Below are 93,456 nucleotides of genomic sequence, written 5' to 3' on the forward strand. Positions count from 1 at the left end.
GCGGCGTCGGCCATCGCGCCGCTGACCGCGCCCATGCCGCCCACCGGCACCCGCCACAGCCCCGTGCCGTTGCCCACCAGGTGGTAGAGGAAGCAGCGGCCGGCCAGCCCATCGGCGGCGTGCACGTCGGCGAAGGTGCCGATCAGCCCGTCGGTGAGGGCCACGCCGCGCGCGACGTCGGAGTGCAGGTGGTCGGCCACCACGTCGGCGAGCGGGCGTTCGACCAGGTCGCGGTACAGCTGCGGGTCGCGCAGCCGCCGCTCCAGCTCGCCCCGGGTCGGCAGCGGCTCCACCAGGGTGGGGGAGAGGTCCTCGGCCAGGGTGGCCAGCCGGCCGTAGAACCGCTGCCAGCCCGCCCACTCGGCGTCCGACCCGGTCAGCGCCCGGAACGAGGCCTCGGTCGCCGGGCCGGGGTCCCGCTCCACCAGCAGGGCCCGGTCGCCCAGCAGGGTCGCCGAGCTGACCGCGCGGTCGGCCAGCTCGATGCCCAGGTCCAGGTCGGTGACCACCCGGTCGGGCAGCAGGCTGACCAGGTAGGAGTAGGCCGAGAGCCGGACGTCGACGCCGGGGAACACCCGCTCGCTGACCGCCGCCCCGCCGAGGCCCGCCCGGCGCTCCAGGACCAGCACCGAGCGTCCTGCCCGGGCCAGGTACGCCGCCGCGACGAGCCCGTTGTGCCCCCCGCCGACCACCACCACGTCGTGCCGCATCCCGGCATCCTGTCCCACCCGCAACAGGTGCAACGAGACGGTGACACGTTGTGAGCGTGCTCATGGCGTGTCCTGGGCGGGAGCGTGCGGAAGTCCACAAACGGAGGGGGGTGGGTTGTCATGAGTCCGTAATACGGCCTAGCTTGGCCGGGTCCGGACGGATCGTTCCGCCACCTCCCCTGGGTGGCACCGGCCGGACGCCGCCGAACCACAGCCGCCCCCCAGCACCACGAGCACCACCGGGGAGCGGCAGGACCGGGGACCCACCGAAGCACTGGGGTGAAGCACCGACGGCCCGCCAGGGCCCGACGTGCCGGGCGACCTTCCCGCCCGAATCCGTCAGCTAACCCGGTAGGCGGCTCGATGGAAGAAAGGACCACCCGCCGCACATGGCGAGTTCCAGCACGGCCGCGCGCCGCCCTGCCCTCCTCCGGGGGCGTCGCGCAGCGATCACCCTCCTCGCCGCCGCCGGGGTCCTCGTGACCACGGCCCCCGCGCAGGCCGCCCCCGGCGACACCGCCGAACCCACCACCGCCGCCGAGGCCGCCCAGCTGGTCGCCGACCGCGGCCACCAGCTCGAGGTGCTCACCGAGCAGTTCAACGACGCGCGGGTCGCGCTGGAGGCCGACCAGGCCGCGCAGACCCAGGCCGTCGCCGACGCCCAGGCGGCCCAGGCCGGCTTCGAGGCCGCCCGCAGCTCGGTCACCAGCGTCGCGCGCACCGCCTACCAGGGCGGCAGCCAGCTCGTGGGCCTGCAGACCTTCCTGAGCGCCAGCTCGGCCGGCGAGTTCGTCGAGCAGGCGGCCACCCTGGACCTGCTCTCCGCGCACAGCACCGAGGTGCTCACCCAGGCGCAGCAGGCCAACGACGCCGCGACCGCCGCGCAGCAGGAGGCCGAGCAGGCCACCGCCCAGGCGCAGGCCCAGCTCGACACGGTCACCGCGCAGCAGGACCAGCTCAACGCCGAGATCGCCGAGTACCAGGCCCAGTACGAGCGGCTCTCCGCCGCCGAGCGGGCCGCGGCCGAGGCCGCTGCCGCCCAGGCCGCCGAGCGTGCCGGTTCGGTCAGCCGGTCCTCCAGGGACGACGGGTCGTCCGGCTCGGCCAGCTCCAGCTCGAGCGGGTCCAGCGCTGCGCCGGCTCCCTCGGCGGGCGTCGTGTCCGGTGGCTCCGCCGCCGCGCAGACCGCCGTGCAGACCGCGCTGGCCCAGCAGGGCGACCCCTACGTGTGGGCCGCCGCCGGGCCGAACAGCTTCGACTGCTCGGGTCTGGTGCAGTACGCCTACGCCGCCGCCGGCATCTCGCTGCCGCACTCCAGCCGGTCCCAGGCCGCCATGGGCCAGGCCGTCTCCCGCAGCCAGCTGCAGCCCGGTGACCTGGTCGCCTTCTACTCCCCGGTCAGCCACATCGGCATCTACATCGGCAACGGCCAGATGGTCCACGCGCCGACGTCCGGCGACGTGGTGAAGGTCGCCAGCATCGACGCGATGGGCTCCGCGCCCACGGCCTACCGCCGCATCGCGGGCTGACGCAGCCGTCCCGGAGCCCCGGTCGCCCTCGCGGTGACCGGGGCTCCGTGCTGTGCGGGGTCGGTCACACCCGGGGACACCGGCGTGGCCCGCGCCGTTGGACCAGGTCGTGGCCACCCTGCTCGAGCCCCGCACCGTCGCCCGCGCCTTCCGTGTCGTCGCCCTCGCCGAGGCGCTGAGCTGGGCGCTCCTGCTGGCCGGCATGTTCGTGAAGTGGGTGCTGCGCACCTCCGAGCTGGGCGTGCAGGTCGCCGGGCCGATCCACGGCGGGGTCTTCGTCGGCTACGTGGTCCTCGCCGTCGTCGCGTGGCGGGTGCTCCGCTGGGACACGCAGACGCTGGTGGTCGCCCTCGTCGCCTCGGTCCCGCCGTTCGCCACCGTGTGGTTCGAGCGCAGGGCGGTGCGCGACGGTCGGCTGCCGGTCGATCGTCCGGTCACCACCCCCTAGCCTGCGGGGCATGCCCGACCCCGCCCCCGCCCCCGTCGCCGCCACCACCGCCCGCACGCTGCTCGCCCGCACCGCCCGGGTGCAGCGCGAGGGCCGGGCGCCGAGCCTGGTCGCCGGGGTGGTGCGCGACGGCGGGCTGGCCTGGTCGGCCGGCCGCGGCGACGTCCCCGAGCCGCACGCCGACGTGCAGTTCCGGCTGGGGTCGATCAGCAAGACCGTCACCGCGGTCGCCGTCATGCGGCTGCGCGACGAGGGCCGGGTGCACCTGGACGACCCGCTGGAGCGGCACGTCCCGGGCACCCCGCTGGGCGGCCGCACCGTCGGCCAGCTGCTCTCCCACCTGGCGGGGGCGTCGAGCGAGAGCCCGGGCGGCTGGTGGGAGCGTGTCCCCGGCGGCACGCTCGAGGAGCTGCAGCTGGGACCGGAGCACGTCGTGCTCGGCGCGGCGCGCCGCTTCCACTACTCCAACCTCGGCTTCGGGTTGCTCGGCGAGCTGGTCGCCCGGCACCGCGGACGCCCGTGGTCCGAGGTCGTCGCCGGCGAGGTGCTGCACCCCCTCGGCATGAGCCGGACGACCCCGCGGCCCACCGGCCGGGCGGCGCGCGGCACCGCCGTCCACCCCTGGGCCGACGTCGTGCTGCCCGAGCCCGAGCACGACGCCGGCGTGATGGACGCCGCCGGCCAGCTGTGGGCCACGCTCACCGACCTGGGCCATTTCGCCGCCTTCCTGCTCGGCGACACCGGGGACGTGCTCGCCCCGGCGACGCTGGCGGAGATGACCGTGCCCGCGGGGGTGGACTCCTCGGCCGCCGGCTGGTCGGCCTACGGGCTGGGCGTGCAGGTCATGCGGGTCGACGGCACCACCCTGGTCGGGCACGGCGGCTCGATGCCCGGCTTCCTCGCCGGGGTCTTCGTCGACCGCGCCCAGCAGGCCGGGGCGGTGATGCTGGCCAACACCACCAGCGGTCTGGACCCGCTGGTGCCCGGGCTGCTGGCCGACCTGCGCGCCGCCGAGCCGTGGGTGGGCCCGGCCTGGTCGCCGTCCCCGCCGCCGGTGCCGCTGGAGGTCCTCGGCGTCTACTACTGGGGGCCTGCCCCTCAGGTGCTGCGCGCCCAGGCCGGCGGGCTGCTGCACCTCGGCCCGCTCCCCGGCCGTCCCGGGCGGGCCAGCCGTTTCCTCCGGCGGGAGGACGGCAGCTGGGTCGGCCTGGACGGCTACTACGCCGGGGAGACCCTGCGCATCGCGCAGGACCACCTGGACCTGGCCACGTTCACCTTCACCCGGCAGCCCTACGACCCGGCCGCGCCGGTCCCCGGCGGCGTCGACCCGGCCGGGTGGCGCTGAGCTGCCTCAGGCGCGGTCGAGCGCGGCCAGGGTCGCGTGCGTGGCGAAGCCGTAGGCCAGGTGCGGGACCACGTCGCTGGCCCAGTCGGTGGCCGACCAGGTCCGGGGGTCGCTGATGCCGAGGGCGGCCATGGGGCCGTTCGCGCCGACGAGGGCGCCGGCGGTGGCGACGAGGCCGCCGACGACGGCGTTCGGCCGGAAGCCCGCCGCCCGGGCGAGGCCGGCGAGCACACCGACACCCACCCCGGCGGCGATGCCGGTCAGCGGCCCCAGGCCGGAGACCCGGTTGTCGCGGGTGTCGCCCTCGCCGGGGATGTCGACGTGCGCCTTGCGGGCCAGTGCCTCGACCGTCTGCTGCGGGGTGTCGCTGGTGCCGCGTCCGCGCACCGCCATGTCCAGGTAGGTCACGGTGTTCAGCACGGTCGTGCCCGCGGCGCCGGCGGCCGCTCCGCGCAGCACCCACCCGCCCGTCGAGATGCCGCGCCTGCCCTTGCCGAATGCACCCACGGGGGTCCTCGAAGCCATGGAGCGGCCGCTACCCCCGGGTGGAGGGGCCGGAAACCGTGCTCAGGGTCGGCCAGTGGACCGCACCCCGCACGGAACGCGGCCAGGATGACCTGCGCCTAGCCCTGCGCGGCGCGCTGCAGCAGCGGGGCCATCCGGTGGTCGACGAACCGGCGCAGCGCCAGGTTGGTGTCGGTGCGCTGCACCCCGGGGATGGCCAGCACCTGCTCGCTGATGCGCCACAGGTCGTCGGCGTCGACCGCGACCACCTGGACCAGCAGGTCGGCGACACCGGACAGGCCGATGACCTCGAGCACCTCGGGGATGTCGGCCAGGCCCGCGCTGACCTCGGCCAGCGAGGTCTGCACCACCGTCACCGTGATGTAGGCGCTCAGCCGGTAGCCCAGCGCCTCGGGTCGCAGCCGGCGCTCGAAGGGGTCCAGCGCCCCACCGGACTCCAGCCGGGCGAGCCGGGCCTGCACGGTGTTGCGGGCCAGGCCGAGGGTCTGCGAGAGGGCCATGACGGTGGCCCGGGGGTCCGCCGACAGGGCGAGCAGCAACCGGGCGTCGGTGGCGTCGATGCCGGGCACGCTGCTCAGTGTGCCACGCCACACCAGTAGCCCGCTGAACAATCTGCTTCCCTCTCGCTGCCCGCCTTGCGCATCCCGACGCGGGAGTGATGTGCTGCACAAGCAGTTCTGCGACGTGAGGAGGACGACGGTGACCGCCGTGCGAGAGATGGTCGACCCGGTACCCGGGGCCGCTGCGCCCCACCTGCCGGCCCAGCCCGATCTGGTGCAGCTGCTGACGCCGGAGGGCGAGCGGGTCGAGCACCCCGAGTACTCCCTGGAGATCTCCGACGAGGAGCTGCGCTCCCTCTACCGCGACCTGGCGCTGGTCCGCCGGTGGGACGTCGAGGCCACCGCCCTGCAGCGGCAGGGCGAACTGGGCATCTGGGCCTCGCTGCAGGGCCAGGAGGCCGCGCAGATCGGCGCCGGCCGGGCGCTGGGCGCCGACGACATGGCCTTCCCGACCTACCGCGAGCACGGCGTCGCCTGGACCCGCGGCGTCGACCCGCTCGACGTCATCAGCCTGTTCCGCGGCAACGACCTCGGCGGCTGGGACCCGGTGGCCACCGGGTTCAACCTCTACACCGTCGTCATCGGCGCGCAGTGCCTGCACGCCACCGGCTACGCGATGGGCATCCAGCGCGATGGGCGGGTGGGGGAGGACGGAGCCGCCGCGATCGCCTTCCTCGGCGACGGCGCCACCAGCCAGGGCGAGGTCAACGAGGCGATGATCTGGGCGGCCACCTTCGACGCCCCGGTCGTCTTCTTCTGCCAGAACAACCAGTACGCCATCTCGGTGCCGATCGAGCGGCAGTCCAAGGTGCCGCTGTTCCAGCGCGCGGCCGGCTTCGGCTTCCCCGGCGTCCGGGTCGACGGCAACGACGTCCTGGCCGTCCTGGCGGTGACCCGCGCGGCGCTCGCCCGGGCGCGCGAGGGTTCCGGGCCCACCTTCGTCGAGGCCTTCACCTACCGGATGGGCGCGCACACGACCTCCGACGACCCCACCCGCTACCGGCTGGCCGACGAGCTGGAGGAGTGGAAGCTGCGCGACCCGGTCGCCCGGCTCAAGGCGCACCTGTCCCGGTCCGGCAAGGCCGACGCGGAGTTCTTCGCGGGCGTCGACGCCGAGGGCGACGAGCTCGCCGCCCGCATCCGGAAGGGCACCCTGGAGATGCCCGACCCGGCCGGCACCGAGATGTTCGACCACGTCTACGCCGAGCAGACCGAGGAGATCGCCGCGCAGCGCGCCGCGTTCCTCGCCTACCAGGCTGGATTCGACCCGGAGGGCTTCGAGAAGTGAGCACCCTGACCCTGGGCAAGGCCCTCAACACCGGGCTGCGCAAGGCCATGGAGGACGACCCGAAGGTCGTGCTCATGGGAGAGGACATCGGCAAGCTCGGCGGGGTCTTCCGGATCACCGACGGCCTGCAGAAGGACTTCGGCGAGGCCCGCGTCGTGGACACCCCGCTGGCCGAGGCCGGCATCGTGGGCACCGCGGTCGGCCTGGCCATGCGCGGCTACAAGCCGGTGGTGGAGATCCAGTTCGACGGGTTCGTCTTCCCCGCCTACAACCAGATCGTCACCCAGGTCGCCAAGATCCACGCCCGCTCCCGCGGCAAGGTGCCGATGCCGATCACCATCCGCATCCCCTTCGGCGGCGGCATCGGCGCGGTCGAGCACCACAGCGAGAGCCCCGAGGCCTACTTCGCCCACACCACCGGCCTGAAGGTCGTCGCGGTGTCCAACCCGGCCGACGCCTACTGGATGCTGCAGCAGGCCATCGCCTGCCCCGACCCGGTGGTGTTCTTCGAGCCCAAGCGCCGGTACTGGGACAAGGCCGAGGTCGACCTCGAGGCCGCCCCGCCGCCGCTGTTCAGCTCCCGGGTGGTGCGGGCCGGCGACGACGTCACGCTGCTGGCCTACGGGCCGATGGTGAAGACCGCGCTGCAGGCCGCCGAGGCGGCGCAGGGCGAGGGCCGCTCGCTGGAGGTCGTCGACCTGCGCACGCTCTCCCCGCTGGACCTGGCACCCGTGGAGGAGTCGGTCCGCCGCACCGGGCGCTGCGTGGTGGTGCACGAGGCGCAGACCACGCTGGGCATGGGCGCCGAGATCGCCGCCCGGGTCAGCGAGAGCTGCTTCCACTCCCTGGAGGCCCCGGTGCTGCGGGTCGGCGGCTACGACGTCACCTACCCGCCGTCCAAGCTCGAGGAGGAGTACCTCCCCGACCTCGACCGGGTGCTCGAGGCCGTCGACCGCTCGCTGGGGTTCTGAGATGCCGGACCTGCGCCAGTTCAAGCTCCCCGACGTCGGCGAGGGCCTCACCGAGGGCGAGATCCTGCAGTGGCTGGTCGCCGTCGGCGACACGGTGACCACCAACCAGCCGCTGTGCGAGGTGGAGACCGCCAAGGCCGCCGTCGAGCTGCCCAGCCCGTACGCCGGCACGGTGGTCGAGCTGCTGCACGAGCCGGGGACGACGGTCGACGTCGGGGCCCCGATCATCACGATCGACGTCGGCGGTGACTCCCCGTCGGCCGACGACGCGCCCTCGGACGACGCCCCGGCCGCGGGGTTGATCGGTGGTCCGGCGCCCGGTGGGCGGACGTCGGTGCTGGTCGGCTACGGCCCGAAGAACACCGAGGCGGTGCGCCGTCCGCGCCGGTCGGGCACCGCGGTCGCCGAGCGGGCCACCGCGCCCGCCGTCGTCCCCGAGGCCGACTACGGGTCACCGCCCGACCGGCCGCCGCTGCTGGCCACCGCGCCGGACATGACCAGCAAGCCGGTGCGCCACGGCGGGCTGGAGATCGGCCGGGCCGCCGAGCAGCACGCCGCCGACACCTCCGCGGACACCACGGCCGCCTCGGGCACCGCGGTGGCCCCCGGCCGGCGTGCGCCGCGCCCGCTGGCCAAGCCGCCGGTGCGCAAGTACGCCAAGGACTCAGGCGTCGACCTGACCACCGTCACCGGCACCGGCGCCGGCGGGGTCATCACCCGCGCGGACGTCGACGCCGCCCGCTCGGCCCCGGCGGAGCCGGCCCGCACCCCGGCCGAGCTTGCTGCCGAGGCCGGCACCGTCGTCCGGTTCCCTGCTCCGGAGGCGGGGACCGAGGGCCGCGAGCAGCGGATCCCGATCAAGGGCGTGCGCAAGCACACCGCCGCGGCGATGGTCTCCAGTGCCTTCACCGCGCCGCACGTCACGGAGTTCCTGACCGTCGACGTCACCCGGATGATGGCGCTGCGCGGCCGGCTCGCCGCCCGTCCCGAGCTCGCCGGGCTCAAGGTCAGCCCGCTGCTGTTCGTGGCCAAGGCGCTGCTGCTCGCCGCCCGGAAGCACCCGATGGTGAACAGCTCGTGGGACGAGGCGGCGCAGGAGATCGTGGTCAAGGACTACGTGAACCTGGGCATCGCGGCGGCCACCCCCCGTGGCCTCGTCGTCCCGAACATCAAGGACGCCAGCCGGCTGTCGCTGGCCGAGCTGGCCGGGGCGCTGGCCGACCTGACCGCCACCGCGCGGGCCGGGAAGACCTCGCCGGCGGACATGTCCGGCGGCACGATCACGATCACCAACGTGGGCGTGTTCGGCGTGGACACCGGGACCCCGATCCTCAACCCCGGCGAGTCGGCGATCCTGGCCTTCGGCGCCGTGCGCGAGATGCCGTGGGTGCACAAGGGCAGGATCCGGGTGCGCCAGGTGACGCAGCTGGCGCTGTCCTTCGACCACCGGATCATCGACGGCGAGCTCGGGAGCCGGTTCCTCGCCGACGTCGGCGCCGTCCTGCACGACCCCGGCGTCGCCCTGGCGCTGTAGCCGCCCGCGATCCCGGGGTTCCCGCCCTCCCGCGACCCGTCGAGGGGGCCGGACCCCGGGACACGACGTCGAGTGCGGGGTTCGCGGGGTCCTGGCGCTGTCGACGACCCCGGGAACCCCGGTCTCGGGGCCCGCGCACGACGAAGGCCCCCTCCCGCAGCACGCGGGAGGGGGCCTTCGGGGTCGTGCTGGTTACTCGGCGTCGAGGTCGCGCTCGACCATGCCGGCGATCTCGTCGAGGACGGCCTCGTCCTCGCTGCTGACCTCCACCTCGGCGCCCTTCTTGGCGCCGAGGGTCATGATCATCAGCGGCGAGCCGGCGTCGACCGGGTTGCCGCCGGGGGTGGCGAGGGTGACCGGCTTGCCGGACTTGCTCACCGCCTCGGCGATCAGGGCGGCGGGGCGGGCGTGCAGGCCGACGGCGGAACCGACGGTCACGGTCTTGCTGGGCATCGAGGTGCTCTCCTCTGCGTCGAGTGAGGTGCGGGGCGCGGGCGGGGTGGCCGCCCGCGCCCCGGGGTCGGGTAGATCCTGTCAGCTGGCGGCGGCCACGGCACCCGTGGTGGTCACGGTGCTGCCGGCCATCGCGGCCTCGGTGGCCTCGGCGGGGGCGACGGGCTTGCGGCCGAAGCTCTTGGCCGCGGTCACCGCGATCGCGCCGACGATGGTCCCGATGATGACCGCGAGGAAGAACAGCAGCGCGTTGCTCATCGCGAAGAACACGAAGATGCCGCCGTGGGGGGCCCGCAGCTGGACGCCGAACCCGGCGACCAGGGCACCGGTGGTGGCACCGCCGAGCATCATCGAGGGGATGACGCGCAGCGGGTCGGCCGCGGCGAACGGGATGGCGCCCTCGGAGATGAACGAGGCACCCAGCAGCCAGGCGGCCTTGCCGTTGTCCCGCTCGGCCGCGGTGTACAGCTTGGGCCGGATGACCGTGGACAGCGCCATGGCCAGCGGCGGGACCATGCCCGCGGCCATCACGGTGGCCATGATGACCAGCTGCTGGCGGCCGCCGTCGCCGGCGATCGCCGCGGTGAGGCCGGTGGTGGCGAAGACGTAGGCCGCCTTGTTGACCGGGCCCCCGAGGTCGAAGCACATCATCAGGCCGAGGATGATCCCGAGCAGGACCGCCGAGGCGCCGGTGAGGCCGTTGAGGAAGTTGCCCAGCCCGGTGAGCGCCGCAGCGAGCGGACGGCCCAGGAAGAGCACCATGATGCCGCTGGAGATGATCGTGGCCAGCAGCGGGATGATCACGACTGGCTGCAGGCCGCGGACACCCGCGGGCAGCTTCCACGAGGCGATCCACTTGGCCGCGAAGCCGGCGATGATGCCGCCGACCAGGCCACCGAGGAAGCCGGCGCCGACGGTGCCGGAGACCGCGCCCACGACGAAGCCGGGCACGATGCCCGGGCGGTCGGCGATGGCGTAGGCGATGTAGCCGGCCAGCGCCGGCACCAGGAAGCCGAAGGCCGCCCCGCCGAGCACGAAGCACAGCGCGCCGAGGTAGCCCAGCAGGCCGTCGTTGAGGCCGGTACCGGCATCGGCGACCGGCAGGTTGAAGAAGCTGTTGTTCAGCGCCCAGTTCAGCGCGTAGCTCTGCCCGGACGCCGAGGCCGGGTCGGTGAGCACGATCTGGTAGCCGCCGAGCAGGAAGCTCAGCGCGATGAGCAGACCGCCCGCGGCGACGAACGGGATCATGTAGCTGACGCCGGTGAGCAGCCAGCGGCGGATCTCCGAGCCCACGCCCTGGCCGCCGGAGGTGGGGGCGGCGGCGTCGGCGCCGGAGCCGCCGGGCACCCGGCGCGCGTTCGGGTCACCCGCGGCCGCGATGGCCTCGCGGATCATGACCTCGGGCTCCTGGATGGCCCGCTTGGTGCCCGACTGCACGACCGGCTTGCCGGCGAACCGGTCGCGGTCCCGCACGCCCACGTCGACGGCGAAGATGACGGCGGCGGCCTTGCTGATGACCGAGGGGTCCAGCGGGGTGGAGCCCGAGGAGCCCTGGGTCTCCACGTGCAGGTCGACGCCCATCTCGCGGGCGGCGGCGGCCAGCTTGTCGGCGGCCATGTAGGTGTGCGCGATGCCGGTCGGGCAGGCGCTGATGGCGACCAGGGTCGGGCCGTCGCCGGCGGTCGGCGCCGGGGTCGCGGCCGGGGCGGCGGCCGCGGGTGCCGCGGCGGTGGCCGGGGCGGGGGAGACGACGTCCTGCACCAGGGTGACGACCTCGTCGGCGGTGGAGGCGTTGCGCAGCGAGGCGACGAACTCCGGGCGCACCAGGGCGCGGGCCAGCGAGGACAGCAGGGTCAGGTGGTCGGCGTCGCCGGCCTCGGGGGCGGCGATGAGGAAGACCAGGTCGGCGGGGCCGTCGGGGGCGCCGAAGTCGGCACCGGGACGCAGCCGGGCGAAGGCCAGCGAGGCCTCGGTGACGGCCCCGGAGCGGCAGTGCGGGATGGCGATGCCGCCGGGCAGCCCGGTGGCGACCTTGGCCTCACGGTCCATGGCGTCGGAGTGCAGGCCCTCGGCCGAGGTGGCCCGGCCGCTGCGGGCGACCAGCTCGGCCAGCTGCCGGATGACGGCGGTCTTGTCGGCCCCGGGGCTGACGTCGAGCGCCACCAGGTCGGTGGTGATGAGTGCGGACACGGAGTTGCTCCTGGTCTCGAAGGGGGACTCAGTGGGACAGGGACGGTGCAGAACCGGCGAAGCCGGGGGTGACCCGGACGGCGGGACCGTCCACCTGGGCCGGGGTGGGGACGGCGGAGCCGGGCAACGATGCCGAGGCCGCGCCGTAGGCGACGGCGGACCGCAGCCGGTCGGCGGCGGCACCCCCGTCGAGGTCGGCCAGCAGGTAGCCGGCCAGGCTGCAGTCACCGGCGCCGACCGTGCTGCGCACGGTGATGGCCGGCGGGCGGGCGGAGAACAGCTCCCCGTCCGCGGTCGAGAGGAGGGCGCCGTCGGCCCCCAGGGTGAGCAGCACCTCGCGCACGCCGCGCTCGTGCAGGACGGCGACGGCGGCGAGGGCGGCGTCGGGGTCGGCGACGACCTCGGCCTCGGTGGTGCCGGCCAGCTGGGCCAGCTCCTCGGTGTTGGGCTTGAGCAGGTCGGGGGCGGCGTCGTGCCCGGCGTCGAGCAGGGCCAGCAGCGGCGCCTCGGAGGTGTCGACGGCGATGCGGGCACCGGTCGGCCGCACGGCGCGGACGAGGTCGGCGTACCAGTCCAGCGGGGTGCCGGGGGGCAGCGAGCCGCACAGCGCGACCCAGCGGGCGCCGGCCGCGTGCTCGGCCACGGCCGCGGCGAGCCCGGCGCGGGTCGCGTCGTCCAGGGCCGCCCCGGGCTCGTTGAGCTTGGTGGTCGTGCCGTCGGGCTCGGTGAGGGTGTAGTTGGTGCGCACCGGCTGGCCGATCGGCACGGTGGCCAGCCGCAGGCCCAGCTGCTGCAGGGCGCGGACGATCGGGTCGTCGTCGGCCGCGGGCAGCACGGAGACGACCTCGGCGCCGGCGGCGGCCACCGCCCGGGAGACGTTGACGCCCTTGCCCCCCGGCTCGGTGCTGCTGGGGGCCAGCCGGGCGACGCTGCCGCGCTCCAGCGGGCCGGGCAGGGACAGCGTGCGGTCCAGGCTGGGGTTGGCGGTCAGGGTCACGATGCTCATGCGGTGAGGACCTCGATCCCGTGCGATTCGATCTCGGAGACGACGTCCGGGTCGGCCTCGTCGTCGGTGACCAGCACGTCGACGTCGTCGACGGCGGCGAAGCGGACCAGGTGCTCGCGGCCGAGCTTGCTGCTGTCGGCGAGCACGACCACGCGCTGGGCGGCCTTGACCATGGCGCGCTTGGAGGCGGCCTCGGTCTCGTCGGGGGTGGTGAAGCCGTGCGCGCCGGTGACCCCGTTGGCCCCGAGGAACACCACGTCGGCCTTGAGGTCGGCGAGCGCCGCGACCGTGGACTCGCCCACCGCGGTCTGGGTGATGCCCCGGACCCGGCCGCCCAGCACGTGCAGGCTGATGCCGGGGGCGGCCGAGAGGCGGTGCGAGATGGGCACCGAGTTGGTGACCGCCAGCAGCCGGCGCCCGGTCGGCAGCAGCTCGGCGAGCGCGGCGGTGGTGCTGCCGCCGTCGAGGATCAGGCTGCCGTCGGCGTCGGGGACGTAGGCCAGCGCCGCGGAGGCGATGCGCCGCTTCTGCTCGGTGCGGGTGCTGCGCCGCTCGCCGAGGCCGGGCTCGAGGACGGTGAGCGCGCCGGTGGGCACGGCCCCGCCGTGCACCCGGCGCAGCATCCCCGAGCGCTCGAGGACGGCGAGGTCGCGGCGGACGGTCTCGGTGGTGACGCCGAACCGCTCGGCCACCGCGGTCACGGCCACCCGGCCGCGCTGGGCGACCAGGCCCGCGATGGCCTGCTGGCGCTCCTCCGCGTACATCTGCACCCCCGACCTAGTGTTGCGCACGTCACTGATGCACGCCCGGTTCTGTTGTTTCTGGTCTGTGTTGGTGTTGTTCTACGTTGGTTACGTTGACAAGTCAAGACACCTCGGTGACTGTGGTCACCACGCCCCTGCGACGCCGGTCACCCCGCTGTCGACGGGCGCGGAGCGGGTGGGCACCATGCACCCCACACCCGTCCGCGCCACCGTCGTCGCGTCGCCTCCAGACCCAGGAAGAGGTCCCGATGTCGACCACCCACCCCGACGTCACCAGCACCGGCGCCGACGGCCCCGTGGTGCTCACCGGCACCCCGGTCGTGCCCGGGGTGGCGCTCGGCCCGGTGATCCGCCCGCACGGCGCGGTTCAGCTGCCCACCGAGGACGCCGAGCCGGTGGCCGAGGCCGACCGCGCCGCGGAGAAGGAGCGGTTCACCGCCGCGGCCGAGGTGGTGGCCGGCCGGCTCACCGAGCGGGCCGCGGCCGCCAGCGGGGTCAGCTCCGCTGTCCTGCAGACCACCGCGGACCTGGCCAAGGACCGCGGCCTGCGCTCCACCGTCGAGCAGCGCATCGACGCCGGCGCCTCCGCGCCGGTGGCCACCGTGGGCGCCGCGCAGCAGTTCGCCGACCTGTTCGCCAGCCTGGGCGGGCTGATGGCCGAGCGGGTCACCGACGTCAACGACGTCCGCGACCGCATCGTGGCCGAGCTGACCGGCCAGAGCGAGCCCGGCGTCACCAACCCCGACACCCCGTCGGTGCTGCTCGCCGACGACCTCGCCCCGGCCGACACCGCCGGCCTGGACCCGGCCCGGGTCATCGCGCTGGCCACCCGGCTGGGCGGGTCCACCAGTCACACCGCGATCATCGCCCGCCAGCTCGGCCTGCCCTGCGTCGTCGCCGTGGGCGGGCTGGCCGACGTGCCCGAGGGCGCCCTCGTGCTGGTCGACGGCGAGGAGGGCACGGTCACCGTCGACCCGGACCAGGCCGACGCGCAGGCCCGGGTCGAGGCCGCGCAGGCCGCCGCCGCGGCGCTGGCCGGCTACACCGGGCCCGCGCGCACCTCCGACGGTCACGCCGTGCAGGTGCTGGCCAACGTGCAGGACGGCGCCGGGGCGCAGGCCGCGGCCGCCGCGCACGCGGAGGGCGTGGGTCTGCTGCGCACCGAGCTCGCGTTCCTCGGGCACAGCGAGGAGCCCTCGGTCGAGGAGCAGGCGCAGGGGTACCGGGGCGTCTTCGAGGCCTTCCCCGGCGCCAAGGTCGTCGTCCGCACGCTGGACGCCGGGTCGGACAAGCCGCTGGCCTTCGCCACCCCCGCCGACGAGGCCAACCCGGCGCTGGGCGTGCGCGGGCTGCGCACCACCCGGCTGAACCCGGGCATCCTCACCCGCCAGCTCGACGCGGTGAAGCAGGCCGCCGAGGCGACCGGTGCCACGCCCTGGGTGATGGCGCCGATGGTGTCGACCGTGGCCGAGGCCGCCGACTTCGCCGCCGCCGTCCGCGAGCGGGGCATGGTCCCGGGCGTCATGGTCGAGGTGCCCTCGGTGGCCCTGCTGGCCGACCGGTTCCTGCAGCACCTGGACTTCCTGTCCATCGGCACCAACGACCTGTCCCAGTACACGCTGGCCGCCGACCGGCTCTCCGGTGACCTGGCCGACCTGACCGACCCCTGGCAGCCGGCGCTGCTGCGCATGGTCCAGTTGACGGCGGAGGCCGGGCAGCGCGTCGGCAAGCCGGTCGGCGTCTGCGGCGAGGCGGCTGCCGACCCGCTGCTGGCCTGCGTGCTCGTGGGGCTCGGCATCACCTCGCTGTCCTGCGCGGCGTCCTCGGTGGCCGGGGTCGGCGCCAAGCTCGGCACCGTCACCCTCGACACCTGCCGGCGGGCCGCCGAGGTCGCGCTGGCCGCCGACGACCCGCAGTCGGCCCGCGCCGCCGTCCGCGAGGTGCTCGACGCCGCCTGAAGAAGGACCCCTGCGCTGCGGGCCCCCGGTGACCACCTGGTCGCCGGGGGCCCGCGGCTTTGTGGCGTGCACCACTTTCGTAGATCAACTGCTGCTTTCGGGTGAACATCCGTAGATCAGTGGACGACATCACCTACGAATCGCGGGAACAATCGGCGATGCGCCTGCTTTACTACAGGTGCACACCCCGAACGAGCAACGGAAGAAGGACAGCACCATGAGCAGCGTGACCAGCACCTGGCGTCAGCGTCGGGAGGCGTCGCGGACCCGTCGGGCTCTGGACAAGGCGCTCGCCCGCTCCAGCAGCCCCGCGATGCGCGACGACCTGCTGACCCTGGCCAACAGCAGCCAGTTCTCCAGCGTCCTGCGCTGACGCAGCACGCCACGCACGAGCCCGACTCCCTCGCGGAGCCGGGCTCGTCCCGTCTCAGGGCCGGGTGAGCCTCTCCCGCAGCGCGGCCTGCTCGTCGGGGCCGAAGCCGTGCGCCCCCAGCCAGCCCAGCGGGCCGCCGTGTCGCTCGTCGAGCAGGTCCAGCACCCGTTCCATCGTCTCCGCCCGCGGCGTGTGGCTGGCGACGTCGCGGCGGGTCATGTCCTCGGCGTAGGTGTGCCGGGCAGCCAGCTTGGCCACCACGTCCTCGATCCGCTCCGCGGTGAGCGCGTAGTCGGCCACCACGGCCTCGCGCCGCACCCCGGCGACCGACAGCGCCAGCGCGACGACCACGCCCGTGCGGTCCTTGCCGGCCGCGCAGTGCACGACCGAGGCACCCGGCGCAGCGGTGATCGCCCGCAGCGCGCCGACCACGTTGTCCGCCCCGTCGGACAGGTAGCCCAGGTAGGCCTTGACCGAGGGCGTCTCGCCCTCGTCGCCGGGGGCGGCGGTGCGCGGGAGCAGCGTCTCCACCCAGTCCGCCGGCGGCTCGACCTCGTCGGCGTCGGCCCCGTCGGCGAAGACGTCGGTGTACTCGCCCACCTCGGGGATGAGCGTGAAGTGCCGGTGGGTCACCTCGGGGACGTCGCGGAGCGGGCCGCGACCCTCCATCCGGACCTCGGCGCTGGTGCGCAGGTCCACCACGTCGGTCAGGCCCAGCTCGCCGAGGCGGGCGACGTCACCGGCGTCCAGCTCCTGCAGGTCGTCGCTGCGCAGGACGCGCCCCGGCACCGTCGTCCCGCCCCCGGACAGCGGCAGGCCACCCAGGTCGCGGGTGTTCGTGGTGCCGGTCAGGTCCAGCCAGCGGGAGTCGGGCACCCGGCGACCGTAGCCGGTGCACCCCTGACGAACCTCACGGGTGACCCGTGCAGGGGGGCCGTGAGGTCGTGAGGGATGGCACCCGCGCCGGGCCGGGGCGGCGGGCAACGTCAGGGGTGACCGAGGACCAGCCCCCAGGAGGACGACGATGCCACCCGCCACCGCCGCACCGCCCACCACGACCACCGCCGCCGTCGAGGTCACCGACCTGTGCCGCAGCTACGGCGACTTCGAGGCCGTCCGCGGCATCTCCTTCGAGGTCCGCCGCGGCGAGGTGCTGGCCCTGCTCGGCGTCAACGGCGCCGGGAAGACCTCCGCCCTGGAGGTGCTCGAGGGCCTGGCCCCGGCCGGCGGCGGCACCGTGCGGGTCCTCGGCATGGACCCCGTCCGCGACCGCACCCGGGTGCGCCGCGAGCTCGGCGTGCTGCTGCAGACCAGCGGGCTGCCCGGCGACCTCACCGTCGCCGAGACGCTGCGCGCCTGGGCCGGCACCTTGTCCGACCCCCGCCCGGTCGAGGAGGCGCTGGCGCAGGTCTCGCTGACCGGCCGGGCCGACGTCCGGGTGCGGTCCCTGTCCGGCGGCGAGCGGCGCCGGCTGGACCTGGCCATGGCCCTGCTCGGCCGGCCGGGCGTCGTCGTGCTCGACGAGCCCACCACCGGCCTGGACCCGGAATCCCGCCGCCAGGTGTGGGAGCTGGTGCGGGGTCTGGTCGCCGACGGCGCCGCCGTCCTGCTGACCACCCACCACCTGGAGGAGGCCGAGGAGCTGGCCGACCGGGTCGCCGTCATGCGGGCCGGTCAGGTCGTGCTCTCGGGCACCCAGGCCGAGATCGCCGAGACCCAGCCGGCCACGATCCGCTTCGCCCTCGACGACGGCGACCCCCGACCGCCGGTGCCCGCCGAGGTGCAGGTCGTCGAGGACGGCCGCCGCACCGAGTGGCGCACGCGTGCGCTGCAGCCGGTGCTCGCGCAGCTGCTGGCCTGGGCCGCCGAGCACGGCGTCGTGCTGCGCACCCTCGCTGCCCGGGCCGGCTCGCTGGAGCAGGCCTTCCTCGCCGTCGCCGACGGCACCCACCCGAGCCTGACGGAGGAGAACCGATGACCACCGCGACCCTGTCCCGCCCCACCGGCCCCTCCCGGGTCACCCGGGTGTGGTCCCTCGCCTCGGCCGAGACACGACTGTTCCTGCGCAACCGGACGGCGCTGGTCAACTCCGTCGTCGTCCCGGTGCTGTTCGTGCTGGCGGTGCCCGCCCTCGGCATCGGCGGCGGCGACCTGCCCTTCGGCCCGCGGCTGATGGTCATCGCCGTCGGCATCAGCCTGGTGATGCTGACCTACTACAACCTGGTCACCACCTACGTCGCCCGCCGCGAGGAGCTGGTGCTGCAGCGGATGCGCACCGGCGAGCTGACCGGCACCGAGGTGCAGATCGCGACCGCGGTCCCGACGGTGCTGGTCACCCTCGGCCAGATCGCGATCATCGCCGTCGGCGTGGTCGCCATCGGTGAGTGGTCGGCCCCGGCGGACGTGCTCCTGCCGCTGGTCGCGCTGGTCGGGGGCGTCGTGCTGATGGTGCTGCTGGCCGCCGCCACCACCGGGTTCACCCGCACCGCGGAGTCCGCGCAGATCACCGGCCTGCCGTTCATCATCCTGTCCACCGGCCTGTCCGGGCTGTTCTACCCGCTGTCGGCGCTGCCCGAGACCCTCGGCGAGGTCGCCCGGTTCCTGCCGCTGAGCCCCGTCGTCGAGCTGCTGCAGCTAGGGCTGGCCGGCCGGACCTGGCAGGGCGACGCCGTCGACGGGTCGGTCTGGGCCGCGGCCGGGGTGCCGCTGGCGGTGCTGGCCGGCTGGCTGGTGCTGGGCACGCTGGCAGCCCGCCGGGGCTTCGCCTGGGCGCCCCGCCGGTGACGGTTCGCCCCACCCGGACCCGGCACGGCAGCATGGCTGCCGTGCCGGGTCTGTCGCGCTGGTGGAGCAGCCGCTCCGACACAGACCGCATCGAGCTCTACACCCGCTGGTCGTTCTACGTCGCGCTGGCGGGCCTGCCGTTCGTGGTCGTCACGGTGGTCGCCTCCGAGCACCGCTCGCGGGGCGTGGGCTGGGACGTGGCCCTGGCCGCCGTGACCCTGTGCACCACGGCGGCCTGCGTCGTGCTCACCCGGGCCGGCTTCCGGCGGGGTGCCGTGCCGCACGGTCCGCTGGCCGTCGCCGTCGGGGCCGGGGCAGCCACCGTCGCGGTCGGGCTGTTCCTCACCGACGGCAGGGACGCGTCGGGGGCCCCCTACCCGGCCGGTCCCTGGCTGGTCGGCGCCGTCGGGGCGGCGGTGCTGGTCGCGCTCTCGGTCACCACCCCCTACCGGCCGCTGTCCTGGCTGTCGCTGGCCGTCGGGGTGGTCGCCGGCGGGCTGGCGGCGCTCCGGCCCGGGGTACCCGTGGTCGGGTCGGTGGTGGTCGGGCTGTCCATCGCCGTGGCCGTCGGCTTCTTCCTGGGCGCCTTCCGGTTCAGCGTGTGGCTGCTCGACGTGGTGCGGGAGCAGGACCGGACCCGCGGCGTGCAGGCCCAGCTCGCCGTCGCCGAGGAACGGCTGCGCTTCGCCCGCGACCTGCACGACGTCATGGGCCGCAACCTGTCGGCGATCGCGGTGAAGAGCCAGCTGGCCGAGCAGCTGGTCCGCCGCGGACGGCCCGAGGCCGCCGAGGAGGTCGCCGCGATCGGGGCGCTGGCCGGGTCCTCGCTGGCCGAGGTGCGCGAGGTGGTGCGCGGCTACCGGGCCGTCGACCTGCGGTCGGAGCTGGCCGGTGCGCGCTCGGTGCTGCGTGCGGCCGGCATCGACTGCACGGTGACCGGTGAGGACGTGGAGCTGGCGGAGGGGGCGCAGGTGGTGCTCGGCTGGGTGGTGCGCGAGGCGGTGACCAACGTGCTGCGGCACGGGTCGGGGGGCCCGTGCACGATCGCGGTCGCCGCCGGCGGCGGGGAGGTCTCGCTGACCGTCACCAACACCGCGACCGGGGACGCCGGCGCGTGGGGCTCGGGGTTGACCGGGCTGTCCGAGCGGCTCGCCGAGGCCGGGGGCCGGCTGTCGGCCGGACGGCGGGACGGCGGGTTCGTGCTGGTGGCGGAGGTGCCGGCGTGATCCGGTTGCTGCTGGCCGACGACGAGAACCTGATCCGGACGGCGCTGGCCACCCTGCTGGGCCTGGAGGACGACCTCGAGGTGGTCGCCCAGGCGGCCTCCGGGTCGGAAGCGGTGGCGATGGCCCGGGCGCACCGGCCGGACGTGGCGGTGCTGGACCTGCAGATGCCCGACCGCGACGGCATCTCCGTGGCCGGCGACCTGGCCGAGGCGCTGCCCGGCTGCGGGGTGGTGATCGTGACCGGCCACGGCCGGGCCGGTCACCTGAAGCGTGCGCTGAGCGCGGGCGTGCGCGGGTTCCTGCCCAAGACGGTGCACGCCACGGTGCTGGCCGACGTCGTCCGCACCGTGCACGGCGGGGGCCGCTACGTGGACCCCGAACTGGCCGCCGAGGCGATCAGCGCCGGGGACTCCCCGCTGACCCCTCGCGAGGCCGACGTCCTGGAGCTGGCCGCCGGGGGTGCGCCGGTCGAGGAGATCGCCGGCCGGGCGCACCTGTCGGTGGGCACGGTGCGCAACCACCTGTCCTCGGCCGCCGGCAAGCTGGGCGCCCCCAACCGGCACGCCGCGGTGGACGCCGCCCGCCGGCACGGCTGGATCTGAGGCACCCCGGAATTCCGCGCCGTCGATCGACGCCCAGCGACCACTCGGGGCGCCGAATGATCGGCCAGCGTCGATCGACGGCGCCAGGGGGCGGCGGTCTAGGAGCTCTCCGGGTCGGCGACGTCGCCCTCGCGCTGGGCCTCGGCGTCCGTGGTCAGCGCGGTGTCCTCGGCGCCGGTGTCGGTCCGGTCGTCACCCGGCCGGCCGTCGACCAGGTTCGCGTCGCTGGGGGAGTCGGCCGGGTCGGTGATGGGGTCGGTCATGGGCACGCTCCTGCCCTCCGCCCGCCGTGATCATGCAGGACGGCACCGTCGACACGCCGCCCCACGGCGTGTCCACGGTGCGGTTCTGCATGATCAACAGGGGGGGCGTCAGAAGGCGGCTTCGTCGACGTCCATCAGCGAGTTGTCGGTGGCCTCCACGATGGCGCGCTCGGCGGTGAGCTTCGGCAGCACCTGGGTGCAGAAGAAGCGGGTCGCGGCGAGCTTGCCCTCGTAGAAGTGCCGGTCCCGCTCGCCGACCTCGCCGGCCAGCGCGGCCAGCGCCACCTCCGACTGCCGGACCAGCAGCCACGCGGTGACCAGGTCACCGGCGGCCATGAGGAGCCGGGAGGTGTTCTGCCCGACCAGGTAGGCGTTGCGCATGTCCTGCGCGGCCTGGCCGAGGTGGCCGAACATCGTGGTCAGCATGCCCTGGACGTCGTCCAGCGCGGTGGCCAGCAGGGCCCGCTCCTCCTTCAGCCGCCCGTTGCCGGCCTCGGCGTCCAGGGTCTGCTGGATCTGCGACGCCAGCCAGCCGATGGCCTGCCCGCCGTCCTTGACGATCTTGCGGAAGAAGAAGTCCTGGCCCTGGATCGCGGTGGTGCCCTCGTAGAGGGTGTCGATCTTGGCGTCGCGGACGTACTGCTCGATCGGGTAGTCCTGCAGGAAGCCCGACCCGCCCAGGGTCTGCAGCGACTCCGCGGCCAGCAGCGCCGACGCCCGCTCCGAGCCGTAGCCCTTCACGATCGGCAGCAGCAGGTCGTTGACCTTCGCGGCCAGCTGCGCCCGCTCCGAGTCGGCGGTGCCGGCGGCCTCGGCCTCCATCACCTCGTCCCGGAAGGTGGCGGTGTAGAGGTACAGCGCCCGCATGCCCTCCACGTGCGCCTTCTGCAGCATCAGCGAGCGCCGGACGTCGGGGTGGTGGGTGATGGTGACCCGCGGCGCGTCCTTCGCGGTCGCCGTCATGTCCGCGCCCTGCACGCGGGACCGCGCGTAGTCCAGCGCCACCCGGTAGCCGGCCGACAGCGTGCCGATGGCCTTGGTCCCGACGAACATCCGGGCGTGCTCGATGATCCGGAACATCTGGGCGATGCCCTCGTGCACCTCGCCGACCAGGGTCCCGACGGCGGGCACCGGGCCCTCGCCGAAGGTGAGCTCGCAGGTGGTCGAGACCTTCAGGCCCATCTTCTTCTCGACGCCGGTGACGTAGGCGCCGTTGCGCTCGCCGAGCTCCCCGGTCCCGAGGTCGACGTGGAACTTGGGGACGACGAACAGCGACAGCCCCTTGGTGCCGGGGCCGTGGCCCTCGGGCCGGGCCAGCACCAGGTGCACGATGTTGTCGGCCATGTCGTGCTCGGCGGAGGTGATGAACCGCTTCACGCCGTGGATGTGCCAGGTGCCGTCGTCCTGAGGGACCGCGCGGGTGCGGCCGGCGCCGACGTCGGAGCCGGCGTCGGGCTCGGTGAGCACCATGGTGGCGCCCCAGCCCTTGTCGATCATCAGCTCGGCGAGCCGCTGCTGGTCGGGGGTGCCCAGCTCGTGCAGCACGGTGGCGAAGCTGGGGCCCGAGCCGTACATGAACACGGCCGGGTTGGCGCCCAGGATCATCTCGTAGGCGGCCCAGCGCATGCTCGGGGGAGCGCCGAACCCGCCGAGCTCCTCGGGCAGGTCCAGCCGGAACCACTCGCCGTCGGTGATCGCCTTGATCGACTTCTTGAACGACTCCGGCATGGTGACCGTGTGGGTGGCCGGGTCGAAGACCGGCGGGTTGCGGTCGGCGTCGACGAAGCTCTCGGCCAGTGGGCCCTCCGCCAGCCGGCGGACCTCGTCGAGCACGCCGCGGGCGGTCCCGGCGTCCATCTGCGCGAACGGGCCGGACCCGAAGCGGTCCTTGGTGGACTGGAACTCGAAGAGGTTGAACTCCAGGTCCCGCAGGTCGGCGGTGTAGTGCCCCATGGTCGTGCTCCCGCTGCTGGTCGTCGCGGGCGGGCAGGTTACCCGCCGGTAACGAAGACCCTATTACTGACGAGTAACAAGCAGCAACGCGCCTCGCCCCGAGGGGTCAGCGGTCCCGGCGACGGGCCCGGATCGACAGCAGGGCCACGATCAGCGCCCCCAGGACGGCGGCCGCCAGCAGTGCGACGACCAGCGGCAGGTCGACCACGCCGAAGACCAGCGAGACCCGCACGGTCTGGGTGTTGAACAGCACGAACAGGACCAGGATGACCGTGACGACGACGAGCAGGACGCTGGACAGCGTGCGGCTGACGCTGCCCCCGCGTCGCTTCGTGCTCGGCGGGGGAGCGGTGCGCGGGGGAGTCGGGTCACCGGCGGCCGGGGAGGTGGTCATCCCGGAACGGTAGGGCGCAACCGGTCTGCTCGCAGGTCGGGCTCAGCCCGCGGCGACGGCGGCGTCGACCAGCCGCTCGGCGAGCCGGCGGCCGTGGCTGGCCGGGCCGTCGGGGCCGAGCAGCCCGCCGGAGAGCTGCATGCCGTCGATGATCAGGTGCAGCTGGGCGGCCAGGTCGTCGCCGTGCCCGGGCACGAGCTCCTCGGCGAGGTGGACCAGGCGCATGTGCAGCTCGTACTTGTAGTCGGCGGCGGCGGAGCGGGCCGGGTGCTGCGGGTCGTCGTACTCGCTGCTGACGTTGGTGAACGGGCAGCCACGGAAGCCGGTCCGGGTGACGTCGCGCTCCACCACGTCGACGATGGTCAGCAGCGCGCCGCGGGGGTCGTCCGCGAACCGGCCCAGCTCGGCGTCGATGAACCCGAGCAGCGTGGCGGCCTTGCGGGACAGGTAGGCGCCGACCAGGTCGTCCTTGCTCTTGAACAGCCGGTAGACGGTCATCTTGCCCAGACCGGTCTCGCGCACCAGCTCGTCCATGCCGACGCTGCGCGAGCTGCGGCCGGAGAACAGGCGCTCGGCGGTGTCCAGCACGATGGCCTGCCGCTCGGCGCGGCTGCGGCGGACGGGGATCGGGGCGCCGAGCGGGTCACCGGCCTCGAGGGCGTCGGTGGCGTCGGCGTAGGAGATGGCGGCGGTCACGCCAGCGATGGTGCACGCCGTCGTGACGGAGCGGTTCACGGCACGCCGGTGTGTCGGGGTCGCAACTCAGCGTGAAACGTACTGGTGAGCCGCCCGTGAGCGAGGTGGCGACTGGGACCGTTGTGACTGCGCGGTCACGGTCGCGCAGGATCTGCCGAGGCCCTCAGGCCCGGCGTACCCGGCGGGGGTTGGCCAGCAACCGGACCACCGGGGCGGCGGGGGGCTCCTGGGTGTCGGGGTGCTGGTCGGGTGCGGTGCTGCCGCTGCGCTGCGGCTCGTGGTCCGTCATCAGCCGAATATGCACCCGGTCGCTGCCTGCTGACCAGTCGTGGTGCTGGGAACTTGCCAGGAGGGGTCAGCGGGCGCGCTCGGGCACCGCGGGGACGGCGGTGTGGCCGCCCACCGGCGGTGCGGCCGGCCGGGCGGACCGGGGCTCGCGGGTGGCGAGGAGGGTCACGCCCCAGACGAGCACCGCGACGGCGACGACGAAGAAGCTCGGCGGCAGGTCGATCATCGCCGACAGCACCAGGCCCACCCAGACCGAGGCCAGCGCGAAGGCCACCGACAGCGCTGCGACGCCAGCGGGCCGGGCGGTCAGCCGCAGCGCCGCCGCGGCCGGGGTGACGACGAGGGCGAACAGCAGGAGGGTGCCCACCACCTGCACCGCCATGGTGATGGTCAGCGCCAGCAGGACGACGAAGGCCACCCCCAGCGCCCGCACCGGCACACCCCGGGCCTCGGCGACGGCGGGGTCTACCGAGGCGAACACCAGCGGCCGGCCGATGACCGCGAGGGCGGCGACCACCAGCAGGGTGAAGCCGCCGAAGGTCCACAGCTGGTCGCGGCTGATCGCCAGCAGGTTGCCGAACAGCACGTTGGTCGTGGTCGAGGCGTTGGCGGTGGCCAGGGAGGCGAACAGCACGCCCAGGCCGGTGGCGAAGGCGAGGATGGTGCCGGTGGCGACCTCGCGCTCGGCCACGCGCTTGCCGAACAGGCCGATGAGCAGCCCGCCGCCGACGCAGAACACCGCCAGGCCCAGGGTGACCGGGGCGCCGACCAGGATGGCCCCGGTCGCGCCGGGGAACCCGATGTGGGCCAGCGCGTGCGCGGCGAAGGCGTTCTGCCGGGTGATGACGAAGTAGCCCATCAGGCCCGCGGTCAGCGCGACCAGGCTGCCGCCGACGAGGGCGTGCTGCATGAAGGTGGTCTGGAGGATCTGGAGCCAGTTCTCCTGGAAGCGCACGGGAGGGCTCCTTCAGCCGCTGCGGGTGAACAGGTCGCCCTGTGCGGTGCGGACGACGCGCACGCGGGTGCCGTAGAGGTGGGTGAGCAGGTCCTCGGTGACGACCTCGCCGATGACGTCGTGGTGCGGGTGCCCGTCGAGCAGGTACACGGCGTCGGTGAGCACCGGCAGCAGCGGGTTGAGGTCGTGCGCGACGACCATGATGGTGACCGCGCGCTCGCGGCGGAGCTCGCCGAGCAGGGTGACGATCTCCTGGGAGTTGCGCAGGTCGAGGTTGGCCAGCGGCTCGTCGAGCAGCAGCAGGTCGGCGTCGTCGACGATGGCCTGCGCGATGGCGACCCGTTGCTGCTGGCCGCCGGACAGCTCGCTCATCCGCCGGTCGGCGTAGCCGGCCGCGCCGACCCGGCGCAGCGCGTCGTCCACCCGCGCGCGCTCGTCGGGCGTGCTGCGGTGCAGGCCGAACCGGGTGCCGGTCAGACCCAGGGCGACCAGGTCGCGGGCGCGGACGGCCTGGCCGAGCGCGGCGGTGTAGTTCTGCGGCACGTAGCCGATCCGCCGGTTGCCGCGCCGCGGCGGGGCGCCGAGCACCTCGACCCGGCCGGTGGCGGCCGGCAGCAGGCCCAGGGCCAGCTGGAAGAGGGTGGTCTTGCCCGCGCCGTTGGGGCCGATGACGCCGACGACGGCGCCGGCCGGGACGGCGAGGTCGCCCTCGTCCCAGACCACCCGGCCACCGCGGACGACGGAGACCCCGTCCAGCACGAGGGCCGGCGGGGTCTCCGAGTCAGAGCCTGGTGTCACTGCCCCCCACCGAGTGCGTCCGCGAGCTGCTGCAGCTGGCCCAGCTGCCACGCCACGAAGGAATCATCCCCGTCGGGCACCGATTCCGTGACGTCGACCACCGGGACCCCGGTGGACTCGGCGGCGGCGCGCAGCTGCTCGGGCACGCTGCCCTCGGTCTGGGTGTTGTAGACCAGCACGTCGATGCTGCCGTCGGCCAGCGCGGACTCGAAGGCGGCGACGTCGGAGGGCGACGGGTCGCTCTCGTTGCTGGCGGCGTCCCGGTAGCCCTCGGGGGTGGCGTCGGTGAGTCCGACCGCGGCCGCGGTGTAGTCGAAGACGGTCTCGGTGGCCGCGTACGTCTTGCCCGCGGCGAGGCCCTGCAGGGTGGTCAGCTCCTGGTCGTAGGGCTCCAGTGCGGTGGTGAAGGCGTCGGCCTGCTGGGTGAAGTAGTCGGCGGCCTCGGGCGAGAGCTGCTGGAGCTCGGCCGTGATGGCCTGCGCGGTCTGCTGCACGTACTCGGGGGAGTACCAGAGGTGCGGGTTGACCGACCCGCGGCCGTGGTCGTCGCCCTCCTCGTCGGAGTGCCCCTCCTCCTCGTCGGAGTGGCTGCCCTCGACGCCCACGACCTCGGCGGCGTCGACCACGGCCGGGGCGGGGTCGAGGTTCGCCACCGCGTCGGAGGCCCAGTGGTCGTAGTCGGCACCGTTGACCACGACCAGGTCGGCGTCCTCGAAGGAGGCGATGTCGCCGGTGGTCGGCTCGTAGTCGTGCGGGTCGAGGGCGGTGGAGTTGATGACCGTGGTGACGTTCGCGCAGTCACCGGCCAGCTGCTGGACGACGTCGCCCCACTGGCTGACCGAGACCACGACGTCGAGGACGTCGCCGGGGCAGTTGGCGGAGTTCGCCTCGCTGGTGGCGGTCTGGTTGGCCTGCCCGCCCCCGCAGGCGGCCAGGCCGAGGGCGGAGACGGCCAGTGCGGCCAGGACGATCGGACGGCGGGGCACAGCACGCTCCTGCTTGTTGACAATGATTCCCGGAACCAATGTCACCACACCGGTGCGGCCGCCGTCCACCCGGGGTCAGGCCAGCGCGCGCACCACCGGGTCGAGCACCTCGAGCGGCACCCCGGTGCCGGGGTAGACGCTGAACCGGTCGACCAGGCCGTCGTAGCGCTCCAGCAGCGCCGGGCCGACCGCGTCGGGCTCGGCGACGACGGCGAAGGTGCCCAGCACCTCGTCGTCCACCAGCCGGGCCATGGCCTGCCAGCGGCCGGCGTCCCGGGTGGTGGACAGCGCGTGCAGCTCGTCTCCCAGGGCGCCCCAGCCGTGCAGCTCCAGCACCGGGCGGTAGGCCGGCGTCGACCCGTAGAAGGCGATCTGCGCCCGGACGGCGTCCGCGGCCCGGGCCCGCTCGGCGTCGTCCCGGCCGGTGACGACGAAGCCCGGCAGGCTCACCTGCACCGCCGACCGGTCGCGGCCGGCGGCGTCCAGCCCCTCCTGCAGCGCCGGCAGGGTGCGCTCGCGCAGGTAGCGGGCGGTGGTGAAGGAGTGCGCGAGCAGGCCGTCGGCGGCCTCCCCGGCCAACCGGGTCATCAGCGGCCCGACCGCGGCCAGGTGCACCGGCGGTGGGCCCCACGCGTGCACCGCCGGGGTGAACATCGGCGTCATCAGGGTGTGCCGGTAGTGCTCGCCGCGGAACCGCAGCGGGGCGCCGTCGGTCCAGCTGGCCCAGATCGCGCGCAGCGCGCCCAGGTACTCCCGCATCCGGGCCGCCGGGGCCGACCAGGGCATGGAGAACCGGCGCTCGACGTGCGCCTGGATCTGGGTGCCCAGGCCGAGGATGAACCGGCCGCGGCTGTAGCGCTGCAGGTCGTAGGCGGTGTAGGCCAGGGTCATCGGCGAGCGGGCGAAGGCCACCGCGATCGCCGACCCGACCGACACCCGTGAGGTGCCCAGCGCGGCGGCGTGCAGCACCAGGAACGGGTCCTGGGCGACCTCGGAGGCCCACACGCCGGCGTAGCCGCGCTCCTCCAGGTCGCGCGCGGTCGTCGCCGCGTCGTCGGCGCTGGTCAGCGAGGCGTCGAGCAGCATCAGCGGTACATCTCGGTGAGCCGCCGCTTGACCAGCTTGCCGGCCGCGCTGCGCGGCAGCTCGGCCTGGAACTCGATCCGCCGCGGCACCTTGTAGCCGGCCAGCCGCTCCCGCGCGAACCCGATGAGGTCGGCGGCGAGGTCGGACGAGGGCTCGATGCCCTCGACCGGCTGCACCACGCCGAGCACGGCCTCGCCGAGGTCCTCGTCGGGCACCCCGATGACGGCGACGTCGGCGACGGCGGGGTGCATGACCAGGACGTCCTCGGCCTCCTGCGGGTACACGTTCACCCCGCCAGAGATGATCATGAAGGCCTTGCGGTCGGTGAGGTAGAGGTAGCCCTCGTCGTCCACCCGGCCGACGTCGCCGATCGCTGACCAGGTCGGGTGGTCGGGGTGCCGCGCGGCCGCCGTCTTCTCCGGGTCGCCGTGGTAGCTGAAGGGCATCGCGTCCCGCTCCACCCAGACCGTGCCGATCTCGCCGGGTGGGAGCTCGCGGCCCTCCTCGTCGCAGATGTGCAGCACGCCCAGGACCGCCCTGCCGACGCTGCCGGGGTGGGCCAGCCAGTCCTCCGCGCTGATGATCGTGACGCCGTTGCCCTCGGTGGAGGAGTAGTACTCCTGCAGGATCGGCCCCCACCACGCGATCATCTGCTGCTTGACCTCGACCGGGCAGGGCGCGGCGGCGTGGATGGCGACCCGCTGGCTGGACACGTCGTACCGCTCGCGGACCTCGGCGGGCAGCTTGAGCATCCGCACGAACATCGTCGGCACCCACTGGCTGTGCGTGATGCCGTACCGCTCGATGTGCGCCAGCGCGGTCTCCGCGTCGAACCGCGCAGCCATGACGACGGTGCCGCCCGAGCGGTGCTGCATGCCGCCGAAGCGCAGCGGTGCCGCGTGGTAGAGCGGTGCGGCGGAGTAGTAGACGGTGTCGGGGTCGAAGCCGTAGAGCGGGCCGAACACCGCGGTGAACACGTCGCCGGGCTCGTCGATCAGGTGGGTGGGCAGCGTGGGCAGCACGCCCTTGGGCCGGCCGGTGGTGCCCGAGCTGTAGAGCATGTCGGTGCCGGCCGGCTCGACCGCCGGCCGCTCCGGCGAGGCCGCGGCCAGCGCCGCCTCGTAGTCCTCGTAGCCCTCGACCTCGCCGCCCCAGGCCAGCGCCAGGCGCAGGTCGGGGCAGCGCCGCCGCACCTCGCGGGCCAGGGCGGCCGCTCCCGAGGAGACCACCAGCACCTGCGCGCCGCAGTCGGTGACGACGTAGGCCGCCTCGTCGGCGGTCAGGTGGTTGTTCACCCCGGTGACGTAGAGCCCCGAGCGCAGCGCCGCCCAGTAGACCTCGAAGACCTCCGGGGTGTTGTCGGCGATGAACGCGACGTGGTCGCCGACCCCGAGCCCCTGCTGCCGCAGCACGTCGGCCAGCCGGGTCGACCGCTCGTCGAGCTGGGCGTAGGTCAGCACCCGGCCGGTCTCGGCGACGACGACGGCCGGCTTGTCCGGGGTGCGGTCGGCGTGGGTGCCCGGGTACACGGCTGCTCCGTCTCGTCGGGGGTCGTGCGCAGGGGTGCTCGCCGGGATCCTGCGGTGCGACCCGGCGCACAGTCAACCCTGACTGCCCGTCCTCCGGCCCTTGACGGCGCCGTCCCTGGACCGCAGGCTGGCCCGGGAAGCGGTCAGGGCTGACTGCCCGCCGAGGAGGAGGTCGCGTGGCACTGCTGGACGGCCTGCTGGCCGACCTGGACGCCGAGGGTGCCGCCCTCGACGCCGTGGTCGCAGGCCTCGACGACCCTGGCTGGGCCACCCCCACCCCGGCCGCGGGCTGGACCGTCGCGCACCAGGTCGCGCACCTGGCCTGGACCGACGAGGTGGCCCTGCTCGCCGCCACCGACCCCGACCCGCAGCTGCCGGACCTGTCCGTGGACGCTGCCGCGGCCGAGGGGGCAGCGGTGCCCCCGGCCGAGCTGCTCGCCCGCTGGCGGGCGTCCCGCCGCTCGCTGGCGGAGGCCCTGCGCGCCGTCCCGGCCGGGGCGAAGCTGCCCTGGTACGGCCCGCCCATGGGTGCGGCGTCGATGGCCACCGCCCGGCTGATGGAGACCTGGGCGCACGGCGTCGACGTCACCGACGCCCTCGGCCTGCCGGTGTCGGCCACCGACCGGCTGCGCGCGGTCGCCCACCTCGGCGTCGTCACCCGCGGGTTCGCGTTCGGCCAGCACGGCCTGCCCGCCCCCGCCGACGACGTCCGGGTGGAGCTGACCGCGCCCTCGGGCGAGGGCGAGGGCGAGGGGTGGACCTGGGGTGACGCGGCCGCGACCGACCGGGTCGCCGGCCCGGCGCTGGACTTCTGCCTGCGGGTCACCCAGCGCCGACCCCGCACGGCGCTCGCGCTCACCGCCACCGGGCCCGTCGCCGACCGCTGGCTGGACGTCGCGCAGGCCTTCGCCGGCCGCCCGGGCGCGGGGAGCGGGAGGACCGCGTGACCCTGGACTTCGACGAGGGCGACGAGCTGCGCGACCTGCGCGCCGCGGTCGCCGACCTGGCCGGCCGGTACGGCCACCGCTGGTTCCTGGAGCAGGCCCGCACCGGCGGCACCGTGCAGGCGCTGTGGGCCGAGGCCGGGAAGGCCGGGTTGCTGGGCGTCAACCTGCCCGAGGAGCACGGCGGCGGGGGCGGCGGGATGGTCGAGCTCGCGGTGGTGCTCGAGGAGCTGGGCGCAGCCGGCTGCCCGCTGCTGATGATGGTGGTCAGCCCGGCCATCTGCGGCACGGTCATCGCCCGCTACGGCACCGCCGAGCAGCGCGACCGGTGGCTGCCCGGCATCGCCGACGGCTCGCTGACCATGGCCTTCGCCATCACCGAGCCCGACGCGGGCTCCAACAGCCACGAGATCACCACCACCGCCCGCCGCGACGGCGAGGAGTGGGTGCTGTCGGGCCAGAAGATCTGGATCAGCGGGGTGGACGTCGCCGGCGCCGTCCTCGTGGTGGCCAGGCTCGCCGACGCCGTCAAGGGGACCCTGCGGCCCGCGCTGTTCGTCGTCCCCACCGACGCCCCGGGCCTGTCGCGGACGCAGATCCCGATGGAGCTGGTCAGCCCGGACAACCAGTTCCAGCTGTTCCTCGACGACGTCCGGCTGCCCGCCGACGCCCTCGTCGGCTCACCCGACGCCGGCATCGCGCAGCTGTTCGCCGGGCTGAACCCCGAGCGGGTCATGGGCGCGGCGTACTCGCTGGGCACCGCCCGGCTGGCGCTGGACCGGGCCGCGGCCTACGCCCGCGACCGCCGGGTGTGGGGCACCCCGATCGGCGCGCACCAGGGCGTCTCGCACCCGCTCGCCGCAGCCCGGGTCGAGGTCGAGCTGGCCCGGCTGATGATGCTCAAGGCGGCCTGGCTCATCGACTCCGGCCAGGACGCCGGGACGGCGGCCAACAGCGCGAAGTACGCCGCCGCGGAGGCCGTGGTGCACGCCGTGGACGCCGCGGTGCAGACCCACGGCGGGTCCGGGCTGTCGCAGGACAACGGCATCGGGGCGCTGGTCACGGCGTCCCGGTTCTCCCGGATCGCGCCGGTCAGCCGCGAGATGGTGCTGAACTTCGTCGCCCAGCACGACCTGCAGCTGCCGCGCTCCTACTGAGGCCCCTCAGGCCCCGGTGACCCGGTTCTGCGGGTCGAGCCCGGTCTCGGCGTCGGCCTCGTCGGCGCCCTCGGCGGGGTCGTCGGGGTGCGGGGTGCGGCCGCCGTCGTCGGTGGTGGCGGGGTCGGCGCCCTCGGCGGGGTCCTCGGGGTGGATCGGTGTGGTCTCGGTCATGCCCCTCGGCCTGCCCGATCGGTGCACGCCCCAACCGTCGTCGGCCCGGCCGGGGCTAGCGTGCGGGCGTGGACCGGGACGACCTCGCCGCCCGCTACCGGCGGTTCGCCGACGTGGAGGCGGCCGTCGCCTCCCCGCAGTACGCCGCGCTGGCCCGTGCGGTCGCCGAGGACCCGCTGGTGCTCGACCTCCTGCTCGACCTGCCGCGGATCAAGCGCCAGCCCAACCTGCTGCTCGCCGTGCTGCGGCTGCTGGGCGGGGTCCCGGCCGACGGCGCGCAGCTGCACGACCGGGTCGCCGCCGACGGCGACCGCATCCGCGCGGAGATCCTGACCCGCGCCACCCAGACCAACGAGCCGGCCCGCGCCGCGTCCCTGCTGCCCGCCCTGGCCAGGGTGGAGGGCCCGCTGGCGCTGGTGGAGGTCGGCTGCTCGGCCGGCCTGCTGCTCCAGCTGGACCGCTACGGCTACCGGTACGCGACGGCGGCGGGTGAGCACCGGGTCGGCCGCCAGGACGGGCTGCTGGTCGACTGCACGGTGGACGGCGAGCTGGCCCTGCCGGCGGACGTCCCGCAGGTGGTGCACCGGGTGGGCATCGACCGGAACCCGCTGGACCCCGCCGACCCCGACACGGTCGCCTGGCTGCGGGCGCTGGTCTGGCCGGGGCCGCAGCACGACGCCCGGCTGGCCCGACTGGACCCGGCCCTGGCGCTGGCCGCGGCGCACCCGCACGAGCGGGTCACCGGCGACCTGGTCGAGGAACTGCCCGGGGTCCTGGCGGGGCTGCCGGACGGCGCGACCCCGGTGGTGCTGGCCTCGATGACGCTGGTCTACCTCGACGACGACGCCCGCGCCGGGTTCGCCGAGGCCACTGCGGGGGTGCACGTGCTGGCCGCCGAGGCACCCGGGGTGGTGGTCGACGTCCGGCCGGACCCCCACGACCGGGTCGTCGTCTCCCTCGACGGCGAGCCGCTGCACCTGGCGGCCCCCCACGGCGGGGCGATCACCCCGCTCTGAGCGCGTCCTCCTGCACCGGGGTCCGTCCTCCTGCACCAGATCCGGCGAGGGAGGACGGAGTTCGATCAACTCCCCTGATCGACGCGGGAGGCGGGGGGCAGGTCGGGCAGGGCGGCGCGCACGGCGGCGTCGTCGGGCAGGCCGCCGCGGGCACCCGGACCGGTGGTGGACAGCGCGGCGGCCACCGCGGCGTACCGCACCGCCTCGGCCAGCGACGCGCCCCGGTCCAGCGCGGTGCACAGCGCACCGTTGAAGCAGTCGCCCGCCCCGGTGGTGTCCACCGGCGTCACCGGCAGCGGCGGTTGGTGCAGGGCCGCACCCCCGGCGGGGACGACCAGCACCCCGTTGCCGCCCAGGGTGACCACCACCGACCGCGCGGCCAGCCCCCGGGCGAGCCCGGCGACCCCGGCCAGGTCGTCGGCGGCGGCACCGGCCAGGTCGGCGAGCTCGTGCTCGTTGGGCACCAGGACGTCGACCTCGGCCAGCAGGTCGGCCGGCAGCGGCTGGGCGGGGGCGGGGTTGAGGACGACGGTGCCGGTGCACGCGCGGGCGGCGGCCAGCACCGTGGGCAGCGGCGTCTCCAGCTGCAGCAGCAGCACGCCGGCGTCGGCCACGGCGGGCACCTCGACGTCCGCGGCGGACACCGCGCCGTTGGCGCCGGGCACCACCACGATCAGGTTCTCCCCGCCCTCGGCCTCCACCGGGATCGTGGCGCTCCCGGTCGGGACGCCGGGGGTGGTGTGCACCAGCGCGGTGTCCACGCCGGCGTCGCGCAGGGCGGCCAGCTGGCGGGCGCCGGCGTCGTCGTCCCCGACCCTGCCGACCATCGCGACGGCACGGCCGGTGCCGTCACCCAGCCGGCCCGCGGCGGCGGCCTGGTTGGCGCCCTTGCCGCCGGGCAGCAGCTCCACCGCCGACCCGATCACCGTCTCGCCGCGGCCGGGCAGGCGCCCGACGGTCACCACGAGGTCCTCGTTCAGGCTGCCCACGACCACGACGCTCACCCGCGGGAGCCTAGGGCGCCGCCGTTTCGGGCCCCCGGCCCGGCGGTAGGACGCCGACGTGGCCGACGACGACAAGCAGACCCGGGACGAGTTCCACGACGCGGTGAACATGACCGCCAAGGAGCTGGAGGAGTTCCTCGAGACCGACGAGTCGAAGGAGGTCGGGCAGAAGTCCGGCGGGTCGGGGGAGTCCACCGGCCACGCCTCGGGACGGCGGATCGTGGACCTGCTCGGGACGAAGGTCGCCGACCTGACCGACGACGACCACCAGCACATGCAGAAGGTGACCAGCTACGTGAAGCGGCACCTGGCGCAGGGCCCGCCGAAGGAGGACGTCGAGCACTCCCACTGGCGCTACTCGCTGATGAACTGGGGCCACGACCCGCTCAAGGACGGCTAGCGTCCCCGGCGTGCAGCGCAACGACCCCGCCCAGTACGACGAGCTCGCCGACCAGTGGTGGCAGCCCTCGGGCGGGTTCGCGATGCTGCACTGGCTGGCCGCCTCGCGCGCCGAGCACATCCCGCCCGCCGCGTCGCCGGACGCGGTGCTGGTGGACCTGGCCTGCGGCGGTGGGCTCATGGCCCCCCACGTGCAGCGGCTGGGGTACCGGCACGTCGGCGTCGACCTGGGTGCGGCCGGCCTGCGGCTGGCCCGCGACCACGGGGTCGCCGCCGTCCGGGGGTCGGTGCTCGCGGTCCCGCTGGCCGACGGGTGCGCCGACGTCGTGGTGTGCGGCGAGGTGCTCGAGCACGTCGCCGACGACGTCGCGGTGCTGGGCGAGTGCGCCCGGCTGCTCAAGCCTGGCGGGGCGCTGGTGGTCGACGCGATCGCGGACTCCCGGCTGGCCGGCCCGGTCGCGGTGACGCTGGCCGAGAAGATCCCGGGCGGTCCGCCGCCGGGCATCCACGACCCCGCTCTCTTCGTCGACCGTCGTCGGCTGCTCGCCGCCGCCGACCGGCTGAGTCTGGACCTGCGGCTGGTCGGGCTGCGGCCCTCGGTCCGCGACGTGGTGGCCTGGAAGCGGGGACGGCGGGACGGCGTGCGCATGCGGCCGATGCGGTGGAGCGGCATCCTGTTCGCCGGCTACGGCCGGAAACGGCCGTAGCCCGTACCGTCGGAGAAGTGACGCTTCCCCAGGGCCGCACCCGATGACCGCCGCCGTCGTCACCGGTTCCGGTCGGGCGCTGCCGGCGACCTACACGCAGGAGGACGTCTGGGAGGGCTTTTTCGCCCAGCACTACGCCGGGCTGCGCTCGGCGAAGCGGGTGTTCTCCGCATCGGGGGTCACTACCCGGCACGCGGTCGTGAACCCGGTGCACGAGGACATCTCGCAGTGGGGCACCGGCGCCCGGATGGCCCGCTACGTCGACGAGGCCATGCCGCTGGGCAAGCAGGCGGTCGCCGCGGCCCTGGACTCCGCGGGCCTGGCACCGGGGGACGTCGGCCTGTTCTCCGTCGTCACCTGCACCGGGTACGCCACCCCGGGCCTGGACATCCGGCTGGCCAGCGACCTGGGCATGCCCGCCGGCGTGCAGCGGCTGCTGGTCGGCCACATGGGCTGCTACGCCGCGCTGCCCGGCCTCGGCGCCGTCGGTGACTACGTGGTCGCCCGGTCCCGGCCGGCGGTGATGCTGTGCGTGGAGCTGACCAGCCTGCACGTGCAGCCCGCCCGGCACGACCTCTCGCAGGTCGTGGCGCACGCGCTGTTCAGCGACGCGGCCTCCGCCGTGGTCCTGGAGCCCGGTGCCCGCCGCGGCCTGCGGGTCGCGGCCACCGTGGCCCGCACCGACTCCTCCACCGCCGACCACATGACCTGGGACGTCACGGACCTGGGCTTCAAGATGGGCCTGTCGCCGCGGGTGCCCGACGTGCTGTCCCGGCACGTCGGCGACGTCGTGCAGGAGCTGCTGGACACCGCGGGCCTGCAGGTCGGCGATGTGGCCGGCTGGGCGGTGCACCCCGGTGGCCCGCGGATCCTGGACGTCGTCCGCGACCAGCTCGGGCTGGCCGAGGAGCAGCTGGCGCCCTCGCGGCGGGTGCTGGCCCAGCACGGCAACTGCTCGTCGGCGACGGTCCTGCTGGTGCTCGACGAGCTCGGCGACGTCGACGGACCGGTCGTGGCGATGGCTTTCGGGCCGGGCCTGACGCTCTACGCCACCCTGCTGCTGCCGGCCTGAGCACCGGGGACCGGGCGGGGGCAGGGCCCGGTAGCTGAACGGTGGTGTTCCGGTCAGCTGTGCCGATCCTGGCGGGTTCCCGTGCGGCGGGCCAGCCGCCGTGCGGCCGGTGGGACCGGTGGTGCACGACCTGGTCCCGAGCCGCGGCGGGTCGGCACGCAGCGCGACGGGCGACTCACCAGAGGCTGCCGCGCCGCCAGTCGCAGACCAGCACCCCGGTGGCGTCGACCGGCTCGACCGGCAGCACGTAGACCCACGAGTCGTCGCCGTCCACCACGCCGTCGGGGGTGAGGCAGCGCAACGGACCGGTCCAGCGGGTCCAGCCGCGCGCGTCGTAGAGGGCGGCGCCGTCCTCGCTGGCGGCCAGTGCGCCCAGCTCGAAGCCGCCCCGGACCAGCCGTTCGACCTCGGCCATCACCGCGCCCGCGATGCCCTGCCTCCGGGCGTGCGCGGCGACCGCGACCGCCTCGACGTACCCGGTGCGCAGCGTGCGGTCCCCGGCGAGCAGCTGGCGGCCGACGACGGCGGCGTGCCCGACCAGCTCGCCGTCGCGACGGGCCAGCACGTGCACCCCACCCAGGGCGTGGCCCCAGTCCTCGTCGGAGAAGTGCTCGTCGCCGGCGAAGGCGTCGTCCAGCAGTGCCCGCAGCTCCCGCCGTCCCGCCGGGGTCAGGTCGGCGGTCGGCAGGGTGCGCAGCTCCACACCGGTCAGTCTCGCGGGCCCCGCAGCTTGGCGGTCAACCGGGCGATCTCGTCGAGCATCGCGGTGGCCCCGGCCTCCAGCTCCGCGTTGCCGGTGAACACGCCGTCGTCGTCGATGAACTGCTGGAAGAACGGGATCGTGGCCGCCTCGACGACGGGGACCATGCGCAGCGCGCCCAGCACCGGCTTGAGCGCGGCCGCGGACCGGGTGCCCGCCGAGACGCCGCCGTAGGAGACCAGGCCGGCGGCCTTGTCGGCCCACTCGTGGAAGAGGAAGTCGATGGCGTTCTTCAGCCCACCGGGCATCGAGTGGTTGTACTCGGGGAACACGAAGACGAACGCGTCGGCGCGGGACACGGTCGCCGACCACGCCCTGGTGTGGTCCTTCGTGTACTGGCCCAGCCGCGGGTGGTTCGGCTCGTCGAGGACCGGGAGTCCCGCGTCGGCCAGGTCGACCAGCTCGACGTCGAAGCCGCCGTGCGCCTCCGCCTGCGCAGCCACCCAGCGGGCGACGGCGATGCCCTTGCGGCCGGGGCGGGTGCTGCCGGCGATGACCTGCAGGACGGGACGGGGCACGACGGGGCTCCTCGGGCTCGGTGGTTGAGCCTTCAAACTACTCCGCAGGTCACCGTGCCACGGTGAGCAGGGCCCCGTGGTCGCACCGGGCCCGGTCCAGGACGGGGTGCCGGGCCAGCGCCGGCAGCCCGCGCTGCCGCAGCGCCTCGTTCACCGCGACCACCAGGGCCAGCTCGTCGGACCCCCGCCAGTCGCGGTCGCCGTCCAGCCTGCGGCGGACCTCGGCCAGGGGCTCGCCACCGCCGACCTCCAGGTACAGCAGCCAGACCTGCCGCACCGTCCAGCCGCTGGCCCGCCAGGCGTCCAGGAGGTCGTCGTCCGTGCTGGGCAGGTCCGCCGTCCCCCCGGTCCGCGTGCTCACCGACGTCCCCCTCCTGTGGCGGGTGAGGACCCGCCGTCCCCGGTCCGGTGAACCTACGCAGGGCGGGGGTGCGGACGCAGCCGTCCGGGACGGCCCGCGGCATCGCGTCTCCCGGGCGGGCGGCATCGCGCCGGGCGATGAATGCATGGCGCGCAACCGTTCCGATTCGGCCCCGGGTCGGATGTGCGATGCTCGTCACGCCGGTGCGGATCTCCGGAGGTGGCGTGGACCTGCCCAGCCTGGACCTCAACCTGGTCGTCGTCCTGCAGGCCCTGCTCGAGGAGCGCAACGTCACCCGCGCGGGCAGGCGCGTGGGCCTCAGCCAGTCCGGCGCCAGCACCGCGCTGGCGCGGCTGCGCCGGCACTTCGACGACCCGGTGCTGGTGCGGGCCGAGGGCGGCTACCAGCTGACCCCGTTGGCGGTGGCCCTGCAGGCCCAGCTGGGCCCGCTGCTGCAGCAGCTGACCGACGTGGTGAACGCCCAGCCGCGCTTCGACCCCGCGACCACCCGGCGCCGGTTCGCGATCGGCTGCTCGGACTCGGTGCTCGCGGTGCTCGGACCGCGGATCTCGGCCGCGGTCGAGCGGCAGGCACCCGGGGTGGTCCTGGACTTCCGTGCCCTCGACGGCCGGCTGCTCACCGACCCGGACGCGGTGCTGCAGGACGTCGACCTGCTGATCAGCTCGCGGGGCACGGTGGCCCTGCCGGGGGTGCCCAACGCCGACCTCTACCAGGACCGATGGGTCTGCCTGGCCTGGCGCGGCAACACCGACGTGCCCGAGCAGCTGGGCCTGGACGACGTCCGGCGGGCGGGCTGGGTCATCCCGTTCCACGACGTCGTCCCGGCCACCCCGGCCGACACCGCGCTCAGCGGGCTGTCGATCGAGCGACGCTGTGCGGTGCGGTGCGAGTCCTTCGCGTCGCTGCCCCGGCTGCTGGTGGGGACAGGCCACCTCGCCCTGGTCCCGCAGCGGCTGGTGCCCCGCCCGGCGGAGGGGGACCTGCGGGAGCTGCGGATGCCGGTGGCGCTGCCGCCGATCACCCAGGCGGCCTGGTGGTACGCCGGCCGGCGCCTGGACCCCGGCCACCAGTGGCTGGTCGCCACCCTGCGCGCCGAGGCGACCGGGGTGGACCCGTTGCCAGGTTGACCGTCAGGGCGGACCCGGACGACGTCCCCGGGGTCAGCCCGCCGGACCGCTGGGCATGAGCGCCCAGACGGTCTTGCAGTCCTCGCGGGTGGTCCAGCCGCAGGACAGCGAGACGTGCGAGACCATGCCCAGGCCCATCCCGCCCTGGGCCGGGTCGCGCGTGGCCTCGGGTCGCGGCGGGTTCTCGGTGTCGCGGTCGGAGACCAGGACGAGCAACCCGTCCCGGGCTGCGCGGACCTCGACCTCGACGGGCGGTCGCCCGTGCCGCAGCCCGTTGGACATCAGCTCGTCGAGGGCGAGCACGCACTGCTCGATGCGGTCCTCGTCCAGGTCGGGCAACCCCGATGTCTCGACCGGGTCGGTGATCCGGGCCCGGAACTGCCGCCGGACGTGGGTCAGCTCCTCGAGGTCGGTCGGCATCCACGACCAGCAGGCCTCCGAGGGCGGCGGGTCCCTGCGGGTCCATGCATGCCCAGCCGACATCGTCCTGCCCCTCGTCGCGCCGCACCCCGACAGCGCAGACACCTGCCACTGCCCGGCGCGCTGCACCTGAAACGGGACCTAGGTCCTGAATCGGGACGACCGGGTTGACCCGGGTGGGCCCGGGTCGGTGGACTGAGCCATAGCGATACAGGACCGTCCATTCCCCAGGGGGGCTCGTGGTCACCACCTCCGGCGCGGCACGTCCATCCCGGGTACGGACCCAGGGACGCCTGTTGCGCCCCGACGAGCGAGCGGTCGTGGAGCGGATGGCCGAGGTGTTCCCGGGTGGGCGGAGCCTGGTCGCGGACCTGCACCTCGCGCGAGTGCGCGAGGCGGTCAGCTGGGTGGGCGAGTGCTGTGCCCGATCCGTGGTCCTGGTCGAGCACTGGGGACGGCGGGCCGGGGCAGTGGCCTTGCCGGTCCGGGGCCTGCTCCTGGACGACCGAGGTCTGGTGAACGGTGACGTCGCGGTCCTCGTCCACGGCGACGCACTGGTCGGTCTCGTCGTCAGGGGTCGGCCTGCCCGCCTCGTCCCCGCACTGCTCGACCCGGCCAGGTTGACGGTGGTCCCCGAGCCGCGGCGTCCTGCCCACCTCGGCGCGGCGTCGTCCTCGCGTGCCGGTCTGGTGCACAGCCCTGCGGTGGCGTCATCCCGCCTCCCGGGCCTCGCTGGGGGGGCGTCATCTGCGTCGGCCTGAGCAGGGCCGCGCCGACGGTCGACACGGGGCGCGCCGCACCTCACCCGTAGGTCGGGGTCTGCGGCCAGCCCTGCGGGCTGTCCTCCCAGTCCTGCTGCCGCCCGTACACCGTGCGGTCCATGATGTGGGCGGTGGGCAGGATGGCTTCGGTGCCCCGCGCCCTGGTCGTGTAGGTCAGGTAGGGCCTGCCGTCGTGCAGCAGGTAGTAGGAGTAGCCGGGGTGCAGGACCTCGGAGCCGTCCTCGGCGAGCTGGGTCCACCCCCAGTCGTGGTGGTAGGTGGTGTCGGCGGAGGACACCCAGCGGTGGTCCCAGCCCTGCCGGGCCCGCCACGCCTCGAGCTTCTCGATCGGGGCCTGGGAGACCATGGCGAAGGCGATGCCCTCGTCGGCCACGCGCTGCATGTTCGCGGGCAGGTTGTCCACCGCCCAGGTGCAGCTGGGGCAGCCCTCGTCCCAGTCGGGCCCGTACATGACGTTCTGGACCAGGAGCAGGTACCTGTCCCCGAACAGCTCGGTGAGCCGCACCGGGCCGTCGGGTCCGGTGAAGGTGTAGTCCTCGACCTCGACCATGGGCAGCCGTCGGCGGCTGGCCGAGACCCGGTCGCCGTGCCGGGTGAGCTCCTTCTCGGCTGCGACCTGGACGGCGAGGGCCGCGTCGAACGTGCTGCGGTCGACCACCGCAGGGGTGGCGGCGGGCGGGTCCAGCTCGGTCATGGCGGGTCTCCTGTCCGGACGGCGACGGGTCGGGGATCGGCGCCCCCGCGGACGAGGGCGCTGGAGTGAGGACCTGCTCCCTGCTCGGGACTCATCGGTGACGTCGCCGACCGGTCAGCGTTTCAGGACCTCGTGGTGCAGCATGTCCCACGCGCTGACCCGCAGGCCCGGGGTCGTGACGGCGGCGACCGCGCGCAGGTGGCGGTCGTCGTCGAGGTGGTCCAGCAGCATGGCCGCGAGGTCGTCGCGGGACATGACGGGGCCGTCGATGCGGGTGTCGGCGACGGCGTAGCCGGTGCCGGGGGAGTTGGTGAGCCCCGGTGGGCGGACGATGGTCCAGTCCAGGTCGCTGGCCGACACGGTTGCCTCCATCTGCTCCATGTCGTCGTAGACGGTGCGTCCGACGTGGTCGCGCATCACCGAGCGGGACAGTCGTGCCAGGGCTCCGCGCGGCTGGTGGCCGGTGTCGACCCCGCCGGAGGTGACGACGAGCAGGCGCCGCCGGTGGTGACGGGTCATGGACTCCACCAGCAGCCGGGCGCTGGTGGAGTAGACCTGCACCGGCTGCCGGGTGAAGGCGGCGCCGATGGTGCAGATGACGGCATCGGTGGCCGCGACCGCCGTGTCGACGGTGTCGGGGTCGGTGGCGTCCCCCGCGACGACGCGCAGCCGTTCGTGCCGGATCGGGAACGCCTCCGGGTGCCTGGTCAGCGCGGCCACCTCGTGCCCGCGGTCCAGGGCCTGCTGCACGACCCGGCGGCCGGTCGGGCCGTTGGCCCCCAGCACCAGCAGCCGGGGGTGCCTCGGCCCACCCGGGGGGACGGCGGGGTCGCCGGTCACAGGTCGACGGTGTCGTTGTCGATCGGGTCGCGGCGCGGGGTCCGGGTGACGGCGGCGCGCAGCGTCTGCAGGGCGTAGGACACCGTGCTGGTGGGGCCCTCCCAGTACTCGGCGCTGTCGGCCTGGATGCGGATGAGGGTCAGCCCGGGGGTGTCCAGGCCCTGCGGGAACCAGGCCTGCAGCACCTTCGTGTAGAGCTGCTCGGCCTTGGCGCGGTCGTGGACGACCTGCGCGGTGCCGGCGATGGAGGTCCAGGTGTGGTGGCCGTCGTCGGAGAAGGACACGTTCACCGACGGGGTGGCGCGCAGCTGGCGCACCTTGGCCGAGTCCTCGTGGGCGAAGAACCACAGGTCGCCGTCGAACTCGGCTTCCTGCAGGGCCATCGGCCGGCTGACGTGCGTGCCGTCGGCGGTCATGGTGGTCAGCATCGCCACCTTCGCCTTCGTGACGAGGTCGGCGATGTGCTGCTGGTTCTCGGTGCTGGTCATGGGTGCTCCCCTTCCGAGCGACTTACAGATATCTGTAAGTTACTCGCGGTCCTGGATCCGGCAACCTGGTCAGCCGACGAGGTCGAGGAGGTGCCGCGTGCAGGCGACAGGGGATGCAGACCCGGAACTGGACGAGGTGCTGGCCTGGAACCTGGTCCAGGTGGCCCGGTTCGTCGGGTACCGGATGACGCTGGACCTGGCCGGGCACGGCATCAACCCGATCCAGTTCGGGGTGCTGGCGTTCCTGTCGGTCAGCCCCGAGATGACCACCTCGCAGATCGCCCGCGCGGTGCTCGTGCGGCCGCAGAGCATGACCCCGCTGCTGGACGGCCTCGAGCAGCGCGGACTGGTGCGCCGCACCGGGACCCGGGCCCGCGGCCGGCGCAACCCGGTCCAGATCACCGACGCCGGCAGGGGCCTGCTGCGCGACGCCCGCCCGGTCGCCCGCGCCACCGGCGAGCTGCAGGACGCCGGCCTCGGCGCCGAGGAGAGCCGGCAGCTCAACCAGCTGCTGCTCAAGGTCGTGCACGCCACGCGTGATCTGCCGCGACCGGACGCGAGCCTCTACCCCGCCGACCCGGACGGGTTCTGACCCGGCACCACGCCGGACCCGTCAGCCGCGTCCACCGGCTGCGAACAGCTCGTCGGCCAGCGGGTCGTCGACCGCCTCGATGCCGATCACGTGGCCGAGGCCGTTGCGCGGTCCGCCGAGCTCGGTGGTGGAGACGCAGATCCCGGTGGCCCGGTCGAGGAGGACGAGGTGGGCGTCGGCGTAGGCGGTGGGTGCGATGCCCTCGAGACGGTCGGCGACGGCGGAGGGCAGCAGGGGGCAGCAGGCGCAGCGGGGTTCGTAGGCCGGAGCGGGGACGACCGTCGCCGCCCAGCCCGGGCGCCCGCGGTGGTCGACGGCGTGCACGTCGGTGATGGTCGTGCCGGCGGGGCCGCGCTCGGGGTCGCCGTCCGCCAGTTCGACGGGGTCCAGGCAGGCGATCCAGTGGTAGTCGCGGTAGAAGGGCGCGTCGGTGTCGAAGCGGTCGACCACCGACCGGTCGGCGACCAGGCCGTCGTCCCGGCGACGGGGTGCCGGCAGCGTCGTGGTGGGCCGTGCGGGTTCTCCGCCGCCGGCGGTGAGCACGACGGCCGAGCCCGGTGGCAGGACGCCGGCCTGCAGGAGCCGCCCGTCCAGCGTCTCCACCCGCAATGAACCAGGACGGCGCACCCAGGCCCGCACGGGCTCGGCGTCCCAGCCGCGCCGCGCGGTGTAGGTCAGCTGGACGGTGCTCCACAGCCACGGCGACGACCGCGCCAGCGCCCGGAAGTCCACCGCCGACAGCTCATCGCCCATCCCGACCCCCCGACTTCCCGTCTGCGCCGCACCGTAGTCAGGTCGGGACCTTGGTCCCGACCTGGACGGGTCGGGTGACCCGTCGGGGTGGACCCGGCATTCGTCCGCTCCAGCTGTCCTCCGCCGTGGACGTCACCCCCACCATGACCGAGGTGATGGAGTACCGGCCGTCGACGTCGACCGGCGGACGCGGCCACCTGAGGGACGGTTTCCCGTCCCTCCCCGACGGCGACCAGCTGTCGGCCGTCCTCCGGCTGGTGTCCGCGGTGAGCGGTCGGGACCGGGTCGCGGTCGTGCTGGCCGACCGGTCTGCCCTCCACTACCTCGGCACGGACGGGGGATGGGCCACGGTGGGCTGGGACGGTGCGCTCTGCGAGGCGACGGTGCTGTGCGGGAGCGTGGTGTCGGTCGCCGATGCGTCCCTGGATGCCCGGTTCGCCGGCAGCCCCTGGGTCGACGGCCGGCGCGGGACGGTGCGGGCCTACACCGGGGTGCCCCTGGTCTGCGGTGACCAGGTCGTGGGGAGCTTGTGCAGCACCAGCGGGATCCCTGGAGCCCTGCGCGACGACCAGGTCGCGGCGTTGGGGGACCTCGCCACGCTGGTGGTCGCCGTGCTGGACCGGTGGTGGGCGGCCGAGGAGCTGGCGACGGCGCACGCCGAACTGGTGCGGGCCCATGCCGACGCGGCCCGCGAGCGTGCCTTCACCCATGCCCTGCTGGAGGCCCTGCCGGTGGGCGTCGTGGCGGGCGATGCCGACCAGCGGGTGCAGCTGTTCAACCGGGTGAGCAGGCAGTGGCACGGCCAGGACACCGACCCCGGGGTGCTCCCCGAACAGCTGTCGGTGGCCTACGACCTGTTCGAGGCGGACGGGGTGACCCCGCTGGCCGAGGACCGCATCCCGCTGCTGCGGGCCTACCGCGAAGGTCGCGTCGACCATGCCGAGATCGTCATCCGACCCCACGGCCACGCCGCCCGGACGGTGGCCTGCTCGGCCACGCAGGTGCGGGACGACGACGGCGAACTGCTCGGCGCGGTGGTCGCGATGGCCGACATCACGCCGCACCGGGACCTCGAGCGCCAGTTGCGCAGCGCCGCACTGCACGACACCTTGACCGGTCTGCCGAACCGGCGGCTCCTGCAGGACCGCCTGGAGCACGCCCTGCACTCATCGGGCCGGGACCGCTCCTGGGTGGCGGTGCTCTACGTCGACCTGGACGGCTTCAAGGCCGTGAACGACCAGCACGGCCACGCGGTCGGGGACGAGGTCCTGGTGCTGGCTGCGCACCGGTTGACCGCATCGGTCCGCACGGGGGACACGGTGGCCCGGATGGGCGGGGACGAGTTCGTCGTCCTCTGCCCCGGCATCGTGCACACCGAGGAGGTCCAGACCTTGTCCCGGCGCCTGGCGACGGTCTTCTGCGAACCGCTGGTGACCTCGGCCGGGCCGCACCGGCTGAGCCTGAGCGTCGGGCACGCACTGGGCCAGGCCGACGCCGACCCCACGCGCCTGGTCGACGCCGCCGACCGGGCGATGTACCGGACGAAGAAGGCTCGGCGCGCAGCTCGAGTTCGTTGAGCCGGCGCACCCGCAATCAGGACCTGAGGCCCTGGGCGCGGGGCCGGCCGGCGCGTTGCATGGGCCCAGCACCGTCAGGTGCGCCGCAACAGGGAGGGTCCATGGGTCTGTCAGCAGGTGCGGCATCGGCGGACGGTCTCCTGGGCGGCACCGGTCGTGCTGACCCGCTCCCTCAGCACGGACGGATCCGTCACGGGGGCAACAACTCGGCGACGGTGGACACGCTCGACGGGTCCGTCGTCCTCCGGGACGGTGTGCTGTGCCTGCACGGTGAGGTCGACACCCAGCTCGTCCAGCTCTTCCAGCGCTGCCGGCCCCGGTTCGACGACGTCCGCTTCGTCGACGCCACCGGGGTCACCTTCATCGGGTGTGCCGGGTTGAGGCTGCTGGCCGCGGTCAGCCCTGCGGCCCCTGTCCGCCTCGCGGCCAGCCCCCTGGTGCTGAGGCTCGTGCACGCCGTCGGCATGCACGGCTCCTTCGAGCTCGAGCCCGCGGACCCCGCGAGCCGGCCCGCTCGGCTCGCGGCCGCCGGCTGACGACGACGGACAGCCGGACATGCCGAACTTCCGCCTCGTCGCCGACCACGGGGAGCCCGCCCAGCACTTCGGTGCCGCCGATGCAGATGCAGCCGAGTCGCACGCCCGCGAGCTGTCCACCGCGTACCCGACGGCGAAGAGGACCGGGTACCGGCTGGAGCAGGAGACCGACGGGCAGTGGCACCTCGTCCGTGTCTGGCTACCGCGCCGCGTCGCCTACTACCCCGGAGGGGCGGACACCATGGTCCCGCCCGGTGTGGAACCCGCCGGACCGCTGGCCGAAGGCCACCGCCAGCGGTCCGCTCCTGGTGGCTCGCCCGGTCCCTGTTCCTAGGCCGGCTCCGGGCGTGGGCCCCGCCCACGATCGGCGGGCTCTGCGTGGAGCGGGTGACGAGAATCGAACTCGCACTGTCAGCTTGGGAAGGACCAGTGCGGCGCACAAAAGCCCAGCTCAGAGGGCCTGTTTTTGCTTGTCACCCCGCGCGTGACCTAAGAATGACCTAGCGCCTGGGCCCGGGACGGTTCGTCGGCCTGCTTCGGCGAGTGGTTGGAGGCGGGGGCGGCGGTGGCTTGATCCGGGCCTCGAGGGCGCGAGCGATCTCGGCGTCGCGGTCGTCGTTGGCGTGCTGGTAGATCAGCGCGGCGTCCGGGCTGGCATGGCCGAGCCGGCGCATCAGCTCCTTCGTGCTCGCCCCGGCCGCGGCGGCGAGGGTGGCGCCGGTGTGCCGCAGCTCGTGCAGCCGGACCGGTCCGAGCCCGACGGCGTCGGCGGCGCGGCGGAAGGTCTTGCCGAAGTTGGCCACGCTGAGGAACCCGCCGCTGCGGGTGCCGAACACGAGCGCGTCCGGGGTGTCCGGCACGTAGCGGTCCATGTGCTTGAGCAGAGCGATGCGGACGCTGGTCGGCAGGGCGACGGTGCGGTGCCCGGCCTCGGTCTTGGGCTCACCGACGACCCAGCGGCCGTCGTAGTAGCGCACGGCCCGTTCGATCCGTAGCCGTTCCCCTCCGTCCAGGACGTCAGACCGGCGCAGGGCGGCTGCTTCGCCGAACCGGAGCCCGGCGAAGGTGAGGACCAGGACGAGCGCGCTGTACCGGTCGGTGCGGGTGGACCGGCCGAGGTGGTCGGCGACGGCGGTGGCCTCGGCGGCGGTCAGCGCGCGGGACGGGCGTGCTGCCTTGGGGGTGGACGCGCCGCGCAGCTTGCACGGGTTGGCCGGGATGGCGTCGTCGGCGACGGCGACACCCAGGACGGCGCGCAGGAGGCGGTAGCTCTGGGCGAGCACGGCCGGCCCCGTGGTGGCGGCCGCGGTGGTGTGCCAGCTGCGCACCATCGCCGGGGTGACATCACCGACCTCGACGCCTGTCCAGCGGTCGGCGAGGTGCAACCGCCACAGGTTGGCGTAGAGCACCCGGGTCGAGTCGCGCAGGTCCTGACGCTTCAGATAGTCGGCGGCAAACTCATCGACCGTGCGGCGAGCGCCTTCGGGTGCCCGCCACATGCGGCGGACGGCGTCGGTCTGCTGGGTGGCCAGCCAGACCCGGGCGTCGGCTTTGGTGGGGAACGTGGCCGACCGGCGCTTGCCGTCCGGCCCGGTGCAGCGGGCACGCCACTTGCCCGACTCCATCTTGTCGATGGCGCCGAAAGACGCGCGGGAGGCCATCGCGGCCGGCCATCAGACCGCGGTGGAGGACGGGCCCGTCGAGCGCACGGTCCCGGCATCCAGGTAGGTGTCGAGGTCGGACTGCCAGAAGCGCAGCGAGCGGCCGGCCTTGGTGTGGGTCAGCCGGCGCTCGGCGACCAGTCGGTACACCAGCCGGCGGCCGCAGCGCAGGTAGGCGGCGGCGCTGTCGATGTCGTGCAAATGGTCAGTGGTCCGGTTGTTCGAGGTGCTGGTCACGGTTGTCTCCCTGCGCTCGTCGACGCCCGGCTGTCACGCACGGGAATCGGTGGCTCGTCCGGTTCATCAGGCGTCAGCAGCAGACAGTGCCTGTCACCACAGGAGCGCCGAGCGGGTTGCCATCGCTGGCCGACGTTCCTGGGCCGGGGGGTGCGTAGATGACTCGACGACCCCAGCACCGGTCCGAACGGTCGGGTCAACGCTGCATGCGATCCCGGCAGGGTGGTGCCTGTCGCTGGCGGTGAACGTCTCGGCAAGGGCGATGTCGGGCGCGACTCCGGTCCGTGCGACTACGTGGGTGAGCAGGGCCGGCCATCGGTGCACGGGCAGGGCCGCGATGACCTCGGCGGACCGCCGCACCGCCGCGACCTGCCCTTCGACGGTGGCCAGCCGGTCCTGCAGCTCGTCGATGCGGCGGTCGACGACCACGTCGGCCAGGGGGGTCGGTGACCGCAACGCTCGGAGGAGTGCGTCTGCCCCAGCGACCTGCAGGAACGAGGCTGGGTCGTCGCCGTCGGGCAGTGCAAGCGAGCCGGCGTCCTTGGCGCCGATGGTCCAATAGATCCGCTCGGCCGACAGTCGCCCAGCCGCGTCGGAGTCCATCGCCACGATCAACCCCGCCTGCTTGCTGCCGGTTGCGGCCTGCAGGAGGTCAGCCTGCACGTCGGTGAAGGCGGTTCCGAGTGGGGCGATGCCGACGTATTGGTGCGCGCCGGCGAGGGTGACGGCGAGGGCGTCGATGGGTCCTTCGACCAGGACGGGGGTCGTGCCTGTCGTCAGGTGGGCGCGTGCTTCGTGCAGTCCGAAGAGGTGGTGCCCCTTGGTGAAGGCGACGGTGGCGGGGGTGTTCAGGTACTTCGGCGCAGCCGGATGCGGGTGCCGGTCCCGGTCGGGGTTGCGTCGCCCGATCCAGCCGACGATGCCGTCGTCGTCCTGGATGGCGAACATGACCCGGTCGCGGAAGCGGTCGATGAGCCGGCCCGACGTTGATCGGGTCGCGAGCCCGGCGGCGACCAGCTCCTCGTCGGTGGCGCCTGTGTCGCGGAGATGCTCGACCAGGGTCGTCCAACCGTTTGGGGCGTAGCCGACCGCATGTTCGGTCGTGCCGAGCGGATCTGTTCCCAGTCGTGTGACGAGGTAGTTCTGCGCCCAGGAGTCCGCGTAGGCGCTGTCGTAGAAGTCGGCTGCGAAGTCGTTTAACTCGAGAACTCGACCGCGCAGAGTTCTCTCAACGGTGCGATTTCGGGCAGGGGGCGGTGTGGGGTTGTTGATGGGCGTTTCGATGGCGTCGAGCGGCTGGCCGGTTGGTTCGGTGGCGTGGACGGGGAGGTGGTCGACGAGGCGCCACCACAGCGCGGCCGCGGGCTGCTCGTCGGGCAGTGGGCGGACGGTCAGCGCTGCCAGGAGCGATCGGCCGTTGGGGTCGCTGATCCGGGCGGTGGTGAGCTTGTCCAGGAGTACGGGCCAGTAGGGGTCGTCGATGACGTCGGGAGCGGCGCCGCGAAGTGCTGCGGCCCATCGGACCGCGTCGGTGGTGCTGGCGCCCACGCAGCGGCGCACACGATCGTCGAGGTGTTGCTGGTGGGCGGCGTCGGCGGCTGTCGTGCTCGGCCCGCCGGTCGGTCGTGGGTCGGAGGGTTCGGTGCTGGTGGCCGCTCGCCAGACCGCGAGGTCGCGTAAGAGCGCGGGGTCTCCTGACAGGGGCCGGGCCCACATGGGTGCTGATGTCGGGGTCCAGCTGGTGGCGCGGTCGGCGACGGCCTGGGCGTGGTCCCGCACTCTGTTGGCGCGACGGGTCAGGTAGCTGCCCCAGACCGGATCCTCGCCGAGCACCTGCGGGGTCGCTGGGAGCCAGGGCAGTGGCGGGGGTGGCCCGTCGGGGCCGGGTGGGCCGATGCGCCAGTCGAGGACTGCGGCGGCATCGCGCGCGGTGTCCAGACCGCGCGGGTCGTCGGTGGCTTCCTGCAGGATCTGTGCGGGGTCGTAGCCGGCCGCGGCATGCAGCGCCAGGTCTGCCCGCAGCGCGGGGTAGGCCGGTGCGTCGGTCAGGCCCGCGACGGTGGTCTCGGCCGCACGGTCGATGGCAGCCATGCCGTCCGAGCCGACCTGCTCCTCTGCGGCGGTGGCTAGAGCGTGGAGGTAGCGGCCAACCTCGGCCGCCAGCTGGCGCGCGGGGTCGTCCTGGTCGGCGGCGATGCTGGTGGCCGATCTCGGTGTGTCGTCGCGGGTGAGGATGCGCTGCAGGACCTCGATGGCGGTGGGGGGCAGGACGCCGTCGCGGGTGATGGCGGTGTGGGGGTCGCCGTCGCCGGTCACGGTGACGTAGGCGTGGTTGCTGTGCCGTCCGCGGGTGAGTGCGACGTAGAGCTGCTGCCGGGATTCGGTGCCGGTGACGACGGTGTAGCTGGTGTCGGCGGTGACGCCTTGGGCGCTGTGGACGGTGGTGGCGTAGCCGAGGGTGACGTGGTCACGGATGTAGTCGGCGGGGAGGGTGACCAGGGCGGCGGTGGCGGTGTGGACGACGTCGACCGCGCCAGATGGTCGGACGGCGGTGATGGTCCAGCGGTCGCCGTTGGTGACCCATCCGGTGGTCCCGTTGGGCAGGGTGCGGTCGTTGCGGCGGCTGATGACGACGTCGCCGGCCGAGGCGGCCGTCCCGTCGGCGAGTGCGACCTCCCGGCGGGCGGGGCCTTCGCGGGCGAGGCGGTCGGTCCGGGCGCGCAAGTTGAGCTGGGTGACCAGGTCGCGGGTGGGGGCGAGCATCAGGGGATCGCGTCCGGCGGCCCGGTCGGCAGACCAGGCGGTGTAGGTCTGGTCGAGGCAGGAGGACAAGTCACCGACCTGCAGGCGGCCTCGGTCGGCGTAGTACGCGAGGGCCGCCGGGTCGCCATCCCGGAGGGCAAGGGAGGTCGCGCCCTCGACGGTGTTGGGTACGCCGGTGTCGGGGTGGGTGAACCGGACGACCTCGTCGAGGCGGGCCGCGCCGTGGGAGCGGGCGAGGTCGGCGAGCAGGCCGCCGGCGCCGACCGGGCCCAGCTGTTGGTCGTCGCCGATGAGCCGAACCGACCCACCCGCGGCGAGGACGGTGGTGACGACGCAGGCGAGGTCCTGGGTGGTGGCGGCCCCGGCTTCATCGATCACGACCAGGGAGGTGGGGCCGACGGTGGTGAGCCAATCGGGTACGTCGACGCCGGTCTGGGTGGCATGCACGAACTTGGCGACGGTGTCGGTGCTGTCGCCGAGCTGCTCCCGCAGCACCGAGCTGGCCGCGGCGGAGGGGGCCAGGCCGATAACGGTGCCGCTACCGGCTCGCCAGGCGGCGGCGAGGGTGCGCAGGGCGAAGGTCTTACCCGTGCCCGCCGGCGCAACCGCCACCTGCAGTCGCGCCCCGGAGCAGGCCAGGGCGCGGACGAAAGTTGCCTGGCCGGAGTTCAGCGGCCGCCCAGACTCCTCGGCAGAACGCAGGGCGTCATCGACCGCCTCACTCGGGGTGACGTGGCCGTCGAAGCGTGCGGCTGCGTCCAGGACCGCCCGTTCTGCGTCTAGCACCTCATCGGAGGTGTAGTGCGCGGACCCGACGACCTCGTACATCGAGGCGCCGTCGACCCGTCGCAGCACAGCGGGTTCGCCGTCCTCGGCCAGGGGGGTGAGCCGGCGGGAAGTGGGGGGTGACAGAGCGCGGGTGACGATGTCCTCGACCACCCGGTCGAGGTCGCAGGTGCGCACGCCGGCGTGGCGGGCGCGGCGTTCGGCCTCGGCACGCAGGTGGGTCTCCTGCCAGGTGGCGCGGGTGGTGCCGACGCGGGCGACGGCGGCGGCCGCCATCGTGTCAAGCCAGGCAGGGGTGACGTCTGGTCCCGGCGGCCGGCGACCGGGGTGCAGGGCACGGTTGATAAAGCGGTCGAGCTGCTGCTCACCGCCGAGCGCGGCGAGGGCTTCGGCTCGCCATGCCGCGCGTTGCTCGGCGTGGGTGCGGGGTTCGTGCTTGGCCTGGCGGGTCTCCAGGTTGGCCTGCTGGGCCAGCTGGATCGCCTCCCGAGTGGTGGGCGGTCGGCCGTGGTCGGCCTGGAAGGTCGTGGCCAGCGCCGCGCGGCGGGTGTCGATGGCGGCACGGCGGGAGGACCACAGGCGGGGCAGGGGCCCGTCGATGCCGACGATCTCCCGCACCGCCCGTTTGCCGGTTTCGCTGCCGGGACGTTCGGCGAACCGGACACCGAGGCGTTCGACGAGGAAGACCTCGATGCGGGTGTTGTACCGCTCGGACGCGGCGACGACGTTGGCGTACAGAGGACGTCCGTCCAGGGCCAGCCAGCGCCCGTCCACGGTCTGGACCTTGTTGCTGATGGCGACGTGGGTGTGCAGGTCGGGATCGCCGGCCCGGGAGTCCCGATGGGTGAACGCTGCGGCCAGCAGGCCGTGGACGTCGATCTGGGCGACGCCGTGGCGGCCGGTACGGCTGAAGGTGGCATGGTCCTCGAGCCAGCCCAGGACGTCGGCGACGGCGTCGGCGTGGGCCCGCTCGATCACCTCCGCGACCTCTCGCGGCGCGATGGCCCACAGCGTCGACACGCTCTTGACGGGGCTGAACGTGAGGTCGTAGCCGGCCACGGCGGTGGTCTGCTGCCGGGAGATCCGCGCGAGGTGCCCGGACAGCTCGCGGGGGTTAAGCGGGTCGCGGCCGAACTGCTCACGGAACATGCCTACGGCGATCTCGGTCCGAATGCGGGCGCGATCCTCGGCGGGTACCCCGGTCGTCCCGGCTTCGCCGTGGGCAGCGTTGAACTCCCGGTAGGCGATGGCGCTGCGGCGACGGAATTCCCCGACCGCCGCGAACACCGGGTATGGCGCCCCCAGCCGCGATGCCCGGTCGACCGCTGCGGCGACGGCTCCCGCGGCGGCCGCGTCCTGCTCCACCTGCACACGGTTGGGGTGACGTCCCTCGCCGAACAGCGCCAGCATCTGCGCCTCGGCGACATCGGGCCCGATGACGTCCCCGGTCAGGCCGTCGAGCCCGCGCCCCATCCACCGGCCCGGTGATTCTCCCCGCGCCATGTAGTAAGCCGACAGCCCGCCGGGGGCAGGCGCGGTGGTGTCCTGCGCGGCTACCTGACGGCTGAGATAGGTGTAGCCGTCCCCGGCGGTCAGCTTGTGCACCGTCATCACACGGAAGCCAGGGAACTCCGGGCACGTCGCGCTGTCACCCGGGGAGCAAGAGGTGTGTCGGCGATGGTTCGGGGTGTTGGCAGGTCCGCCGGCGGCCCGGACCGGGGCGAAGCGGCGGGTCGTTGTCCACAGGCCGGCACGGCGCCGGGGCGGATCCACAGATTGAGAGAGAAAGCCCTGCTCAGAGGCGGGTCGGCAAGATAATTGATCTTGTCCGATCACGCCGCCGGTTCACTGAGGAGCCCGCCATGACCACCACTGCCACGGCCAACCCGACCGCGACGCCGTCCACCCGCGAGCTGGTCGAGGTCGACCCGGCCACTTTGCTCGTCGATCTGAACGTCCGCCATGACACCCGCCTGGACGCCGACTTCTGCGCCAGCATCGCCGAGCACGGCGTCCTGGTCCCCGTCGTCGCCGTCCGCACCGCCGACGGGGCACTGCGGGTCCGGTACGGCCACCGCCGCACCCTGGCCGCCGTCCAGACCGGCCGGCACACCGTGCCGGTCGTCATCGCCGCCGACGAGGCAACCGACGACGCGGCGACGGTGGAGCGGCTGGTCACGCAGTGGGCGGAGAACGAGCACCGCACCGGGCTGACCACGGCCGAGCGCGCCGACGTCATCGGTCAGCTGTCGGCTTTCGGTGTCACCCCCACCCAGATCGCTCGCCGCACCCGCGCCACCAAGACCGAGGTCACCGCAGCCCTGGCCGTGCACGGGTCCGAGCTGGCCCGTGCCGCCTCGTCCCGATACGAGTTCCTGGACCTCAATCAGGCCGCCGTCGTGGCCGAGTTCGACACCGACCCCGAAGCGGTCAAGGCCCTGGTCGTGGGCGCCCGGGAGGGCCGGTTCGACCACGTCGCGCAGCGGCTGCGCAACGACCGCCGCGACGCCGCCGCCCGCGCCCAGGTCGCCGACGGGCTGCGGGAGCAGGGGGTGCGGGTCATCGACAAGCCCGCCGGGGACGACCCGGCCCGGGACCTGCACCGCCTGGCCGACGCCGACGGCACCCGGCTGACCGCCGCCACCCATCAGGGCTGCGAGGGCCATGCGGCCTACGTCGGGCAGGAGCACGGGTGGCGGTTCGTCGACGCCGACGGCCAGCCCCTCCCCGACACCGGCCAGGACGACGACACCGACGACCAGGACGATGACGAGGACCTGGCCGACGAGGAAGACGACCTCGACACCGGGGGAGGGGCCCGTCGGGAGTGGGTCAGCTGGGCCGCGCCCCGCTGGGTGTGCACCGACCCCGCAGCGCACGGCCACCTCGACGCCTGGGCCAACCACGGCGGCAGCGGTAGCGGCCGCGTTCCGGCGGCCGAGCTGAGCGACGACGAGCGGGACGCCGCCCGCGCCGCCCGCCGTGACGTCATCGACTCCAACAAGACCTTCCACGTTCGCATTGGGCAAGCCTCGAGCTCGCCGAGGTAGAACGGTCTTGTCGAACTTGGCCCGTGCTGACAGAAGCGCCCTGCACCGCAACGATGACCCGATGAGCATGGAAGGGCTGCACGCAGTGCCCACTCCCACCGTCGGGGGCTGGATCGAGGAGCGGCTGCGCGGCTTCGGCAGCACCGTCGCGAGCAACGTCCCGACCGGGTTCGGGGCCTACGCCCGCGTTCTGCACTCCGTCGACCTCCATGCACCTCCCGCGGCTTCTGGCAACGACGCGGAGGATCAGGGCGCGACCGTGACGTGGGCCCAGGTGTGCGAACGGACCGGTCGCACTCCGCACGCCCTGATGCAGTGGCGCTCCATCACCTCTCCGAATCCTGAGCGAGATCTGTCGCTGTCCTCCGAGGGGCTGTGGGACGAGGTGACAGTGCAGGAGGGGACGCTGCAGCCAGCGCCGCTGGCCCGGCTACTGGATGTCTTGGCCCCCTTCACCGGGGATCAGGAGTGCTATCACGCGCTGTGGGAGGGCTACGGCTGGCTCCATGGGTCGAGCTCCCTGATGGTGTTCACCCAGGCCGACAGCCGCGACGGTTCCCCATCGCTTCCACCCCGGCGGGCTGAGGTGCCGCGGCAGCTGCAGCAGGCGCTGGCCGCGCCGCGCCTGTCGCTGCCCGGGCGGAACTACTTGCTCTTCGCCGGGCCGCTGCGCGGGGCACTGGCCATGGGCCATCAGGTCACCGACGACTGGGTCATCCCGCAGTCGCCGAACCTACTGTGGCCAGCGGACCGCTCCTGGTGTGTATCCAGCGAGATCGACTTCGACTCCACATTGGTCGGCGGCTCCGCCGAGCTCATCGAGGTCGTGCTGGCCGCACCCGGGCTGGAGGCGTGGGCGGTGGGCGAGGACGACGACCTGAGCTTGTTCGCCGACACGCTCAACAGGTAAGCCTCGTTCGGGCTGGGGGCGTCGGAGGCGCGGGTTGTGGCGGCGGTTGTGCTGGGAATGCCGCCTTCTCGTCGAACAGGGTCTTGGCCTGTAGGCAGTGGTGGAGCATGCCGAGGAACCGGTTGTAGAGGTTGCGCTGGGCAGCACTGTGTCGGTCGCCGATGGCTCTCCTGCGGTCATAGTGCGACCGCGCTCCTGGTGAGGTGCGCAGGGAGGACAGGGTCCAGGTGTAGCCGGCGTCGGCCAGGCGGTTGTTCTTGATGCGTCGTCGGCTGACGTAGGAGCTGCGGCCGCTGGCTCGGGTAATCGGTGCGCTTCCGGCGTAGGCCTTGAGCGCCCGGGCGTCGGCGAAGCGGGTGCGGTCGTCACCGATCTCGCCGAGGATGCGTGCACCGGAGATCTCGGCCAGACCGGGGAAGCTGGTGAGGATCGCAGCGTCCGGGTGCCGGTTGAAGGCCTTTGTGAGTGCGTCGGCCAGGTCATTGCATCCGGCCGTCGCGGCGGCCAGCTGCCCCAGGATCACCACGCACTGCTTACCCATCGCCTCCTCAACAGGTGCCGGTTGGCGCAGCTGAGGAGCCCTGAGCAGGCTGTGTAGGCGTTCGACTTCGTGCTCGATGCGGCGTTGTCTGCCCCCGCGGCGAAGAGCGGCCCGCAGCTGTGCCCTTGTGAGCTGCGCGGCGAGGGTCGGGGTTGGTGCGATAGCCAGGACGGCTTGTGCGTCGGCACCACTCAGTCCGCCGGCCACCTTGTCGTAGGCGCGCACGAAGGCCGGGAAGTACTGCAGCAGGTGGGCGCGCAGCTTGTTCTGCACCTGCAGCCGGTCCCACACCGCGTCTTGTTGTGCCCGGGCGAGCACCCGGATGGCCTGGACCAGGACGGAGTCATCAGCAAGGGGCCGGTGCTCGTGGGCGTCGGTGCGCAGGATGTTGGCCAGGGTGCGCGCGTCGAAGGCGTCGGACTTGCGGCCGGCCACCGAGCTGCGTTCGCGGTAGCGGGCCACTGCCATGGGGTTGATCGCGTAGACCGGTCTGCCGGCCATCCGCAGGTTGGCCACGACCAGACCGCGGCTGGTCTCGATCGCGACCGGGATCGGTGCACTGGTGGGATCTTGATGTTCGGCGAGCAGGTTCAGCAGGGTGGCGAACCCGGCCGCGTCGTCATCGATGCGGTGGCTGACCAGCAGGGTGCCGCGGTGATCGACGATCGCGATGTCGTGGTGGTCGTCGGCCCAGTCGATGCCGCAGAACGAGGTCGGCTCTGCGGCGCCGTCTGGCTGGGCAGGTTGGAGTTGCTTGGATGTCGTCGGCGAGTCCTGGTAGTCGATCAACGGCACGTTCCTCTCCACGGATGCTGCGGGTTGATGGGTGCTGGTTGATGCCGCGGGGGACCACGCGCGCGCCCTAATGGCGAGGGCTCTGGGCCCGACCTTCCACTAGCCGTTCGTGGCCCAGCTACCTGCACCTGTCGCTGTCACAGTCGAAGAGCTCGGGCTCAGGCGATGAGGGCGGTGTCGAGATGCAGAGGGCTCAACCACGAACGTTGTAGCGCAGCGCCGGCGCACACACCGGTCTTGTTGGAGGTCTGGTCGACTCGTGCGTGGACAAGGTGTCGCGGCGCCAGCGCTGCAGACCCATTAGGCCTGGGGGAGCGCCGAGACCGTGCGCCGGGACTGGCTGCGTGCCCTGGCCACCCGCAAGACCGCCCCCAAGGGCACCGCCACCTTCGTCGCCGCCGCGCTCGCCGTCGACGCCGACCTGCTCGCCGACGTCGGCGGCAACCGCGTCGCCGCCGCCCTGCTCGACGTCGCCCCCGGCAGCTACGGTCGGTCCACCGCGCTGGCCGAGCTCGTGGCGAAGGCCAGCGACGCGCGGGCGCTGCTGCTGACCCTGGTGCTGGTGCTGGCCGCCTACGAGGCCCGCACCGACCGCAACGACTGGCGCCAGCTACGCCCCTCCACTGGCCGGAACCTGACCCACCTGCAGGCCCTGGGCTACACGCTGGCCGACGTCGAGCGCCGCGCCTGCGGTCTGAACCCCCTGCCCACCACCGAGCAGATCGACTGAGCCCGCCGGGTGGGCCGCAGCCAGCGGCCCACCCGGACCCCGGCCCGCACCACACCGGCCAGGCAGCTCGGGCGCCGGCGGGGGTCGCGCACACCCGGCGCTGACGCGTCGAGACCGTCCGCTGACGCGTCCGGACGTGCCTCCGGCCCGACGCGCTCCTATCGCAAGCCACCCCCGGGTGCGCTGCGCGCACCCGCCCCACCGGGTCAGCACCACCACCGGCACCGACCAGCCGTGGGGACACTGGACCCCGCCGCCCACCAGCAGGAAGGACCAGCGGACCGTCGTGCTCTTCCAACCCCGCGCCCGCGACCTCGACCCCGACGAGCTTCAGATCGCGCTGCTGCGCGCCGCCGTCGGTGACTACGGCACCGAAGCCGCCATCCTGCTGCTCACCAACGCCGGCCACTGGCTGCCCGAGCTCGCCGCCGCCGACCTCATCACCGTCGACTACGACGACGATCCCACCGGACCGCCCACCGGCCAGGCCGCCGGCATTGGCTGGGCCGCTATTACCTGGACCGACCTCGACCCAGCCATCCGCGACGGCCGCATCGTTGGCTCCGCCGGACAGCTACGGCTGCTGCGCGCCGCCGCCTCCCTCGCCGAAGGCCTTCCCGTCGCCCTGGGAGACCTCGCCGCCGGCCTGGACCGGGACAACCTGCGCTTGCTGCTGGCCGCCATCGCCCACGCGGGCGGCAGCCATGAGCACCGCGCCACCAGCCCCGACGGCCACCTCGGCGAACCGTTGCCGCCGCTGTTGACCTGGCCTGCCCGGGACTGACCCGCCGCGGCCGCAGTCCCCGCCCAAGCTCGCCAGCATCCCCGCGCAGGTGCCAACTCCGGCCATCAACTGCCGGACCGGCTCGCGGTTCTACCTCGTCACCGTGTCCTGCGAGGCTGCGCAGCGTCGGCAGACCTGACGAGCAAGCTCGCCCAGAATGAGGCGGCTGGAGCTACCGGTCACTCTTCAGCTAGTAGAACTTGCAGAGCTCGTCGGAGATCGGCTTCGGGCACGACGGCCACGTAGGTGGCTGCTACCCGGTTCTGCCTGTCGATGAGGATCGTGGTGGGGACGACATTGGCGGGAAAGTCGCGAAACGCCAGAGCGACCTCTCCGCTGGGGTCGAACAGCGACGGATAGGTAATACCAAAGTCGTCGTAGAAGGCCTGGGCCAGTTGCCGTTGGTCCTTGACCGCAACCCCGAGGAAGGAGGCGCCCTGGTCGCCGAGGTCGGCGAAGACCCGCTGGAATTCGGGTGTCTCCACCCGGCAGGGCGCACACCACGAGCCCCAGAAGTTGAGTACCAGCACCGTGTCCTGGTAGTCGGCCGGGCCGAACGCGGTTTGGTCGAGCAGCTCGCCGCTGACTTCCGGTGCGTCAGCGCGGCGGTCGAGGGGGATGAGCTCGCCCACGGGGGTGGACTCGTTGAAGCTGAACTCGCCGTCGGATGCCTGGTCCTCGTCCGTGGTCGACGAGGAGCACGCGGCCACGGCTGCGGTACCCAGGGCCAGGGTGGCCGCCAGGACTGTGCGACGGGTCCAGCGATGGGGTCCGGTCATAGCACCCACTCCGCGGGTAGGTCGTTCCATGATGGCTGCCTTTCATCTGGCGCACGCGCCAGGCGGATCGGGGGTCAGACGAATGAGGTGCCGTAGCCGGCGGCAACCACCCAGCCGCGGAACCACTGCATGAGGTCGGTCCAGAGCCCGGTCGCGAGCAGGATGCCGACCAGAATGAGCAGGACACCTCCGGTCCGCGTCACGGTGCGGGCATGCTGCCGCAACCACGTCGTGCTCCGTACGGCCCAGCCGGCCCCGAGGGCCACCAGCAGGAACGGGACGCCCAGCCCGATGCAGTAGGCCAGGGCCAGGAGGGCTCCCCGGGTTGCGGTGGCCTCGGTGTAGGAGAGAGCGAGGACCGCGGACAGCGTGGGCCCGATGCAGGGTGTCCAGCCGAGGCCGAACACGATGCCGAGCAGCGGCGCCCCGGCCAGTCCGGCGGACGGGCGCCAGCCGAGCCGACCGGTGCGCTGGAGGGGGGGGCAACCAGCCCAGGAAGGCCAACCCGAGGACGATCGTCACCACCCCCATGACGCGGGTGATGGTGTCGGCGTGCACCAGCAGCATGCGACCAAGACCGCCGAAGGCTGCGCCCACCAGGATGAACACGAGGGTGAACCCGCCGACGAACAGGGTCGCCCCGGCCAGCAGTCGACGACGGGACGTCTGCACGGGTGCCGTGCTGACTGCGGCACCGTCCGGCGCGGCCCCGGACGTGCGTTGTGAGAAACCGCCGGCCAACCCGGTGATGAAGGAGAGGTAACCGGGGACGAGCGGTAAGACGCAGGGGGACGCGAAGCCGATCAGACCGGCCAGCGCGGCGATGGCTGCGGCGAGAAGGAACGGGCCGGTGGACACCAGGTCGCCGAATGCCTCACCCATGGATGCGGTGCACCGGCGTGTTCAGCCGAGCTGGGTGCGCCAGAACACCCAGAACCGCTGCAGGACCAGGGCGGCGATGACCAAGTACCACACCACGACCAGCACCGGTGCGCGCCCGACGACGGTGGTCACCAGTCGGCGCCCACCCGGTGGGACGCGGTGGGCGACTGCCCGCAGGTTGCGGGTCGTGACGGCCACGAAGAGCGGGATCACCACCACCCAGACGACCAGGCAATACGGACACAGTGCCCCGATCCGGTACAGGCTGGAGAAGATCAACCAGTGCACGAACCCGATGGCGAAAACCACGCCGATCTGGAGTCCGGCCCAGTACCACCCGGGCAACTGCGCACCTGACAGGAGCACGACCCCGGTCACCGTCACCACGGTGAACCCGACTACGCCGATCAACGGGTTGGGGAACCCGAACACCGACGCCTGGGCGCTGGTCATCACCGATCCGCAGCTGACCACTGGATTGAGGTCGCAGCTGAGCGCGGTGGTGGGCTCGACGAGCAACCGGACGCGTTCCACGATCAGCGTGAACGCCGCCCACAGGCCCACAGCCCCGCCGATGGCGAGCCCCAGTCCGAGCCGGTCGACCCGGCGACGCCGGGCAGTCGGGTGATCGAAGACGCTTGCGCCGAGCGGCTCATGCATCGTGGAAGGGGGCGTGCTCACTGCTGGTCGGCCAGCGCGGCGTCCAGGGCGTCGGCCAGGTCCTGATAGCTCTGCGGGTCCTGCCTGATCCCGTCGATGAAGAAGGTGGGCGTGCCCTGGACCCCCAGGGCGATGCCGTCGGCACGGTCGCTGAGCACTCGCTCCAGGGTGGCGGGATCGGCGACGGCGGCGTCGTAGGCCGCCATGTCCAGGCCCAGGTCCTGGGCGTAGCCGCGGAACCGATCAGCCTCTGACGTCTGCCCCTCGCCCCACTCGGCCTGGGTCTCGTACATCCGGTTGTACATCTGCTCGAGGTTGTCCTGCTGCGCGGCAGCTTCGACGGCCACCGCGGCGTTCTCGGCATTGAAGTGGCCCGTGCCGGGGAAGTACCGGACGACGAAGCTGACGCGACCGGCGTAGTCCTCGCGCAGCTGCTCGACGAAGGGGTAGGCCGCTCCGCACGCCTCGCACTCGAAGTCCAGGAATTCTACGAAGGTGACGGCGCCCTCGTCGCCGGCCTGCAGTACGCGGCTGTCGGCACGGACGACCTCGGCGCTGCCGGCGCTAGTGGCGTCCTCCCCCCGGGCGCTGAGGGCCACGGCAACGCCCACGACGACGGCGAACACCACCACCACGACTGCGATGACCGTCCAGTTGGACCAGACCGGCCCCTTCGACGCCGTGGAACTCACCACTCGACGCGCGGAGGACTGGGCGGCGGTGGGCTTGTTGGTGGGCACGGTTCCTCCGAGCGCAGGGAACGGGAGGTCCTATCGAGGATAGGACACCGCCACCTAACGTGACAACCTACGTTGGTACGTCGTAGCGTTTGAGATTCAACTGCCGATCCACCCAAGGAGATCTGGTGCCCGTCGAATCCTGCGACCTGCTGTGCGTGGACCTCCCGCACGCGGAGGAGGTCCGAGCGGGGCTGCCCGGCATGGACGACCTCGAGCTCCCCGCTGCACGGGCCAAAGCCCTGTCCGACCCCCGCCGGCTGCGCGTCGCGCTGGCCTTGCAGGCGGGAGACGAGATGTGCGTCTGCGACCTCGCATGGGTGTGCGAGGACAGTCGCAACCTGGTGTCCCACCACGTCCGCGTGCTGCGGTCGACGGGCCTGGCCCGATCACGGCGCGAGGGAAAGCTGGTCATGTACGAGCTCACTGCCATGGGTCAGCTACTGCTCGATGCCGTGACCGATGGGCGCCCCGCCGCCGTGGAGGCCTGACGTGTCCGATCTGTGCTGCGGATCCGGTGCCGATCCGACCTCACCCCGTCGTGCTGTCACCGTGACTCCCGCTGTGCCGATGATCTCCGCCGGGGGTGCCTGCGGTGACGGTTGCTCCTGCTGCGGCCCCGATCCGGCTGCCCCGCCCGGACCGCAGGTGTCGACCGCTCCGGCTGGAGGAGACGGGTGCGGCGATCCCACCTGCAATGCTCCTGCCTCGACTGCCGAGGAACCACGTTCGCTGTGGCGGTCCAGTTCCGCCCGTCTGGCACTGCTGGCCGGGGTGCTCTGGTTGGCCAGCGAGGGCTCGGATCGATTCACGTCCCTGCCCACTCCAGCAGTCGTCGTGCTGGCGCTCGGCGCGGTGGCTGCCGGGGGGGCCACCTTCGTCCCCGGGACGCTGCGTGCGCTGCGCCGCGGAAAGGTCGGCGTCGGCACCCTAATGACCATTGCGGTCATCGGGGCGATCGCGCTGGGTGCCCACAGCGAGGCCGGCATGCTGGCGTTCCTGTTCTCCCTCGCCGAGGCGCTGGAGGACGACGCGGTCGCGCGGACACGCCGCGGGCTGCGGGCCCTGTTGGAGCTGGTGCCCCCCAGGGCGACGGTGCTGCGGCCAGGCCCGGGCGGTGACCGTCAGGAGGTCGTGGTCGACCCCGCCGAGCTGCAGGCCGGGGACCTGCTCGTCGTCAAACCCGGGGAGCGGCTGGCCACCGACGGGGTCATCGAGTCCGGACGCTCATCGCTGGACACCTCGGCAGTGACGGGCGAGTCCGTGCCCATCGAGGTCGGGCCCGGTGAGGAAGTCTTCGCTGCCTCAGTCAACGGCACCGGTGTGCTCACCGTCACCGTCACCGCAGCTGTCCGGGACAACTCCCTGGCCCGGATCGTGCACGTCGTCGAGGAAGCACAGGAGCGCAAGGGATCTGCCCAACGGCTGGCCCAGCGCATCGCACAGCCGTTGGTGCCGGCGATCCTGGTCATCGCCGGCCTGATGGCAGTGGTGGGGTCGCTGCTGGGTGACCCGGCCGTGTGGATCGAGCGGGCCCTCGTGGTGCTGGTGGCTGCCTCGCCGTGCGCCTTCGCCATCTCCGTGCCGGTCACGGTGGTCGCTGCCGTGGGGGCCGCGACCCGGCAGGGGGTGCTGGTCAAGGGAGGGGCGGCCCTGGAGACCCTCGGCGCGGTCGACGTCGTAGCCCTGGACAAGACGGGCACCCTGACCCGCAACCAGCCCGCGGTCGTCGCGACCCTCCTCGCCGGCGACACCGACAACGCCGACGTCCTGCGCATCGCGACGGCGTTGGAGGCGCGCAGCGAGCACCCCCTGGCTGCTGCCGTCCTGCGCAGCTTCACCGAACGCAACCCCGGCAGCCCGGTCCCGACCGCACGCGACGTACAGGCGGTCGTAGGCAAGGGACTCGAGGGACTGGTCGACGGACAGCCTTACCGACTGGGCAAGCCTGGATTCGTCGAGGTCGGGGACCTCGCAGACGAAGTCGCCGCCCACCAGGATGCAGGGGCGACCGTCGTCCTGGTCGAGGGCGAAGGCGGCTTGATCGGTGGTCTCGCCATCCGCGACGAGTTGCGCCCCGAGGCGGCCGAGGCCGTCGCGGCGCTGGCCGCCATGGGCATAGACACGGCCATGCTGACCGGTGACAACGCCCGGACCGCGACCCACCTGGCCGCACGCGCCGGTATCAGCGAGGTGCACGCAGAACTCCGCCCCGAGGACAAGGCCGGCCTGGTCGAGCGGCTGGCTGCACCGGCCGGCGGGCGTCGTCGCCGGCGCCGGGTGGCGATGGTCGGGGACGGCATCAACGACGCCCCGGCCCTGGCAACGGCCGACGTCGGCATCGCGATGGGCGCCATGGGCACCGACGTGGCCATCGAGACCGCCGACGTGGCGCTGATGGGGGAGGACCTGCGCGCTCTGCCACGATCCCTGGCCCATGCGCGACGGTCTCGGGCCATCATGCTGCAGAGCCTGGCCCTGTCCTCGGCCATCCTGCTCATCCTCATCCCGCTAGCCGCGTTCGGCGTGCTCGGTCTCGCCGCGGTCATCGTGACCCACGAGGTCGCCGAGGTCGTCGTGATCGCCAACGGAGCGCGTGCGGGGCGCGTGCGCCGCCGCCCTGCGACAGCGGGTCGGCGAACCGGCGGCGGCGTCCCGACCGGGGAGCTGGAGCAGCGGGACGGGATCGCCATCCTCCACTGACCGCAGCTCCCCTCAAATCGCTACTATGACTTGTAGTAGCAATGCTGCGTCGACGGAGGCGGCTGATCCCGCGCACTGCTCCGGGGCTGTAACGAAGGAGACCGGTCGGCTTGTCCACCACCACACCGCCCGCCCCCACGACCCAGCGCGAGGGGGCCGGTGCTGGGGCCGGGCGCTCGCTGGGTGCACGTCTGGGTCGTCGGCCACTGCGGTGGTGGCGGCAACTGACGGCGATGCGCACAGCGCTGATCCTGCTGTTCCTGCTCGCCACGGCTGCCGTCCCCGGCTCGCTGCTGCCGCAGCGCAGCCTCTCGGCGTCGCAGGTGTCGCAGTACTTCCGCGACCACCCCACCCTCGCCCCAATCCTCGATGACCTCTACCTGTTCGACGTGTTCGCCTCGCCGTGGTTCGCGGCCGTCTACCTCCTGCTGTTCATCTCCCTCATCGGATGCGTGCTGCCGCGGGCGCGCGAGCACCTGCGCAGCGCGGTCGCGGCACCACCCCCCGCGCCGCGGTACCTGCATCGGCTCCCCGAAACCGCGAGCCTGCGCTCCCCGCTGAGCGAGCAGGAGGCGGTGGCGGCCGCCGGTGCTGTTCTGCGGAACCGCCGGTACCGCGTCGTCCTCCGGGATGGCCCGCACGGGAAACAACTGTCCGCGGAGAAGGGGCACCTCAAGGAAACCGGCAACGTCGTCTTCCATCTCGCGCTGCTCGCGCTGCTGGTCAGCCTCGCAGTGGGGAAGTTGTGGGGGTACGAGGGTTCGATCCTCGTGACGGAAGGGCGGGGGTTCTGCAACTCGCTGCAGCAGTACGACAACTATCGCTCCGGGCCTCTGGTCGACACCGGGTCCATGACCCCGCTGTGCGCCAACCTGGAGGATTTCCGCGTCACCTACGAACCCAACGGGACCCCAGCCCGGTTCAACGCAGACCTGCTGTGGGGCGAGCCCGGGGCGGTCACCACGCCCACAACGATCGGGGTGAACAGCCCGCTGCGGACCGACGGCGCCCGGGTGTACGTCACCGGGCACGGCTTCTCGCCCACCTTCACCGTCGCCCGGCCGGACGGCACCACCCTCACCGACATCTCTGCGCCCTTCCTGCCCAGCGACACCGCCACGATGGCCAGCCAGGGTGCCCTCAAGCTGCCCGACCTGGGCGCCGGACCGGACGGCCAGCTCGCCGTGGAGGGCTTCTTCGCCCCCACCGGCAACGCGCAAGGCGGCGTACTCACCTCCGTCGACCCACGCCCGCTAGATCCCGAGGTCGCCCTGGTGATCTACCGCGGCTACCTCGGCCTGGACTCCGGGGATCCCCAGTCGGTGTACAGCGTGGACCAGGCCCGCATCGACCGCGGGCAGCTCGTTCAGGTGGGGTCCGGCAACCTGGAGGTCGGGGAATCGATCACCCTGGACGACGGCACCTCCATCACCTTAACCGGCTACCAGCGGTTCGCCGCGCTGCAGGTCTCCCACGACCCCGGGCAGGTCTACGTGTTGGCGTCCGCCGTCGCCATGCTGGGCGGCCTTCTGCTGATGCTCCTGGTGAGCCGCACCCGCGTCTTCGCCCGCGCCTCTACCGAACCCGACGGCGCAACGGAGGTGACCATGGGCTCGCTCCGGCGGGGCTCAGGGGAGGGCGGCTCCGCCTTCGCGGATCTCGTGGCCCAGGTCGGCGAAGCCGTGCGCGGCATTCCCGCTCGGCAGGACCGCCCCGGGTGATGGGCAGCGCGAGTCCGCGCCGGCCGGTGCGGCCAGCCTCAGCCCTCAGACGTGCTTGACCGCGGCAGACTCTTCTTCGCTGATCTGCCGGGTCTCCAACTGGAAGGTTGAGTGCTGCACCGACACCGCGAAGTGGGTCGCGACGCAGGTGCGGATGTCCTGCAGGACCTCCGCGGCGTGCCCGTCGGTGAAGCACTCGTCATCCAGCACGATGTGCGCGCTCAGGGTGGGCAGCCCGGTGGCCACGGTGGAGGCATGCAGGTCGTGCACCCCGATGACGTGGTCGCGGCCCAGCAGGTGGGTCCGGACGTCGTCGAGGTCGAGTCCCGGCGGGGTGAACTCCATCAGCACACTGGCCGTCTCGCGCAGCAGGGTCACCGCACGGGGGACGATCAGGGCGGCGATGAGCAGCCCGGCCAGCGCATCGGCGCGCAGGAACCCGGTGGTGGCGATGACAATCGCAGCGACGATGACCCCGACGGAGCCCAGCGCGTCGTTGAGGACCTCGAGGAAGGCAGCCCGCATGTTGAAGTTCGAACCGCGGCTGGAGGCCAGCACGGCGATCGCGAGGATATTGGCGACCAGGCCGATGATGCCGAAGACCAGCAGTTCCCCGCCGGGCACGTCGGGTGGGGAGAACAGCCGCCGGACACCCTCCACAGCGGTGTAGGCGCCGACGACCAGCAACAACGCAGCCTGACCCAGGGCCGCGATGACCTCGATGCGGCGGAACCCCCATGTGCGTCGGGAGGTGGCCGGACGTCGGACGAGTGTGGCGGCGATCAGGGCCACGAGGAGCCCCGATGCGTCGGTGATGGCGTGGGCGGTGTCGGTCAGCAGCGCCAAGCTGCCGGTGTAGATCGCCCCCACGGCCTGCGCCACGACGATCAGGGCGGTGATGCCGAAGGCGATCCACAGCCTGCTGCGGTGGTCCTCAGCTGAGCCGTCCGCTGTCGCGGCTGGGCCGTGGTCATGTCCTGCGCCCATCGTGATGCTCCATCGGTGTGTGGGGGGCGGTCGAGCTCAGGCCCGGTGCCGGTTGCGCCCACGGTAGCGTCATATGCACTGTCTTGCATGTGGTAGGCGGAGCGCAGAACGGTGACAGCCGACGAGGGTGCCGGCTGATGTCTGCGCCCTCTCGGTCACCGCCTGATCCGGAGGTCACCGGTCCGGGTAGTCCGGGCTCCTTACCACGTCGACTGGTCCGGCGGCCTGGTCGCACGGACCACCGAGGCCCGGGCTGCTGGAGGCTGCTGGACCGAGGTTTCGAGCTCGTGCACCGCGATCAACCGGAGCGGCACGGCCCCGTCCTCGGCTGTGGTCGGGCCTCCCGGATCGTCCGGGCTCAGGGCGGTCCCGGCCGGTGCACGTCGCCGCCGCAGTGCGGCCCGTAGCCCCGCAATCGCCCCGACTGCTGCAGCGACGATCACCCCGAGGGCCACAGATGCCACGACCGTGGCGATCGGCGGCCCCGAAACCACTGCCGACGCTGCCTGCTGCCCGGCCTCGCTCTGCCCTCGGTCGCCGGGGTGGGTGTGTCGCGCTACCGCGACCAGCAGCACCACTGCACCGGCCGCGAGCACGCCCCAGCCGGCCAACGAGAGCACCGACGGGCGCCGCCGGTGCTCGAGCTGGCGCGTCACACGCCGCCGTAGGAGTGCAGCCCGGTGGACACCAGGTTGACGAACAGCAGGTTGAACACCAGGGATGCGAAACCCACCAGGTTGATCCATGACGCCGGTGCCCCCCGCCAGCCGGCGGTGCTGCGCGCGTGCAGGTAGGCGGCGTAGGCGACCCAGGAGATGAACGCCCAGGTCTCTTTCGGATCCCAGCCCCAGAACCGCCCCCAGGCGCTCTCGGCCCAGATCGCACCCGCGATGACTGCGAACGTCCACACCGGGAAGGCGAACACCGCCGTGCGGTGCGCCAGCCGGTCCAGCGTCTGCGCGGAGGGCAGGTGGTCCAGCAGCGCACCCCTTCCGGAACCGGCCGGACGCCGCTCGCGGCGTCGCTGCACCAGGTACAGAGAGCTGGCCACCGCACTGACCAGGAACACCCCGAAGGAGATGATGGCCGCCGAGACGTGCACCACCAGCCAGTCCGAGCGCAGGGCGGCCACCAGGGGGCCGGCCTCGGCGTAGAGGAACAGACCGATCAGAACCAGGCCCACCATCGCCGGTCCGACCACGAACACCCCGATGTGGCGCACCGCCGGTACCCGCCAGGCGGCCACCAGGTAGGCCACCATGCCGATCAGCACCGCAGCCGAGCCGAACTCGTACATGTTGCCCCACGGCACGCGGCCGGTTCCCCAGCCACGTACGGCCAGCATCCCGATCTGCAGCACGGCCCCAGCAGCAGTCAGCCCCAGTGCCAGGCCGCTCCACGACCAGCGCTTCGCCCCTCTGTCCGGCGCCGGTGCAGGGCAATGATCGCCCGGGGCGAGATTGCCGGGTAGGGGGTCGCCACCGGCGCGCGCTCCCACGGGGACAGCGACGGATGGGCTCCCCACCCGTCGCCCGAAAGCCAGCTCCGCGGCGAAGGCCAGGGCGGCCAGCGCGTAGGCCGCCACCGCGGCGGTGAACAACTGGTCGGACAGTGCAGCCAGGTCGGATGGGGTCACAGGTCATCTCCTCGGAACGGGATGGGGAAGCGGGACAGTGCACGATCGTTCGAGGCTCGCGGGGTCGAGGCCTGGGAACTGGCGGTGGCGGGATCCACGACGCGGGTGTCAGCGGCGAGACCGGTGGTGCGGCGTCGTCCCCACGTCCACAGCAGCGCCGCGACCGCCAGCCCGCTCATCGCCGCCTCGGGCGCAGACCCCAGGCGGGCAGCCACGGTGGTTCCTTCGCCGAGGGTCACCGCGCCGGTGAACACCCACTGGGTGAACAGGTCCGAGCGGGCTCGAACCGAACCGTCGGACTCAATGACGGCTGACAGGCCGCTGGTGGCCACGACCACCACCGGGCGATCGAACTCGATCGCCCGCAGTCGGCTCATCGCCAGTTGCTGCGGGCTCTCATCGGTGTAGCCGAAGGTCGCGTTGTTGGTCTGCACGACCAGCAGCTGTGCGCCCTCGGCCACGACATCGGCGACCAGTCCGTCGTAGGCGACCTCGAAACAGATGACGTCACCCACAGCCACCCCGCCCATATCGAGCAGTCCCGGAGTCTCACCGGCGCGGAAATCGCGGCGCAGCAGATCGACCTTGTCGCTGAACAGCCGGAAGAACGAACGCGCCGGCATGTACTCCCCAAACGGGACGGGGTGCCGCTTGGCGTACTGATCACCAGGCCCGGTGACGGGGTCCCACACGATGCCGGCGTTGGTGAGGAAGCCCCCGGGTCCGTCGAGCACGGCACCGATCAGGATGGGCACCCCGATCGCGCGCGCGGCCCGGTCGATCTGCTCGGCCGCGTCGGGGTTGATCAGCGGATCAATGTCGGAGCTGTTCTCCGGCCACAACACCAGCTGCGGCGCGGGCCGCCGGCCGGCGGCCACCTCCGCGGCGAGATCCACGGTCGCCTGCACATGGTTGTCCAGTACCGCGCGCCGCTGCGCGTTGAAGTCCAATCCCGCTCGGGGGACACCGCCTTGCACGACGGCGATGTCGACCCGCGCTGGGACCTGGGTGGAGCCCCCGGGCGGGGTATCGCCGGTCGGCCCGAGCGGTATGACCGCCAGCCACGGCGCGATCGCAAGCGCCAAGGCCGGGATTCTCCTGCGGTATCGCCCGTCGGGCCGACCAGGCGCAGCATCTCGGCGTAGCACTGTCACCACCACGTTGGCCAGCCCGCAACCGCTCAGTGCGACGGCGAAGCTGACCAGGGGCACCCCGCCGACGGCGGCAAGCTGGGCCAGGGGGGAGTCGGCCTGGGCAAAGCCCAGCCGCCCCCACGGCAGCCCACCGAAGGGCCACCGGGACCGGGCGCCCTCGGCAGCCACCCACAGCAGGGCCGACCACAGCGGTGCCGCGGGCAGCCGGCTGACCGCCGCGACACCCGCGCCCAGGGCGGCATAGAACAGCGCCTGGGCCACCGACAACGCCACCCAAGGAAGCGAACCAACGAACACGCCCGACCAACTCAGCAGCGGGAGCATGAACGCAGCCCCAAGGACGCCGCCGACCACGGCACCCCGCCGGGCGCGCTGGCCGTAGGCGGCTAGCTGCAGCAGCGCCGGGCCGGCCACCGCCAGCGGCCACAGGTCCCAGGCGGGGAACGCCAACCACAGCAGCAGCCCGCCGGCGGCGGCCAGTAGGAGGGAAGCGAGGAGGGGGGTGCCGCGCGGTGTCTTCACCGCCGCCGGACGCTGGGCGGGGACCGCGGTTGACTGGCCCGCCATGCCCGGCCCCGTTCGTCGCATCCTCGCCCCCGTCGCGCGGCGTGTCGGGGCGCGCCTCCCCTGAGGGCGTCGACCACCGTCCTAGTCTCCTAACCTACATCGTAGAAAGGGTGGGGATGACGCTGACGGTCGGTGAGGCCCGAGCCGTCCCGACCCTGCGCCCCTCCCGCACCCACTCGGCTGCATCTGGACGCAGCATCGCCACCGCCAAGCCCACATCTCGGGTACTGCGTGCAGGACCCTCCCAGCGGCTTCGAGCCGGTGCGCTGCTCGTCGCCGCCATGGCCGGGGCGATCGGTACGAACCTTGTTCTGGGCGCACCGGCGCCCGCCGTGCCCGCAGTCGCCGCTGTCGACGTGGCCGCAGCCCTGGCCATGGACTACGGCGAGGACACAGCGATAGCTGCGCGCTCAGAGATCAGCGAGCAGGAGGCAGCCAACCGGATGCAGGAGGTGGCGGCGTCCCGGGCTGCACGGGAAGCCGAGGAGGCCCGGCGGGCGGTCCTGCCCGTACAGGGCCGCTTGACCAGCGGGTTCGGGGCCCGCTGGGGCGGTCGACACAACGGCTTGGACTTCGCCGCGCCCATGTACACCCAGGAAGTGGCCGCTGCCGCCGGGGTGGTGGTGCGGGCCGGCCCAGCCACTGGATTCGGGCTCGCCGTCTACATCCAGCACGAGAACGGCGATGTGACCGTCTATGGCCACATGGACTCCATCCAGGTGCAGGCCGGGGATGTGGTCGAGGCCGGCGACCCCATCGCCCTGCTGGGCAACCGTGGCCAGTCCACGGGGCCGCACCTGCACTTCGAGGTCCACGGCGGCGGCATCAACGGACCGCGGCTGGACCCGGTGGCCTGGCTGGCCGACCGGGGGGTGGAGGTACCCGGCTAGGCCCGATCCGGACGGTCGAGCTCAAGCAGTGACGGTCATGGTGCCGACCTGGCCCAGGGCAACGTGGAAGGAGCACTCGAACCGGTAGTCACCGGGTGCCTTCACGGTGAATTCGATGCTCTGCTCGTCCCTGGGGGCCAGATACGGGATGCTTTCGGTGATGGCGGCGGGGCCCATGCCTTTGCTGAACACGAAGTTGTGGGTCAGCTGCGCCGCCTCGCTGGTCACCGTGACCCGCACTGTTCCTGGAGCGACGCTGAAGGCGTTGGGGAGGAAGACGTAGTCGTCCCCGACGACCAGCTGCACGTCCTGGATGCCGTCCTCGGCAGTGCTCACGGCCGGCGGCCGGCTCGACCGTCCGGCGGCCGTCGCCCCCGGGCGGGACTCCCCGCCCCCGCACGCACCCAGCACCGGGGCCGAGAGCCCAAGAGCAGCAGCCCCGAGCAGCGCCCGACGGGTCATTCCGGTCTTCGACAACGTCGTCCCCTCCGTCCGTTATTACTACGGAGGTTAGTACAAGGTGGCGGTCTAGCTGACCCCGGTGCACAGGTGGGTGATCGCGGTGCTGATCGCCGGTGCCATCGCCACCGCTAACGGTGTGCCAAGCACCCCGACCAGCGTGGCCAGCACCCCGCCCAGGCGCCGAGGCGGCAGCGGATCGACCGGCGCCAGCAGCCTGCCCACCCGGCTCGCCGTCACCCCGGGAGTGGCGCAGTCGGCCATGGCCATTGCCGAACGGGGAGCCCGCATGGCGGCCAGTCGCACAATGGCCGAGGCCACGGTCACCCGGTCCACCTCGTGCGCGGCCCGGTCATCGGCAGCGAGCTCCACCAGTCGGGTGACCTGCTGGGAGGCCACGGCAAACAAGGAGATTCCGGGGAACGCCCGCGACAGCGACCGGGTACCGGCAACAGCCAGATGGTGCCGGGCACGCAAGTGCGCCCGCTCGTGGGCCAGCACCCCGGCGACCTCTGCAGTGCTCAACGCGGCCAGCGCGCCGGCGGTCACCACCACCTGAGAGTCACGCCCAGGCACGCAGAACGCAGCGGCGGTCGGGGAATCCAGAACCCGCGCGCCCAGATCGAAGTCAGGTGAGCTGACCGCAGCCAGGGAGCGGCGCATCCGAGTGCGCTCGCGTCGTGCCCTATGGAGGTCGAAGGCGATCCAACCGCTGACCCACACCAGCACCGCCCCCGCCAGCAGCAAGCCCAAGGTCGGCTCCAGGGCATCACCGTGGAAGCCGTACGCCTGCTGCATGCTCTGCACGCACGCGTGCATCAACGCGGCCAGGCCGCCCACCCATGCCGTGGCCGGAACCAGCACGGTCAGCCCGATCAGGACCGGCACGGCCACCGCGGACACGCACAACGCCTGCCACAGGGCGATCCCCAGACGGGGTGAGACCTCCAGCCAGGACAGATGCCGCAGCCTGGGCCCCACCACCAGCAAGGCGCCACCCACGGCAGCCAGCACCCAGGTTGCGGTCACTGACCGCCCCGCTCCTGGGCGGCCGCGACGGCCTGCTGCAGCTGGGTGATCTCATCCGGGCCGAGGTCGGCGACGAAGTGCATGAGCACCGCCTGGGAGTCCCCCGCATGCTGCAGCACCTCCTGGAGCAGAGCCGCCGAGTGTTCCGCCCGAGTACGTGCAGGCCGGTAGCTCCATGCCCGGCCCTGCATCTCGCGCTCGACCTCCCGTTTCCGATGCAGGTTGTCCAGCACCGTCATCACGGTCGTGTAGGCCAGCGGCTTGGGCGTCTGCAGCCGCCCCATGACGTCGCGGACCGTCGCAGGCTCCGAGCTGCTCCAGAGCACCTGCATGATCGCGGCCTCCAGATCGCCCAATGGTCTGACCATCTCAGTCCCCCTCATCTCACCGCCACTGCAGCTGGTGGCGACGCTCGGCCGAGCCTGAGCGCGCCAACGACCGCCGAGGGCCATTGTGCCGCCCGGTCGGTGCCCCCTCGGCCACCATCGGGAGTGTGCGCGTGCCAGTATCTACTAAGTCAGATAGCAGTTGGGGGGTGACGCCGCCCGCTGCGGGCGCCGCAGCTCAGGGAGAACCAGCAGATGACGATCGCTCCAGCACAGATCGTGGCCCGGCCCAACCCACCCGTACCCGCCGGCAAGGGCTCCCGACTGGCCACCCTGCTGCGCACCACTGACCACAAGGTCATCGGGTTGATGTACCTGGCGACGTCGTTCACCTGGTTCGTCGTGGGCGGGCTGATGGCCATGCTGATGCGTGGCGAGCTGGCGCGGCCGGGGCTGCAGTTCCTGTCCAACGAGCAGTACAACCAGTTGTTCACCATGCACGGCACGGTGATGCTGTTGTTCTTCGCGACGCCGTTGTTCTTCGCGTTCGCGAACCTAATCCTGCCGTTGCAGCTGGGCGCCCCGGATGTGGCGTTCCCGCGACTGAATGCCCTGTCGTACTGGCTGTTCCTGTTCGGCAGCCTCATCACCGTCTCCGGTTTCCTGACACCGGGCGGAGCAGCGGACTTCGGCTGGTACGCCTACTCCCCGCTCTCGGACGCCACCAACTCACCCGGCGCCGGCGCCGACCTGTGGATCGCCGGCCTCGCCGTGTCCGGGCTGGGCACCATCCTGGGTGGGGTCAACTTCATCACGACCATCGTCTGCCTGCGGGCCCCGGGGATGACGATGTTCCGGATGTCGATCTTCGCCTGGTCGTCCTTCGTGACCAGCGTGCTGATCCTGCTGGCTTTCCCCATCCTCACCGCGGCACTGATGGCGCTGCTGGCCGACCGGCACCTGGGCGCCCTCATCTTCTCCGCAGCCAATGGTGGGCCGATGCTGTGGCAGCACCTGTTCTGGTTCTTCGGCCATCCCGAGGTCTACATCATCGCGTTGCCGTTCTTCGGGATCATCTCCGAGATCATCCCGGTGTTTGCCCGCAAGCCGTTGTTCGGCTACAAGGGCATGGTCTTCGCGATCATCGGAATCGGCGCCCTGTCCCTCACTGTCTGGGCGCACCACATGTACGCCACCGGCGTCGTCCTGCTGCCCTTCTTCGCGTTCCTCACCTACCTCATCGCCGTCCCCACGGGCATCAAGTTCTTCAACTGGATCGGCACGATGTGGCGGGGCCAGATGACGTTCGAGACCCCGATGCTGTTCGCGATGGGCTTCCTCATCACGTTCCTGCTCGGTGGGCTGACCGGGGTGCTGCTGGCGTCCCCGCCGCTGGACTGGCAGCTCAACGACTCCTACTTCGTCGTGGCCCATTTCCACTACGTGGTGTTCGGGACGGTGGTGTTCGCCGCCTACGGCGGCATCTACTTCTGGTTCCCCAAGATGTGCGGCCGGATGATGGACGAGAAGCTGGGCAAGGTGCACTTCTGGCTGACCTTCATCGGGTTCCACGCCACGTTCCTGGTGCAGCACTGGCTGGGTACGTCCGGAATGCCCCGCCGCTACGCCGACTACCTGCCCACCGACACGTTCACCACCCTGAACACCATCTCCACGGTCGGGTCGTTCATCCTCGGCGCATCGGTCATCCCGTTCTTCTACAACGTGGCCAAGTCGTGGAAGTACGGGCAGCTGGCGCTGCGCGATGACCCGTGGGGCCACGGCAACTCCCTAGAATGGGCCACCTCCAGCCCCCCGCCGCGGCACAACTTCGTCGAGATCCCCCGCATCCGCTCCGAACGCCCCGCTTTCGAGCTGCATTACCCCCACCTGCGGCAGCGGCTGGAAGCCGAAGCCCACGCCGGCAAGCGGCACGCCCCTTACGCCAGCGAAGTACTCGACGGCACCGGCAAGCGTGCCGGAGCCAACGACCCCGACCCGCTGTAAGGGCTGGGAACCCCAGACCAGTCCAGGACGACTGCATCCGGTGGTGGCTGACTGCCTCCACCGTCCCACCTCGAGCACAGATCTCGGAGACCCCGTGCCCGCAGCACCACCCATCCAGTTCGGTCCGGCATGCATTGACCGGCCCGTCCACCGTCGCGCCGTAGGGCGCGCGGCCGCAGTGGGCATGCTGCTGCTGGGTCTCATCCTGGTCGGTGCGACCCCGGCCGCAGCGCACAGCGAGCTGGAGTCGACACTTCCCGCCGCCGACACCACCGTCACCGAACCGCTGACCAGCGTCACCCTCACCTTCGACGATGGTGTGCAACCAGATTTCGCGCAGGTCGCTGTGCTTGACCCCGCCGGCAACGACACCGTCGACGGCGACCCCGTCATCGACGGGAACACCGTCACCCAGCCGGTGTCGGTGACCACCGCCGGCGCCCACTCGGTGTCCTACCGGATCGTGTCCGCCGACGGCCACATCGTGCAGGGCAGCTACGCCTTCACCGCCGCCGTCGTCAGCCCGCAGCCGGCTGCACCGACCAGCTCCCCGGAACCCACGTCACCGGTTACCACGCCCCCAGCCGAAGCAGCGGCTTCTCCCGCGGCTCAGGCCGAGCAGGAAGGCGGAACCGGGCAGACCGTGGCCATCCTTGGCGTGCTGGCCGTCGGCTTGATCGCCACTGTCCTCATCACGGCGGCCAGGCGTCGGCAACGGCGGGGTTGATGCCTACCGACCCCACCCCCGCGGCGCCTCCACCGCGACCCGTCCAGGCCCCATCCAGCAGGACGGGAGGGGCTGCGAAGCAGGTGCCGCATGGTGCCTCCAGTCCATCACCGCGGTGGACCCACCCCATCCCTGTCGCCGTCGCGTTCTCCCTAGCCGGGACCGGCGCGACCCTGGCCCTGCTGGCGGCCACCGGCGCATTGACCCCGCAGAGCCTGCCCGGGCTGCCCGCCCCTTCCGGCGTGGTGGCCTGGGCGCTCCCCGCCGCGAAGATCGGCGGTGATCTGGCGGCCGTGGCGACGGTCGGGGCCCTGCTCTGCGCGGCCGTGCTGGCACCAGGTCACCGCCGGATGAGCGTGGCCGGCTACCGGTGGACCCGGCTGGCCGGCTGGACGGCCGTCGGGTGGTGGGTCAGCGCCGTGTTCGTTCTGCCGCTGCAGCTGGCTGACTTCTTGGGCACCGGTCTGCCCACGGTGACCATCCGCGGGCTGATCTCCTTCGCCACCACCATCCCGCAAGGCCAAGGACAGCTGCTGGTCATCGTGGCCACCGGCGCGATCGCCCTGGCCGGACGCAGCGTCCTCACTACCGGCGGGAGCGCCTGGCTGCTCGCCCTGGCCATCGGTGCCGCGCTCCCGCCGGTCTTCACCGGGCACGCCGCTGGTTCCGGCAGCCACCAAGCCGCTGTGTCGGGACTGCTGCTACACGTCATCGGCGTGCTGATCTGGTCCGGCGCGGTGCTCGCGCTGATGCTGGTGCGCCGGCTGCCCACCGCCGACGTCGTCACAGCTGTCAGACGGTTCAGTGCTGCCGCGCCCGCCCTGGTCGCCCTGGTCGCGATCAGCGGCGTGATCACCGCCGCCACCAGGCTGAGCAAACCGTCTGAACTGCTGACCACCCCCTACGGGGGGCAGGTGCTGGCCAAGACAGCGCTGCTGGTTGTAGCTGCCTGCATCGGCTGGGCACACCGCCGATGGACCGTTCCAGCCCTCGCTGCCGGGAGCGTCGCGGCGTTCCGCAGGCTGGCCGCTGTCGAGGTCGCGGTGTTCGGGCTCGCCGTGGGGACCGCGGTGTCGTTGTCGCGTACTCCCACTCCCCAGAGCACCGGCGAACCGGCCGCCGCCGAGGGCACCGCGCTGGACCTGCTGGGATTCAACCCGCCCGCGCCGCCGTCGTGGGGACAGGCGTGGGCGCAGCTGCTCGATCCCTATCCGGACCCCCTGTTCCCGCTCGTCTTCGCCGCAGCGGCCGCGGGATACCTGATTGCCGCCCGCATTGCCGGGAGAACCGGCGAGGTGTGGCCGCGCCAGCGGACAGCTGCTGCCATGATCGGGTTGCTCGTCCTGCTGCTGGCCACCAGCAGTGGTCTGGCCCGATACGCCTCGGTCAGCATCACCGCGCATGCCGTGCAGTACCTGCTGCTCGGCCTCATCGCTCCGCTGCTCCTCGTCATCGGCACCCGGGACCTGCTCTCAAGGGCCTTGCCGGACGAGGACGAGACCACCGAAGTCCGCGGCGCCCGTCAGTGGTGGCGTGCCATCTGCGACCACCCGTTCACTCGCCGGCTGCGCTCTCCAGCAGTGGCGCTGGCTGTATCCGGGACCGTGTTGTACGGCGGGGCGACCGGACCCGCCCTGGAGCTCGTCCTGCGCTCGCACGCCGCTCACCTGATCTCCGTCCCGATTACAGTGGCAGCCGGCGTGGTGTTGATCGCGTCGTGGCTGCATCCGACCGACCCGGCCACGCCGACGATCGCTTGGATCCTGGCCTGGGCCGCTGTGCACATCTCGGCCTGCATGCTGTGGCTGACCTGGCCGCAGGTGCTGGCCCTGTCCTGGTGGAACCAGGTCGCCCCGTCGTGGCTGGCTGGATCTGCCCCCGACGATCAACGCACTGCGGCCCTGGTCTCCCTGATCGCCGGTCTGCTGGTGGCCGCGACGGCTGTGACGATGGCCATGGCTAACCACGACCGGACACCCACAACCCGCCTGAACCCGGCGCAGCAGACCGCCGCGCGACAAGACGGTGCCCCGCGGACCGATCCTGCTGCCGACGGCCTGTCGCCCGCCGCGGTCACCGACACGACACCAGGTGACCCGCCCGCCGACCGACCATGACCAGCGCCCGCCAGGAGAAACCCGTGCAGGACCTCGACGACATCCTCGCTCCGCTCGACCGGGTCGGACTCGACCCTCATCCCTGGCTGCTAGAACGGCACAGCCAGGCACCGGTCACCCGCCTGGACCTGTTCGGCAATCCAGTATGGCTGGTCACCGGCCATGCGCAGGTGCAGGCCGTCCTCACCGACCACCGCACCTACAGCAACGACTTCGCCCATCTGGCCGGCGCGCACGACGACCCCGACCTGGACTTGGCCAACCCGGGCGGGCTCGGGCTGGTCGACCCCCCTGACCACACCCGGCTGCGGCGGCTACTCGCCCCCGCCTTCGCCCCCCGTCGGCTGGCAGGCCTGCAGCCAGCCATCGACCGCATCGTGCACCGCCGACTGGAGGCCCTCGTCCAAGCCGGACCGGGAGCAGACCTCGTCGCCGAGTTCGCTACACCGGTTCCGGCCATGGTCATCGGTGAACTGCTGGGGGTGCCCGACGCCGAACTCGAGGCCTTCGCCAAGGTGGCGACCGGCCGCTTCGACCTGCTCGACAGCATCCTGGCGCCGTTGGATTCCGCCGCACAGTCCCTGGACTACTTGGGTGACCTCGTGGCAGCACAGCGAGCCCGCCCTCAGGCCGGTCTGATCGGCGACGTCATCCGGGAATACGGCGACACGGTGTCCGACGCCGAACTGACCGGGCTCGTCGATGGCCTGCTGGTCGGCGGTCACGAGACCACAGCCAGCATGCTCGCCCTCAGTACGCTGCTGCTGACGCAGAACCCGCACGCAGCTGCCGTCATCGGTAACCCGGAGCGCGCGCCGGCCGCGGTGGAGGAACTGCTGCGCTATCTGACCGTCGTGCAGGTGGCCTTCCCCCGCTTCCCGCGCACCGACGTGCGCATCGCAGGGCAGGACATCGCCGCCGGGGACCTGGTGCTGTGCTCCCTGCTGGCCGCCGACCGGGACCAGGCCCTCGTCGGCGATGCCGCCCTGCTCGACCTCCGTCGGCCACCCACGCGGCACCTGGCCTTCGGCCACGGCATCCACCACTGCCTGGGCGCTCCGTTGGCCCGGATGGAAATGCTCACGGCGCTGCCTGCGCTGCTGCGCCGCCTGCCCGACCTCAGGCCACTCCACCCCGACCGCCTGCAGTTCCGTTCCCGCTCCATCGTGTTCGGGCTGCACGCCCTCCCGGTGATCTGGACCGCTCTGCCCGACGCAGCCGAACGCGCGCATTGAGTGACCACACGGCGCGCCAGACGCCGCACGAGCAGACCAAGGGTTGCAATTACTACTAGAGATAGTAGTAGTTTGGGTGCGTCTGCAGGGGCGTCGACCTGTTCCCCGGGTCCTCCTGTAGACCCGCCGAACCAACCGACCGTTGCGTCGGATGGGCCGGGGACCCACGTTCCCCTGGGGTGAATCCGCACTGCGGTGCGGTAGGGCTGCTTCCGGCCCGAACCCGTCAGCTAACCCGGTAGGCGGCAGGAGGAAAACGGAGCCGCCGCAGGTGACCACCGCGCACCACCCCCATGCTCAAAAACCCCGCCACCGCGTCCACAGATCGACCACGACCACCGGTCGTCGAGCACAACGGCTGCTCATCCCCACGCTGGCCGCGCTCGCCACGACGCTGACGCTGCTGCCCCCCGCCCCGGCCGCGGCCGCCCCGGCCACCAGCAGCGCCGCCGAGTCCGAAGTGCAGCGCCTACAAGCGCTGGTTGATCAGGCCTCCAACGCCCTCGCCCAAGCCACCGTCGATGCCGAAGCCACCACCGAGACCCTGCGGCTAGCCGACGAGGCCCTCGCGGTAGCAAACCAGACCGTCACGCAAGCCACCGCTGCCGCCGAAACTGCTCGCTCGGCCGCCGACCAGGCCCAGGTCGACGTCACCGCAGCGGGCCGGCAGGCCTTCATGGGTGCATCTGATCTTGGACAGATGGGCATGCTGCTCGACGCCAGCGACCCCGAGCAGTTCATCGACCGCGCCGGAACGCTCACCCTGCTCGCCGAGCAGCGCAGCGACGAGCTGGCCGCATTGCAGGAGCTCCAAGACGAACGAGATGCTGCCGAGCGGGACGCCCTGCAGGCGGCCGATGACCAAGCCGCTGCCGTGACCGCAGCCGATGATGCACAAGCACAGGCAGCGCAGCGGCTCAGCGACGCCCAGGCCGACTACGACCAGGCCCAGGGGCAGTGGTCGCAGCTGCAGAGCCAGTTGCGCTCGGCGCAGTTGACCGTCTTGGCCGAGCAGGGAGTCGCCGACCCGGCAGCAACCTTCAACGCCAATGCCAGCGCGGCAGCCAGCACCGGCGCCGGCCTCGTCGATGGACGGGTTACCTCCTGCTACGGGCCCCGCTCGGGCACCAACCACAACGGCATCGACATCGCCGCACCGATCGGTACCCCCATCTACGCACCAGAAGGGGGAGTGGTCATCGATGCCGGGCCGGCCAATGGATTCGGTCTGGCCGTCTACATCCAGCACCCCGACGGCACGATCACCCTCTACGGCCACATCAATGACTACTTCGTGACCGCTGGTCAGACCGTCACCGCCGGGCAGATGATCGCCGAGGTCGGCAACCGCGGGCAGTCCACCGGCCCACACCTGCACATCGAGACCCACACCGGCGGGCTCTACGCCAACCGCACCGATCCCGCGCCGTGGCTCGCTCAGCGTGGCATCACCCTCGGGGGACGCTGCAGTTGATGAGACGGCCTGCTGATGCCCGAGAGCCCTCACCGGCGGGCGTCAGCAGGCCTGTCGGCCCACCGGCGTGTCAGACGTCCGCCGCACCGGCCCGCCCTACTCTCCTAACTACGTTAGTAGAAGTGCTGTTCGCAGCGATGTAGTCAGCCGCTGATGGAGTAGGGGATTCATGCACACTCGCGCAGCCGGACCCCGACGACCATCCGTCGAAGCAGGGGTGTGACATGGACCCGGCAACCCTGATCGGCGTCGGCGTGGCCATGGTCGCCATCCTCGTGTCGATGATCCTCGAGGGGTCGTCGCCGATGGCGATCATCCTGCTCCCGCCGATCATCCTGGTCTTCGTCGGCACCTTCGGCGCAGCCGTCGCGGGCTCCACGATGGCCGACGTCAAGAAGATCGGCGGCTGGATGAAGCAGGGCTTCATGCCCGCCGCCGTCCCCCCGGCCTCGGAGAAGATCCAGACGCTGGTCACCCTCGCCGAGAAGGCCCGCAAGGAGGGCCTGCTGGCCCTCGAGGGCCCCATCAAGGAGATCGAGGACCCGTTCCTGCAGCGCGGTCTGCAGATGGCCGTCGACGGCACCGACCCCGAGGACCTCCGCACCGTGCTCGAGGCCGAGATCTCGGCGAAGAAGGCCGAGGACAAGACCGCCGCCAAGTTCTTCACCGGCATGGGCGGCTACGCCCCGACCATCGGCATCATCGGCACGGTCATCGGGCTCATCCACGTGCTGGAGAACCTCAACCAGCCCGACAAGCTCGGCAAGCTGATCGCCGCCGCGTTCGTGGCCACGCTCTGGGGCGTGCTCTCGGCCAACATCTTCTGGCTGCCCGCCGGCGCCAAGATCACCCGAACCAGCGACCTGCAGGCCGCCCAGATGAAGCTGCTCGTCGAGGGCATCTCCGAGATCCAGGCCGGCACCAGCCCGCGCACCGTCCGGCAGAAGCTGACCTCCCTGGTGCCGCCCAGCGAGGCCGCCGCCATGGCCCGGGCCGCAGCGTGACCGACAGGTCCAGGGCCCGGCGTATCTGACACAAGCAACAGGTGCACAGGGGCCTCACGACCCCGAACGAGGAGACCTGTCCGGGCGGGTGCAACCAAGTACTCAAGCCGCGAGCTCACCCTGCCGTTCCTACTACCACATTTAGTAGGAGCGGCAGGGAAGAGGAACGCGACGATGACACAAGCATCGGCATCGAGCGACGGGTGGCGGCTTCGGGCCCGCGGAGGGCAGACCATCCGCCGATCGATGGTGGTGTGCGTGGCTGCCGCCCTGGTGGGGGTGACGTCCCCCGCCGTTGCCGCGCCCGCCAACCCCGGGGACGCGCAGATCTCCGCGGCTCAGCAGGCGCAAGATGCCGCAGCCGCCGAGGTCGGGCAGGCAGCAGCGGAGCTCGCCGCAGCGCAGGCCGAACGCGAGCGGGCCAATGCCATCGCCATGGCGGCGGCCGACGCGCAGCTGGTCGCCGAGGCAGCACTCGAGCGCGCCCAACAGGACGCCGATGTAGCCACCGCGAACCTGACAGCAGCCATAGCCGCCGCCAACGCGGCCCAAGCGGCCGTCAACGAGGTCGCCGCGCAGACCTACATGCGCTCAGGAGACCTCGGAGGCCTGTCCGCGCTGCTGTACGCGGAAAACCCCTCAGAAATGCTGCAGCAGGCCGCCGCCCTTGAGTACCTGTCCGCAGGACGATCCGAGGTCCTCGCCGAGGCCGGCCGTGCGCGCGTACAGATGGCCAACGCAGACTCCGAAGCTCGGGCCCGCCTGGCCCAGCAGCAGGCCGCCGAGCAGGAAGCCGCCGCTGCACAAGCCGCGGCATCCGCGCAGCTGGCGCAGGCGGAGGCCGCTGTCGCCGACATGGCCACCCGGGACGCCGTCTTGCAGCAGCAGTTGCAAGACGCTCAGATCCGGTTGTTGCAGCTGCAAGGTGAACGCAACGCCTACCAGGTGTGGGCCGCTCAGCAAGCTGCAGCCGCCGCTCGTCAGAACGCACCGACCAGCACGCCACGTTCCTCCACGTCGCCCACCGCAACGGGCACCCCGCAATCCTCGCCCGGCCCTCAGGGCAGTGCCGGAGGGACCCGGATCACTGCCGGGCGGTTCACCTCCTGCTACGAGATGCGCTGGGGCACCATGCACAACGGGGTAGACATCGCGGCTCCCATCGGTACCCCGATCTATGCCCCCGCGGCTGGCCGAGTGGTCCGGGCCGGCAGCGCTACCGGGTTCGGGCTGGCCGTCTACATCCAGCACGACGATGGCAGCGTCACCGTCTACGGCCACATCAATGACTACTTCGTCACTACGGGTGAAAGAGTCGCGGCTGGACAGCTCATTGCCGAGGTCGGCAACCGCGGACAGTCGACCGGTCCCCACGTGCACGTCGAGGTGCACTCCCGAGGCATGTACCAGGGACGAACCAACCCCATGCCGTGGCTGCGGGCTCGCGGGGTCGAGCTCGACAGCCCCTGCAACTGACGTCTGCAGGCATCGGGTCGAAAGCATGGCATGGCCCGGCCGCGGACTCGCAGCTGAACCCAGGTGGACCGATCCGCGCGGACGGGTGGTTCTGATCCGCAACAGGCAACGTCTACTATCTACATTAGTTGATGACGGGCGAGAGACGGGCTACGCACAGCGGTCGCAACCGGCGACCAGTCGGAGCTGACGGACGCGCTGCGGCTGCGACCGTCAGGAAAGAGGGCTGAACGGTGTCCGGTGCGGGGGGCTGGATGTGGATGCCCGAAGACCCACCAACCCTGATGCGGTTGCTGACTCCGCAGCTGGACGGCACGTCTGTGTTGGTCGTAGGTCAAGTCATCGCGCTGTGCGCCTACCTGGCAGGAGTACGACAGCTGCGCCGGCGCGGCGTTCCTTGGCCCTGGCACCGAACCGCGGCATTCTGTGCCGGCATCCTGGCACTCTGGTTGGTCACCGGAACCCAGGTCATGGGCTACAGCATGATGCTGTTCTCGATACACATGTTCCAGCACATGGTCCTCACCATTCTCTCTCCCATGCTCATCATGCTGGGAGCACCATTGCGTCTGGCAATGCGCACACTGCCCCGACAAGGGCGACGCGTCCTGCCCAGACGGATTCTCCTCCGCGGGCTGCGCAGCCCCACGATGAAGGTGGTCTGTCACCCCGTCACGACCACCGTCCTCTTCCTGATCAGCCTGTACGGCGTCTATCTCACGCCTATCCTGGACGACCTGATGGCCAGCTTGGCCGGCAACCTGGTCATGATCACCTTCTTCTTCGTCAGCGGACTGCTGGCCTTCGGTGGGGCATTCGCCTTGGATCCTTGGCCACGGAGCACGTCCGCCCCGATCAGACTGCTGGATATCGCATTGCCCGGCCCGGCCGAGGCGTTCTTTGCCGTCGTGCTGATGATGGCCAGCCGACCACTCATCCGGACCTTCGCGAACCCGCCCCAGGACTGGGGCATCGACGTTATGACAGATCAGTTGGCCGCCGGCAACATCGTGTGGGGCTTTGGTGAATTCCCAACATTCATAGCCGTCGCCATCGTGTTCTTCCAATGGGTGAAGTCCGAGGAGCGAGGAACCATCCGATCTGATCGGATCGCCGATGACGAGCTGGCGATTTACAACGCTCACCTCGCCCGAATGGCAGCCACCTCACAACCCCGCCCACCGGCCGACACCCTGAGACAAACGACTGAGGAGTCGTCTCAAGCGCCGCCAGCGCAACCGACACGTTCCTACACCGGACCCGCGGAACGACCGCGGTCGCCGGCTACCTAGGGTGTATGCCGCAGCTGGTCCGGCCGCCGTGAGGTGGTCGGGGCAAGAGGGAACCCGGTGTTATTCGGGACTGCCCCGCAGCGGTGAGCAGGAACGACCGCCGTGATCAGCACTGGGTGCACCTGCACCTGGGAAGCGACGGCCAGTAGGTGGGCACCTGTCCCCAGGCTTGGTTGTCCTCGACCGTGCGATCAGGGCGTTATGGACTAGTGGCTGGTGGGCTGAAAGCGGCGCAGCCGCAGGCTGTTGGTGACGACGAAGACGCTGGACAGCGCCATCGCGGCTCCGGCGATCATCGGGTTGAGCAGTCCGGCGGCGGCAAGCGGGATGGCTGCGACGTTGTAGGCGAAGGCCCAGAACAGGTTGCTCTTGATGACGGCCAGGGTGCGGCGGGAGAGCCGGACGGCGTCGGCTGCGACCTGCAGGTTCCCGCGGACGAGGGTCAGGTCACTGGCTTCGATCGCGACGTCGGTGCCGGTACCCATGGCCAGGCCGAGGTCGGCCTGGGCGAGGGCTGCGGCGTCGTTGACGCCGTCCCCGACCATGGCCACGGTCTTACCGCGGGCCTGCAGGTCGGTGACGACGGCGACCTTGTCGGCGGGCAGCACATTGGCGATGACTTCGTCGATGCCGACCTGGGCGGCGACGGTGGCCGCGACGGTGGCGTTGTCGCCGGTGAGCAGGATCGGGGTCAGTCCGAGAGCGCGCAGTTGGGTGATGGCGGCGGCGCTGGTGGGCTTCACGGTGTCGGCGATGGTGATCAGGCCGGCGGGGGTGCCATCGATGGCCACCGCAACCACGGTCGCGCCTTCGGCTTCTGCGCGGGCGTGGGCGGTCTGCAGGTCTTCGGGCAGGGTGATGTTCTGCTCGGTGAGCAGGCGGGGACGGCCGACCAGCGCGGTGTGCGTGCCGTCGGTGTCGGTAAGGGTGCCGCGGACACCGAGTCCTTCGAGGTTGGCGAACTCTGCCACGGCCGGCTGTGGCGCTGCCTCGCCCTCGGTGTCGGTGAGGGCGGCGCTGGTGATGGCGCGGGCGATGGGGTGCTCGCTGGCGTCCTCGAGCGCACCGGCCAGCCGCAGCACCCGTGCGGCGTCGGTGCCGGAGGCCGGGACGACATCGGTGACGGCCATCTGGCCGGTGGTGACGGTGCCTGTCTTGTCCAGCACGACGGTGTCGATACGGCGGGTGGACTCCAGCACCTCGGGGCCCTTGATCAGGATGCCCAGCTGGGCGCCGCGGCCGGTGCCGACCATCAGGGCCGTCGGGGTGGCCAGTCCCAGGGCGCAGGGGCAGGCGATGATCAGCACGGCGACAGCAGCGGTGAACGCGGCCTCGGTCCCTCCGCCGGCGCCCAGCCAGAAGCCCAGGGTGGCCACGGCTAGGGCGATGACGACGGGGACGAAGACCCCGGAGATCCGGTCGGCCAGGCGCTGCACCTGGGCCTTGCCGTTCTGGGCGTCCTCGACCAGGCGGGCCATCTGCGCCAGCTGGGTGTCGGCTCCCACCCGGGTGGCGGTGACCACTAGCCGGCCGCCGGCGTTGATGGTGGCCCCGGTGACGGCGTCACCGGCGGTGACCTCCACGGGCACCGATTCCCCGGTGAGCATGCTGACGTCCACCGCCGAGGAGCCCTCGGCGACGACGCCGTCGGTGGCGATCTTCTCCCCGGGGCGGACCAGGAACCGGTCGCCGACGGCCAGCTCCTCGACCGGGATGCGCTGCTCGCTGCCGTCGCGCAGCACCGCGACGTCGCGGGCACCCATCTGCAGCAGCGCGCGCAGCGCGGCCCCGGAGCGTCGCTTGGCGCGTGCTTCGGCGTAGCGGCCGGCGAGGATGAAGGTGGTGACCCCGGCGGCGGCCTCCAGGTAGATGTTGCCGCCCCCGCCGCCTCGTTCGACGGCGAAGCTGAAGGGGTGGGTCATGCCGGGGATGCCGGCGGTGCCGAAGAACAGCGCGTACAGCGACCAGCCCAGCGCGGCCAGGGTGCCCACGGAGATCAGGGTGTCCATGGTGGCCGCGCCGTGCCGGGCGTTGGTCCAGGCGGCCTGGTGGAAGGGCCAGGCGCCCCATGCGACCACCGGTGCGGCCAGGGTGAGCGACAGCCACTGCCAGTTGGTGAACTGCCAGGCCGGGACCATCGCCAGGGCGATCACTGGCAGGCTCAGCGCAGCGCTGATCAGCAGCCGGCGGCGCAGCGCCGCGGTCGCATCCGGGGTGGCCTCGGCCGCGGCCGTGTCACTGGCCGCCGGGTCGAGGGTGCGTGCAGGAGTCGGCGGGGCGGGCAAGGCCGCGGTGTAGCCGGCTGCCTGCACGGCGGCGATGAGGTCCTCAGTGGACACCGCCGGACCCGGGCCGGTCCCGGCCTCGGTGCTCGAGCCAGCCGAGGCGCCCCGGGTTACCGGGGTCCCCTCCAGGGTGACCTTGGCCTTCTCGGTGGCGTAGTTGACCGTCGCGGTCACCCCGGGCAGCTTGTTCAGCTTGCGTTCCACCCGGTTGGCGCACGACGCGCAGGTCATCCCGCCGATCACCAGTTCCACGGCGTTGGTCCCCGAGGTCGGGGTGAGCTGGGGCTGCTGGGCGGTCGAGGTCATGGCGTGTGCCCCCCTTCATGCGGCTGGGCCGGGTCGTTGTCCGGGTTGGTCGGATGCTCGGTGCTCTGGCTGGGGGAGGACGCGGGCGCCCCGATCGGTCCTGCCGCTGCACCCACCCCGGTTGCGGCGGCGAACACGACCACCAGCGCGGCCAGGTAGCCGGCGATCCGGGTCGGCGCGGACAGATCGTCAAGGGCAGGCATGGGCGTCCTTCCCGGGCTCAGGCCGGTGCGTCGGTAAGCTGGTAGCCGGCCTCGGTCACGGCGGCGCGGACATCCTCGGTAGCCAGCGGGGCAGCGCTGGTCACGGTGACCGCGCCGGTGGGCAGGTCCACCGCGACTCCGGTGACGCCGGCGAGCTCGGTGAGCTCCTCGGTGACGCTGGCAATGCAGTGCCCGCAGGTCATGCCCGAAACGGTGTAGGTGGCGGTGCTCATCCTGGATCTCCTCCTGTTGTCGTTGCGTGCAAGCGTGGGGGTATTGGTGCGCGGTGGCGGATGCGGGAGGTGGGTCAGCTGCGGACTAGGCGGGCGATGGCGTCGGCAGCCTCGCGGACCTTGGCGTCCTGCTCGGTGCCACCGACCCGGGCCGCTTCGACCATGCAGTGGGCCATGTGGTCCTCCAACAGACCCAGCGCAACGGCCTGCAGCGCCTTGGTCGCCGCCGATACCTGGGTCAGCACGTCGATGCAGTAGGTGTCGGACTCCACCATCCGCTGAAGGCCCCGCACCTGGCCCTCGATGCGGCGTAGCCGCTTGAGCTGGTCGTCTTTGGATGCTGCGTAACCGACCATGGGTGCTCCCTTGCCGTCCGAAGTGCTAAAAAGGTACCACTACCCCCCGGGGGTATCAAGGCCGCAGCGAGCTCAAGAGCGCTAAAAGGGGCCCGGTGCTGCGGCCTGTCCTGCAGCGGAGAGACGAGGCTTGCTTCGCGAATACCGTCAGCGGGTGGCGGTCAGCGGACCAGCGTCGTCGTCTCTAACAGGACTGCGCCACCGGCGACGCCAAGCACAATCACGCCAAGAGCGCAGACCGCAGCGGTGGCAGCTGCCCCCCTGATGGCACCGGGCGGGACCGATGCACTCGCCTGCTTGGTGGAAGTCATCGACCACGGCAGGATGGCCGCCCCCCAGCGGAGCAGGTAGAACAGGCTCGCGACGGTGGCGAGCGCGGCGAGCACGACAAGCCAGGGCAGGCCTGCCTCCCAGGCGGCGGTAAAGGTGGTCAGCTTGCCCAGGAACACGGCGGTGGGCGGGGTACCCACGGTGCTGAGCAGCCCGAGGATCACGACGGCGGTCAGCCACGGGTGGGTGCGTGCGCTGCCCCGCACGTCGGTGAGCGTGCGGTGGTGGGGGAGCGCGGCGAGCACCGCGAAGAGGGCGAGGGTGGTGACCGCGTAGCCGGCCAGGTAGACCACCAGCGAGCCCAGGGCCAGCGGTGAGCGCCCGGCGGCGGCGACCGGGAGGAGCAGGAACCCGACCTGGCTGACGGTCGACCAGCCCAGCAGGCGGCGCAGGTCGTGCTGGCCGAACGCGGCGAAGGTGCCCAGCAGCAGGCTGGCGGCGGCGAGGACGGCGACCACCGGGCGCACGGGCACCCCGGGAGGGACGACCTCGACCAGCCGGGTGAGGGCGAGCAGCGCGCCGACCTTGGGCACGGTGGTCAGGAACGCGGCCACCGTGGTGCGGGCGCCCTGCACGGCGTCGGGCACCCACGGGTGCAGCGGGACGGCGCCGGCCTCGAAGAGCAGGCCGAGCACGACGGCCAGGATGCCGACGGCGACGGCCGCGGCGGGTGCGGCCGGCAGCCGGTCGGCCAGCTCGCGGTAGGTGGACCCCCCGGCCAGCGCGGTGAGGACGGTGGCGCCGAGCATGAGCACGATGCCGGCCAGCGCGCCGAGCAGGTACGTGCGGACGGCGGCCTCGGTGCTGACCCGCCGCCGGTCCAGCCCGATCAGGCCGTAGACGGGGATGGAGGCGAGCAGGAACCCGACGATGAGCACCAGCAGGTCGCTGGCGCCGGCGAGCACCACCACCCCGAGGGCGGCCAGCAGCAGCAGGGCGTAGGTCTCGCTCTCCCGCCGGTCGCCGGCCAGTTCGGCGGTGCCCAGCGCGATGACCAGCAGCGTGGTCGCGGCGGCCAGGACCCGGGCGGAGGTGGTGCCGGCGTCCAGGGCGTAGCTGCCGTCGAACACCGTCCGCGTCGCGCCGGCGGCCACCAGTGCGGTGACCAGCGACGCGATCAGCGCGGCGGCGGCGACCACCCGGGTGACCCACTGCCGCTCCCGGGCCAGGAACGACCCGGCGAGCAGGCAGACGACGGCGCCGGCGAGTAGGCAGGCCTCCGGGACCAGGTCGGCGTACACCTAGCGACCGACCAGGACGACCAGCGACTGCGCCGCGGGGGTGATCCAGGCCAGCAGCGGGCCGGGCAGCAGCCCCACCAGCACCGACAGCGCCAGCAGACCCGCCACGGGCGCGACCTCGTGCACACGCAGGTCGGTGAAGCCGACCGCGCGGCCGACGGTCGGACCGGTGAGCAGCGACCCGGTGGCCCGCACCAGCAGCACGGCGGTCAGCAGGATCCCGGGGACGGCGGCCAGGGCCCACGCGGTGACCCCGATGCTGCCGCTGAGCACCTGGAACTCCGCGACGAACCCGCTGAAGCCGGGCAACCCGAGGGAGCCGAACGCGGCGATGCCGAACAGGACGGCGAAGCGGGGCGCCGGTCGGGCCAGGCCGCCGTAGTCGGCCAGCGCGTAACTGCCTCGGCGGTCGTGGAGCGCGCCGGCGAGCAGGAACAGGGCGCCGGTGAGCAGGCCGTGGCTGACCATCTGGGTGACCGCCCCGGTCGCGGCGACCTGCCGGAGGACCGCGTCGCCGCCGGCCAGCCCCGCCACGCCCACCGCGACCGCGACGTAGCCCATGTGCGTGACCGACGTGTAGGCGACCAACCGCTTGAGGTCGGTCTGGGCCAGGGCAACCAGCCCGCCGTAGAGCACCGAGACCACCCCGACGGACAGCACCACCCAGGCCCAGGCCTGCCAGGCCTGGGGCAGCACCGGCATGGCGATCCGGACGAACCCGTAGGTGCCCAGCTTGAGCAGCACCGCGGCCAGCACCGCCGACCCGATGGCCGGGGCGTCGGTGTGCGCGGGGGGCAGCCAGGTGTGGAAGGGCACCAGCGGGGTCTTGATCGCCAGCCCCAGCAGCACAAGCCCGAGCACCACCGCCCCGCCGACGGGGTGGTCGGCCAGCGGGGCGGCGGCGACGAGGGCGGGGATGTCGAAGGTGTGCGGGTCGGCGGCGACGTACAGCCCGATGAACCCGGCCAGCAGGGCCAGGCTGCCCAGGAAGGTGTAGAGGAAGAACTGCAGCGCCGAGCGCCGGTTGTCCCCGTGGCCCCACCCGGCGATGGAGAACCACATGCCGACGATCGTCAGGTCGAAGAACACGAAGAACAGCACGAGGTCCTGGGCGACGAAGACCCCCAGGCAGGCGGTCTGCAGGAAGAGGAACAGCGCGGCCTGGGCCCGGGGACGGCGCTGCTCGCGCAGCGCGTGCACCGCGCACGCCGCGAACACCACCCCGGTGAGCAGCAGCAGCGGCAGGGACAGCCCGTCGACCCCGACGTGGTAGCCGACCCCCACCGACGGGATCCAGGACAGCTGACGCTCGAACGCCAGCCCGCCGGCGGGCGGGGTGCGGTAGGCCAGCGCCAGGGCGACCAGCAGCGCGAGGTCGGCGGCGGTGACCAGCACCCAGGTCCACCGGGCGGCCCGGTCGCCTACGGGCAACACCGCCAGCAGGCCGGCGGCCAGCAGGGGTGCGAAGACGACCAACTCGAGCACGTTCACCTCACCACGATCGAGAGCAGGACGGCGGCCAGGACGGCGGCGAGCGCCAGCACGGCCTGGACGTAGTACTGGTGGGCCAGGCCGGTCTGCGGGCGACGGGCCAGCACCCCCAGGGACCGGGCACCGGCGGTGACCGCGCGCACCGCAGCAGCCGGGCCGCGGTCGTCGGCCGCCGCTGCGGCGGCGGCCAGCCGGGGAACCGTCCGGGTGATCCCACCGACCCCCCGCCGGACCAGCAGGTCCTCGGCGCGGGCAGCCCCGGCCACGAGCACCCCGAGCCCGGCCACCACCCGGTCGGCGGCGGTCTGCAGACCCAGCCAGCGTGCCGCCCACCGCGGCGCGGGCACCGGCCGGCGCAGCACCAGCAGCACGACCCCGACGGCGAGCACGCCGCTGAGGGCCAGCTCGCCCGGGCCGGCGGTGCCGGGGGCCAGAACCCCCAGGACGACGGCGCCGGCGGCGAGCGCGCCGAGGGGGAGCAGCTGGCCTGTCGGCACCCGGCCGCGGGGTGGCTGCTCGTCGCCGCCGGGCGCGGGGTCGGTGCGCGACCACAGCACCCGCAGCGCCGTCCCCGCGTAGGCCGCCGACAGCAACGCCCCGGCCAACCCCACCAGCTGCAGCGGCACCGACTGCTCCCCGGCCGCCGCCAGCACCGAGTCCTTGGTCAGCCACAGCGACAGCGGCGGCACCCCGGCCAGGGCCAGCAGCCCGACCGACGCCACTGCACCGAGCGCGCGGAAGCGGCGGGCGATCCCGCGCAGTGCCGGCAGCTGCTTGCTGCCGATCGCGGTCAGCCAGGCACCGGCGGCGAGGAACAGGCCGGCCTTGACCGCGGCGTGCGCGACCAGCTGGGCGCTGCCGGCCGCGGTCGCCGACACCCCGGCGGCGAGCACCACGAAGCCCAGCTGCGCCGCGGTCGAGGCGGCGAGCAGCTGCTTCAGGTCGCTCTGCGCCACGGCCACCGCCCCGAGCGCGACGGTGGTGACCGCGCCGACCCAGGCCGCCGTCGGCCCGGCCCAGCCGGTGGCCGCCAGCAGCGGCGCGGTGCGCAGCAGCAGATACCCGCCCATCGCCACCATGGCCGCGGAGTGCAGCAGTGCGCTCACCGGCGCCGGGCCCTCCATGGCGCGGGACAACCAGGCCGAGAACGGCAGCTGCGCGGCCTTGCCGAGCGCGGCCACCAGCACCCCGGCCGCGGCCAGGTGCAGCCACGGCCCGGTGGCCGAGGAGAGCCGGTCCAGCGACCACCCGGCACCGCCGGCCAGCGCGGCACCACCGGCGACGTAGAGGCCCAGGTCGGTGGTCCGGGTGGTGAGGAAGGCGCTCGCCCCGGCGGCCACCGGAGCCGGCCGGTCCCACCGCAGGCCGATCAGCGCGTAGGAGCAGGCGCCCATGACCTCCCAGCCCAGCAGAAGCGCCGGCAGGGTCGTCGCGGTCACCGTCAGCGTCACCGAGCCGGTGAACACCAGCATCAACCCCCAGAAGCGGGCCGGCCACGCCTCGGCGTCCAGGGCCGCGGCCAGCAGGACCAGGGCGGTCACGGCGCCGACGGACACCAGCACCGGAGCGGCCAGGTCGTCCACGGCCAGGCGGACACCGCCGCCGTCCACCAGCGGCAGGAACGCCCACCCGGCCGCCGGCCGGCGCACCGCCGCGACCACGGCGGCGGCCGCGACCACTCCGGCGACCCCGACCGCGACCGGTGCCGGTCGACGGACCGGTAGCAGGCACAGCAGCGCGCCGGCCAGCAGCGGCAGACCCACCAGGACGGCGAGCAGGGCGGCACTCATCCGTGCAGCTCGGTGACCGACTCGGCGCTGTCGGTGCCGGCGGTGCGGTGCAGCAGGGTGGCGACGGCGAAGCCCATCGCCATCTCCACCGTCATCGCGCTGATGACCACCAGCAGCAGCACCTGGCCGTCGGGCGAGGGCGACAGGAACCACCAGAACCCGGCCGCGGCCAGCACGACCCCGTTGAGCATGAGCTCCAGACCCATCATGACCATGACGACGACCTGCTGGGACAGCGCGCCGTAGAGCCCGACGCTGAACAGCGCGGAGGCGACCAGGAGCACCGTCTGCAGCGTCACCGGCCCACCCCGCCCCGGACCGGGTCGACCGGGCGCGACCGCAGGTCGTCGCCGAACCGGTCGTAGCGGGTGCGGGCGGCGGCCAGGCACAGGGCGGCCACCACCGTCGCGAACAGCACCGCGCTCACGGTGAGCATCACCAGCATCTTCGACTCCATCAGGGCCACCCCCAGGACGGCGGTCGGGTCGGGTGCCGGTGCGCCGTCCCGGGCGGGCCAGGGCACCAGCACCGAGCCGGAGCCCAGCAGCAGGAAGCAGCCCACCGCGAGCACCGCCGGGGTGCGGGTGCCGTGGGTCATGCTCATCGGCACCAGCGCCGGGTTCATCCCCATGAACATGACCATGAAGACGGCCATCACGGCCATCTCCATGGTCATCATCAGCACGGTGATGACCCCGACGAACTCCAGGTCGACCAGCAGCAGTGCGAGCCCGACCGCGGCGAAGCTCACCGCCAGCGCGTAGCTGGCCCGGGCCATCGAGTCGACCCGGAACACCGCCACCCCGGTGCCGACCGCGACGACGGCCAGCACCCAGAACACGATCCCCGACAGCACGCTCACCCCACCTCCACGACCGCGACGACCAGCAGCTGCAGCAGCGCCACCGGCAGCAGGACCAGCCAGCCCACCTCGGTGAACCGCTCGGCGCGCCACAGCGGGAGCCGGCGGGCGACCGCGGCGAGCGCGAGGGCCAGCAGCACCGTCTTCAGCAGCACCCACGCCCAGCCCGGCAGCAGCGGGCCGCCGCCCCCGCCCAGGAACGCGGTGGCGCCGAACGCCGAGCCGGCCACCAGCAGCAGCCAGCGCCCCCCGGCCAGCAGCAGCCGGTCCACCCCGGACAGCTCGGCGGCCAGCCCGCCCGCCGCGTCGGGTGACACCGGCGCGCCGAACGGGCCGCGGGCGGTGAACCCGAGGACGCCCAGGCAGTAGACGGCGAACGCCGCCGGCATCCAGACGACGAACCACAGGCCCTGCTGGGCGGTGACCACGTCGCCCAGGCGCAGGCTGCCGGCCGCCAGCGCCGGGGCGGCGAGGGCGAACATCAGGGGCAGCTCGTAGGCCAGCGCCTGGGCCAGGAACCGGTAGGCCCCGACCAGCGCGAGCGCGCTGTTGGCGCCCCAGCCGGTCAGCCAGAACACCGCCCACAGCACGACGTCCAGGGTGTTGAACCAGACGACGCCGACGCCGAGGTCGGTCACCGTCCAGCCGCCCAGCGGGACCACGGCGACCATCAGCAGCGCCACCACCGGGGCGAGGAGCACCGCGCCGCGGCCCAGCAGGGTGTCCGCGGCGAGCGTGGTCCGGCGTTGCTGGCGCAGCAGCCGTGCGGCCTCGGCCCAGGGCCGGTCCGGCCGGCCCAGCAGCGCGCCGTGGGCGGTGGCGGTCACCGCCGTCGTGGCCAGCAGCACCGCCGCCGCCAGCGGCACCCAGCCGGTGCCGACCGCGGTGACCTCAGCCATGCCCGACCCGCTCGGGGGGCACCGTGGTGAGGTCGGCGGGCAGGCTCGCCACCAGCAGCCGGACGGCGGCCAGCTCGTCGCCCTCGACCAGCCGGGGCAGCAGCCCGAGCAGCCGGGCCGGCCACCCCGCCGGGGCCGGCCCGGGCGCGCCGACGGGGTCTTCCCCGAGAAGGGCGGGGGGCGGG

General features: G+C 72.8%; 92 protein-coding genes, 1 pseudogene and 3 riboswitches (1 of these 96 running past the window's edge). Of the genes and pseudogenes, 39 read left to right on the forward strand and 54 right to left on the reverse strand.

Annotated features, from left to right (window positions below):
• Positions 1 to 710, reverse strand: the 5' end (the start) of a protein-coding gene (locus NH342_RS00275; protein WP_253010070.1) for an NAD(P)/FAD-dependent oxidoreductase. The gene continues 814 nt to the left of window position 1, outside the view; the window shows 710 of its 1,524 coding nt (coding positions 1–710); the start codon lies at positions 708 to 710; the stop codon falls past the left edge of the window.
• Between the two features lie 224 nt (positions 711 to 934).
• A riboswitch (cyclic di-AMP (ydaO/yuaA leader) is annotated at positions 935 to 1,084 on the forward strand.
• 105 nt (positions 1,085 to 1,189) lie between these two features.
• On the opposite strand from NH342_RS00275, the gene NH342_RS00280 reads away from it, so the two are divergent.
• The 3 genes from NH342_RS00280 (at position 1,190) to NH342_RS00290 (ending at position 4,032) form a co-directional block, all read left to right on the forward strand.
• Positions 1,190 to 2,239: an NlpC/P60 family protein gene (locus tag NH342_RS00280; RefSeq protein WP_253010072.1), complete on the forward strand. Its 1,050-nt coding sequence runs from the start codon at positions 1,190 to 1,192 to the stop codon at positions 2,237 to 2,239.
• Positions 2,240 to 2,348: 109 nt separating this feature from the next.
• Complete coding sequence (locus NH342_RS00285) at positions 2,349 to 2,687, forward strand: DUF3817 domain-containing protein (RefSeq protein WP_253010074.1); 339 nt, start codon at positions 2,349 to 2,351, stop codon at positions 2,685 to 2,687.
• Between the two features lie 10 nt (positions 2,688 to 2,697).
• Entirely contained in the window at positions 2,698 to 4,032 is a 1,335-nt protein-coding gene (locus NH342_RS00290; protein ID WP_253010076.1) for a serine hydrolase, read from the forward strand.
• Between the two features lie 6 nt (positions 4,033 to 4,038).
• Here NH342_RS00290 and NH342_RS00295 read toward each other — a convergent pair whose 3' ends face one another.
• Both NH342_RS00295 and NH342_RS00300 read right to left on the reverse strand, forming a co-directional pair.
• On the reverse strand, positions 4,039 to 4,539 hold the full coding sequence (locus tag NH342_RS00295) for a hypothetical protein (RefSeq protein ID WP_253010078.1): 501 nt from the start codon (positions 4,537 to 4,539) through the stop codon (positions 4,039 to 4,041).
• A gap of 116 nt (positions 4,540 to 4,655) precedes the next feature.
• A complete protein-coding gene (locus NH342_RS00300) occupies positions 4,656 to 5,126 on the reverse strand; it encodes an Lrp/AsnC family transcriptional regulator (RefSeq protein WP_253010080.1) in 471 nt (156 codons plus the stop codon).
• Positions 5,127 to 5,256: 130 nt separating this feature from the next.
• On the opposite strand from NH342_RS00300, the gene pdhA reads away from it, so the two are divergent.
• The 3 genes from pdhA to NH342_RS23825 are packed head-to-tail and all read left to right on the forward strand — an operon-like array spanning position 5,257 to position 8,910.
• Complete coding sequence (pdhA, locus tag NH342_RS00305; protein WP_253010082.1) at positions 5,257 to 6,405, forward strand: pyruvate dehydrogenase (acetyl-transferring) E1 component subunit alpha; 1,149 nt, start codon at positions 5,257 to 5,259, stop codon at positions 6,403 to 6,405.
• The gene (locus NH342_RS00310) at positions 6,402 to 7,376 is read left to right on the forward strand and encodes an alpha-ketoacid dehydrogenase subunit beta (RefSeq protein WP_253010084.1); all 975 of its coding nucleotides are present in this window, start codon (positions 6,402 to 6,404) and stop codon (positions 7,374 to 7,376) included. The genes pdhA and NH342_RS00310 overlap by 4 nt, the downstream gene beginning before the upstream one ends.
• Before the next feature lies 1 nt (position 7,377).
• Complete coding sequence (locus tag NH342_RS23825; protein ID WP_305884808.1) at positions 7,378 to 8,910, forward strand: dihydrolipoamide acetyltransferase family protein; 1,533 nt, start codon at positions 7,378 to 7,380, stop codon at positions 8,908 to 8,910.
• A gap of 192 nt (positions 8,911 to 9,102) precedes the next feature.
• Here NH342_RS23825 and NH342_RS00325 read toward each other — a convergent pair whose 3' ends face one another.
• From NH342_RS00325 to NH342_RS00340, 4 genes are all read right to left on the reverse strand, one after another.
• Positions 9,103 to 9,363 (reverse strand): HPr family phosphocarrier protein, encoded by a 261-nt coding sequence (locus NH342_RS00325; RefSeq protein WP_253010086.1) that lies wholly within the window; start codon positions 9,361 to 9,363, stop codon positions 9,103 to 9,105.
• A gap of 81 nt (positions 9,364 to 9,444) precedes the next feature.
• Positions 9,445 to 11,553 (reverse strand): fructose-specific PTS transporter subunit EIIC, encoded by a 2,109-nt coding sequence (locus tag NH342_RS00330; RefSeq protein ID WP_253010088.1) that lies wholly within the window; start codon positions 11,551 to 11,553, stop codon positions 9,445 to 9,447.
• Between the two features lie 28 nt (positions 11,554 to 11,581).
• Positions 11,582 to 12,559, reverse strand: coding sequence for a 1-phosphofructokinase family hexose kinase (locus NH342_RS00335; protein WP_253010090.1), 978 nt, complete (start codon positions 12,557 to 12,559; stop codon positions 11,582 to 11,584).
• Positions 12,556 to 13,350 (reverse strand): DeoR/GlpR family DNA-binding transcription regulator, encoded by a 795-nt coding sequence (locus NH342_RS00340; protein ID WP_253010092.1) that lies wholly within the window; start codon positions 13,348 to 13,350, stop codon positions 12,556 to 12,558. The genes NH342_RS00335 and NH342_RS00340 overlap by 4 nt, the downstream gene beginning before the upstream one ends.
• A gap of 221 nt (positions 13,351 to 13,571) precedes the next feature.
• On the opposite strand from NH342_RS00340, the gene NH342_RS00345 reads away from it, so the two are divergent.
• Together NH342_RS00345 and NH342_RS00350 are read left to right on the forward strand one after the other, a co-directional pair.
• Positions 13,572 to 15,281, forward strand: a complete 1,710-nt coding sequence (locus tag NH342_RS00345) for a phosphoenolpyruvate--protein phosphotransferase (RefSeq protein ID WP_253010094.1) — start codon at positions 13,572 to 13,574, stop codon at positions 15,279 to 15,281.
• A 217-nt stretch (positions 15,282 to 15,498) separates the two neighbouring features.
• A complete protein-coding gene (locus NH342_RS00350; protein WP_165640165.1) occupies positions 15,499 to 15,654 on the forward strand; it encodes a hypothetical protein in 156 nt (51 codons plus the stop codon).
• A 54-nt stretch (positions 15,655 to 15,708) separates the two neighbouring features.
• Here the strand turns inward: NH342_RS00350 and NH342_RS00355 are convergent, their stop codons facing one another.
• Entirely contained in the window at positions 15,709 to 16,530 is an 822-nt protein-coding gene (locus NH342_RS00355) for a tyrosine-protein phosphatase (RefSeq protein ID WP_253010096.1), read from the reverse strand.
• A gap of 148 nt (positions 16,531 to 16,678) precedes the next feature.
• Between NH342_RS00355 and NH342_RS00360 the strand changes: the two genes are divergently transcribed.
• The 4 genes from NH342_RS00360 to NH342_RS00375 are packed head-to-tail and all read left to right on the forward strand — an operon-like array spanning position 16,679 to position 20,266.
• Positions 16,679 to 17,632 carry an ABC transporter ATP-binding protein gene (locus tag NH342_RS00360; RefSeq protein WP_253010098.1) on the forward strand — a complete coding sequence of 318 codons (954 nt, stop codon included), beginning with the start codon at positions 16,679 to 16,681 and terminating at the stop codon, positions 17,630 to 17,632.
• Positions 17,629 to 18,438, forward strand: coding sequence for an ABC transporter permease (locus tag NH342_RS00365; RefSeq protein WP_253010100.1), 810 nt, complete (start codon positions 17,629 to 17,631; stop codon positions 18,436 to 18,438). The genes NH342_RS00360 and NH342_RS00365 overlap by 4 nt, the downstream gene beginning before the upstream one ends.
• A 41-nt stretch (positions 18,439 to 18,479) precedes the next feature.
• A complete protein-coding gene (locus tag NH342_RS00370; RefSeq protein ID WP_253010102.1) occupies positions 18,480 to 19,664 on the forward strand; it encodes a sensor histidine kinase in 1,185 nt (394 codons plus the stop codon).
• Positions 19,661 to 20,266, forward strand: coding sequence for a response regulator transcription factor (locus NH342_RS00375; protein WP_253010104.1), 606 nt, complete (start codon positions 19,661 to 19,663; stop codon positions 20,264 to 20,266). Before NH342_RS00370 ends, NH342_RS00375 begins: the two co-directional genes overlap by 4 nt.
• A 98-nt stretch (positions 20,267 to 20,364) precedes the next feature.
• Here NH342_RS00375 and NH342_RS00380 read toward each other — a convergent pair whose 3' ends face one another.
• The 10 genes from NH342_RS00380 to NH342_RS00420 form a co-directional block, all read right to left on the reverse strand.
• On the reverse strand, positions 20,365 to 20,529 hold the full coding sequence (locus NH342_RS00380; RefSeq protein ID WP_253010106.1) for a hypothetical protein: 165 nt from the start codon (positions 20,527 to 20,529) through the stop codon (positions 20,365 to 20,367).
• Between the two features lie 108 nt (positions 20,530 to 20,637).
• Positions 20,638 to 22,482, reverse strand: a complete 1,845-nt coding sequence (locus NH342_RS00385; RefSeq protein WP_253010108.1) for an acyl-CoA dehydrogenase — start codon at positions 22,480 to 22,482, stop codon at positions 20,638 to 20,640.
• Positions 22,483 to 22,588: 106 nt separating this feature from the next.
• Positions 22,589 to 22,876 carry a lipopolysaccharide assembly protein LapA domain-containing protein gene (locus NH342_RS00390; RefSeq protein WP_253010110.1) on the reverse strand — a complete coding sequence of 96 codons (288 nt, stop codon included), beginning with the start codon at positions 22,874 to 22,876 and terminating at the stop codon, positions 22,589 to 22,591.
• A gap of 42 nt (positions 22,877 to 22,918) precedes the next feature.
• Positions 22,919 to 23,572: a TetR/AcrR family transcriptional regulator gene (locus NH342_RS00395; protein WP_253010112.1), complete on the reverse strand. Its 654-nt coding sequence runs from the start codon at positions 23,570 to 23,572 to the stop codon at positions 22,919 to 22,921.
• A gap of 163 nt (positions 23,573 to 23,735) precedes the next feature.
• Positions 23,736 to 23,861, reverse strand: coding sequence for a hypothetical protein (locus NH342_RS23065; RefSeq protein WP_256479017.1), 126 nt, complete (start codon positions 23,859 to 23,861; stop codon positions 23,736 to 23,738).
• A gap of 66 nt (positions 23,862 to 23,927) precedes the next feature.
• A complete protein-coding gene (locus tag NH342_RS00400; protein ID WP_253010114.1) occupies positions 23,928 to 24,815 on the reverse strand; it encodes a metal ABC transporter permease in 888 nt (295 codons plus the stop codon).
• 12 nt (positions 24,816 to 24,827) lie between these two features.
• Positions 24,828 to 25,613, reverse strand: coding sequence for a metal ABC transporter ATP-binding protein (locus NH342_RS00405; RefSeq protein WP_253010116.1), 786 nt, complete (start codon positions 25,611 to 25,613; stop codon positions 24,828 to 24,830).
• Positions 25,610 to 26,599, reverse strand: a complete 990-nt coding sequence (locus tag NH342_RS00410; protein ID WP_253010118.1) for a metal ABC transporter solute-binding protein, Zn/Mn family — start codon at positions 26,597 to 26,599, stop codon at positions 25,610 to 25,612. The genes NH342_RS00405 and NH342_RS00410 overlap by 4 nt, the downstream gene beginning before the upstream one ends.
• 75 nt (positions 26,600 to 26,674) lie before the next feature.
• Positions 26,675 to 27,685, reverse strand: coding sequence for a TIGR03617 family F420-dependent LLM class oxidoreductase (locus NH342_RS00415; protein WP_253010120.1), 1,011 nt, complete (start codon positions 27,683 to 27,685; stop codon positions 26,675 to 26,677).
• Positions 27,685 to 29,214, reverse strand: coding sequence for an AMP-binding protein (locus NH342_RS00420; RefSeq protein WP_253010122.1), 1,530 nt, complete (start codon positions 29,212 to 29,214; stop codon positions 27,685 to 27,687). Before NH342_RS00420 ends, NH342_RS00415 begins: the two co-directional genes overlap by 1 nt.
• 176 nt (positions 29,215 to 29,390) lie before the next feature.
• Here NH342_RS00420 and NH342_RS00425 point away from each other — a divergent pair, with 176 nt between their 5' ends.
• Both NH342_RS00425 and NH342_RS00430 read left to right on the forward strand, forming a co-directional pair.
• The gene (locus NH342_RS00425; protein ID WP_253010124.1) at positions 29,391 to 30,161 is read left to right on the forward strand and encodes a TIGR03084 family metal-binding protein; all 771 of its coding nucleotides are present in this window, start codon (positions 29,391 to 29,393) and stop codon (positions 30,159 to 30,161) included.
• A complete protein-coding gene (locus NH342_RS00430; RefSeq protein ID WP_253010125.1) occupies positions 30,158 to 31,315 on the forward strand; it encodes an acyl-CoA dehydrogenase family protein in 1,158 nt (385 codons plus the stop codon). Before NH342_RS00425 ends, NH342_RS00430 begins: the two co-directional genes overlap by 4 nt.
• 6 nt (positions 31,316 to 31,321) lie before the next feature.
• Here the strand turns inward: NH342_RS00430 and NH342_RS00435 are convergent, their stop codons facing one another.
• Positions 31,322 to 31,489, reverse strand: a complete 168-nt coding sequence (locus tag NH342_RS00435; RefSeq protein WP_253010127.1) for a hypothetical protein — start codon at positions 31,487 to 31,489, stop codon at positions 31,322 to 31,324.
• A 68-nt stretch (positions 31,490 to 31,557) separates the two neighbouring features.
• Here NH342_RS00435 and NH342_RS00440 point away from each other — a divergent pair, with 68 nt between their 5' ends.
• Positions 31,558 to 32,505 (forward strand): DUF2332 domain-containing protein, encoded by a 948-nt coding sequence (locus NH342_RS00440; RefSeq protein ID WP_253010129.1) that lies wholly within the window; start codon positions 31,558 to 31,560, stop codon positions 32,503 to 32,505.
• 65 nt (positions 32,506 to 32,570) lie between these two features.
• Here NH342_RS00440 and NH342_RS00445 read toward each other — a convergent pair whose 3' ends face one another.
• Complete coding sequence (locus NH342_RS00445; protein WP_253010131.1) at positions 32,571 to 33,509, reverse strand: PfkB family carbohydrate kinase; 939 nt, start codon at positions 33,507 to 33,509, stop codon at positions 32,571 to 32,573.
• A gap of 58 nt (positions 33,510 to 33,567) precedes the next feature.
• On the opposite strand from NH342_RS00445, the gene NH342_RS00450 reads away from it, so the two are divergent.
• The 3 genes from NH342_RS00450 to NH342_RS00460 are packed head-to-tail and all read left to right on the forward strand — an operon-like array spanning position 33,568 to position 35,687.
• A complete protein-coding gene (locus NH342_RS00450) occupies positions 33,568 to 33,909 on the forward strand; it encodes a DUF3140 domain-containing protein (RefSeq protein WP_253010133.1) in 342 nt (113 codons plus the stop codon).
• Between the two features lie 10 nt (positions 33,910 to 33,919).
• Positions 33,920 to 34,615, forward strand: a complete 696-nt coding sequence (locus tag NH342_RS00455; protein WP_253010135.1) for a methyltransferase domain-containing protein — start codon at positions 33,920 to 33,922, stop codon at positions 34,613 to 34,615.
• Positions 34,616 to 34,658: 43 nt separating this feature from the next.
• Positions 34,659 to 35,687: a type III polyketide synthase gene (locus NH342_RS00460; protein WP_253010137.1), complete on the forward strand. Its 1,029-nt coding sequence runs from the start codon at positions 34,659 to 34,661 to the stop codon at positions 35,685 to 35,687.
• A 175-nt stretch (positions 35,688 to 35,862) separates the two neighbouring features.
• Here the strand turns inward: NH342_RS00460 and NH342_RS00465 are convergent, their stop codons facing one another.
• The 3 genes from NH342_RS00465 to NH342_RS00475 are packed head-to-tail and all read right to left on the reverse strand — an operon-like array spanning position 35,863 to position 37,326.
• Positions 35,863 to 36,390: a GNAT family N-acetyltransferase gene (locus NH342_RS00465; protein WP_253010139.1), complete on the reverse strand. Its 528-nt coding sequence runs from the start codon at positions 36,388 to 36,390 to the stop codon at positions 35,863 to 35,865.
• 5 nt (positions 36,391 to 36,395) lie between these two features.
• Positions 36,396 to 36,965: an NAD(P)H-dependent oxidoreductase gene (locus NH342_RS00470; RefSeq protein WP_253010142.1), complete on the reverse strand. Its 570-nt coding sequence runs from the start codon at positions 36,963 to 36,965 to the stop codon at positions 36,396 to 36,398.
• 49 nt (positions 36,966 to 37,014) lie between these two features.
• Complete coding sequence (locus tag NH342_RS00475; RefSeq protein ID WP_253010144.1) at positions 37,015 to 37,326, reverse strand: hypothetical protein; 312 nt, start codon at positions 37,324 to 37,326, stop codon at positions 37,015 to 37,017.
• Positions 37,327 to 37,550: 224 nt separating this feature from the next.
• On the opposite strand from NH342_RS00475, the gene NH342_RS00480 reads away from it, so the two are divergent.
• Positions 37,551 to 38,474 (forward strand): LysR substrate-binding domain-containing protein, encoded by a 924-nt coding sequence (locus NH342_RS00480; RefSeq protein WP_253010146.1) that lies wholly within the window; start codon positions 37,551 to 37,553, stop codon positions 38,472 to 38,474.
• 33 nt (positions 38,475 to 38,507) lie between these two features.
• Here NH342_RS00480 and NH342_RS00485 read toward each other — a convergent pair whose 3' ends face one another.
• The 4 genes from NH342_RS00485 to NH342_RS00500 form a co-directional block, all read right to left on the reverse strand.
• Positions 38,508 to 38,894, reverse strand: a complete 387-nt coding sequence (locus tag NH342_RS00485) for an ATP-binding protein (RefSeq protein ID WP_253010148.1) — start codon at positions 38,892 to 38,894, stop codon at positions 38,508 to 38,510.
• Positions 38,895 to 39,695: 801 nt separating this feature from the next.
• A complete protein-coding gene (locus NH342_RS00490; protein WP_253010150.1) occupies positions 39,696 to 40,370 on the reverse strand; it encodes a DUF899 family protein in 675 nt (224 codons plus the stop codon).
• A 114-nt stretch (positions 40,371 to 40,484) separates the two neighbouring features.
• The gene (locus NH342_RS00495; protein WP_253010152.1) at positions 40,485 to 41,210 is read right to left on the reverse strand and encodes an NAD(P)-dependent oxidoreductase; all 726 of its coding nucleotides are present in this window, start codon (positions 41,208 to 41,210) and stop codon (positions 40,485 to 40,487) included.
• Positions 41,207 to 41,698 (reverse strand): pyridoxamine 5'-phosphate oxidase family protein, encoded by a 492-nt coding sequence (locus NH342_RS00500; RefSeq protein ID WP_253010154.1) that lies wholly within the window; start codon positions 41,696 to 41,698, stop codon positions 41,207 to 41,209. Before NH342_RS00500 ends, NH342_RS00495 begins: the two co-directional genes overlap by 4 nt.
• A gap of 97 nt (positions 41,699 to 41,795) precedes the next feature.
• Between NH342_RS00500 and NH342_RS00505 the strand changes: the two genes are divergently transcribed.
• Positions 41,796 to 42,290, forward strand: a complete 495-nt coding sequence (locus tag NH342_RS00505) for a MarR family winged helix-turn-helix transcriptional regulator (protein ID WP_253010156.1) — start codon at positions 41,796 to 41,798, stop codon at positions 42,288 to 42,290.
• Between the two features lie 21 nt (positions 42,291 to 42,311).
• On the opposite strand, the gene NH342_RS00510 is transcribed toward NH342_RS00505, so the two are convergent.
• Positions 42,312 to 43,043, reverse strand: a complete 732-nt coding sequence (locus NH342_RS00510; protein ID WP_253010158.1) for a hypothetical protein — start codon at positions 43,041 to 43,043, stop codon at positions 42,312 to 42,314.
• A 125-nt stretch (positions 43,044 to 43,168) separates the two neighbouring features.
• Here NH342_RS00510 and NH342_RS00515 point away from each other — a divergent pair, with 125 nt between their 5' ends.
• The 3 genes from NH342_RS00515 to NH342_RS00525 all read left to right on the forward strand — a co-directional run bounded on the left by NH342_RS00515 (position 43,169) and on the right by NH342_RS00525 (position 45,490).
• A complete protein-coding gene (locus NH342_RS00515) occupies positions 43,169 to 44,620 on the forward strand; it encodes a diguanylate cyclase domain-containing protein (RefSeq protein WP_253010160.1) in 1,452 nt (483 codons plus the stop codon).
• Positions 44,621 to 44,835: 215 nt separating this feature from the next.
• Complete coding sequence (locus NH342_RS00520; protein ID WP_253010162.1) at positions 44,836 to 45,156, forward strand: STAS domain-containing protein; 321 nt, start codon at positions 44,836 to 44,838, stop codon at positions 45,154 to 45,156.
• A 19-nt stretch (positions 45,157 to 45,175) separates the two neighbouring features.
• A complete protein-coding gene (locus NH342_RS00525; RefSeq protein ID WP_253010164.1) occupies positions 45,176 to 45,490 on the forward strand; it encodes a hypothetical protein in 315 nt (104 codons plus the stop codon).
• Between the two features lie 166 nt (positions 45,491 to 45,656).
• Here the strand turns inward: NH342_RS00525 and NH342_RS00530 are convergent, their stop codons facing one another.
• From NH342_RS00530 to mobF, 3 genes are all read right to left on the reverse strand, one after another.
• Complete coding sequence (locus NH342_RS00530) at positions 45,657 to 46,817, reverse strand: site-specific integrase (protein ID WP_253010166.1); 1,161 nt, start codon at positions 46,815 to 46,817, stop codon at positions 45,657 to 45,659.
• Between the two features lie 12 nt (positions 46,818 to 46,829).
• Positions 46,830 to 47,054 (reverse strand): excisionase family DNA-binding protein, encoded by a 225-nt coding sequence (locus NH342_RS00535; RefSeq protein ID WP_253010168.1) that lies wholly within the window; start codon positions 47,052 to 47,054, stop codon positions 46,830 to 46,832.
• 93 nt (positions 47,055 to 47,147) lie between these two features.
• Positions 47,148 to 52,214, reverse strand: a complete 5,067-nt coding sequence (gene mobF, locus NH342_RS00540) for a MobF family relaxase (protein WP_253010170.1) — start codon at positions 52,212 to 52,214, stop codon at positions 47,148 to 47,150.
• 251 nt (positions 52,215 to 52,465) lie between these two features.
• Between mobF and NH342_RS00545 the strand changes: the two genes are divergently transcribed.
• Together NH342_RS00545 and NH342_RS00550 are read left to right on the forward strand one after the other, a co-directional pair.
• Positions 52,466 to 53,653 (forward strand): ParB N-terminal domain-containing protein, encoded by a 1,188-nt coding sequence (locus NH342_RS00545; RefSeq protein ID WP_253010172.1) that lies wholly within the window; start codon positions 52,466 to 52,468, stop codon positions 53,651 to 53,653.
• A gap of 61 nt (positions 53,654 to 53,714) precedes the next feature.
• On the forward strand, positions 53,715 to 54,563 hold the full coding sequence (locus tag NH342_RS00550; protein WP_253010174.1) for a hypothetical protein: 849 nt from the start codon (positions 53,715 to 53,717) through the stop codon (positions 54,561 to 54,563).
• Here NH342_RS00550 and NH342_RS00555 read toward each other — a convergent pair.
• Positions 54,553 to 55,803 (reverse strand): IS110 family transposase, encoded by a 1,251-nt coding sequence (locus NH342_RS00555; RefSeq protein ID WP_253010245.1) that lies wholly within the window; start codon positions 55,801 to 55,803, stop codon positions 54,553 to 54,555. The genes NH342_RS00550 and NH342_RS00555 overlap by 11 nt on opposite strands.
• A 421-nt stretch (positions 55,804 to 56,224) precedes the next feature.
• On the opposite strand from NH342_RS00555, the gene NH342_RS00560 reads away from it, so the two are divergent.
• Positions 56,225 to 56,629: a hypothetical protein gene (locus NH342_RS00560; protein ID WP_253010176.1), complete on the forward strand. Its 405-nt coding sequence runs from the start codon at positions 56,225 to 56,227 to the stop codon at positions 56,627 to 56,629.
• A 286-nt stretch (positions 56,630 to 56,915) separates the two neighbouring features.
• Complete coding sequence (locus NH342_RS00565) at positions 56,916 to 57,413, forward strand: hypothetical protein (protein WP_253010178.1); 498 nt, start codon at positions 56,916 to 56,918, stop codon at positions 57,411 to 57,413.
• A gap of 179 nt (positions 57,414 to 57,592) precedes the next feature.
• Here NH342_RS00565 and NH342_RS00570 read toward each other — a convergent pair whose 3' ends face one another.
• The 5 genes and pseudogenes from NH342_RS00570 to NH342_RS00590 form a co-directional block, all read right to left on the reverse strand.
• Positions 57,593 to 58,192, reverse strand: coding sequence for a TlpA disulfide reductase family protein (locus NH342_RS00570; RefSeq protein ID WP_253010180.1), 600 nt, complete (start codon positions 58,190 to 58,192; stop codon positions 57,593 to 57,595).
• A 74-nt stretch (positions 58,193 to 58,266) separates the two neighbouring features.
• On the reverse strand, positions 58,267 to 58,599 hold the full coding sequence (locus tag NH342_RS23980; RefSeq protein WP_253010182.1) for a cytochrome c biogenesis CcdA family protein: 333 nt from the start codon (positions 58,597 to 58,599) through the stop codon (positions 58,267 to 58,269).
• Positions 58,600 to 58,726: 127 nt separating this feature from the next.
• A pseudogene (locus NH342_RS23985) lies at positions 58,727 to 59,074 on the reverse strand (cytochrome c biogenesis CcdA family protein); the annotation flags it as partial.
• A gap of 21 nt (positions 59,075 to 59,095) precedes the next feature.
• The gene (locus NH342_RS00585) at positions 59,096 to 59,734 is read right to left on the reverse strand and encodes a vitamin K epoxide reductase family protein (protein ID WP_253010184.1); all 639 of its coding nucleotides are present in this window, start codon (positions 59,732 to 59,734) and stop codon (positions 59,096 to 59,098) included.
• Positions 59,735 to 59,751: 17 nt separating this feature from the next.
• Complete coding sequence (locus tag NH342_RS00590; protein ID WP_253010186.1) at positions 59,752 to 60,474, reverse strand: thioredoxin domain-containing protein; 723 nt, start codon at positions 60,472 to 60,474, stop codon at positions 59,752 to 59,754.
• 125 nt (positions 60,475 to 60,599) lie between these two features.
• Between NH342_RS00590 and NH342_RS00595 the strand changes: the two genes are divergently transcribed.
• The 3 genes from NH342_RS00595 to NH342_RS00605 all read left to right on the forward strand — a co-directional run bounded on the left by NH342_RS00595 (position 60,600) and on the right by NH342_RS00605 (position 64,895).
• Positions 60,600 to 60,962, forward strand: a complete 363-nt coding sequence (locus tag NH342_RS00595; protein ID WP_253010188.1) for a metalloregulator ArsR/SmtB family transcription factor — start codon at positions 60,600 to 60,602, stop codon at positions 60,960 to 60,962.
• Between the two features lie 283 nt (positions 60,963 to 61,245).
• Positions 61,246 to 63,174: a cation-translocating P-type ATPase gene (locus tag NH342_RS00600; RefSeq protein ID WP_308200580.1), complete on the forward strand. Its 1,929-nt coding sequence runs from the start codon at positions 61,246 to 61,248 to the stop codon at positions 63,172 to 63,174.
• A 233-nt stretch (positions 63,175 to 63,407) separates the two neighbouring features.
• Positions 63,408 to 64,895, forward strand: coding sequence for a cytochrome c biogenesis protein ResB (locus tag NH342_RS00605; protein ID WP_253010192.1), 1,488 nt, complete (start codon positions 63,408 to 63,410; stop codon positions 64,893 to 64,895).
• Positions 64,896 to 64,940: 45 nt separating this feature from the next.
• On the opposite strand, the gene NH342_RS00610 is transcribed toward NH342_RS00605, so the two are convergent.
• The 3 genes from NH342_RS00610 to lnt all read right to left on the reverse strand — a co-directional run bounded on the left by NH342_RS00610 (position 64,941) and on the right by lnt (position 69,194).
• Positions 64,941 to 65,882, reverse strand: a complete 942-nt coding sequence (locus NH342_RS00610) for a cation diffusion facilitator family transporter (protein WP_253010194.1) — start codon at positions 65,880 to 65,882, stop codon at positions 64,941 to 64,943.
• 652 nt (positions 65,883 to 66,534) lie between these two features.
• Positions 66,535 to 67,242 carry a c-type cytochrome biogenesis protein CcsB gene (gene ccsB, locus NH342_RS00615; protein ID WP_253010196.1) on the reverse strand — a complete coding sequence of 236 codons (708 nt, stop codon included), beginning with the start codon at positions 67,240 to 67,242 and terminating at the stop codon, positions 66,535 to 66,537.
• A 272-nt stretch (positions 67,243 to 67,514) separates the two neighbouring features.
• Positions 67,515 to 69,194, reverse strand: coding sequence for an apolipoprotein N-acyltransferase (gene lnt, locus NH342_RS00620; protein WP_253010198.1), 1,680 nt, complete (start codon positions 69,192 to 69,194; stop codon positions 67,515 to 67,517).
• A gap of 377 nt (positions 69,195 to 69,571) precedes the next feature.
• Here lnt and NH342_RS00625 point away from each other — a divergent pair, with 377 nt between their 5' ends.
• Complete coding sequence (locus NH342_RS00625; RefSeq protein WP_253010200.1) at positions 69,572 to 70,129, forward strand: peptidoglycan DD-metalloendopeptidase family protein; 558 nt, start codon at positions 69,572 to 69,574, stop codon at positions 70,127 to 70,129.
• A gap of 21 nt (positions 70,130 to 70,150) precedes the next feature.
• Here the strand turns inward: NH342_RS00625 and NH342_RS00630 are convergent, their stop codons facing one another.
• From NH342_RS00630 to NH342_RS00640, 3 genes are all read right to left on the reverse strand, one after another.
• Positions 70,151 to 70,465 (reverse strand): plastocyanin/azurin family copper-binding protein, encoded by a 315-nt coding sequence (locus tag NH342_RS00630; protein WP_253010202.1) that lies wholly within the window; start codon positions 70,463 to 70,465, stop codon positions 70,151 to 70,153.
• A gap of 192 nt (positions 70,466 to 70,657) precedes the next feature.
• Entirely contained in the window at positions 70,658 to 71,617 is a 960-nt protein-coding gene (locus tag NH342_RS23990; RefSeq protein WP_253010204.1) for a M56 family metallopeptidase, read from the reverse strand.
• Positions 71,614 to 71,973, reverse strand: coding sequence for a BlaI/MecI/CopY family transcriptional regulator (locus NH342_RS00640; protein WP_253010206.1), 360 nt, complete (start codon positions 71,971 to 71,973; stop codon positions 71,614 to 71,616). The genes NH342_RS23990 and NH342_RS00640 overlap by 4 nt, the downstream gene beginning before the upstream one ends.
• A 225-nt stretch (positions 71,974 to 72,198) precedes the next feature.
• Here NH342_RS00640 and ctaD point away from each other — a divergent pair, with 225 nt between their 5' ends.
• The 8 genes from ctaD (at position 72,199) to NH342_RS00680 (ending at position 83,275) form a co-directional block, all read left to right on the forward strand.
• The gene (gene ctaD / locus NH342_RS00645; protein ID WP_253010208.1) at positions 72,199 to 73,950 is read left to right on the forward strand and encodes a cytochrome c oxidase subunit I; all 1,752 of its coding nucleotides are present in this window, start codon (positions 72,199 to 72,201) and stop codon (positions 73,948 to 73,950) included.
• 184 nt (positions 73,951 to 74,134) lie between these two features.
• Positions 74,135 to 74,677, forward strand: coding sequence for a copper resistance CopC family protein (locus NH342_RS00650; RefSeq protein ID WP_253010210.1), 543 nt, complete (start codon positions 74,135 to 74,137; stop codon positions 74,675 to 74,677).
• A 350-nt stretch (positions 74,678 to 75,027) separates the two neighbouring features.
• Positions 75,028 to 76,794, forward strand: a complete 1,767-nt coding sequence (locus NH342_RS00655) for a cytochrome c oxidase assembly protein (RefSeq protein WP_253010212.1) — start codon at positions 75,028 to 75,030, stop codon at positions 76,792 to 76,794.
• Positions 76,791 to 78,029: a cytochrome P450 gene (locus NH342_RS00660; protein ID WP_253010213.1), complete on the forward strand. Its 1,239-nt coding sequence runs from the start codon at positions 76,791 to 76,793 to the stop codon at positions 78,027 to 78,029. The genes NH342_RS00655 and NH342_RS00660 overlap by 4 nt, the downstream gene beginning before the upstream one ends.
• Positions 78,030 to 78,143: 114 nt before the next feature.
• Positions 78,144 to 78,289: riboswitch (cyclic di-AMP (ydaO/yuaA leader) on the forward strand.
• 11 nt (positions 78,290 to 78,300) lie between these two features.
• On the forward strand, positions 78,301 to 79,503 hold the full coding sequence (locus NH342_RS00665; RefSeq protein ID WP_308200581.1) for a M23 family metallopeptidase: 1,203 nt from the start codon (positions 78,301 to 78,303) through the stop codon (positions 79,501 to 79,503).
• Positions 79,504 to 79,727: 224 nt separating this feature from the next.
• Positions 79,728 to 80,507, forward strand: a complete 780-nt coding sequence (locus NH342_RS00670; RefSeq protein ID WP_253010215.1) for a motility protein A — start codon at positions 79,728 to 79,730, stop codon at positions 80,505 to 80,507.
• Between the two features lie 258 nt (positions 80,508 to 80,765).
• Positions 80,766 to 81,983 (forward strand): peptidoglycan DD-metalloendopeptidase family protein, encoded by a 1,218-nt coding sequence (locus NH342_RS00675; protein WP_253010217.1) that lies wholly within the window; start codon positions 80,766 to 80,768, stop codon positions 81,981 to 81,983.
• Positions 81,984 to 82,243: 260 nt separating this feature from the next.
• Positions 82,244 to 83,275 (forward strand): cytochrome c oxidase assembly protein, encoded by a 1,032-nt coding sequence (locus NH342_RS00680; RefSeq protein WP_253010219.1) that lies wholly within the window; start codon positions 82,244 to 82,246, stop codon positions 83,273 to 83,275.
• A riboswitch (cobalamin riboswitch) is annotated at positions 83,274 to 83,455 on the forward strand. It overlaps the preceding gene by 2 nt.
• Before the next feature lie 26 nt (positions 83,456 to 83,481).
• On the opposite strand, the gene NH342_RS00685 is transcribed toward NH342_RS00680, so the two are convergent.
• From NH342_RS00685 to NH342_RS00735, 11 genes are all read right to left on the reverse strand, one after another.
• Positions 83,482 to 85,866 (reverse strand): cation-translocating P-type ATPase, encoded by a 2,385-nt coding sequence (locus NH342_RS00685; RefSeq protein ID WP_253010221.1) that lies wholly within the window; start codon positions 85,864 to 85,866, stop codon positions 83,482 to 83,484.
• Complete coding sequence (locus tag NH342_RS00690) at positions 85,863 to 86,069, reverse strand: hypothetical protein (RefSeq protein ID WP_253010223.1); 207 nt, start codon at positions 86,067 to 86,069, stop codon at positions 85,863 to 85,865. The genes NH342_RS00685 and NH342_RS00690 overlap by 4 nt, the downstream gene beginning before the upstream one ends.
• 17 nt (positions 86,070 to 86,086) lie before the next feature.
• Complete coding sequence (locus NH342_RS00695; protein WP_253010225.1) at positions 86,087 to 86,302, reverse strand: heavy-metal-associated domain-containing protein; 216 nt, start codon at positions 86,300 to 86,302, stop codon at positions 86,087 to 86,089.
• A gap of 74 nt (positions 86,303 to 86,376) precedes the next feature.
• Entirely contained in the window at positions 86,377 to 86,658 is a 282-nt protein-coding gene (locus NH342_RS00700; RefSeq protein WP_253010227.1) for a metal-sensitive transcriptional regulator, read from the reverse strand.
• 161 nt (positions 86,659 to 86,819) lie between these two features.
• Entirely contained in the window at positions 86,820 to 88,229 is a 1,410-nt protein-coding gene (locus tag NH342_RS00705; protein ID WP_253010229.1) for a proton-conducting transporter membrane subunit, read from the reverse strand.
• Positions 88,230 to 89,720, reverse strand: coding sequence for a NuoM family protein (locus NH342_RS00710; protein ID WP_253010231.1), 1,491 nt, complete (start codon positions 89,718 to 89,720; stop codon positions 88,230 to 88,232). It abuts the gene before it with no gap.
• Complete coding sequence (locus NH342_RS00715; protein WP_253010233.1) at positions 89,717 to 91,510, reverse strand: proton-conducting transporter membrane subunit; 1,794 nt, start codon at positions 91,508 to 91,510, stop codon at positions 89,717 to 89,719. Before NH342_RS00715 ends, NH342_RS00710 begins: the two co-directional genes overlap by 4 nt.
• Positions 91,507 to 91,809: an NADH-quinone oxidoreductase subunit K gene (locus tag NH342_RS00720; RefSeq protein ID WP_253010235.1), complete on the reverse strand. Its 303-nt coding sequence runs from the start codon at positions 91,807 to 91,809 to the stop codon at positions 91,507 to 91,509. The genes NH342_RS00715 and NH342_RS00720 overlap by 4 nt, the downstream gene beginning before the upstream one ends.
• Positions 91,806 to 92,372 carry an NADH-quinone oxidoreductase subunit J gene (locus NH342_RS00725; protein WP_253010237.1) on the reverse strand — a complete coding sequence of 189 codons (567 nt, stop codon included), beginning with the start codon at positions 92,370 to 92,372 and terminating at the stop codon, positions 91,806 to 91,808. Before NH342_RS00725 ends, NH342_RS00720 begins: the two co-directional genes overlap by 4 nt.
• On the reverse strand, positions 92,369 to 93,271 hold the full coding sequence (locus tag NH342_RS00730; protein ID WP_253010239.1) for an NADH-quinone oxidoreductase subunit H: 903 nt from the start codon (positions 93,269 to 93,271) through the stop codon (positions 92,369 to 92,371). The genes NH342_RS00725 and NH342_RS00730 overlap by 4 nt, the downstream gene beginning before the upstream one ends.
• The coding region (locus tag NH342_RS00735) for a hypothetical protein (RefSeq protein WP_253010241.1) at positions 93,264 to 93,456 on the reverse strand (193 nt) is incomplete at its 5' end. The genes NH342_RS00730 and NH342_RS00735, both read right to left, overlap by 8 nt.

The organism is Klenkia sp. PcliD-1-E (assembly GCF_024124375.1).
Classification (GTDB): Bacteria; Actinomycetota; Actinomycetes; order Mycobacteriales; family Geodermatophilaceae; genus Klenkia.

What these genes read in the sequence shown, in the direction of transcription:
- NH342_RS00290 (WP_253010076.1), top strand. Translation starts at nt 2,698, where the DNA reads ATGCCCGACCCCGCCCCCGCCCCCGTCGCCGCCACCACCGCCCGCACG.
- NH342_RS23825 (WP_305884808.1), top strand. Translation starts at nt 7,378, where the DNA reads ATGCCGGACCTGCGCCAGTTCAAGCTCCCCGACGTCGGCGAGGGCCTC.
- NH342_RS00325 (WP_253010086.1), bottom strand. Translation starts at nt 9,363, where the DNA reads ATGCCCAGCAAGACCGTGACCGTCGGTTCCGCCGTCGGCCTGCACGCC.
- NH342_RS00335 (WP_253010090.1), bottom strand. Translation starts at nt 12,559, where the DNA reads ATGAGCATCGTGACCCTGACCGCCAACCCCAGCCTGGACCGCACGCTG.
- NH342_RS00345 (WP_253010094.1), top strand. Translation starts at nt 13,572, where the DNA reads ATGTCGACCACCCACCCCGACGTCACCAGCACCGGCGCCGACGGCCCC.
- NH342_RS00350 (WP_165640165.1), top strand. Translation starts at nt 15,499, where the DNA reads ATGAGCAGCGTGACCAGCACCTGGCGTCAGCGTCGGGAGGCGTCGCGG.
- NH342_RS00360 (WP_253010098.1), top strand. Translation starts at nt 16,679, where the DNA reads ATGCCACCCGCCACCGCCGCACCGCCCACCACGACCACCGCCGCCGTC.
- NH342_RS00365 (WP_253010100.1), top strand. Translation starts at nt 17,629, where the DNA reads ATGACCACCGCGACCCTGTCCCGCCCCACCGGCCCCTCCCGGGTCACC.
- NH342_RS00380 (WP_253010106.1), bottom strand. Translation starts at nt 20,529, where the DNA reads ATGACCGACCCCATCACCGACCCGGCCGACTCCCCCAGCGACGCGAAC.
- NH342_RS00385 (WP_253010108.1), bottom strand. Translation starts at nt 22,482, where the DNA reads ATGGGGCACTACACCGCCGACCTGCGGGACCTGGAGTTCAACCTCTTC.
- NH342_RS00390 (WP_253010110.1), bottom strand. Translation starts at nt 22,876, where the DNA reads ATGACCACCTCCCCGGCCGCCGGTGACCCGACTCCCCCGCGCACCGCT.
- NH342_RS23065 (WP_256479017.1), bottom strand. Translation starts at nt 23,861, where the DNA reads ATGACGGACCACGAGCCGCAGCGCAGCGGCAGCACCGCACCCGACCAG.
- NH342_RS00415 (WP_253010120.1), bottom strand. Translation starts at nt 27,685, where the DNA reads ATGCTGCTCGACGCCTCGCTGACCAGCGCCGACGACGCGGCGACGACC.
- NH342_RS00435 (WP_253010127.1), bottom strand. Translation starts at nt 31,489, where the DNA reads ATGACCGAGACCACACCGATCCACCCCGAGGACCCCGCCGAGGGCGCC.
- NH342_RS00460 (WP_253010137.1), top strand. Translation starts at nt 34,659, where the DNA reads ATGACCGCCGCCGTCGTCACCGGTTCCGGTCGGGCGCTGCCGGCGACC.
- NH342_RS00485 (WP_253010148.1), bottom strand. Translation starts at nt 38,894, where the DNA reads ATGCCGACCGACCTCGAGGAGCTGACCCACGTCCGGCGGCAGTTCCGG.
- NH342_RS00490 (WP_253010150.1), bottom strand. Translation starts at nt 40,370, where the DNA reads ATGACCGAGCTGGACCCGCCCGCCGCCACCCCTGCGGTGGTCGACCGC.
- NH342_RS00500 (WP_253010154.1), bottom strand. Translation starts at nt 41,698, where the DNA reads ATGACCAGCACCGAGAACCAGCAGCACATCGCCGACCTCGTCACGAAG.
- NH342_RS00510 (WP_253010158.1), bottom strand. Translation starts at nt 43,043, where the DNA reads ATGGGCGATGAGCTGTCGGCGGTGGACTTCCGGGCGCTGGCGCGGTCG.
- NH342_RS00525 (WP_253010164.1), top strand. Translation starts at nt 45,176, where the DNA reads ATGCCGAACTTCCGCCTCGTCGCCGACCACGGGGAGCCCGCCCAGCAC.
- NH342_RS00530 (WP_253010166.1), bottom strand. Translation starts at nt 46,817, where the DNA reads ATGGCCTCCCGCGCGTCTTTCGGCGCCATCGACAAGATGGAGTCGGGC.
- mobF (WP_253010170.1), bottom strand. Translation starts at nt 52,214, where the DNA reads ATGACGGTGCACAAGCTGACCGCCGGGGACGGCTACACCTATCTCAGC.
- NH342_RS00545 (WP_253010172.1), top strand. Translation starts at nt 52,466, where the DNA reads ATGACCACCACTGCCACGGCCAACCCGACCGCGACGCCGTCCACCCGC.
- NH342_RS00550 (WP_253010174.1), top strand. Translation starts at nt 53,715, where the DNA reads ATGAGCATGGAAGGGCTGCACGCAGTGCCCACTCCCACCGTCGGGGGC.
- NH342_RS00570 (WP_253010180.1), bottom strand. Translation starts at nt 58,192, where the DNA reads ATGACCGGACCCCATCGCTGGACCCGTCGCACAGTCCTGGCGGCCACC.
- NH342_RS00585 (WP_253010184.1), bottom strand. Translation starts at nt 59,734, where the DNA reads ATGCATGAGCCGCTCGGCGCAAGCGTCTTCGATCACCCGACTGCCCGG.
- NH342_RS00605 (WP_253010192.1), top strand. Translation starts at nt 63,408, where the DNA reads ATGCGCACAGCGCTGATCCTGCTGTTCCTGCTCGCCACGGCTGCCGTC.
- NH342_RS00610 (WP_253010194.1), bottom strand. Translation starts at nt 65,882, where the DNA reads ATGGGCGCAGGACATGACCACGGCCCAGCCGCGACAGCGGACGGCTCA.
- ctaD (WP_253010208.1), top strand. Translation starts at nt 72,199, where the DNA reads ATGACGATCGCTCCAGCACAGATCGTGGCCCGGCCCAACCCACCCGTA.
- NH342_RS00650 (WP_253010210.1), top strand. Translation starts at nt 74,135, where the DNA reads ATGCTGCTGCTGGGTCTCATCCTGGTCGGTGCGACCCCGGCCGCAGCG.
- NH342_RS00655 (WP_253010212.1), top strand. Translation starts at nt 75,028, where the DNA reads ATGAGCGTGGCCGGCTACCGGTGGACCCGGCTGGCCGGCTGGACGGCC.
- NH342_RS00660 (WP_253010213.1), top strand. Translation starts at nt 76,791, where the DNA reads ATGACCAGCGCCCGCCAGGAGAAACCCGTGCAGGACCTCGACGACATC.
- NH342_RS00670 (WP_253010215.1), top strand. Translation starts at nt 79,728, where the DNA reads ATGGACCCGGCAACCCTGATCGGCGTCGGCGTGGCCATGGTCGCCATC.
- NH342_RS00680 (WP_253010219.1), top strand. Translation starts at nt 82,244, where the DNA reads ATGCCCGAAGACCCACCAACCCTGATGCGGTTGCTGACTCCGCAGCTG.
- NH342_RS00685 (WP_253010221.1), bottom strand. Translation starts at nt 85,866, where the DNA reads ATGACCTCGACCGCCCAGCAGCCCCAGCTCACCCCGACCTCGGGGACC.
- NH342_RS00690 (WP_253010223.1), bottom strand. Translation starts at nt 86,069, where the DNA reads ATGCCTGCCCTTGACGATCTGTCCGCGCCGACCCGGATCGCCGGCTAC.
- NH342_RS00695 (WP_253010225.1), bottom strand. Translation starts at nt 86,302, where the DNA reads ATGAGCACCGCCACCTACACCGTTTCGGGCATGACCTGCGGGCACTGC.
- NH342_RS00700 (WP_253010227.1), bottom strand. Translation starts at nt 86,658, where the DNA reads ATGGTCGGTTACGCAGCATCCAAAGACGACCAGCTCAAGCGGCTACGC.
- NH342_RS00715 (WP_253010233.1), bottom strand. Translation starts at nt 91,510, where the DNA reads ATGAGTGCCGCCCTGCTCGCCGTCCTGGTGGGTCTGCCGCTGCTGGCC.
- NH342_RS00730 (WP_253010239.1), bottom strand. Translation starts at nt 93,271, where the DNA reads ATGGCTGAGGTCACCGCGGTCGGCACCGGCTGGGTGCCGCTGGCGGCG.